This window comes from Shinella sp. S4-D37 (assembly GCF_040812195.1).
In the GTDB taxonomy this organism is placed as follows: Bacteria; Pseudomonadota; Alphaproteobacteria; order Rhizobiales; family Rhizobiaceae; genus Shinella.
Genome location: NZ_JBFNXL010000005.1, coordinates 3,334,995 through 3,446,515, shown reverse-complemented (window position 1 = coordinate 3,446,515; position 111,521 = coordinate 3,334,995). Strand labels below are relative to the sequence as shown.

Annotated in this window: 105 protein-coding genes, 1 pseudogene and 1 riboswitch (1 of these 107 only partly in view); of the genes and pseudogenes, 52 read left to right on the top strand and 54 right to left on the bottom strand. The window is 64.6% G+C overall.

The window, feature by feature from the left end; genetic code table 11:
• From AB3G45_RS24360 to AB3G45_RS24340, 5 genes are all read left to right on the top strand, one after another.
• A protein-coding gene (locus tag AB3G45_RS24360) for an ISL3 family transposase (RefSeq protein ID WP_160872167.1) crosses the window boundary here: on the top strand, positions 1-275 show its end. Its footprint begins 1,279 nt before the window's first position; only the last 275 of its 1,554 coding nucleotides appear in the window; its start codon lies beyond the left edge, outside the window; the stop codon is at positions 273-275.
• Between the two features lie 98 nt (positions 276-373).
• On the top strand, positions 374-1,405 hold the full coding sequence (locus AB3G45_RS24355; protein ID WP_367832328.1) for an IS110 family transposase: 1,032 nt from the start codon (positions 374-376) through the stop codon (positions 1,403-1,405).
• A 347-nt stretch (positions 1,406-1,752) separates the two neighbouring features.
• Positions 1,753-2,094 carry a hypothetical protein gene (locus AB3G45_RS24350; RefSeq protein WP_367832983.1) on the top strand — a complete coding sequence of 114 codons (342 nt, stop codon included), beginning with the start codon at positions 1,753-1,755 and terminating at the stop codon, positions 2,092-2,094.
• 1,266 nt (positions 2,095-3,360) lie between these two features.
• Complete coding sequence (locus tag AB3G45_RS24345) at positions 3,361-4,137, top strand: hypothetical protein (RefSeq protein WP_367832982.1); 777 nt, start codon at positions 3,361-3,363, stop codon at positions 4,135-4,137.
• A 129-nt stretch (positions 4,138-4,266) separates the two neighbouring features.
• Positions 4,267-5,400, top strand: a complete 1,134-nt coding sequence (locus tag AB3G45_RS24340; protein WP_367832981.1) for a hypothetical protein — start codon at positions 4,267-4,269, stop codon at positions 5,398-5,400.
• Positions 5,401-5,408: 8 nt separating this feature from the next.
• Here the strand turns inward: AB3G45_RS24340 and AB3G45_RS24335 are convergent, their stop codons facing one another.
• Positions 5,409-6,593, bottom strand: coding sequence for an IS110 family transposase (locus AB3G45_RS24335; RefSeq protein WP_367829219.1), 1,185 nt, complete (start codon positions 6,591-6,593; stop codon positions 5,409-5,411).
• 245 nt (positions 6,594-6,838) lie between these two features.
• On the opposite strand from AB3G45_RS24335, the gene AB3G45_RS24330 reads away from it, so the two are divergent.
• The gene (locus AB3G45_RS24330; protein WP_367832980.1) at positions 6,839-7,123 is read left to right on the top strand and encodes a hypothetical protein; all 285 of its coding nucleotides are present in this window, start codon (positions 6,839-6,841) and stop codon (positions 7,121-7,123) included.
• 302 nt (positions 7,124-7,425) lie between these two features.
• On the opposite strand, the gene AB3G45_RS24325 is transcribed toward AB3G45_RS24330, so the two are convergent.
• From AB3G45_RS24325 to AB3G45_RS24300, 6 genes are all read right to left on the bottom strand, one after another.
• Entirely contained in the window at positions 7,426-8,826 is a 1,401-nt protein-coding gene (locus tag AB3G45_RS24325; protein WP_367832979.1) for a WD40 repeat domain-containing protein, read from the bottom strand.
• Positions 8,823-10,172 (bottom strand): WD40 repeat domain-containing protein, encoded by a 1,350-nt coding sequence (locus AB3G45_RS24320; RefSeq protein ID WP_367832978.1) that lies wholly within the window; start codon positions 10,170-10,172, stop codon positions 8,823-8,825. Before AB3G45_RS24320 ends, AB3G45_RS24325 begins: the two co-directional genes overlap by 4 nt.
• Before the next feature lie 13 nt (positions 10,173-10,185).
• Positions 10,186-11,274: a hypothetical protein gene (locus AB3G45_RS24315; protein WP_133036877.1), complete on the bottom strand. Its 1,089-nt coding sequence runs from the start codon at positions 11,272-11,274 to the stop codon at positions 10,186-10,188.
• 83 nt (positions 11,275-11,357) lie between these two features.
• Complete coding sequence (locus tag AB3G45_RS24310) at positions 11,358-14,129, bottom strand: hypothetical protein (RefSeq protein WP_133036878.1); 2,772 nt, start codon at positions 14,127-14,129, stop codon at positions 11,358-11,360.
• A 63-nt stretch (positions 14,130-14,192) separates the two neighbouring features.
• Positions 14,193-16,775 (bottom strand): hypothetical protein, encoded by a 2,583-nt coding sequence (locus AB3G45_RS24305; RefSeq protein ID WP_133036879.1) that lies wholly within the window; start codon positions 16,773-16,775, stop codon positions 14,193-14,195.
• A gap of 281 nt (positions 16,776-17,056) precedes the next feature.
• Complete coding sequence (locus AB3G45_RS24300; RefSeq protein ID WP_133036880.1) at positions 17,057-17,356, bottom strand: hypothetical protein; 300 nt, start codon at positions 17,354-17,356, stop codon at positions 17,057-17,059.
• A 585-nt stretch (positions 17,357-17,941) separates the two neighbouring features.
• Between AB3G45_RS24300 and AB3G45_RS24295 the strand changes: the two genes are divergently transcribed.
• Entirely contained in the window at positions 17,942-18,919 is a 978-nt protein-coding gene (locus AB3G45_RS24295; protein ID WP_367832977.1) for a hypothetical protein, read from the top strand.
• Between the two features lie 239 nt (positions 18,920-19,158).
• Entirely contained in the window at positions 19,159-19,683 is a 525-nt protein-coding gene (locus AB3G45_RS24290; RefSeq protein ID WP_367832976.1) for a hypothetical protein, read from the top strand.
• 57 nt (positions 19,684-19,740) lie between these two features.
• Here the strand turns inward: AB3G45_RS24290 and AB3G45_RS24285 are convergent, their stop codons facing one another.
• The 4 genes from AB3G45_RS24285 to AB3G45_RS24270 form a co-directional block, all read right to left on the bottom strand.
• Positions 19,741-19,893 (bottom strand): hypothetical protein, encoded by a 153-nt coding sequence (locus AB3G45_RS24285; RefSeq protein WP_367832975.1) that lies wholly within the window; start codon positions 19,891-19,893, stop codon positions 19,741-19,743.
• A gap of 34 nt (positions 19,894-19,927) precedes the next feature.
• Entirely contained in the window at positions 19,928-20,209 is a 282-nt protein-coding gene (locus AB3G45_RS24280; RefSeq protein ID WP_367832974.1) for a hypothetical protein, read from the bottom strand.
• The gene (locus tag AB3G45_RS24275; RefSeq protein WP_367832973.1) at positions 20,206-20,520 is read right to left on the bottom strand and encodes a hypothetical protein; all 315 of its coding nucleotides are present in this window, start codon (positions 20,518-20,520) and stop codon (positions 20,206-20,208) included. The genes AB3G45_RS24280 and AB3G45_RS24275 overlap by 4 nt, the downstream gene beginning before the upstream one ends.
• A gap of 381 nt (positions 20,521-20,901) precedes the next feature.
• The gene (locus tag AB3G45_RS24270) at positions 20,902-22,548 is read right to left on the bottom strand and encodes a recombinase family protein (protein WP_367832972.1); all 1,647 of its coding nucleotides are present in this window, start codon (positions 22,546-22,548) and stop codon (positions 20,902-20,904) included.
• Positions 22,549-22,598: 50 nt separating this feature from the next.
• Between AB3G45_RS24270 and AB3G45_RS24265 the strand changes: the two are divergent.
• A pseudogene (locus AB3G45_RS24265) lies at positions 22,599-23,498 on the top strand (YifB family Mg chelatase-like AAA ATPase); the annotation flags it as partial.
• A 100-nt stretch (positions 23,499-23,598) separates the two neighbouring features.
• Here the strand turns inward: AB3G45_RS24265 and cysK are convergent.
• The 4 genes from cysK to dut form a co-directional block, all read right to left on the bottom strand.
• Positions 23,599-24,567: a cysteine synthase A gene (cysK, locus tag AB3G45_RS24260; RefSeq protein ID WP_367832971.1), complete on the bottom strand. Its 969-nt coding sequence runs from the start codon at positions 24,565-24,567 to the stop codon at positions 23,599-23,601.
• A gap of 130 nt (positions 24,568-24,697) precedes the next feature.
• The gene (locus AB3G45_RS24255; protein WP_367832970.1) at positions 24,698-25,315 is read right to left on the bottom strand and encodes a LysE family translocator; all 618 of its coding nucleotides are present in this window, start codon (positions 25,313-25,315) and stop codon (positions 24,698-24,700) included.
• Between the two features lie 74 nt (positions 25,316-25,389).
• Entirely contained in the window at positions 25,390-26,277 is an 888-nt protein-coding gene (locus tag AB3G45_RS24250) for a GNAT family N-acetyltransferase (RefSeq protein ID WP_367832969.1), read from the bottom strand.
• 4 nt (positions 26,278-26,281) lie between these two features.
• Positions 26,282-26,755, bottom strand: a complete 474-nt coding sequence (dut, locus tag AB3G45_RS24245) for a dUTP diphosphatase (RefSeq protein WP_367832968.1) — start codon at positions 26,753-26,755, stop codon at positions 26,282-26,284.
• A 93-nt stretch (positions 26,756-26,848) separates the two neighbouring features.
• On the opposite strand from dut, the gene AB3G45_RS24240 reads away from it, so the two are divergent.
• Positions 26,849-28,429: a peptide chain release factor 3 gene (locus tag AB3G45_RS24240; protein ID WP_367832967.1), complete on the top strand. Its 1,581-nt coding sequence runs from the start codon at positions 26,849-26,851 to the stop codon at positions 28,427-28,429.
• Positions 28,430-28,485: 56 nt separating this feature from the next.
• Positions 28,486-28,582, top strand: a riboswitch (TPP riboswitch).
• Positions 28,583-28,624: 42 nt separating this feature from the next.
• On the top strand, positions 28,625-29,434 hold the full coding sequence (thiD, locus tag AB3G45_RS24235) for a bifunctional hydroxymethylpyrimidine kinase/phosphomethylpyrimidine kinase (RefSeq protein ID WP_367832966.1): 810 nt from the start codon (positions 28,625-28,627) through the stop codon (positions 29,432-29,434).
• Positions 29,435-29,437: 3 nt separating this feature from the next.
• Here thiD and AB3G45_RS24230 read toward each other — a convergent pair whose 3' ends face one another.
• The 3 genes from AB3G45_RS24230 to AB3G45_RS24220 all read right to left on the bottom strand — a co-directional run bounded on the left by AB3G45_RS24230 (position 29,438) and on the right by AB3G45_RS24220 (position 31,335).
• Positions 29,438-30,055, bottom strand: coding sequence for a LysE family translocator (locus tag AB3G45_RS24230; protein WP_367832965.1), 618 nt, complete (start codon positions 30,053-30,055; stop codon positions 29,438-29,440).
• 77 nt (positions 30,056-30,132) lie between these two features.
• A complete protein-coding gene (locus AB3G45_RS24225) occupies positions 30,133-30,927 on the bottom strand; it encodes an AraC family transcriptional regulator (RefSeq protein WP_367832964.1) in 795 nt (264 codons plus the stop codon).
• 3 nt (positions 30,928-30,930) lie between these two features.
• Complete coding sequence (locus AB3G45_RS24220) at positions 30,931-31,335, bottom strand: GFA family protein (protein ID WP_367832963.1); 405 nt, start codon at positions 31,333-31,335, stop codon at positions 30,931-30,933.
• A 273-nt stretch (positions 31,336-31,608) separates the two neighbouring features.
• On the opposite strand from AB3G45_RS24220, the gene AB3G45_RS24215 reads away from it, so the two are divergent.
• A complete protein-coding gene (locus AB3G45_RS24215; RefSeq protein WP_367832962.1) occupies positions 31,609-32,430 on the top strand; it encodes a class II glutamine amidotransferase in 822 nt (273 codons plus the stop codon).
• Here the strand turns inward: AB3G45_RS24215 and coaBC are convergent.
• The 6 genes from coaBC to ubiE form a co-directional block, all read right to left on the bottom strand.
• On the bottom strand, positions 32,423-33,628 hold the full coding sequence (gene coaBC, locus AB3G45_RS24210; protein ID WP_367832961.1) for a bifunctional phosphopantothenoylcysteine decarboxylase/phosphopantothenate--cysteine ligase CoaBC: 1,206 nt from the start codon (positions 33,626-33,628) through the stop codon (positions 32,423-32,425). The two genes, AB3G45_RS24215 and coaBC, sit on opposite strands and share 8 nt — an antisense overlap.
• A 186-nt stretch (positions 33,629-33,814) precedes the next feature.
• A complete protein-coding gene (locus tag AB3G45_RS24205; protein WP_367832960.1) occupies positions 33,815-34,042 on the bottom strand; it encodes a hypothetical protein in 228 nt (75 codons plus the stop codon).
• A 129-nt stretch (positions 34,043-34,171) separates the two neighbouring features.
• Positions 34,172-34,975: a potassium channel family protein gene (locus AB3G45_RS24200; RefSeq protein ID WP_367832959.1), complete on the bottom strand. Its 804-nt coding sequence runs from the start codon at positions 34,973-34,975 to the stop codon at positions 34,172-34,174.
• Positions 34,976-35,018: 43 nt separating this feature from the next.
• On the bottom strand, positions 35,019-38,648 hold the full coding sequence (locus AB3G45_RS24195) for a FecR domain-containing protein (protein WP_367832958.1): 3,630 nt from the start codon (positions 38,646-38,648) through the stop codon (positions 35,019-35,021).
• Between the two features lie 78 nt (positions 38,649-38,726).
• Complete coding sequence (gene ubiB / locus AB3G45_RS24190) at positions 38,727-40,301, bottom strand: 2-polyprenylphenol 6-hydroxylase (protein WP_367832957.1); 1,575 nt, start codon at positions 40,299-40,301, stop codon at positions 38,727-38,729.
• A gap of 40 nt (positions 40,302-40,341) precedes the next feature.
• A complete protein-coding gene (ubiE, locus tag AB3G45_RS24185; RefSeq protein WP_367832956.1) occupies positions 40,342-41,118 on the bottom strand; it encodes a bifunctional demethylmenaquinone methyltransferase/2-methoxy-6-polyprenyl-1,4-benzoquinol methylase UbiE in 777 nt (258 codons plus the stop codon).
• 183 nt (positions 41,119-41,301) lie between these two features.
• Here ubiE and mutM point away from each other — a divergent pair, with 183 nt between their 5' ends.
• The 4 genes from mutM to dnaA all read left to right on the top strand — a co-directional run bounded on the left by mutM (position 41,302) and on the right by dnaA (position 45,856).
• Positions 41,302-42,183, top strand: coding sequence for a bifunctional DNA-formamidopyrimidine glycosylase/DNA-(apurinic or apyrimidinic site) lyase (mutM, locus tag AB3G45_RS24180; RefSeq protein WP_367832955.1), 882 nt, complete (start codon positions 41,302-41,304; stop codon positions 42,181-42,183).
• 15 nt (positions 42,184-42,198) lie between these two features.
• Complete coding sequence (locus AB3G45_RS24175; RefSeq protein ID WP_367832954.1) at positions 42,199-42,972, top strand: enoyl-CoA hydratase; 774 nt, start codon at positions 42,199-42,201, stop codon at positions 42,970-42,972.
• Positions 42,973-43,162: 190 nt separating this feature from the next.
• The gene (gene rpsT / locus AB3G45_RS24170; protein ID WP_023514010.1) at positions 43,163-43,429 is read left to right on the top strand and encodes a 30S ribosomal protein S20; all 267 of its coding nucleotides are present in this window, start codon (positions 43,163-43,165) and stop codon (positions 43,427-43,429) included.
• Between the two features lie 852 nt (positions 43,430-44,281).
• Positions 44,282-45,856: a chromosomal replication initiator protein DnaA gene (gene dnaA / locus AB3G45_RS24165; RefSeq protein ID WP_367832953.1), complete on the top strand. Its 1,575-nt coding sequence runs from the start codon at positions 44,282-44,284 to the stop codon at positions 45,854-45,856.
• Positions 45,857-45,983: 127 nt separating this feature from the next.
• Here dnaA and hemW read toward each other — a convergent pair whose 3' ends face one another.
• From hemW to rph, 4 genes are read right to left on the bottom strand one after another with little or no spacing between them, the layout of a single operon-like run.
• Positions 45,984-47,132 carry a radical SAM family heme chaperone HemW gene (gene hemW / locus AB3G45_RS24160; RefSeq protein ID WP_367832952.1) on the bottom strand — a complete coding sequence of 383 codons (1,149 nt, stop codon included), beginning with the start codon at positions 47,130-47,132 and terminating at the stop codon, positions 45,984-45,986.
• A 51-nt stretch (positions 47,133-47,183) separates the two neighbouring features.
• A complete protein-coding gene (rdgB, locus tag AB3G45_RS24155) occupies positions 47,184-47,828 on the bottom strand; it encodes an RdgB/HAM1 family non-canonical purine NTP pyrophosphatase (protein ID WP_367832951.1) in 645 nt (214 codons plus the stop codon).
• A gap of 7 nt (positions 47,829-47,835) precedes the next feature.
• On the bottom strand, positions 47,836-48,252 hold the full coding sequence (locus tag AB3G45_RS24150) for a VOC family protein (RefSeq protein ID WP_367832950.1): 417 nt from the start codon (positions 48,250-48,252) through the stop codon (positions 47,836-47,838).
• 13 nt (positions 48,253-48,265) lie between these two features.
• On the bottom strand, positions 48,266-48,982 hold the full coding sequence (gene rph, locus AB3G45_RS24145) for a ribonuclease PH (RefSeq protein WP_367832949.1): 717 nt from the start codon (positions 48,980-48,982) through the stop codon (positions 48,266-48,268).
• 191 nt (positions 48,983-49,173) lie between these two features.
• On the opposite strand from rph, the gene hrcA reads away from it, so the two are divergent.
• Positions 49,174-50,250 carry a heat-inducible transcriptional repressor HrcA gene (gene hrcA / locus AB3G45_RS24140; protein WP_367832948.1) on the top strand — a complete coding sequence of 359 codons (1,077 nt, stop codon included), beginning with the start codon at positions 49,174-49,176 and terminating at the stop codon, positions 50,248-50,250.
• Between the two features lie 92 nt (positions 50,251-50,342).
• Positions 50,343-50,954: a nucleotide exchange factor GrpE gene (grpE, locus tag AB3G45_RS24135; RefSeq protein ID WP_367832947.1), complete on the top strand. Its 612-nt coding sequence runs from the start codon at positions 50,343-50,345 to the stop codon at positions 50,952-50,954.
• Between the two features lie 136 nt (positions 50,955-51,090).
• On the opposite strand, the gene ptsN is transcribed toward grpE, so the two are convergent.
• The 6 genes from ptsN to lptC form a co-directional block, all read right to left on the bottom strand.
• Positions 51,091-51,555, bottom strand: a complete 465-nt coding sequence (gene ptsN, locus AB3G45_RS24130; RefSeq protein ID WP_023516844.1) for a PTS IIA-like nitrogen regulatory protein PtsN — start codon at positions 51,553-51,555, stop codon at positions 51,091-51,093.
• Positions 51,556-51,627: 72 nt separating this feature from the next.
• Positions 51,628-52,203: a ribosome-associated translation inhibitor RaiA gene (gene raiA, locus AB3G45_RS24125; protein WP_367832946.1), complete on the bottom strand. Its 576-nt coding sequence runs from the start codon at positions 52,201-52,203 to the stop codon at positions 51,628-51,630.
• A gap of 250 nt (positions 52,204-52,453) precedes the next feature.
• Positions 52,454-54,016, bottom strand: coding sequence for an RNA polymerase factor sigma-54 (rpoN, locus tag AB3G45_RS24120; protein ID WP_367832945.1), 1,563 nt, complete (start codon positions 54,014-54,016; stop codon positions 52,454-52,456).
• A gap of 152 nt (positions 54,017-54,168) precedes the next feature.
• A complete protein-coding gene (gene lptB, locus AB3G45_RS24115; RefSeq protein WP_064332362.1) occupies positions 54,169-54,954 on the bottom strand; it encodes an LPS export ABC transporter ATP-binding protein in 786 nt (261 codons plus the stop codon).
• Between the two features lie 39 nt (positions 54,955-54,993).
• Positions 54,994-55,557, bottom strand: a complete 564-nt coding sequence (locus AB3G45_RS24110; RefSeq protein ID WP_367832944.1) for an LptA/OstA family protein — start codon at positions 55,555-55,557, stop codon at positions 54,994-54,996.
• A gap of 7 nt (positions 55,558-55,564) precedes the next feature.
• A complete protein-coding gene (gene lptC, locus AB3G45_RS24105; RefSeq protein WP_367832943.1) occupies positions 55,565-56,233 on the bottom strand; it encodes an LPS export ABC transporter periplasmic protein LptC in 669 nt (222 codons plus the stop codon).
• Between the two features lie 212 nt (positions 56,234-56,445).
• Between lptC and sppA the strand changes: the two genes are divergently transcribed.
• From sppA to AB3G45_RS24090, 3 genes are read left to right on the top strand one after another with little or no spacing between them, the layout of a single operon-like run.
• Positions 56,446-57,396: a signal peptide peptidase SppA gene (sppA, locus tag AB3G45_RS24100; RefSeq protein ID WP_367832942.1), complete on the top strand. Its 951-nt coding sequence runs from the start codon at positions 56,446-56,448 to the stop codon at positions 57,394-57,396.
• Positions 57,397-57,404: 8 nt separating this feature from the next.
• The gene (locus tag AB3G45_RS24095; RefSeq protein WP_160858077.1) at positions 57,405-57,722 is read left to right on the top strand and encodes an integration host factor subunit beta; all 318 of its coding nucleotides are present in this window, start codon (positions 57,405-57,407) and stop codon (positions 57,720-57,722) included.
• 44 nt (positions 57,723-57,766) lie between these two features.
• Positions 57,767-58,111, top strand: coding sequence for a DUF1049 domain-containing protein (locus AB3G45_RS24090; RefSeq protein ID WP_367832941.1), 345 nt, complete (start codon positions 57,767-57,769; stop codon positions 58,109-58,111).
• Between the two features lie 13 nt (positions 58,112-58,124).
• On the opposite strand, the gene AB3G45_RS24085 is transcribed toward AB3G45_RS24090, so the two are convergent.
• Positions 58,125-58,574, bottom strand: a complete 450-nt coding sequence (locus AB3G45_RS24085) for a carbon monoxide dehydrogenase subunit G (protein ID WP_367832940.1) — start codon at positions 58,572-58,574, stop codon at positions 58,125-58,127.
• A 132-nt stretch (positions 58,575-58,706) separates the two neighbouring features.
• On the opposite strand from AB3G45_RS24085, the gene AB3G45_RS24080 reads away from it, so the two are divergent.
• The 5 genes from AB3G45_RS24080 (at position 58,707) to AB3G45_RS24060 (ending at position 64,425) form a co-directional block, all read left to right on the top strand.
• The gene (locus tag AB3G45_RS24080) at positions 58,707-59,774 is read left to right on the top strand and encodes a class I SAM-dependent methyltransferase (RefSeq protein ID WP_367832939.1); all 1,068 of its coding nucleotides are present in this window, start codon (positions 58,707-58,709) and stop codon (positions 59,772-59,774) included.
• Positions 59,771-60,625, top strand: a complete 855-nt coding sequence (locus AB3G45_RS24075) for a TrmH family RNA methyltransferase (protein WP_367832938.1) — start codon at positions 59,771-59,773, stop codon at positions 60,623-60,625. The genes AB3G45_RS24080 and AB3G45_RS24075 overlap by 4 nt, the downstream gene beginning before the upstream one ends.
• The gene (gene lspA / locus AB3G45_RS24070) at positions 60,622-61,113 is read left to right on the top strand and encodes a signal peptidase II (RefSeq protein ID WP_367832937.1); all 492 of its coding nucleotides are present in this window, start codon (positions 60,622-60,624) and stop codon (positions 61,111-61,113) included. Before AB3G45_RS24075 ends, lspA begins: the two co-directional genes overlap by 4 nt.
• A gap of 56 nt (positions 61,114-61,169) precedes the next feature.
• Complete coding sequence (locus AB3G45_RS24065; RefSeq protein ID WP_367832936.1) at positions 61,170-63,440, top strand: hybrid sensor histidine kinase/response regulator; 2,271 nt, start codon at positions 61,170-61,172, stop codon at positions 63,438-63,440.
• Positions 63,441-63,546: 106 nt separating this feature from the next.
• Positions 63,547-64,425, top strand: a complete 879-nt coding sequence (locus AB3G45_RS24060) for a GNAT family N-acetyltransferase (protein WP_367832935.1) — start codon at positions 63,547-63,549, stop codon at positions 64,423-64,425.
• 84 nt (positions 64,426-64,509) lie between these two features.
• Here the strand turns inward: AB3G45_RS24060 and AB3G45_RS24055 are convergent, their stop codons facing one another.
• Entirely contained in the window at positions 64,510-66,795 is a 2,286-nt protein-coding gene (locus tag AB3G45_RS24055; RefSeq protein WP_367832934.1) for an NADP-dependent malic enzyme, read from the bottom strand.
• 113 nt (positions 66,796-66,908) lie between these two features.
• Between AB3G45_RS24055 and mutS the strand changes: the two genes are divergently transcribed.
• The 3 genes from mutS (at position 66,909) to murJ (ending at position 74,175) form a co-directional block, all read left to right on the top strand.
• On the top strand, positions 66,909-69,647 hold the full coding sequence (gene mutS, locus AB3G45_RS24050; RefSeq protein WP_367832933.1) for a DNA mismatch repair protein MutS: 2,739 nt from the start codon (positions 66,909-66,911) through the stop codon (positions 69,645-69,647).
• 95 nt (positions 69,648-69,742) lie between these two features.
• On the top strand, positions 69,743-72,586 hold the full coding sequence (locus tag AB3G45_RS24045) for a [protein-PII] uridylyltransferase (protein WP_367833664.1): 2,844 nt from the start codon (positions 69,743-69,745) through the stop codon (positions 72,584-72,586).
• A complete protein-coding gene (murJ, locus tag AB3G45_RS24040; RefSeq protein WP_367832932.1) occupies positions 72,583-74,175 on the top strand; it encodes a murein biosynthesis integral membrane protein MurJ in 1,593 nt (530 codons plus the stop codon). The genes AB3G45_RS24045 and murJ overlap by 4 nt, the downstream gene beginning before the upstream one ends.
• Positions 74,176-74,181: 6 nt before the next feature.
• Here the strand turns inward: murJ and AB3G45_RS24035 are convergent, their stop codons facing one another.
• On the bottom strand, positions 74,182-74,655 hold the full coding sequence (locus AB3G45_RS24035) for a YcbK family protein (RefSeq protein WP_367832931.1): 474 nt from the start codon (positions 74,653-74,655) through the stop codon (positions 74,182-74,184).
• A gap of 225 nt (positions 74,656-74,880) precedes the next feature.
• On the opposite strand from AB3G45_RS24035, the gene trpS reads away from it, so the two are divergent.
• From trpS to trmB, 15 genes are all read left to right on the top strand, one after another.
• Entirely contained in the window at positions 74,881-75,948 is a 1,068-nt protein-coding gene (gene trpS / locus AB3G45_RS24030; protein ID WP_367832930.1) for a tryptophan--tRNA ligase, read from the top strand.
• Positions 75,949-76,000: 52 nt separating this feature from the next.
• Positions 76,001-76,492, top strand: a complete 492-nt coding sequence (locus AB3G45_RS24025; RefSeq protein ID WP_367832929.1) for a universal stress protein — start codon at positions 76,001-76,003, stop codon at positions 76,490-76,492.
• Between the two features lie 99 nt (positions 76,493-76,591).
• Positions 76,592-77,161: a NifU family protein gene (locus AB3G45_RS24020; RefSeq protein WP_367832928.1), complete on the top strand. Its 570-nt coding sequence runs from the start codon at positions 76,592-76,594 to the stop codon at positions 77,159-77,161.
• Positions 77,162-77,191: 30 nt separating this feature from the next.
• On the top strand, positions 77,192-77,839 hold the full coding sequence (gene tsaB, locus AB3G45_RS24015; RefSeq protein ID WP_367832927.1) for a tRNA (adenosine(37)-N6)-threonylcarbamoyltransferase complex dimerization subunit type 1 TsaB: 648 nt from the start codon (positions 77,192-77,194) through the stop codon (positions 77,837-77,839).
• Positions 77,840-77,843: 4 nt separating this feature from the next.
• The gene (locus AB3G45_RS24010; RefSeq protein ID WP_367832926.1) at positions 77,844-78,338 is read left to right on the top strand and encodes a GNAT family N-acetyltransferase; all 495 of its coding nucleotides are present in this window, start codon (positions 77,844-77,846) and stop codon (positions 78,336-78,338) included.
• Between the two features lie 39 nt (positions 78,339-78,377).
• Positions 78,378-78,803, top strand: a complete 426-nt coding sequence (locus AB3G45_RS24005; protein WP_367832925.1) for a Fur family transcriptional regulator — start codon at positions 78,378-78,380, stop codon at positions 78,801-78,803.
• A gap of 39 nt (positions 78,804-78,842) precedes the next feature.
• Positions 78,843-79,631 carry a lysophospholipid acyltransferase family protein gene (locus AB3G45_RS24000; protein WP_367832924.1) on the top strand — a complete coding sequence of 263 codons (789 nt, stop codon included), beginning with the start codon at positions 78,843-78,845 and terminating at the stop codon, positions 79,629-79,631.
• 39 nt (positions 79,632-79,670) lie between these two features.
• Positions 79,671-81,062 carry a tRNA (N6-isopentenyl adenosine(37)-C2)-methylthiotransferase MiaB gene (miaB, locus tag AB3G45_RS23995; protein WP_367832923.1) on the top strand — a complete coding sequence of 464 codons (1,392 nt, stop codon included), beginning with the start codon at positions 79,671-79,673 and terminating at the stop codon, positions 81,060-81,062.
• Between the two features lie 27 nt (positions 81,063-81,089).
• Positions 81,090-82,142, top strand: coding sequence for a PhoH family protein (locus tag AB3G45_RS23990; protein ID WP_367832922.1), 1,053 nt, complete (start codon positions 81,090-81,092; stop codon positions 82,140-82,142).
• Between the two features lie 71 nt (positions 82,143-82,213).
• A complete protein-coding gene (gene ybeY, locus AB3G45_RS23985; RefSeq protein WP_367832921.1) occupies positions 82,214-82,723 on the top strand; it encodes an rRNA maturation RNase YbeY in 510 nt (169 codons plus the stop codon).
• 9 nt (positions 82,724-82,732) lie between these two features.
• The gene (locus AB3G45_RS23980; RefSeq protein WP_367832920.1) at positions 82,733-83,878 is read left to right on the top strand and encodes a hemolysin family protein; all 1,146 of its coding nucleotides are present in this window, start codon (positions 82,733-82,735) and stop codon (positions 83,876-83,878) included.
• A 235-nt stretch (positions 83,879-84,113) separates the two neighbouring features.
• Positions 84,114-85,697, top strand: coding sequence for an apolipoprotein N-acyltransferase (gene lnt, locus AB3G45_RS23975; protein ID WP_367832919.1), 1,584 nt, complete (start codon positions 84,114-84,116; stop codon positions 85,695-85,697).
• Between the two features lie 148 nt (positions 85,698-85,845).
• Positions 85,846-86,265: a helix-turn-helix domain-containing protein gene (locus tag AB3G45_RS23970; RefSeq protein WP_367832918.1), complete on the top strand. Its 420-nt coding sequence runs from the start codon at positions 85,846-85,848 to the stop codon at positions 86,263-86,265.
• A 194-nt stretch (positions 86,266-86,459) separates the two neighbouring features.
• A complete protein-coding gene (metK, locus tag AB3G45_RS23965; protein ID WP_367832917.1) occupies positions 86,460-87,698 on the top strand; it encodes a methionine adenosyltransferase in 1,239 nt (412 codons plus the stop codon).
• 7 nt (positions 87,699-87,705) lie between these two features.
• Positions 87,706-88,407 carry a tRNA (guanosine(46)-N7)-methyltransferase TrmB gene (trmB, locus tag AB3G45_RS23960; protein WP_367832916.1) on the top strand — a complete coding sequence of 234 codons (702 nt, stop codon included), beginning with the start codon at positions 87,706-87,708 and terminating at the stop codon, positions 88,405-88,407.
• A gap of 18 nt (positions 88,408-88,425) precedes the next feature.
• Here trmB and AB3G45_RS23955 read toward each other — a convergent pair whose 3' ends face one another.
• Both AB3G45_RS23955 and AB3G45_RS23950 read right to left on the bottom strand, forming a co-directional pair.
• On the bottom strand, positions 88,426-88,683 hold the full coding sequence (locus AB3G45_RS23955) for a DUF1150 family protein (protein ID WP_064332367.1): 258 nt from the start codon (positions 88,681-88,683) through the stop codon (positions 88,426-88,428).
• A gap of 132 nt (positions 88,684-88,815) precedes the next feature.
• Positions 88,816-89,247, bottom strand: a complete 432-nt coding sequence (locus tag AB3G45_RS23950; RefSeq protein ID WP_367832915.1) for an Hsp20 family protein — start codon at positions 89,245-89,247, stop codon at positions 88,816-88,818.
• Between the two features lie 184 nt (positions 89,248-89,431).
• On the opposite strand from AB3G45_RS23950, the gene AB3G45_RS23945 reads away from it, so the two are divergent.
• Together AB3G45_RS23945 and AB3G45_RS23940 are read left to right on the top strand one after the other, a co-directional pair.
• Positions 89,432-90,373, top strand: coding sequence for a nucleoside hydrolase (locus tag AB3G45_RS23945; protein ID WP_367832914.1), 942 nt, complete (start codon positions 89,432-89,434; stop codon positions 90,371-90,373).
• Complete coding sequence (locus tag AB3G45_RS23940; protein ID WP_367832913.1) at positions 90,373-90,726, top strand: hypothetical protein; 354 nt, start codon at positions 90,373-90,375, stop codon at positions 90,724-90,726. Before AB3G45_RS23945 ends, AB3G45_RS23940 begins: the two co-directional genes overlap by 1 nt.
• Positions 90,727-90,784: 58 nt before the next feature.
• Here the strand turns inward: AB3G45_RS23940 and AB3G45_RS23935 are convergent, their stop codons facing one another.
• The 3 genes from AB3G45_RS23935 to AB3G45_RS23925 form a co-directional block, all read right to left on the bottom strand.
• Positions 90,785-93,118: a methyl-accepting chemotaxis protein gene (locus AB3G45_RS23935; RefSeq protein WP_367832912.1), complete on the bottom strand. Its 2,334-nt coding sequence runs from the start codon at positions 93,116-93,118 to the stop codon at positions 90,785-90,787.
• Between the two features lie 290 nt (positions 93,119-93,408).
• The gene (locus AB3G45_RS23930) at positions 93,409-94,308 is read right to left on the bottom strand and encodes a ribokinase (protein WP_367832911.1); all 900 of its coding nucleotides are present in this window, start codon (positions 94,306-94,308) and stop codon (positions 93,409-93,411) included.
• A 44-nt stretch (positions 94,309-94,352) separates the two neighbouring features.
• Entirely contained in the window at positions 94,353-95,525 is a 1,173-nt protein-coding gene (locus AB3G45_RS23925; protein ID WP_367833663.1) for a DNA recombination protein RmuC, read from the bottom strand.
• Positions 95,526-95,671: 146 nt separating this feature from the next.
• On the opposite strand from AB3G45_RS23925, the gene def reads away from it, so the two are divergent.
• From def to truA, 3 genes are all read left to right on the top strand, one after another.
• Entirely contained in the window at positions 95,672-96,196 is a 525-nt protein-coding gene (gene def, locus AB3G45_RS23920) for a peptide deformylase (RefSeq protein WP_367832910.1), read from the top strand.
• Positions 96,197-96,263: 67 nt separating this feature from the next.
• Complete coding sequence (fmt, locus tag AB3G45_RS23915) at positions 96,264-97,208, top strand: methionyl-tRNA formyltransferase (protein WP_367832909.1); 945 nt, start codon at positions 96,264-96,266, stop codon at positions 97,206-97,208.
• Positions 97,208-97,951 carry a tRNA pseudouridine(38-40) synthase TruA gene (truA, locus tag AB3G45_RS23910; RefSeq protein WP_367832908.1) on the top strand — a complete coding sequence of 248 codons (744 nt, stop codon included), beginning with the start codon at positions 97,208-97,210 and terminating at the stop codon, positions 97,949-97,951. The genes fmt and truA overlap by 1 nt, the downstream gene beginning before the upstream one ends.
• A gap of 118 nt (positions 97,952-98,069) precedes the next feature.
• Here truA and AB3G45_RS23905 read toward each other — a convergent pair whose 3' ends face one another.
• The 4 genes from AB3G45_RS23905 to dapD form a co-directional block, all read right to left on the bottom strand.
• Positions 98,070-98,666 (bottom strand): hypothetical protein, encoded by a 597-nt coding sequence (locus AB3G45_RS23905; RefSeq protein WP_367832907.1) that lies wholly within the window; start codon positions 98,664-98,666, stop codon positions 98,070-98,072.
• The gene (gene dapE / locus AB3G45_RS23900; protein ID WP_367833662.1) at positions 98,653-99,846 is read right to left on the bottom strand and encodes a succinyl-diaminopimelate desuccinylase; all 1,194 of its coding nucleotides are present in this window, start codon (positions 99,844-99,846) and stop codon (positions 98,653-98,655) included. The genes AB3G45_RS23905 and dapE overlap by 14 nt, the downstream gene beginning before the upstream one ends.
• An 88-nt stretch (positions 99,847-99,934) precedes the next feature.
• Positions 99,935-100,321, bottom strand: coding sequence for a DUF805 domain-containing protein (locus AB3G45_RS23895; protein WP_367832906.1), 387 nt, complete (start codon positions 100,319-100,321; stop codon positions 99,935-99,937).
• Between the two features lie 3 nt (positions 100,322-100,324).
• Positions 100,325-101,182: a 2,3,4,5-tetrahydropyridine-2,6-dicarboxylate N-succinyltransferase gene (gene dapD, locus AB3G45_RS23890; RefSeq protein ID WP_367832905.1), complete on the bottom strand. Its 858-nt coding sequence runs from the start codon at positions 101,180-101,182 to the stop codon at positions 100,325-100,327.
• A gap of 187 nt (positions 101,183-101,369) precedes the next feature.
• Between dapD and AB3G45_RS23885 the strand changes: the two genes are divergently transcribed.
• Positions 101,370-102,263 (top strand): LOG family protein, encoded by an 894-nt coding sequence (locus tag AB3G45_RS23885; RefSeq protein ID WP_367832904.1) that lies wholly within the window; start codon positions 101,370-101,372, stop codon positions 102,261-102,263.
• A 43-nt stretch (positions 102,264-102,306) separates the two neighbouring features.
• Here the strand turns inward: AB3G45_RS23885 and AB3G45_RS23880 are convergent, their stop codons facing one another.
• Positions 102,307-103,269, bottom strand: a complete 963-nt coding sequence (locus AB3G45_RS23880) for an EF-hand domain-containing protein (RefSeq protein ID WP_367832903.1) — start codon at positions 103,267-103,269, stop codon at positions 102,307-102,309.
• Positions 103,270-103,407: 138 nt separating this feature from the next.
• Positions 103,408-104,103, bottom strand: coding sequence for a pyrimidine 5'-nucleotidase (locus AB3G45_RS23875; protein WP_367832902.1), 696 nt, complete (start codon positions 104,101-104,103; stop codon positions 103,408-103,410).
• 104 nt (positions 104,104-104,207) lie between these two features.
• On the opposite strand from AB3G45_RS23875, the gene AB3G45_RS23870 reads away from it, so the two are divergent.
• Positions 104,208-105,125, top strand: coding sequence for an EamA family transporter (locus AB3G45_RS23870; RefSeq protein WP_367832901.1), 918 nt, complete (start codon positions 104,208-104,210; stop codon positions 105,123-105,125).
• An 18-nt stretch (positions 105,126-105,143) separates the two neighbouring features.
• Here the strand turns inward: AB3G45_RS23870 and argB are convergent, their stop codons facing one another.
• Positions 105,144-106,031 carry an acetylglutamate kinase gene (gene argB / locus AB3G45_RS23865; RefSeq protein WP_367832900.1) on the bottom strand — a complete coding sequence of 296 codons (888 nt, stop codon included), beginning with the start codon at positions 106,029-106,031 and terminating at the stop codon, positions 105,144-105,146.
• A 288-nt stretch (positions 106,032-106,319) separates the two neighbouring features.
• Here argB and AB3G45_RS23860 point away from each other — a divergent pair, with 288 nt between their 5' ends.
• Entirely contained in the window at positions 106,320-107,027 is a 708-nt protein-coding gene (locus AB3G45_RS23860; protein WP_367832899.1) for an anti-sigma factor, read from the top strand.
• 3 nt (positions 107,028-107,030) lie between these two features.
• Here AB3G45_RS23860 and yihA read toward each other — a convergent pair whose 3' ends face one another.
• From yihA to rpmH, 5 genes are all read right to left on the bottom strand, one after another.
• Positions 107,031-107,669, bottom strand: a complete 639-nt coding sequence (yihA, locus tag AB3G45_RS23855; RefSeq protein WP_367832898.1) for a ribosome biogenesis GTP-binding protein YihA/YsxC — start codon at positions 107,667-107,669, stop codon at positions 107,031-107,033.
• Positions 107,670-107,721: 52 nt separating this feature from the next.
• Complete coding sequence (locus AB3G45_RS23850) at positions 107,722-108,633, bottom strand: DMT family transporter (protein WP_367832897.1); 912 nt, start codon at positions 108,631-108,633, stop codon at positions 107,722-107,724.
• A 191-nt stretch (positions 108,634-108,824) separates the two neighbouring features.
• Entirely contained in the window at positions 108,825-110,630 is a 1,806-nt protein-coding gene (yidC, locus tag AB3G45_RS23845; protein WP_367832896.1) for a membrane protein insertase YidC, read from the bottom strand.
• Positions 110,630-111,022 carry a ribonuclease P protein component gene (rnpA, locus tag AB3G45_RS23840; protein WP_023515341.1) on the bottom strand — a complete coding sequence of 131 codons (393 nt, stop codon included), beginning with the start codon at positions 111,020-111,022 and terminating at the stop codon, positions 110,630-110,632. Before rnpA ends, yidC begins: the two co-directional genes overlap by 1 nt.
• A gap of 33 nt (positions 111,023-111,055) precedes the next feature.
• On the bottom strand, positions 111,056-111,193 hold the full coding sequence (gene rpmH, locus AB3G45_RS23835; RefSeq protein ID WP_037405882.1) for a 50S ribosomal protein L34: 138 nt from the start codon (positions 111,191-111,193) through the stop codon (positions 111,056-111,058).
• Between the last annotated feature and the right edge of the window lie 328 nt (positions 111,194-111,521).

Below are 111,521 nucleotides of genomic sequence, written 5' to 3'. Positions count from 1 at the left end.
AGGCCAGGGATGTCGTTGAGAGCTTCCATGACATGTTGCGCCGCAAATCCTCCGGTGATCTGGAGGCCTGGATCGAACGCGCGGCGAAAAGCCTGGTCGCATCATTCGCGAATGGCGTTATCCGAGACCGAGCCGCAATCCAGAATGCCATAACCTCCAAGTGGTCGAACGGCCAGACGGAAGGCCAGATCACAAAGCTCAAGCTCATCAAACGGCAAATGTACGGGCGCGGAAAGCTCGATCTGCTTGAAGCACGCATCGTTGGAGTGCCGTGACGTCATCGAGATTGATGGTGTGGAACGGCCCTTCGCACCGGCATCGAGGATGCCTAATGTGGTGACGCCAATCGCCACAAGATAGAAGGGACCGTTCCATGGAAAAGATTACCATAGTCGGACTGGATTTGGCCAAGTCCATCTTTCAGGTTCATGCCATTACGGAAGATGGACATGTCGCTGTCCGACGTGCTTTGCGGCGATCACAGGTCTTGGAGTTCTTTCGCCAAATCTCACCATGCCTTGTCGGAATGGAAGCATGCGGGAGCGCCCACTACTGGGCCAACGCGATTGGTGAATTGGGTCATACTGTGCGGTTGATGCCGCCCGCCTATGTGAAGCCCTACGTCAAACGCAACAAGACCGACGCGGCTGATGCTGAGGCAATCTGCGAGGCGGTCACGCGGCCAACAATGCGCTTTGTGCCCGTCAAATCACCTGAGGAGCAGGCTGCAAGCATGGTCTTGAAAACGCGAGAGCTATTCGTGCGTCAGCGAAGCCAGACTGCAAACGCCATGCGTGCCCATATGGCTGAGCTTGGGGTTGTCGCTGCCACCGGAATGACAAGCATTGCCAAACTCATTGCCATTTTGCGCGACGATCGTGACGGCCGTCTGCCAAACTCGGCCAGGGTAGCGCTCCTTGAAATGGCCGAGCAAATAGAAAAGCTGACGGCCAGGATCGAGGCGCTCGACGCCAAGATTATCGCGGCCGTGAAAACCGATGAAGCGGCTCGTCGGCTGACTACCATCCCCGGCGTAGGGCCAATCATCGCGGCAAGCGTTCGCGCCGCTGTCCATGATCCCGAAGCCTTCCGCACAGGGCGAGATTTGGCGGCCTGGATCGGCATTACACCAAGGGCGAATTCCAGCGGAGGAAAGGAGCGGCTGGGTAAGATCTCAAAGCAAGGTAATAAGCAGTTGCGCACCTTACTCATCGTGGGGGCAACCTCGGTCCTGAAGCAGGCTCGCCGTGGGGTCAAGCTGCCAGCCTGGGTCGTTTCGTTACTGGCGCGCAAAGCGTACAAAGTTGCTGCTGTCGCTTTGGCGAATAAGATCGCGCGCACGATATGGGCGCTTCTCGTCAAGGGCGGCACCTACCAAGCGCCGGGAAGCATGACCAGAGTATAGGACAGGAGAGGCTCCGGCGGTTCGCCGTCGGATCAAGCAAGGTGCCAAATGAGTGATGAACCCGAGGGGCGACACCTCGATACCGATCAGACCGTCTGACGCAATGCGCTTCGAGCGCGTGAAAGTGATTAGGCGATCGGCATCGCGGATATCATCGTGGCCAGCGGCTATGACCGCGCTGACAGGCCGGACATATGACTGCACCGTCCGACGGGGATTTACGCAGAAACCATCTTGCTAATCGGGCCGTTCCACATATGCGTCAGAGCCCCGTTTCGATGCCGATTGACACCAAGAGCGGGTCTGTCGGGTGTCGGCCTGTTCTCCGACAGCGAAAGGAACCAGAAGTGGTTACGTACTCTACCAAAGTTGATCGCCCTTATCGCGATCCCAATCCGAGCAATGTGAAACCCAAGCCCAAGCCCTCGGGCTGGCACCCGGGCGAGGAGAAGTTCGGGGTCTGGCGCATGGACTGGACCAAAGCCTGGACGCGCGACCCCAACGCGGTCCGTGCCTACGTCGTGTACGGTATCACGGACTGGCACAAAGGGCCTCGCGCGCGGAAGGCCTATCTCGCCCGCCATTTCTCGCTTGCACTGATCGAGCGCGACGGAAAGATGACGGCCAAAGCGCGCGTCGAGCTGGATCGCCACCAGGTCATCGAAGCTGTCGGAATCGATCCGAAGTAGTGCGTTTATCTGGATGTGGACCTCTCCACGCCCGAGGAGGACGAAGAGCTTCGCTCTGTCGCCCGCTATGTGCTCCGCCTCGCTGTCTGGGCATCGAAGCGAGTCGGCGAAGGTCTCGAGCAGTATCTCGAGGACCTTGTCGCCCAGCAGACGGCTGAAAACTGGTTCGGTCGCCAGCCTCGTAAACTCTCCTACTTCGCCGACGATGTTGACTAAACTCAAGACCCCGACGGGCTTCACCACCGTCGGGGTCTTGCATTGACACTTTCGCCGACCGTAGCCATATTGATATCGGAATACATTGAGCCGAGACGTATTCTTCCTGGAAGGGCGCGGGGTTTCAAATATAGACCGCGCCCTTTTCCATATCCGGATTCCGATGCAGAAATAATTTCCTCATCCGCTTGTCGCTTTCCGCTGGCCGCCGAAGCCTTTCCCTAAAGGACTCGTTGGGGAACGACGTTAGCGAAAAAGAAGAAACAGATAAGGACTGTCGAAAAACGTGATCGGGGAACACCCGAGACACGTCGATACTTGTCGCCCGGTCCCCTCCTGACATCCAACATGGTTCCGCACCGTTTCCGTGCAGCTCTCGAAATCCGCGCCGCGCTCGAGGACGGATTGTCGGCGCCTTTGGAAGGGCTTGGCGACTGGGGGAGAACGATCCGCGAGGGCTGGGCGATTTCGGAACGAGCCGCCAGACGGCGGTCTTGCGTTCGGTGCCGCCGCGGGCGTTTTCGTTTTTGCAAATGGGCTTGGCAAAAACTGTTGAAGCGTCTGACGCGGGGGCACGGACTTTGAGAACGGCAACTTTGTTGACGGCCCTGATGCGCCGTCGCAACCGCGTCTGATTTCAGGTTAGTGCGCCGGCCGGCACGCCGGAAGAGGTGCAGCCCTTCAAGAGTCCCAGGCGTTGAGACTCTTGTGATGCTCGACGTCTTCTCGTGCGTGCACGCGCGAGTGCTACTCTCCGCCGTCGGCGATATCCGGAAATTCAAGAACTCACGTCGGCGTAATTCAAGACGCCGTTTTGAAGTACATCTCGCGAGTTCTTGAATAAATCCTCCGTCTTTCAGAGAAAAGTTTTTTTACAATTTTAATGATCTCGGGCGTTAAAAGTATGAAATTTAGAGGCAATGCATTTTTTTGCTTTTACCCTCTTGTCTCAATGCTTGTTACCGCCCATCCTTTGTACATGAGCAACAACAAACCCCGCTCATCACCGGTCTGAAACCCCGGTGCAACACTAGAAACAGGAAAAAAGAAATGGCTAAGTACGTAAATCCCAACAACCCGATCTCTCTGGCGAAGTACGAGCGACCGGTCGTCGACCGGTCGAGCCTGGTTGTCGTGAAGTTCCCGCCGAAGGCGCCGTTGTCGGCAAAAGCCGCCGAGGCACTCAAATCATGGGGACAGGGAGCTGACGCTCTCGCCGACGCGCTGGCTCTCACAGAAGGAGCGGTGGAGCGGATGTATCGCACCGCGACGCTGCTCATGTATCTGTCAGCGATGAACTACGAGGTCGAGACAGGCCGCCGCCTCAACACCGAGGCAGCAATCGATGCCGCGTTCGACAGCCCGGCGATCAACTTCGGCGGCTGGATGCGCATCGGCAACAAGAACCAGGTCGTCCGTGCCTGCGAGCACTTCGTGAACCCCGACAGCCCGATATCGCTGAAGAAGGACGATCTACCGACGATCTCGCTGGCGAAGACACCGACCGCACGGTCGAAGTCTCCGGCCGAGGCACTTGCCTGGTTCTTCGACTGCATCGACCATCTTCATGCCAACCTGGCCCGCACCGACGACAACGCAGTCGCTGCGCTCTACGTCGCCGTTCTCCGCATCTACCTGGCGGCCAACGACTACGAAATTCTCTCTGGCAACAAGCTCACGCCGGAAGCCGCAGTCCAGGCAGCGTTCGCGAACCGCGAGATCAACGTCGGGTGCTGGAGACGCGACGGCAATCACATCAGCCAGGATTTCGCGGCCTACGTTTTCGGCTGGTACGACGACGAGGAGGAAGAAGCGGCTGTCGCTTAAGCCGCCTGATGATGGCCCCTGGCAAGGGCCGAAACCGGGGAAACCCGGTGGCGGTAGCCAACGCTCAAACACCGCTATCGGCCTGAAACCCCGATGCAGAGCAGCAGAAACAGATGAAAGGGATCAAAAATGTTTCAGCTTAAAGACAGTACCGTTCACGTCGAAAACCCGAGCTACTCGCTGAAGCTGGTTGAGAATGGCAAGTTCTTCAACCTCTTCCATGTCCACACTGATTTTTTGAAGGGTCAGGAGTTTGCAGCCTGGTCGCCGGCGCTTGAGAAATCCGTTGTCGATGCGGTGGAAGACGCAGAATACGGTGATACATACGAAGCGAAGTATGTCGGCTTCAATCCCGCGTACGACCGCAGCATCGACGGAAGCCGTGTCTTCAGCGTTTACAATATTAACAATGACAGTGGCGAAGAGCAGTTCATCGGCAAGGTGCGGGTTGATAACATCACCGAGAAGTACCAGGAGGCTGTCGAGGAGCTTAAGGAAGTTGCTCAGACTGCTACGCATCCGGACGATTTTGAGAACGTTTTCGAAGAGCTTCTGGCGCGTACTCGTCATCTGGCGGTCCTCGACGCGAATGTCGACGGCATTGAGGTCGCAACCAGCGATGCGCTCGATGGGTCGGGTTGGGAACTCTTCTGGGAGAGCGGCATGTACCAGTTCCGTCGGGTGCTGGCCCCGCTCGCCGAACGCATCTCAATCGTAAACGCCAAGTTCGTTGCCGACGACGGCGTACACATCGCGTTCGATGTTGCTCTCGATGGCAAGGTTGTTTGCAGCACGCTCGAGTGGCTCGACGGCGACTTGAACCTGGTCCGCGAGGAATGTCACATTGACGCGAACCCGGATCACGAAAGCGCCGTGGCTCGCGCCCTGGGCGACGACGCAGATGAGTACGACGAGCGGAGCGAGGACTGCAGAAGGGGTCTCCTCGGCGACATCCACGACATCGTCTGGCGCAAACTCGTTGACGCGCATGCCGCGCTGAAGGCGAGCATGCTCCCGGAATTGGAGGACTGGTGGTACATCGCCACGCCGCATGCCATCGGCGACGGAATGTATGCCTGGGGCTCAGAAGCGCAGGCCGCCGCATATTGCGACTTGCTCGACAAGCGAAAGAACGATGAGTTTGGTTTGTATTTTCACAAACCCGTTTCGCTCGTCGAGGCCCTGACCCTGCTGCGCAACAAGGAGGGTTTCGATCTCGACGACGCTATCGCCGAGCTGAAAGCCGCCGAGGAGGCAGCCTAATGGTTTCGTCAAGCTGCATTTTTGAAGTTAGCGGTGAATGGGTTTCTTGTTTGGAGGATTGCCCATACGACGTTTACGCGTCGTCTCGCGAGGGCGATGACGGCTTGATTGTGACGTTTCCCCTCGGCGCGTTTTCGGTCGTAAAAGGCTCGGCTTTCCGGATCTGCGAGCGCGTTGAAGGCGGACTGGAAGAAGACGCGCTTGAGGTTCTTGTTACCGCCTGTGGAGCGTCGGATGGCTCTGGATTTGCCGGACTGACGCAGGACGGGCGTGAGACCGGCTGCGGCGGCCAACGCATCGGCCGATTGGAAGCGGTGGCCAGAACCGACACAAGCGATGAAGTCTGCCGTCAGCACGGCCCCCATCCCCGGCAGGCTGCGGATGAGGGCCGCATCAGGGTGGCTTTCGAGAAGGGTTTCGAGATCGGCGTCGATGCGGTCGCGCTGGGCCCGGGCAGCCAGAGCTTCGGCGGCGAGATCCTTGACCAGCCTGGCTCGGGTTTGCGCGCCGGGCACGTCGATGGCTTGAGCCTTGGCCAGAGCAACGACATCCTGGGACATGGTCTGGGCATCCCGCATGCGGGGATAGACCTTCGTCAGCGAGCGGACGAGATGATGAGGCTTGGCGCTGCGCAGCTCGTGCGGAGCGGCGAACAAGCTCAGGAAGACGAGGCCGGCCTTGGTCTTCACGTCGATGCGCCTTTCCAGCGCCGGAAAGAGCGAGGACAACAGATCGCGCAGGCGCGCAAGGCGTCGGGTCTGATCGACGACGACTTCGCGGCGCCGGCCGACGAGCAGGCGGATGTCTACATCGATCTCGGTCTCAGTCTCGACCGGCCGCAGATCGGCGCGGGTTCGTGCGAGATCGGCGATTGTCGCGGCATCGCGAGGATCGGACTTGTTCTCACCGCCGCGCATACCCTGCCGCGCACGGTTGACCGCAAGGCCAGGCGTGTGAACGATACGCATGCTGTCTTCGGCCAGCATCGCGCAGAGCAGCGTGGCACAACCGCCCAGCAAGTCGAGGGCGACGGTTATGCTTTCGGCTTCCAGCGCCGACAGTTCGCCGATCAGTGCTGCGATCCCTTCCGGATCGTTTCTGACGGCATGGCTGAAGATGGGCTTTGCGTCCGCGCTGATCACGCAGGCCCAATGAATGTCCTTGGCGGCATCGATGCCGACGTAGAAGTGCATGGCTTCCTCCCTGAAGTGTCCTCCTTTAAGCGGCAACCTTCCCACGTCCTCGCCCTACACAGCGATGATCCGCAGAGCCTAATCAGCGGTCGGGTCAGGTGTGGAGACCGGGCGGATCTGCCTCCCGAACCATGGAGGGCGGCCAGCATGATAGCCATACCCGGTCTCCTGCCTTCCAACATACTCGGCCTTAAAAGCCGTGCCGGAAAGGCAGATGTTGAAACGCACTTCATTGGTAGGGCTGCATGACCGTCGACCGGCACACATTCTACCGGCACGCCGACGGCCGTCCGATGACCTCTCAGGAGCAGTTCGTGCTGCTCCTCGAGATCGGCAACCTCGACTACAACGCAGCGGCCGAGATCACCAGGGTCTCCCCGGCAACAATCTTGACCTATCGAAAACCGTCGATGAAATCCCGGCAGGTCTCGCAGGCGATCCTACGGCCGCTCGAGAAGCATGTGTTCGACCGGCTCACGGAAATCGCGGGCCGCGCCGGATACGACCTGAAGCCGAAGAAGGTAGCGTGACATGGCCATGTTCGAACACATTGCGGAGAATGTCGCTCTCGAGAATGTCAGGCTCGTCCTCGGGCCTGGCGCGGAGCGCCGGATAACCGGATAATTCCAAGGCCGCAACTCATCGATCCTTCTCTGCTTGTGGCCGTCGACGATGGCGGTGGGCGTGGCGGTCAGTGGCGATGAACCTCACGTCGGTCCCTCCGCGTCGTGAGAACCTCCAACGTAGTCTCCATGGAGAAACTCCCTTTGTCGTCCATGGAAAGCCCATCACAGATCAGGTGACGGCGGACAATGTGGGGGAAGAACACCGGTTAGCGGAGACGCTCGGCGTCCACGACGTTGCGAGTGTCCGATGGCAGAGTTTCGAGCGCCGCCTGTGCCAAGGCAGTTCCGGTCGGGATGCTTTCCCACAACAGGTGCCCGCCATAGGCAGAGTAGAGATGAAAGTCGCCTGTGGGCTGCCGGGTGGTTCTTTCCGAATAGGCATAAGGCAACGTCATGGAAAATGACTGTGGCGCATGCGGATGATCTGGCAGCCATTCAAGCGTGGCGAGGTCAAAAAACTGGAAGGTCCAGCGCCCTTGCTCTCCATGAACCGCCAACTGCGACGAATCCACATTGAATGCATCCACGCTCCATCCTCCCCGCGAAAACTCGTGAACCACTTCGCGGGTTTCCGCGTTGATCAGAACGTATCTGTGGCGTCCGTCATAGCCGCTGAGTGCAAACCACTTGAGATCGGGACTACAAGCATGGCTGAACAATGAATCCCAGACGCCGATCACCCCGGTCAGGTCGATTACTTGCTTTCTTCCATCGACGCTCAGTGTTTCAAAACGAAGTGTCCGCGTGCCATAAGCATCATCAGGATGACGCCGGCATATGGTCGTATCATCAATGAACTGTACTGATCCGGGTTTGTTTGGTCCCGGTCCTGCCACCTTATCGGACAGAACCTCAGTGAAATCACCCACAGCCCACATTCGGGTAACGAGAGCCGATTGAAGGGGAGCCACCGTCGCCGTCGCGGTCAAGAGCTTGCTGTCTGGCGAGAAACCAAGCTGGAACGGCATGAGCGGCTCGCCGTCTGGCGGTTGCCGTGTGACCGCTAATGTCGCGGCGAGTTGACCATCCCGGAGATCGTAGACCCGCACAGTTCCGTCAGGAACACTTACGGCGGCCCATTTGCTGTCATTGCTTATGACAATAAAGACGTGCGCGCGATGTATGTTCAGCACCGGATAATCGAGCCGGATCGGCATTTTGTTGCTCTGCGTTAAATCCCACAAATCGAGCCGCAGTACACCATCATTCTCGTACGATGTCGTTAGCGCCCGCGTGCGATCTGGCGCAACATAGTATCCAAGCTCGCTATCACCCTCGAATAGCTCCGTAGGTAAATGCGTGTCAAAGGATCGATAGGCGAAGTAGAGGGCAAGGTGCGCCTTGGCAAAACTCACCGATATGTCTTCATCGTCAGCCGCTTCGGGGATGCCCTTCAGTGCAGCTTCTATCGCCTCATATCTTTGTCCCTGATCGAGCAGCGCCTTTGATCGTTGTGCCCATACCTCCGACAGCATGATCGTTTGCCGGGGCCATGTTTCCGCCCGTGCTTGCACCGATATGCACGTGCTACAGAAGACCAGCAGGAATACAGCCATCAGACGAGATGACCTCAAAACAGAACGAAGGTTCTTTTTCGCCGCCATCATGGAATGCGCTCCGCATTCACGCTGTTTTGGAACTCAGGAGGCAGCATTTGAAATGCCTCGTCCATCAAGGCCCTCCCGATCGGAACCTCGTCCCACACACTCTTCATGCCAATGGCCAGGTAGTTAAGCGTGTCTCCCCAGCCAAGCTTTTCTCCTGTTTCCGTGTCAAACAGCAGAGGGAAATACGGCTTGTAATGAGCGGTCGCAAAGGGATGTTCGTAGCTGATTTCTTTTGTTTCCAAGTCCAGATATGCAATCCCTTCCATTTGAGCTATTGCAACAAGCGGCCTCTGCGGATGAAATGCAATGCCGCTCTGTTCAAAATTGTCCTTGCGCAGGACGATCTCTCCCGTCGCGGTGTCCACGACTTCCAGCGCTGGCAGCAATTTATCGTTTCCAAAACGCAGTACTGCCCATCGTCCATCGGGAGAGCAGTCGATGCTTTTGTAGGGAATACCTATATCGATCCGAACGGTCTCGCTGGATGCATAAAACGGGGAAAAGGAACCGGATATAGCATCCATGAAGCCAGCTTGCAGGTCGTCTGACACGCTCGCGCGCGCTGATCGCACGGCCAGGCACAGCCGGTCATCGTCCACGAAATGCGCAAACAGCGATTTGAAGTCGCGGGAACTGATGCTGTTTGCCGAAAACTCGGTATTGCTCATCAGAAGTTCAAGGTCGGGAAAAGACCACACCCGTATCTCTCCCTCGGCCCACGTCACCGTGGCCAACCTGGTGCCCGACGGGTTTAAGACCGCGTTGAGCATATTCATCGTGTCAGATCGGGGGGCACGGCCGGAAAGGGGTCTAACGCCGATCAGTTTGCCGTCGCGGACATCGTGCACCTGAAAATTAGAATCGTCTGCCTTGCTGATAAAATATCGGCTGTCATAGCTGAACAGCGACATCTCGAAGTCATAGCTTTTGACCCCATCCCGCAAGGTCGCCAGCGGCACACGTTTTTCGACATCCCATAGCTCCCACCTTTCCCGCGTGCCGTCTATGAGCGTTGCGATGACCGTTCGTTTCCGATCGGGCGATAGAGCGGCTCCAATCACGGTATCGCCGACAGGCAGGGCGAAATTGTTGGAACGCATGGCTGTGTAAAGTGCATCATGCGCCAGCTGAAACTGATGCATGCCCTCGTCGGACGTGCCTTCGGGAATTCCTTTGAGGGCTGCCGCAATGGCTTCGATCCGAAGCCCTTTCCCGGTTAGCTCACGGGCGGTGCCGGCCCAATATTCCGACAGCATCAGATCGGTCTCCGATCGCTGCGCGACCGCATCGATAGGAGCCAGCGCAAGCAGAACCAATGCCAGCCATTTCCATGCCAAACGTTTCATCTTGTCCTCGAGCCTAGTTGCAGGACACGCGAGTTGCGGGGCTGAATTCGATATGCTCGAACGCAGCGCGCGCGCCGCAATGATACTGTTTGCACGTCCAGTCCGGGTCCTTGAAGGTTACGCTTCCATTTTCATCAAGCACGATCGTAAGCTCGCACTGGCGGTCGTCATCGAGGCGGGCGCTGTATTGATATCCAATATCTGTGCGTGATGCGGTTCCCACAAGAGAGCAGATATGAGCATTTCCTTGTACCGACTCGATGTCGATATTGGCCGTGCCGTCGACATTGGGCCGGATTGCCAGTTCGGACATGCCGTTGCGATAGCAGGTTGACGCGGTCTGTGGCGGGGCTGCATCTGTACCACAAAGGCTGAACGTTCTTTGCCCCAGGCGGAAGGACGTCGGGGACAGGCGCACATATCTGCCGTTCACGGTGTCGGCTTGCCCCTCTCTGCCGCATTGGGCACGGAAGCGAACGTCGTCGCCCTCAACCCTGACATCACCCACTGTGCATTGCATTTCGTAGGCGTTGGTCAGGCTTGGGCCATCAATCACCCTCACCATGGTGCCGAGCATGTCGCCGTGGCGTTCGAGCATCTCCTGTTCGCTCAGGCCGCACAGGGCCTTGTCGGTGACGTACCGCCCGTCTGGAAACGGAAAAACATTCGATCTGGAGGTTGAATCGGTGTCGCCGTTTGACACTTCACCCGAACAAAGACCCATTCTGACCTGATAGGGCCGCGCAGGATCAAGGTTGTTAATCGAAAGACGCCGCCGGCCGTTGCTATCTTCTACATGCCATTCTTGCCGCGACTCCCACGACGAATCCTCCTGTTCGCAGCGCGCGTCGATACGAAGGCTCTGCGCGCCAGTGACGGATATCGCCGTGGGCCAGCAGATACCTTCGTGGAAATCTACCCGTTCGGCAGATATGGTCTGGCGCATGTCGGCGTCCTTGGGAAGGCAGGTCGGAGCCATTCCGGGTTCCGCGGGTTGCCAGACACCGTGAAATGCTGCCGGTATCGTCGTTTCCGAAGCGCTTGCAACCGATATGGAGACCATGAATGCGATGGCCGCGATGCCGAGCGAAGTCCTTGTCATGATCCCCCCAAAAGCCTCCTGGTTTGTTTGCTGAACCAGTTCCCGCCGGATTTTGTCGCCGACGGGTGCGCGGTTCCGTCTGCCTACCACACGACTCTCCACTGTGCGTCGCCCGTCGCGTTCATGCGCTCGAATTCCGCAGTTCTTACCTCGCCATTGTAGCCGCCGGGCAGGATAGTTCCCAGATAATCCCTGACGATGTCAGGTGATGCCGGGCCTGCATTGCCCGAATAGATTTCAACGTGCTGAAGGAAACGACAGATGTACTTCACTCCAGTCCGCAGCGTTTCGCAGCCGATCTTCTCGACCCTTACGAGGCGAGGCCTCAAGCCTCCCATGAACTCGTCACCGACAACGATCGGGAGGCAGTGAAGGGCCTCAAGCGGATTGTTGGCGTTGCCATTTCTGCAGGCGGCCTCTTTGGCTTTCTGGGCTTCAGCGGCAGCTTTGACCCTTCGATAGACGAAGCTGGCGATCTCGGCAGCCGACGGGCCCGATGCATCCTCGAACGCGCCGGCTCGGTCGACCACGACGATTGAGGCAATCGCTGCCTGCTCCCTGGCCTGCGCCAGCAGAGGCGCGAGTCCTGCGGGCTCATACTTGCCGAAAATGCCGAAAATCGCATTCTCCGTGGCAACGACCGGATCGTTGCTGGTTCGCGCCCTATCAAGCTCCGCGACCAGAAGGGCGCGTATTTGAGGGTCCGCCTGCAAAGCGTCACGACGTTCGCGAAGCTGGCCGAGGCGTTCACGTTCGTTGAGGGGCGAAACCGCTTCCTCAGCCTGCCCCATCATCGCGCCGACGTCACGGAAGATGGCATTTGCCCTGGTCAGGCTCTCAAGAGAGGTCGGCAAAGCCGTCATCTCGTGAAGCGCGCTGTCGAGCTGCGGCGAGATGATCTTCATGACCTTCTCACGCAGACGGGTGGTAATATTCGCATCTGGCGGGAGGATGAGACCACGAGCCTCCTTGGCGAGTTTCGCCAGGTGAACCAGGGAATCCGTTTCGTCCGGCAATGCGTCCATATCCTCGAACCGCACCAGAAAGGCGGCGTAGGCAACGGCGTTGCGTTTGGTCGAGATCGCCGCGCGGACTTCGTCAAGGCGCGATATCTCGAGTTCTGCCTTCCTCGCCTCTACTCCCTTTTCAATTGCATCGATGCGAGCGAGAGCATCCGGTTCATCCGGAAGAGCGGAAAGCTCGGCCACAACCTCTTCAGCCCACCCGCCGCTTTCCTGGTGATCGACCAGCATACCGACTGTCTTGTGGTAGTCGTCGCCTCTGAAAACATCCTCGACGGAGGCGCTCGGATAACGCGGCCAGCCCATCCGCGATGGGCAGGCAGTTCTCAGCCAGGTGAGAAACGTCCATCGCTCGTACGATTCCAGGAGACTGAAGGGCAGGCCGGCAAGGGGAACGAACTGTTCGTCGTATAGGATGGGAAGTATCCTCTGGCGCGCATCCCTTACCTGCATCCGCCCGAGGTTCTCACGGTCGGCTATGTCACTCATCCAGTTGCCGAGCAGTTCGCACTGCTGGTCGAGTGTCTGGGCTTCCACAAGAGTCCCGGTCATTGCATCGGAGAGCCTCAGGGGCGGCCCTTCTGTGGGATGGGAAAGGAGCCTGCTCTCCGGTGCAACCGCCTGCATGTGAAACAGCACGGGCTTGCCCGGGAAACGATAGCGTTCCACGAGGAGGCCTTCGTCGCTCCCGAACGGCGAAGCGACGATGTTTATCGGACCCGTTTTGGCGTAAGATCGACCTTCACTGCGATGCAGTTTGGACATGGAAAAGACGATCCGGCCATCACCATCGGTGAAAAGCGGACGCAACGTGATCCAGTAATTGTCCTGGCGCTCTGCCGACATCTCGGGAGGGGAAGCCAGCCTGAAGTATCCATAGGCCTGACCGTCGGCCTCACCGATCGTAAGGAGCGCCGCGTTTCCGGCAAAGGTCGGCCTGTACGACCATTCTTCGAAGAAACGTCTCTGATTGTTCGGGCCGTCCCCCGCATAATACCCGGCCCAGTCGCCGGTAAGCCATTCCTTGCCCGCGAGTGACGGTGTTTGTGCCGGTCCCTGTCTTTGTAGCTCAATCTTGTTGCAATTTGCGCCGCCGTCCGTCTTCCTGCCTGTCATGCGCTCGTCGGCGCCGAGGGAAAGTTCGAGAGCCTGATAGGTTTGTGCCAAGGCAAGATTGACCAGGTTCGCCTTGCCATCGACAATCCGGCCGCGAAGTTGCTGCGGACGGAAATCTTTTGGTTTCATGAACGCGATCACGGTGTCTTCTTCCTGAAGCACGTCCATTGAAATGATAAATTCGCGACGCTCGCCGATGCACCGGCCCGTCCAGTGTCCTTCAAACGGGCCGCCAAGGGAGGGCACGAACCGAGCAGCGGCGGCAGGCGTTTCCTCTTCGGCGCCCGGTCTTTTTGCGATCAGGTCGTGCGTGCCTGAATCAGGCCCGCAGGCATTCGCCGAGCCTTTAAGGCTGAGGCCATTCTCGTGCAGAATCGCTGAAATGGTCGCGGCGCGCCAACCGGCCGGCCTCTCCTGCCATGAACCGGGGATGATCGTCAGGCTACGCGTGCGCGGGGTATATCTGCCTGTGACGGCATGGGAACCGGATACATCACCCGACTGGAAGCGAAGGCTCCCCCGCAACAACGCACCATCGGCCTCCAGTTCGAGGTCGAAATTGACCTCATCACCCCGGCATGAGATTGATCCCTGCCACTGGCCGGCGACATCACTAACTCCGCTGTCGACGCTGGCGGATACAGGCGTTTGCGCAACCGCATGCGATGCAGCAACGGAGATGGCGAAGGCCATCGCAAGACTTTTGAATATTTTCAATTGAAATCCCTCCATATACCGACCGGCGCTCTCGATGGAAGTCGCCGGCCGGTATTTTCAGCGTCAGAACCGGACGGCTGGAACCTGCTTTTCGGTTGCAGCAGATGCGTCCTCGGCGGCGTAGATTTCTTCGGCCGTCTGGCTAATGAAACGTGTGTCCAGCAAGGCGGCCCTGTAGTGATCGCCCAACAGCACCACGCCGCAATCATTTCCCAGATAGTTCTTCGGGAACACGGTCGTTTCATACCATTGAGACGGTACCGCACAGGCGTGGTCACCGAACTCGAAAAGGCGTCGGATCATCGGATCGTCGGGCGCTTCGAGCCAGACATTCATGCTTCCGGACGTGAATGACGGGTGACCGAATTTCCCTGACATGCCGTCGGCAAATGCGCTGGAGCCTTTCTTCAGGTCGCCTGAACGCATCGTCCGGTAAATGGCCGCAACGGCGGGTCGACCGTCATTGCCATTGGCTTGGAAGACCAGAAGATGATCCTCATCAGGGTAGGTGCGCGATGCAAAGGCGAAGGTCAGCCCCGGTGAGACGACCGGCTCCAGCCTGAAAGTTCCCGGCAGTTCGGACGACACGCCGAACTGTGCACCAGACAAGCGAATTTCCACCAGCTTCTCCAGAGCGTCCATGCCGCCGGATGCGTCAAAGGGCATATCGGCCGTGATGCAGTCCGCAGCCAACAGGGCATCATATCTGTCCCGGACGATATCGATCCGGGTTTGGGCAATCTCGGCGTCGGCTTCTTTTTGTTGAGCTTCCAGACGTGCGCGGCTTTGAGCGACGGTCGGCTCATCAGGACCGAAAGCTTCTTCCTCCTTCTTTAGCCCCTCATATCCGAGCTGGATGTTATGAAGGCGGATATCAAGGCTCCCCAACCGCGCGTCAAGCAAACGTGACACCTCGGCAAGGGTCTGCGAGCAACGCTCGCTATCGGCACCCGATGCCGGCGGCGCGGTGCGAGTCTCCCCGCCGTATGCTTCCGTCAGCAGCTTGCGCGCCTCATCGATCGGCATTCCAAGCCTGATGCCGAGAATGTCGAAACGCGAGCCGGGATCGGTTCTATCCTGAGGCGCGGTCTGGTCGATCTGCGGCAGTTCCCTGCGGGTTTCGGTGCCGTCCCCGTGCCTGACGTGAAGCGCGACCGGATGCACTTCCACGACCATGACGGCCTTTCCATTGCTGCTGCTCCTTATAGCCGTATGCAAAATCTGCACTTCGAGCCGGACTTGGTCGGGTTCGGCGTACCCGGTCAAAAGGGCCTCGTCCCGCCAAAGGTGGGCACCACCCGCCGACAGAGCAAACACCATGTACGATGCCTCATCGACTCCGTGATCCGTGTTGATGAAGGCGAAGCTGCCGGGCGACGCATCGCGGGCCAGCTCGATCAATTCTCCGCCGCCGGAATAAACGGCTTCGCCGCCATGAGCCCAGAAGTTACGCAGTGTCCGTTTCGCGGTGCCGTGGTGCAGGACGCGATCCATCAGCACATGGTCGCCCTGCTTCGGCGCATTGCGATCTATCCATTGGACGAAGGCGTCAAGGTCCGCCGCTGTTGGCTTTACATCCCTGTCGAGAAGCGTGCGGGGAATGACCGGCGGGAAACTGATCTCTCGGCCGGATCGAAGAGCCGCGCGCTCGTCTTGCCGGCGCACCGTAAAAAGGCGGGCGATCACCGGCTCCGACTGGCCGATTTCAGGAACCATCCGGGCAATCATGATCCGTTTGGCGAAGTTGTCGATGACGGGGAGCGATCCCTGTGCTGCGGGGTCCTCGCCACCGTATATGCGAACATTGTTGGGATGCGGAAGTGCGAGCAACGGGACCGTCAGCCCATCGTCGGCGTAGATCGCCTGATCCACCAGTTCCACGTCAAGCCCCAGATCCCATTGATCACCAACACGATCCAGACGGGCGTCCTTAACGACATAGCGGATTCCGAGCGTGGGGCGATAGTCGATCCCGGCCTGCAGCACACTCGGGAAGCTGCCTTCGATATACCGGCGTGCCTCGTCCTCGCTCATGGGCAATTCCAGAAACATTGCATCGAACAGAGGGAGTGCCTGCTGGATTTCGTCGAGGGGCCTCTCTCCATTCCTTACGATGGTCAGCGATGCCTTCGCGTGATCATAAGGCCGGAACTCGATCGGGAATGAACTGGCGAAGACCAAGGGCAGTTCCGGTGCCAGCGCAAGCAAAGCCGAACGATGAGCGTCGAGGAACGCGCGGCGGCTGTCGTCCTGCTGAAACTCATTGTCGCCACGCCAGTACGGAACACGCATGCGCATGGTGACATAGGGTTCGAGCGCTGATTCCGGAAGAAAGTAGCGCGCAAAATTCATCGTGAGATCGCGATCTTCGATGACATTGGGGTCAGCCATCAACGCCAAAAGAAGCCGCAACCGTCCACGTATATCTATGCCGCGTCGTTCCGGGAAGAACGCAATCCCCTCGGAAACCTCGAAGCCGATCCTGCGAAGTGTTGCTGCGGTCTTTTCGTCGATGGAGGGAAGCGACACATTTCCGGAAAGTGCAGAGGAATTTGCTCCTTCTTGTGCATTGCCTGTGCTAGTTGCTCCCAACACGGCAACGATGGACAGCACCATCACGACGGTAAATCTAAATATCTTCCCCATAAACATCCCCATCCACCCCGATAGCTTTTGAGTATGGTCGTCAGCATCGGCATGGAGGCCAAAACATCAAGTGAAAATTTAATCACTGGTTAACCTTCGCCCTATCCGACAGGGACGTGCACGACGCTGAAAATACCCGACGGAAGCAAACTAGGCGCGGTTACACCTACAAAGGATATCGCGTTTCTTATTTAGTGATCTCGGATAGGTCGCGGCAACGGCTCTCCACGACGACCGCAGTTCGTGCAAGACTTCGCCTCTGATCGCATGCGTGGATTTCCTCAGCCGATCTCGTTCCGGACATCCCAACCGAGTTCATGAAATCCTTGATGGTGTAACCGCCTGGCATCGGCGATGGCCGATTGATGATAGTCGGAAATCACCCGATTCAGCCTGCCTTTCGTCTTCTGATTTCTCAACACGGCGACACTCGACGTCTTGCTTTCGGATGAGCGGGCCGCGATTGCGATGTCTAGGCCGCGGAGATATGTCAGGGCCGTCTGCCGCCGGTCGTCGTCGACGATGGCCGGCAGATGCGCATCGACGGCGTCGCGCAGAATGTGAAGAATGACAGATTCCATCGGTGTCCTCTATTACTCCGGCCGCTCATGTCCTGCGGCTACGGAAATTGTGCGGCAACCGGCGGCTGGGTGCAAATCGATGGCGGATGGTTTCACGGCACTCTGAAGGGATTGGTGGCGTCGCCGGTTGGCTGTGCAGAATTCTGCAATAGTCAACGGCCCTCGCCTAAGTCGCTGACATACGGCTTGGCTCGAAGTTGTATCGCACCTGTAGGGACGTGGCTTGGGGGGGCAACTACAGTGCAGTCGAAAGAGCCCCCGACCTCAGTTGGCGCATCATCCTAAGTTAAGGTTCAGGTAGAAGAATGTCTGATGCGGAAATAATTTCCGGATTATGGCTCCGGCCAAGCCAAAAATCGTCCTAAGGTTGTATTTAGGTGGATGTAGCAGCCTCCTTATCTGCCCTGCGTCAACTTGTCGCACGTTGTGCGATTTTTGACAATTTAAGGTCCCAAAAAATCCAATAAAATCAGTAAAAGATATTTATAATCAATGGCTTGATAGAGGTGCGGATTTGACATACCGTAGCGTTCGGGCGATCATGGAGGTACAGCAAACGTGCTGGATAACCAAAGAGGATCACATATGAGCAAAGTCATCAAGCTGAAGGAAGACAACCAGGAGAAGGTAGTGACTGGGCCAGCAACAGGAGTGTCGGCGGCGGCCGACCACCGTGCGCCCGAGGCGACGGACGCACTCCGGCGCGCGACCGAAAAAATCGTCTCGCTCAACCGGGATTCCACGCATCACGCCTTCGAGCTCGGCGCCTGCTTTGCCGAGGTCAAGGCGCTTGTGCCGGAAAAGGGCTTCGGTAGGTACCTCAAGACCTTCACCGACTATACCGTTCGTTCGGCCTGGAATTACATCTCCATCTATGAACGGCTCGGAGCCTATCGCGATACTCTCTCCCAGCACGCGGTCCTGCCGACGGTGATGTTCGAGCTGGCCAAGGGCGAACCCGCGCAGATCGAGACGGTGATCGCGCGGATGGACGACGGCGAGCGCATCAAGGTCAAGGATGTCCGGGAGATGCTCGGCACGAAGCCGAAGCCGAAGAGCGACACGGCGATCCTCAATGTGGGTGGCCCGGCCGGACTTCGCAAGGTCGCGCAGTGGAAGCTCGACCAGGATGCCGTAAAGTTCGGCGGGCTGGTGTCGGAGGTGCTCAAGGAGGTCGAGAAGGCGCTGGAGCCGTCTGCCGTCGGAAGGGCCGTGTGGAAGAGCCCACTGCAGAAGAAGGTCGTGCATGACTGCCGGCATGCATACGATCTCATCAACAGCATCGCCGCGCCTCTCCAGCCCCAGATGGTGAAGATCGATCATTGGCGGCCGGCCAATCTTCCCGACGGTACTGGCTGGCGTGAGGTCCAGAAGCTGCTCTACCGGATGGGTGGGGTCGAGTGCTGGCCCGGTCGCGTCGACTTCGTTCCCTGGCTTCAGAATGAAGTCGTGCCGCTGCTGCGCTTCGCCATCCACGGTGAGCCGCTGCCTGGTGAGGTGGAAGGTGCTGGCGATGTCGATGGGGAAGCCAAGCCCGAACAGAGTACGCGCCAGGCCGCCTGACGCTCAGCACTGTCTCCAAACTCAAGGGCTCCGCGCAATCGCGGAGCCCTTGAGTTTGGGGCCTTCCGGTTGCCCCTCGGACACGGTGATCTTCTCTAGGCATACTCTCCAGTGACTCGGCGGGGCTTCGGCTCCGTTTTTTTGTGGCTTGCGTGACCGACGACCACGATCGCATCACCACAATGGAGGGGAACAGCATGCTTAGATTTGCAGCCGCACTAGCTCGGGGGCTTGCCACGATGGGCAGGGACTTCTGGAATTCACTGCCGACGATCGGGAAAACGTTCGATGATATGATCAGTTGGCCTTTCCGCGCGATTTTCGGCGGTGGCATGCCGCTGCCGCACTACGAACCGACGATGGCTAGGGCCGACGTCGGCGAGGTCCTCACGAAGGCGCGGGAAAAAGCCGCCGCGTCGGTGCATGTGTTCGACCCGAGCGGTATCGAGACCGTGAGGAAATTCTGCAAGGCCAAGAAGGACGACCGTTACGACATGGATATCTCCGCCGTGCTGGCGGAGTCGAGGGCGCTCCTGCTGTCGATGAGCGGCGATGAACTGCAGGCGCTGGGCAAAGCCTCGCCGGGGCAGATCAAGCGGTTTCTTGACGGCAAGCGCCATGGGATCGACGGTGTGCCGGTCGTAGGCGTTCATGCTCCGTATCCCGCGAACGACCGTTCTCCGCGATCGTCACTCGACTATCGCCGTTGGAAGGCTGAGGCCCATCTCAAGCGTAATATCGAGGACCGGTTCAAGCTTGGATGACTTGTGCAAGGATAGCTTGCGCAAATGGAAAGCCCGCCATCTCGGCGGGCTTCGTCATTATGGCATCTCGTCACCTTCGTCAGGAGGTACGTCAGGTGCACGGTCGAAGATTTCGAGTGCGGCCTGTCGCTTGGCTTCCTGATTCTCTTGGAACAGCTTCGCGAGTGTCTCGGCCTGTTCCTTGACCTCGGCTTTGGTCGGCTGCGGCATCGAGAGACCTGCATCGCCAAGAGCGACAAGAAGGTCAGCGGTGTCTCGGAGGCCGAGCTTTGCGCATGCGACGCGGGCGGACATCATTCCGGCAGCATACTGATCGGAGGGCTTCTCGAGGGGTAATGTCTCCAGAAGCGATGATCGCGTCCATGTCGGCGAGCACGTCGTCGATATCCTCGACTTCGCCAGCCTCAATCTCTCGGAGCCCTCGGTTCACCGCCAAGAACCGCCCGTGATTGTGCGGCTCCTCGTATGCGAGATCGCCAAAATACTGCTTCAGCAGTTCCCATTCCTCGTCGGTAATCTCGATCATGCGCGCCCCCGTGCGGCCATCATGTCGATAACCTCCTGACGCTGGCGGCAGGCACGGCGCAGAGATGCAACCTCGACTTCGAGTTCCGCGATCATCTCGACGGCGGTGCGTGCGAGGTCCTCCATGTCGTCGGCGTGGGCCGTCGCGGCTCCGAGAGCGTCGTAGTAGGCATTCTGGCGACGAGCCTCGGCGGCGGCATCCAGGCCTGCCGTGATAGCGCTTGCGAGGCCGACGACACCTGCGGCGATCATAGACATGCCTGCGGCGTTGCCCATTACAGCCGAGTATGCGGGATTGCCAAAGCGTGCCATGTCTGCCTCCGTCAACAAAGTTGCTTATACATAATAAGACGCGGAATGGTTGCATTTTCAACTAGGAGAAACAGGTATGGCGATCGGAACGTTAATGGAGCCCACAGTGAGGCATCCGGTATTTGTCGAGCGTCGGCGCGAGGGGCCACCCGACGTCGCAGTGGAGGGAGAACTCGATCCGCAGGACCTTCGCGCACGAGTCGTCGGATGTCCGTATTCATCTTCGTTGTAACAATGCTGTCGCGAACGCACGCTTGGATCAAGGGCAGCTTCTCACAAGTACATGATGGCGATCCTCACTGGATTTGATGTGGGCTTCGGCCCAAACGGTCTCACACTCATCGCGGGGCAATTTGGGTTCATAGCGCTCGGACGATGCCGTTAGTTCAAGCCCGATGCTCCACCCATGCCAACGAAGAACTGGTCAAGCTGTTTGTCGTCGGGATTTTCTTCAAGCAGGATATAGACCCCTGTGGGGTCAGCCCTCCATGCATATGCTATGTTGGAATTCACTTGCCAGTAGTCACGTTGGGGAAGCGCGGCCACGGCGCCTAATATTGGATCGCAATCGATGCGATCGATTAGCTTCCGGAGAATTGATGACAATCGGATACGAATACTCCGCTTCTCCTCGCCGTTAGCATTGGCGAGTTGGGCAGATAGGGCGATAGCGTCCGTTAGCCTGGCAATCACGCTTGGGCTGGCTGCGAAGGCAGCGGCTTCGTTCTCCGCCTTTCCCAATTCAATCTGTTTGGATTGTAGCTGTTCGATCAGGCTTCTGAAACGGCCTACGGCAGCTTCATCTCCGGTTTCTGCGAGTGAAATCAGGTGACCACGGCGTGTTTCAAGGTCTTCTACTTCTGCTTTCAGGGCCGCGATTTTATGGGCTGCCTTAGTAGTTGTGTCGTCTACCTTGGAGAATGCTTGGGCATCAAGTGCTCCTACGGTTGTCAGGACGGCCCGTTCAAGTCGGTCAACTCTCCACGTGCGACTATTACCGCAGCCAGCGTTTCGACGGTAACTTGAGCAGGAGAGGTATACTCCACCCTTCGGCGGCGGCCCTTTATCCACGACATGCATTGAACCGCCACAGGCTGCGCATTTGGCAAGGCCCTGTAAAATGTGCGCTCCTTTGTTACCTCGCCGCCCTCCGGTTTGCTGGCGTCGAGAGCCTAACGCTGCTTGCGCACGCCAATAGGTCTCGTCATCAATGATCCGGGGATAAAAATCGAGGATTGGCTCCCCCTCGGGCCGTCTATTGCGCGCTCTGTGTGTACCAGTATGAGGTTGATATTCACCAAGCACGGCCCGGTTTTGAACAATCTTGGCAATGCTTGAGGTTTGCCAGCCATTGCCTCCCCGAAAGGTTGGAACACTCTCGGCGTTCAAACGGCGAACAATCTCACGACGGCCAAGGCCTTCAATCGTCTCTCTGAATACGCGATGAACTAAGTCCACCCTCTCCCTACGCTTGTGGAACTTGCCATCCCTTAGCTCCAGCCATTCAGGGCAACGTGGAGTAAGTGGGCGCTTTTCGTTTCGCGCTTCTTCCCGTTTGCGTCGCCACGCCTTTCCTACGCGCTCACCTTTCAATCTACTCTCTTCGTGTGCCCTAGCCATCACTGCTAGGGAAACGATCAGTGGTGTCCAATCGTTTCGAAGCCGATCAGAGGAATACTCCTGTTGATCGCTAAGGGTGACAACGATGACTCCAGCGCGGATCAAATCGAAAAAACGAGGAGCGGCATCGATAACCGCTTCTCGGGAAAGACGATCCAAGCTTTCGACGATTAAATAGGAGCCTTCCTCAATGTCACCCTTCTCGACCAAGTCGAGGAAAGATCGAAGAGCACCCTCCACACGATTCATACCACGGTATGCGCTAACCCCTAGATCGCGAAGGGTATCATCCAGTTCAATTCCTCGCTCCGCGCACCAATTCTCCGCACCTTCTGTTTGTCGACGAAGGGAGTCGCCTCGCGCCTGTTCGGGGCTGGAGAATCGAATATAGGAGTATGCTTTCTTCATGATCTTTCAATTCTGGTCAGCAATCAGTTAGATGTCAATTAATGTAGCGCAATCTCCTGATGGTCGGCCCGCCCGGCTCGGGAAAGTCCATGCTCGCCGCCCGCCTTGCCGCCATCCTGCCGCCGCTCTCGCCGCGCGAACTTTTGGAAGTTTCGATGATCCATTCCGTCGCCGGCCAGCTCTCCGGCGGCCGGCTGTCGGATCGCCGCCCCTTCCGCGCGCCGCATCATTCCGCCAGCATGGCAGCGCTCGTCGGCGGGGGCGCCCGGGCAAGGCCCGGCGAGGTATCGCTCGCCCATAACGGCGTGCTCTTCCTCGATGAGCTGCCGGAATTCTCGCCGCAGGCGCTCGATGCGCTGCGCCAGCCGCTCGAGACCGGGGAATGCATCATCGCGCGGGCGAACCACCGGGTGAGCTATCCCGCCGCCATGCAGCTCGTCGCGGCGATGAACCCCTGCCGCTGCGGCATGGCGGGCGAGCCCGGCCGGGCCTGCGCCCGCGGCCCGCGCTGCATGAGCGATTACCAGGCCCGTATTTCCGGCCCGCTGATGGATCGCATCGACATCCGGATCGACGTGCCGGCCGTCTCGGCGACAGACCTCATCCGCCCGATGGCTGCCGAGGCGAGCGAGACCGTCGCCCGCCGCGTCGCCCGGGCCCGCGCGCTGCAGGTCGATCGCTTCGCCCGGCTCGGCATGGCCTCCGTCACCAGCAATGCGCGCGCCTCGACCGCGCTGGTCGAGAAGGTGGCGGAGCCCGATCCCGGTGGCCTCCAGCTTCTGCGCGATGCGGCGGAGAAGCTGCATTTCTCCGCGCGCGGCTATCACCGCATCCTGAAGGTCGCCCGCACGCTCGCCGATCTCGACGAGGCGCCGGTCGTCGGCCGCATCCATCTGGCCGAGGCGATCTCCTACCGCATCGCCGGCGAACGGCTGTCCGCGGCGGCGTGAGCCGGGAGCGTTCTCAGCCGAAGCGGCATCGCTTCGGCGTCGGACGCTGCGATCCCGGCAGCCGGATTTCACCAGGATCGCGCGTGCGCGGCGGAAGGCGTCAGCCGCCGAGGCCTTCGAAGAGCGCGGTGGAAAGGTAGCGCTCGGCGAAGGAGGGGATGATGACGACGATGGTCTTGCCGGCATTTTCCGGCCGGCTGCCGACCTTGGCGGCGGCGGCGAGCGCGGCGCCCGAGGAGATGCCGACCGGCACGCCTTCGAGCCGCGCCACGAGGCGGGCATTGTCGAAGGCCTCGTCGTTCGTCACGGTCACGACCTCGTCATAGATCGCGGTGTCGAGCACGGCCGGGGCGAAGCCGGCGCCGATGCCCTGGATCTTGTGCGGGCCGGGATTGCCGCCGGACAGGACCGGACTGTCGGTCGGCTCGACGGCGATGACCTTGACGCCGGGCTTCCTCGCCTTCAGCACCTGGCCGGCGCCGGTGATCGTGCCGCCGGTGCCGATGCCGGAGACGAGGATGTCGACCGCGCCGTCCGTGTCGTTCCAGATTTCCTCGGCGGTCGTGCGGCGGTGGATCTCGGGGTTGGCCGGGTTCTCGAACTGCTGGGGAATGACCGCGCCGGGAATGGTGGCGGCCAGCTCTTCCGCCTTGGCGATCGCGCCCTTCATGCCCTTCGGGCCCTCGGTCAGCACCAGTTCGGCGCCGAGCAGCGCCAGCATCTTGCGCCGCTCGATCGACATGGTCTCCGGCATGGTGAGGATGAGGCGATAGCCCTTGGCGGCGGCGGCGAAGGCGAGCGCGATGCCCGTATTGCCCGAGGTCGGCTCGACCAGCGTCGAGGTGCCGGGCGTGATCCGGCCCTCGGCCTCCAGCGCCTCGATCATCGCCACGCCGATGCGGTCCTTCACCGAGGCGATCGGGTTGAAGAATTCGAGCTTTGCCAGAAGGGTGCCCGAGACGCCCTTTTCCCTGGCATATTTGTCGAACCGCACGAGCGGCGTATCGCCGATCGTCTCGGTGATGGAGGCGTAGATACGGCCGCGGCCGGGCTTGCGGGTGTCGGTCATCGGATGCTCCCTCGGTTCTCGTTCCGGAGAGGATAGGAGCGAATGGCGCCGGAGACGAGTCCGGATTTCGCGACAAAAGCGCCGAAAGCGGAATAATCCGGTGGCTATAAGCGCGAAACCGGATGATCCTTCACGCCGCGCGGGTGGCGATATAGGCGGCCGTGCCGGCGAGAATGCCGGCGGCGATCCGGTTCATCCGCTGCAATGCCTTCGGCTGCTTCAGGAGAAGCCGGGCGCGCGAGGCGAGCGCGATATAGGGCACGAGCACGATCAGGAGCACGACGAAGGTCGCGGCGAGCAACAGGCCGTAGTCCTCAAGGCCGATCGCCCCGAGATCGACCAGCGTCGGCACGAGCGCGACGTAGAACAGCATGGTCTTCGGATTGCCGAGCGTCACGAACAGGCCGGAGAGGAAGGACAAGGTCATGCTGGTCGAGGCGCGCGCCTCGATGTTCTGCGGGATGAGGCCGCTCGTCCAGAGCTTCCAGGCGATATAACTGAGATAGAGCGCGCCCGCGATCTTGATCAGCATGAAGGCCGTGGTGAAGGTCTGGGCGATGAAGGCAAGGCCGAGGATGACCGCCGTCAGGTAGATCATGTCGCCGAGGATGAGGCCGAGCCCCATGAAGAAGGTGGGCCGGAAGCCGGAACCGAGCGCCCGCGCGACGATCGCCGTGATGCCGGGACCGGGAATGATGGCGGCGATGAACAGGGCGCCACAATAGGCGAGCAGGACGGCGACGGTCATGGCGAACTCCGAAGGATCGCGCCCTTCTAGCGCAAATCCGGCCAAAGCGCGAAGCGGTTTTACCGCGCCGCTTATCAGAACCCGGCCGTCGGCGGCAGTGCGAAAGGCTGTTTCGGCAAGAGGCTTTCCGCCGCGCGCAGCATCAGCACCATGTCGTCCGCATCCGGCACGGCCGTGCCCGCCCAGCCGAGGTGATCGGGCGCAAAGCGCACGGTGACGCGGGGAGGGGCGATGCGCAGGCTCGCCAGGATATCCGCAAGGCGGGGAATATGCGCGCCGACGATGTCCAGCAGCTCGAAGCCGCCGTCCTCGCCGATCTGCCAGGCGATTACGGCATTGGCCTCTTCCATGAGGTCCAGCCTGATATCCGGCGTCAGCGCGGCGTTGAAGAGGAACATCTCCTTCTGCCGGAGCGGCGCGAACCGGTCCGACACCGGCCGGCGGCCGTCGAGCAGGCGGCCGAGCAGCGTCATGTCGGCCTCGCTGCCGATATCGAGCCGGCGGAGCGGGCCCGCCCGTCCGCCCGCCGGCGCCGACCCGGTGAAACGGTGCTGCGCCAGCGCGCGAAACCCGTAGCGACGGTAGAGGTCCGGCGTATCGGTCAGCAGCGCCACGGCCTCGAACCCTTCCGCATCGCAGTGCCGCAGCGCGGCCTCCATGACGTCGCGATAGAGCCCCCGGCCGCGATGCTCCGGCCGCACGGCGCCCGATTGCAGGCCCGCGGCGCGCACGAAGGTGCCGTCGACGACGAGCGGCAGCGAAAAGGCGGTTATATTGGCGATGCAGCGACCCGCGCCGTCGAACCAGGCGAAGGGAACGCTCGTCGGATCCGGCCCGCCGAGCCGGTCCAGCACCGTCACATCGATGCCGAATATGTCCTCGAGGAGGCCGGCGAACGCCAGCCAGGCGGCCCTGTCGCCGAAATAGTCCGAGCGGAAGCAAAGGCGCTTTCGGTCGGGCACCGCCCTAGCGCACGCCGGTGGACCCGAAGCCGCCGGCCCCGCGCGTGGTCTCGCTCGCCGTCTCCGCCTCGTGCACGGCGACCTGCGTGACCGGGGCGATCACCATCTGCGCGATGCGCATGCCGCGCTCGATGACGAAGGGCTCTTCGCCGAGATTGACGAGCAGCACCTGCACCTCGCCGCGATAGTCGCTGTCGATCGTGCCGGGCGTGTTGAGGCAGGTGACGCCGTTCTTGAAGGCAAGGCCCGAGCGGGGGCGGACCTGCCCCTCGTAGCCCGACGGGATCTCGAAGACGAAGCCGGTCGGCACCAAGGCACGCTTGCCGGGGGGGAGCGTCAGCGGCCGGTCTTCCCCCACGGCGGCGCGCAGGTCCATGCCGGCGGCGCCGCCCGTCTCGTAGGCGGGAAGCGCGATGCCCGCGCCGTGCGGCAGGCGGAGAAGGTTGAGCGTGGGTCGGGCGGGAGCATGTGCGTTCATGCGCCCATAAGCCGGCCGTAGTCCCGCCCCGTCAATTGCATCTTCCCGGCGGAGTCTGTAAAGACCGCGGCAACTCACAGGATATTGCAGAAAATGGCCGAAACCCTTGCAGAGGCGGTCTCCCGCCGCCGCACCTTCGCGATCATCGCGCACCCGGACGCCGGTAAGACGACCCTCACGGAAAAGCTCCTGCTTTTCGGCGGCGCCATCCAGCTCGCCGGCGAGGTGAAGGCGAAGAAGGACCGCATCCAGACCCGTTCGGACTGGATGAAGATCGAGCGTGAACGCGGCATCTCCGTCGTCACCTCGGTGATGACCTTCGAATATGACGGCAACGTCTTCAACATCCTCGATACGCCCGGCCACGAGGACTTCGCCGACGACACCTACCGCACGCTGACGGCGGTGGACGCGGCCGTCATGGTCATCGACGCCGCCAAGGGCATCGAGCCGCGCACGCTGAAGCTCTTCGAAGTCTGCCGCCTGCGCGACATCCCGATCATCACCTTCGTCAACAAGATGGACCGCGAAAGCCGCGACCCGTTCGAAATCCTCGACGAGGTGGAGGAGAAGCTGGCGCTCGATACCGCCCCGGTCACCTGGCCGGTCGGCCGCTCGAAGACCTTCTGCGGCTCCTATCACCTCGCCGACCGCACCTTCCGCGGCTCGGATACGCAGGTGCAGCCGACGAGGATCGACGATCCCGCGGAGGTGGCGAAGAACCTGCCGGAAAACGAACGGGCCGTCTTCACCGAGGAGCTGGAGCTTGCCCGCGAGGCCTGCCGGCCCTACGACCAGGAAGCCTTCCTCGAAGGACACATGACGCCGGTCTTCTTCGGCTCGGCGCTCCGTAATTTCGGCGTGCGCGACCTCATCAACGCGCTCGGTGCCTTTGCGCCGCCGCCGCGCGACCAGGTGGCGGACGTGCGCAAGGTGCACGCCTCGGAAGACAGCATGACGGCCTTCGTCTTCAAGATCCAGGCCAACATGGACCCGAACCATCGCGACCGCATCGCCTTCGCGCGCGTCTGCTCCGGTATGCTGGAGCGCGGCATGAAGGTGCGCCTTGCCCGCACGGGCAAGACGATCGGCCTGTCGGCCCCGCAATTCTTCTTCGCCTCGCAGCGCCAGCTGGCCGACACGGCCTATGCCGGCGACGTGGTAGGCATCCCCAACCACGGCACGCTCCGCATCGGCGACACGCTGACGGAAGGCGAGGCGCTAGTCTTCGAGGGCGTGCCGAACTTCGCGCCGGAAATCCTGCGCCGCGTGCGTCTGGAAGACGCGATGAAGGCCAAGAAGCTGAAGGAGGCGTTGCAGCAGATGGCGGAAGAGGGCGTCGTGCAGCTCTTCTCGCCGGAAGACGGCTCGCCCGCCATCGTCGGCGTCGTCGGCGCGCTGCAGCTCGACGTGTTGAAGGAACGGCTTTCGACGGAATACGGCCTGCCGGTCTCCTTCGAGATGTCGCGCTTCTCCGTCTGCCGCTGGATCTCGTCGGACAGCGCGGCGGAGCTGGACAAGTTCGTCACCCAGCGCCGCGGCGATATCGCCCGCGACCTCGACGGCGACCCGGTCTTCCTGGCACAGGACGCCTTCTCGCTGCGCTACGAGGCGGAACGCTATCCGGCGATCAAGATGGTCGCCATCAAGGAATATCACGTCACCAAGGCGTGATCGGGCCGGGGTCCTGCCACTTTCGGCGTGACAGGCGCCCCTGCATTTGCGAGAACCGTTCGAGACAGGGGCGTCCGCCGGAAGGCGGGCTGAGAAGCACCCTTTGAACCTGAACCGGATCATGCCGGCGGAGGGAGTCGAACGGGTGCCGCATCGCCGTCGCCCCGAGGCCGCCCCTGCCGAAAAGGAGGCGAGATGGCCGACGCAATCGCAAACATTCTCTCGATCGCGGGCTCCGATCCCTCGGGCGGCGCGGGCATCCAGGCGGATATCAAGACCTTTGCCGCGCGCGGCACCTATGGCATGGCGGCGCTGACGGCCTTGACGGCGCAGAACACGCAGGGCGTTTTCGGCGTGCATCTCGTACCGCCCGATTTCGTCGCCGCACAGATCGCCGTGGTCTTCGCCGATATCCGGGTGGATGCGGTGAAGATCGGCATGATCGCCTCGGCGCAGATCGCCGAAGCGGTGGCCGCGGCCCTGTCGCCGCATCGCGAGGTCCCCATCGTGCTCGATCCGGTCATGGTCGCCAAGGGGGGCGCCTCGCTTCTGGCGCGGGAGGCCGTGGCGGCGCTGACGCAACGGCTCTTGCCGCGTGCAAGCGTGCTGACGCCGAACCTACCGGAGGCCGCCGCGCTGCTTAGCGAAGCGGAGGCCGTGGACCGGGCCGGCATGGAGGACCAGGCAAGGCGGCTGCTGGCGCTCGGCCCCAAGGCGGTGCTGCTGAAGGGCGGGCACCTGCCGGGCGCCGAGAGCCCCGACGTGCTCGCGACGCCAGACGGGCTGCACTGGTTCGAGGGCGTGCGGGTGCTGACGCGCAACACGCATGGCACCGGCTGCTCGCTGTCGAGCGCGATCGCCGCCGAACTCGGCAAGGGGCTTGCGCTCGCCGATGCCGTGGCGGCGGCCAAGCGCTTCATCGCAGGGGCCGTGCGGCTGTCGGATGCGCTGACCGTCGGTTCCGGCCACGGCCCGCTGCATCATTTCCACGCGTCCGCGACCTGAGCGTCAACGGTCCGCGAGCGCGAGCCTGAGCCCCATGAAGCCAAGGGCGGCGGCAAAGCCGCGCTGCGTCCATGCGATGAGCTTCGGCCGGCTCAGCACCTGCCGGCGCAGGCCGGCGGCGAGCGCGCCATAGCCCACGAAGACGAGGAAGGTGAGGGCCATGAAGACGCCGCCGAGGACAAGCATCTCGCCCGTCGCCTCGCCGGAGGCGCCTGCCGGGATGAACTGCGGCAGGAAGGCGAGGAAGAACAGCGAAAGCTTCGGGTTGAAGATGTTGGTGAGGATGCCCTTGCGCACGATCCTCGACGCTTTGCCGGCCGGCGTCTGTTCGGGGCCGAGGTCCAGGGCATTGCTGTCCCTCAGCAGACTCCAGGCGATGAACAGGAGATAGGCGACGCCGATATAGCGCAGCACCTCGAAGGCGAGCGCGCTGGCATGCAGCACGGCAGCAAGGCCGGCGACACTGGCGAGGATATGCGGAACGATGCCGAGGGTGCAGCCGAAGGCGGCCAGAACGGCGACGCGGAACCCGCCGCTGATGCCGAGCGCCAGCGTATAGATCACGCCGCTGCCCGGCAGGAGGATGACGACGAGCGAGGTGATGAGGAATTCCAGGGTCATGTCCGGTCCCGTGCGATTTGAAAGGCGGCAGGGAACACCGGAAGGGCGCCGGGGTCTTGAACGAAATTGCAGGCGGTTCAGGCGCGGGCAGCGAGATAGGCGCCAGGCGTGTAGCCGTAGCGGCGGGTGAAATTGCGCGTCATGTGGCTCTGGTCGGCAAAGCCGGCCGCGGCGGCGGCCTCGGCGAGCGGGGTGCCGGCGGCGATGAGCCGGCGGGCAAGTTCGGTGCGGCGCTGGAGCAGGTAGGCGTGCGGGGGCAGGCCCGTGAGCCGGGCGAAATCGCGCACCAGCCGGAAGCGTCCGAGCCCGCAATCGCCGGCAAGGTCTTCAAGCGTCACGGCCGAAGCGGGGTCGCCGTCGAGCCGGTCGCGGGCGCGATTGATGGCTGCCGGGCCGTCCTGTCTCGGCGTCTCTTCGCGCAGCACGGCGGCAAGCAGCAGGAGAAGCTGCTCCTCGCGGCCGAGCGAGGTGGCCTGCTTGTCGAGAAGCAGGGCGAGCAGACGGGAAACCAGGCCCCCAATGCGCCTGTCGTCCAGTACCGGCGCGTAAAATTCCTCGCGCGGGCGTCCTTCGAAAATATCCTCCGCCGCCGCGCGGACGATCGCCGGCTCCAGATAGAGCATGCGCCAGGCGCGCGGGGCATCGCCGAGCGGCGCGCCGTCATGCACCTCGCCGGGGTTGACGGTGATCGTGTTGCCGGCCGCCGCCTCCACCAGTCCGCGTCCGCTGGCCGATTTCTGCGCGCCGCGTTCGATGAGGCCGATGCCGTAGGTCTCGTGGGTGTGGCGCGCGAAGCTGTGCCGGCTGTCGGCGAAAACCGCCTCGATGCCGTCGAGGCCCGTGCGGACGATCTGGAAACGCTCCCTCGCCACGCTTCAATCCCGTGCGACGCCGGGAAGCGCCGCCGTCTCCCCGAACCAGTCGAGGGCCGAGCGGCACCAGATCTGGCTTTTCGGGGAGAGCGCGGCGCGCTGGTTGATGCTGCCCCAGCGGATGCCCCAGGTCGCCGCGTCCTCGTCGGTGCCCGTCGTGAACAGCGGCGAGCCGCATTCCGGGCAGAAATATTGCAGGCGCTTGCGGCCGTTCCCGGCGGTCTTCGTATAAAGTTTCGGCGGATTGCCGGTGAGGCGCACGGCCTCGCGCGGGACGCTCGCGGTGACGCGATAGGGCGAGCCGGTCAGGCGTTGGCAATCCGTGCAATGACAGATGGAGACCGCCTCGGGGTCGATCTCCGCCTCGTAGGTCACGAAGCCGCAATGGCATTGGCCGTCGATCCGCATGGTCCATCCTCCCGCCGCGGGGCATGGCGGAAGGATAGGGCTTACCGGCGGCGCGTCAATGCGCCGGCCTGACGAAGGTGCGGCTCACAAAAACATGTTCCGTCGGAAACTGCGCCTCTCGCCGCTGTGGTCATAATGACACGCATGGTTTCGGCCCGTTTACATTCGTTAACGCATTTTTACCCATTTGCGTTGAAAATCCGGGCAGTGCCATGGTTAATGCGTCGGGTCCACCACCGGTCCCCACCGGCCTTCGAGAGCGAGAATAGCGTCATGTGCCGTTGGGCAGCCTATCGTGGAGAGCCGCTTTTCCTTGAGGAACTGGTGTCCTCGCCCGCTCATTCGTTGATCGAGCAATCCCATTGCGCCACCCGCGCCAAGACGGCGACCAATGGCGACGGTTTCGGCATCGCCTGGTATGGCGAGCGCCCGGAGCCCGGGCGCTACCGCGATATCCTGCCGGCCTGGTCCGATTGCAACCTCAGGAGCATCGCCAGCCAGGTCCGCTCGCCGCTCTTCCTTGCCCATGTGCGCGCCGCGACGGGCGGCGGCACGCGGCGCGACAATTGCCATCCCTTCGTCCACGGCATCTGGTCCTTCATGCACAACGGTCAGATCGCCGATTTCGAGCAGCTGCGCCGGCCGCTCGAAACCATGCTGGACAACGATCTCTACACGGCCCGCACCGGCTCGACCGATTCGGAGCTGCTCTTCCTGCTCGCCCTGCAGTTCGGCCTTGCCCGCGACCCGCTCGGCGCCATGGCCGAGACGATCGCCTTCGTCGAGCGGCTCGCCGCCCATCTGGAGCGCCGCGTGCTCGTGCGTTTTACTGCCGCCTTTACCGATGGCGACCAGCTCTATGCGGTGCGCTATGCGACGGACTATGCCGCGCCGACCCTTTATGCCGCGCCGATGGGCGCGACTGGCGGCTATTGCCTGGTCTCCGAGCCGCTGAACGACGACACGGAAGCCTGGGTGGAGATTCCCGACGGCAGCGCCGTCGTGCTCGGCGAGAACGGCGTCGACGTGCGCATCTTCTCCCCCGCCGGCCGGCCGGCGCAGGCGATGGAAGGCCGCCTCGCCCTCGTCAGGTAAGCCGTTCGGCGATCCACCCGGCGAGGCGCCCGGCGACCTCGTCCTTCGAAAGGTCCGGCCATTGCTCGACGCCGCCGGCGGTGATCAGCTTCACGCTGTTGCGCGTGCCGCCCATGATGCCCGTTTCCGGCGAGACGTCGTTGGCGACGATGAGGTCGGCGCCCTTCTTCTGCAGCTTCACCCGGCCGTTGCTCTCGACGTCCTGCGTCTCGGCAGCAAAGCCGACGACGACCGCCGGGCGCTTGGCATGGTGGCCGACGGTCTTCAGGATATCGGGGTTCTCGGCGAGTATCAGCGGCGGCGGGCCTTCGCCCGATTGCTTCTTGATCTTCTCCGTGTTCGGCGTCGCCACGCGCCAGTCGGCGACGGCCGCGACCATGACGGCGATATCCGCCGGCAACGCGGTGAGCACCGCCTGCAGCATCTCGTTCGCCCGCTCGACCTTGACGACCCTGACGCCCGGCGGATCGTCGAGCGTGACGGGACCGGACACCAGCGTCACCTCGGCCCCGAGCCGGGCGAGCGCGGCGGCGATGGCATGGCCCTGCCGGCCGGAGGAGCGGTTGGCGATGTAGCGCACGGGGTCGATCGGCTCATGAGTCGGCCCGGAGGTGACGACGGCCTTGCGGCCGGCGAGCGGCCTTGTTCCGCCGTCGAGGAGGCCTTCCACGGCAGCGACGATCTCGAGCGGCTCGGCCATGCGGCCAAGACCCGCCTCGCCGCCTTCCGCCATCTCGCCGGCATTGGGGCCGACAAAGGCGAGCCCGTCCCCGCGTAGCGCCGCGACATTGCGCCGGGTCGCCGGATGCGCCCACATCTTCGGGTTCATGGCGGGGGCGATGAGCACCGGCCGGTCGGTGGCAAGCAGCACAGCCGAGGCAAGGTCGTCGGCAAGGCCGTTCGCCATCTTCGCCATCAGGTCGGCCGTGGCGGGGGCGACGACGACGAGGTCGCAGTCGCGCGCCAGCCGGATATGCCCGACATCCTGCTCGTCCTCGCGGGAGAAGAGATCGGTATAGACATGGCCGGCCGAAAGCGCGCCGACGGCAAGCGGCGTGACGAATTGCTGTGCGCCCGCCGTCATGACCGGGCGAACCTCCGCGCCGCGCTCGCGTAGCCGGCGGATGAGGTCGAGGCTCTTGTAGGCGGCAATGCCGCCGGACAGGACGAGGAGGATGCGTTTTCCAGCAAGCGGCATGACGGGTCCCGAACAATTCCAGCAAAAGTGCTGGAGCGGTTTTGCGCCCGCAATGGCGTGAAAACAAGACGCCGGAGCGTTTTCATGCGTCGCAGGAGCGCGGAAACCCATCTCCCGGTACATGAGGTGCACGACCCGTCCTGTCTCGTCGCGGCGGCGGTTCCCCTCGTCCTGGCCGGCAAGACCCTAGTGGCAGACCTTCACCTTCTTGATGATGAGGTTGCCGTAATAGTCGTATTTCTTGATCTTCTTCCAGAAGCACTTCGGCTTGTGGCCGTAATAGTGCGTGGCAAGCTCGACGGCGCTTTCCGGTCGGATCGTCGCGGCATCCGGCATCATGCCGGCGAGCGACGGTGCGGCAGAAGCACCGAAGGATAGGGCGGTAATGGCTATGGAAACAAGGATAGTGCGCATGGACGGCTCCCCTCTGGTCCATTGGAGAATACGGTCTTGCAATGCGGGTGTGCCGGTTAATCCGACTTTTCTAAAGTAGCACCTTTCCCGGCGCGCGAAAACAGCCGGGGCGGGCCAAGACAGGGTGGTTCAGGCGCCCTCGTCCGGAATGTTCAGCACATGGCCGCAGGCCTTGCAGTGCACGGCATCGGCCTCGTGGCGCGACAGGCCGCATTGCGGGCAGGGGAAGTTCACCTTGTAGGGCCGGACGATCGCCTGCGCGAGACGAACGAAGAGCGAGATGCCGATGATCATCGTGAGGATGGAGGTGAGTTTTCCAAGCGTGCCAGGCAGGATGATGTCGCCGAAGCCGGTGGTCGTGACGGTGGCGACGGAGAAGTAGAGCGCGTCGACGAAGCCCTCGAAGCCCTTCGCGCCGTAGAAGAAGTTGCTGTAGACGAAGCCGGTGACGAGGAAGAGGAAGACGAGGAAGTTGACGCAGGCCTGGATGACCTCCTCCTTGTCGCCGTGGCCGATGCGGTGCAACAGCAGCGTCACCAGCTTGCTCTGGCTGATCGCCCAGATGCGCAGGACGCGCAGGAAGGCGAAATTGTGCAACTGGCCCGGAAAGAGCAGCGTGCCGAGCACGACGATATCCACGAAGGTCATCGGCCGCATCGCCCAGTAGCGCAGGTTGGGCGCGATCAGCGCCCGCGCGGCCAGCTCGAAGGCGATGACGGCGGCGATGAGGTAATCGACGATGATATAGGCCGATCCGCTGCGCAGATACGGTCCCGCGATGAAGAAGCCGAGGATCGCGAGATCGACGAGGAGCATGGCGACCTGAAAGCGGATTGCCTCCCGGTCGCGTCCGAAATAGAGCCCGCGCAACTGCCGGCGCACCCGTTCGAGAAAGGGTTGCGGTTCCGTTGCGATCAGCGGTTCGTCGGCCATGACGGGAAGACTAGCGCGGGCCGAAGGCGGGTCAAGCGGCTGCTCAGAACCGCGCCTTCATTGTCGCGAGGAAGGTGCGGCCCGGGGCGGGCAGGCGGTCGGCCATGTCGATATCGTTGTCGAAGATATTCAGCACGCTGAAGCCGGCCTCCAGATGCCCGCTTTCCGATTTCCAGGTCAGCGCGGCGTCCGTCGTCCAGTAGCTGTCGAGCGTGAGGCCGCCCGGCGTGCCGTCCTCTTCGAAATAGTGCGAGCCGAGCCGCGGGCCGACGAAGCTCTGGGCGATCGTCGCCGTCCAGCGCGCGGGATGCACATAGGTGAAGCCGACCTGCGCGACATAGTCGGGCACGAGTGGCACGGCGAAGGAGGGATCCCAGCCGGTCGTGGTGTCCTTGCTGGTGTTCCAGGTGAAGGAGCCGAAGGCACCGAGGCCGTCGCCGACCCAGTAGTTGGCGCTGATCTGCAGGCGGTCGATCTTGCCCGTGTCCGTCAGGAAGCTCGCCATGAAGTCTTCCGGCGTCAGCGTCAGGCCGTTGAAGCGCTGGTGCTGGTATTCGACCGCGGTGAAGAAGCGCTCGTTCCACTCGGCATCCCAGCGCACCGCCGTCGTCTGCGTCTGCCCCCCGCGGAAGAGCGGAAGCTCCATCGGCGCTAGGCCGACCGTCGTGACTGGCGAGAGCGTGTAGTTGCTGGCGAACTGCGTATCCTGCCGATAGTAGGCGCGCAGCCAGTGGCTGTCGTTCGGTGCGAGGGCGATGCCGAGCCGGTAGTCGACCGGCCCCCAGCGCGGGCTGTCGCCGTCGAAACGCGACTGGAAGGCGCCTGCCTGGACCTGCAACCTGTCCGAAAGCTCCAGATAGCCGTCGATATAGGCCCGCGTCGCCGAACTGCCGCCGTTGGCGGCCCCAAGGTCCTCGATCTCGCCGGTCGTCAGGTTGGTCGCGATCGTCGAGACCCGGAAATCACTCTCCGCCGCCTCCATGCCGTAGCGCAGCGTCAGCGGCCCGATGCCGAGGAGATGACCGACGCCATAGGTGAAAACGTCCTCCCGCGACTTTTCGTTGATGCGATAGGGGATCGGCGGGATATCGTCGTCCTCATCGGCGTCGTCGATCCAGCGGTATCGGGTCAGGTCGTCCACCCGCCGGTTGACCGCGAAGGCCTGCACCACGTTGCGTTCGCCGATGACGTGGCTCCAGGCGACGCCGAGCTCGGTAGCATCCGTCACGCTGTCGTTGAAGGGGGCGGGATTGGAGATCTGGCCCGGATAGCCGACCTCCTGCCGGATCCTGTTGCCGAAGAGATAGACGCTGTCCGTCAGGGTCGGCTTGACGCCGATGCGGAAGAGCCCGCCCAGAAGATCGTTCTCGTCGTTCTCGCGCGCGCTCTCCGGCCGGGTGATATCGCCCTGGAGATAGTAGCTGACCGGCACGGGCGTGTAGCTCGTGCCCTGGAGGAGGATATCGCTCGCCCAGCCGGTGTCCGCGCCGTAGTCCGAGAGCGTCCCGCCCAGCGAGGCCTCGAAGAAGTTGCGGGTCTCCAGGCTGTTGCGCTTTTCCTCCGAGGCGACCGACAGGGGGGCGAACAGCCGGGCCTGAAGCTCCGATGCGAGGGAGGAGCTGCCGGAGGAGGAACGGTCGAGGCCGGAAAGCGGTGCGCCCACGAAAGGGCTGCCGCCGCCGGCCGTCGCCTCGTCGACATAGGTCGTGGAGACGAAGGGATCGTAGGACCGGTCCGCGTAGAAATGGCCCCATTCTGTGAGGCCGATATTGTCGAGCGCCACGCCGAGATAGGAGGAGACCTGCCGGTTGGTGTCGTAGCCGGAATAGTAGCCGCCGCGCGCCTGCCGGCGGCGCAGCGCCTCGCGGGCGTTGAGGATGGCATCGTCGGCGCGGAACTCGTCGATCGCGATGCCGGCGCGGAGGAGGGCGATGCTCGGATTGTCCTTGTCGAAGCGGTCGGCATTGTCGAGCGCCTGGGCGGTTTCGGCATCGGCGCCGCTCTGGTAGTTGGCGATGGCAAGGCCGATCAGCGCGTCGCCGGCGGTCGGGTTGACGGCGGCGGCCTCCTGCAGGACCTTCTCGCCCTCCGCGGTCCTGCCCATGCGCAGGAGATAGCGGCCCTTGGCGGCGAGCACGGCGTAGGAGGTGGGGTCGAGCGCCTCGGCGGCGTCGATCGCCGCCTTCGCCGCGACCATCTGGTCGTTGTCCATCAGGAAACGGGCATGGTTGGCGTGCAGCGCGGCGTTTTCCGGGTTGAGGGCGATGGCGTGCCGGTGGGCGGCGTTGGCTTCCACGATGGCGTTGCGGTCGCTCTTCAGGATGCCGATTTCGTTCCACACGGCATCGTCGCCGGGCGCGGCCTTCACCGCGCGGTCGAGATCGGCGAGCGCGCCGTCGACGTCGCTCGACACGGTGGCGCGGAACCGCGCGCTGACCAGCAGATGGGCGGGATCGTCCGGATCGATCGCCTTCGCGCGGGCGAGCGCCGCGCGCACCTCGTCGCGGTCGTCGAGTTCGTAGGCGATGCCGGCGCGCATGGCCGGCAGGCTTGCCTCGCCGGGGAAGCGTTCCTCGGCCCGGCGCAGGAATTCGATCGCCTCGACCTCTCCGCGCAGATTGGCGATGACGGTGGCCTGGGCGATGGCCTCGCCGGCGGTCCGCGGCGCGCGGTCGAGGGCGGGCGGCCGCGCATCGGTGTCGGGGTTCTCCAGCGAGAGCGCGATCCATTCGCCATACTTCGCCATGATGCGCCGCTCGCCGGAAAGATGCGGCATCGCCTTGCGGAACAGCCGGATCGCGTCGTCATAGCGGGTCGCCTGGCCGGCGATCATCGCCTCGACAAGGTCGGCGCGGGCCTCCAGCGCTGCGGGAAGCGGGCGCGGCAGGCGGGAAAGGGCAGCCTCCGCCGCCGCCCTGCCGTCATAGGCGAGCGCCGTCTCGGCAAGCGTCAGCCAGTCCTCGCGGCTGCGGCCGGCCTCCGGCATGTCGAGGATGCGCCGCCGCTCGGCGCGGGCGGCCGTGCTCTCCACGCCGCTTACGGGCAGGCTGGCGAAGGTGCCGCGCACCTCGCTGTAGAGCAGGACCTGCTCGCGCTCCCTGAGGTTGACGAGGATGTATTTGCGCGGCGCCTCGCCGATCCGCGCCACGGCGCCCTCGCCCTGGCCGACCGTCACCGACCCTTGCGCGTTGGAAAGCTCCACCGTGCCTTCGAGCACGGTCAGCGTCGTGCGGTCGCCCTCGGCGCGCAGTGTCCAGTCCGTGCCGCGGATGGCGGCGGCCGCCGCCGGCGTGTCGACGGTAAGTCCGCTGCCGCCGCGGTCCGCGCGGCCCCAGATCGTGCCGCCTTCAAGGTTGAGCAGACTGTCGGACGCGCCATCGATCTTGCGCACGCGCAGGACCGTCTCGCGCGCCATGCGCACCAGCGTGTTGTCGGAAAAGCGGATGGCAAGGCTGCCGATGGCATTGGTGCGAAGCGTGTCGCCGGCGATGAGGTCCTGGTTGACCTCGACGCCCCGCCAGTTCTCCACCGTGACGAAGCGCACTTCCTCGCCGGATTTGCGGTCCACGACGGCGCCGTCGACGGCCGGGCCGCGCGGCAGGACCTCGGCGGAGGCCGGAAAAAAGCCAGCAACGATCGCGAGGGCCGAAACGCCCAGCTTCAACACACGCATGTTCTTTGTTCGTCCACCCTCGGAGGTGACGATATGGATGCAATTTCTCGGTGTTGTCAACGCGCGGGAAGCAACCCGTCAGGCAAGCTTCCAGGCGATGTAGACGAGTGTTGCAGCAATGATCCACAGGGCCAGCCGGCCGGAGCGGCTGTGGCGAGCTTCTGATCTGCCGATCGCCTCGGCGGTCTCCGCGTCGAAACGCAGACCCTTCTCGGCCATGCTGGTAAGGTCCTGCGAGAATTTTTCCGCCTTGGCGGCGATTTCCGGCACCGCCTCGGCCAGTCGCAGGGCGGCATGCGCGCCGTCGCGAAGGTCCGTCAGAAGCCGCTTCGGCCCCAGATTGTCCCGGATCCAGTCGCCGACGACGCCTTCGGACGCCTTCCACATGTTGAAGCGCGGGTTGAGTGTGCGCGAGACGCCCTCCACCACCACCATGGTCTTCTGCAGCATGACGAGTTCGGTGCGCGTCTCCATGTCGAAGAGCTCCGTCACCTCGAAGAGCAGGGTGAGGAGCTTGGCCATGGAGATGGTCTCGGCCGGCTGGCCGTGGATCGGCTCGCCGATGGCGCGGATCGCCTGGGCGAAGCTGGCCGTGTCGTGGTGCGCGGGCACATAGCCCGCCTCGAAATGCACGTCGGCGACGCGCTGGTAGTCGCGCGTGATGAAGCCGTAGAGGATCTCGGCGAGGAAGCGACGCTCCTTCTTGCCGAGCCGGCCGACGATGCCCATGTCGACGGCGACGATGACGCCCCCGGAATCCACGAAGAGATTGCCCTGATGCATGTCCGCATGGAAGAAGCCGTCGCGCAGCGTGTGGCGCAGGAAGGACTGGATCAGCGTGTCGGCCAGCCTGTCGAGGTCGTGGCCGGCGACGCGCAGGCCCTCGACGTCGGACATCTTGATGCCGTCGATCCATTCCATGGTGACGACGTCGCGCCCCGTGCGCTCCCAGTCGACCTTCGGCACGCGAAAGCCGGGATCGTCCCTGGTGTTCTCGCCGAGTTCGGACAGCGCGGCCGCTTCCAGGCGAAGGTCCATCTCCACCTTCGTCGTCTGCTCCAGCGTGCGCGTCACCTCGACCGACTTCAGCCGGCGCGTGTTGGGCAGGATGCGCTCCTGGAGGCGCGCGGCGGCATACATGGCTTCGAGGTCGTGGGCGAAGCGCTGGCGCACGCCGGGGCGGATGACCTTGACGGCGACCTTGCGTTCGCCGGTGGCGTCGCGCACCGTGGCGGGGTGGACCTGCGCGATTGAGGCGGCGGCGATCGGATCGCCGAAATTCACATAGAGGTCGTCGAGCGGCCGGCCGAGCGAGCCTACCACGGTGGCAACGGCCGCTTCGAGCGGAAAGGTCGCCATGCGGTCCTGGAGGGCGGAGAGGTCGACGGCGATCTCGGCGCCGACGACGTCGGGCCGGGTCGCCAGGAACTGGCCCATCTTCACATAGGACGGGCCGAGGCGCTCGATGGCGCGGGCGAGGCGGTCGCTGCGGTCCTCCTTCGACGCCCGGCGGCGCTCGAAGAGGCCGGCAAGCGTATGGGCGGTGCGGGCGAGCGGCGGCATGCCCTCCGTCGGCAGGGCCGAGACGACGCCCTCGCGCATGAGAACCCAGCCCACGCGGGCGAGCCGGAGATAGGCGCTCAGAACACTCATGCGGAACGGTGCCGCTGGAAGGACGACCGGATCATCATGCTCAGAGCTTCCAGCCCGAATGCAGCGCCGCGATGCCGCCGGTATAATTGGTGAAATTGACGCGGGAGAAGCCGGCGGTGCGGATCATCGCCGCGAAATCCTGCTGGTTGGGGAACTTGCGGATCGATTCCACGAGATACTGGTAGGGCTCGGCATCGCCGGTAATCATCTTGCCGAATTGCGGGATCGCCTTGAACGACCAGGTCTCGTAGAACCGGTCGAGGAGCGGCATCTCCACTTCGGAGAATTCGAGTACGAGCAGGCGCCCGCCGCGCTTCAGCACGCGATAGGCTTCCGACAGCGCGACATCGATGCGCGGCACGTTGCGGATGCCGAAGGCGATCGTATACGCATCGAAACTGCCGCTTTCGAAGGGCAGTTCCTCGGCATTGGCTTCCACGAAATCGAGATTGGCGGAAAGGCCCTTCTTCGCCGCCCGGTCGGCGCCGACGGAAAGCATCGAGCCGTTGATGTCGAGCACGGTGGCATGGGCCAGCCTGTCGGACGCCTCCACGATGCGGAAGGCGATGTCGCCGGTGCCGCCGGCAACGTCGAGCACCTTGTAGGACGGGTCCTTGCGCGGATTGAGGCTTGCGATCATCGCGTCCTTCCAGGCCCGGTGCAGGCCGGCGGACATGACGTCGTTCATGATGTCGTAGCGCTTGGCGACCTTGTGGAACACGTCGTTGACGAGCGCCTGCTTCTCGCCTTGCCGCACCTCGCGGAAGCCGTAGGAGGTCTCCATGCCGCCGTCCGCGGATGTGCGCTGTTCCGTCATCGTCGTCTCCATGGGCCGGTCTGTCGCAGCCGGATTGCCGCAAAGACCATAGCGAATTGGCCGGGGCCGCGCTATCTCACGCACACTGCCCGCCGCTTCGCCGGGTATATAGGACATAGATTGCCGAGAGGGAAATGCCGCGCCGCGGCAAATGCGCTCAAGGTTAAATCGAAGGAGAAGACGATGCCGGAATTGCCGGAAGTGGAAACGGTGCGCCGGGGCCTTGCCCCCGTCATGGAGGGATCGACGATCCGCCGGGCGGAGCTGCGCCGCCCCGACCTGCGCTTCCCCTTCCCGCCCGCCTTTTCCGCGGTGGTGTCCGGCCGCCGCGTCGTCTCGCTCGGCCGCCGGGCCAAATATCTGCTGATCGACATCGAGGGCGGCGACGTGGTGATCGCCCATCTCGGCATGTCTGGCTCCTTCCGGGTGGAGGGCGAGGAGCCACCCGGCGATTTCCATATACCCCGCGGCAAGGACCCGCGCCACGACCACGTCGTCTTCCACCTGGAGACGCCGGAGGGCGAGCGCCGCGTCGTCTACAACGATCCTCGCCGCTTCGGCTTCATGGATATCGCCCGGCGGGAGGATATTGCCGCCCATGCCTTCTTCCGCGATCTCGGCGCCGAGCCGACCGGCAACGCGATGGACGCCGACTACATTGCGGCAAAATTCCGCGGCCGGCAGACGCCGCTGAAGGCCGCGCTGCTCGACCAGAAGAACATTGCCGGCCTCGGCAACATCTATGTCTGCGAGGCGCTGTGGCGCGCGCATCTTTCGCCGGAGCGGCTGGCGGGCACGCTGGTCACGGCGGCGGGCAGGCCGAAGAAGGAGCTCGTCCTCCTCACCGAGGCGATCCGCCAGGTGATCGCCGATGCGATCGAGGCGGGCGGCTCGACCCTGCGCGACCATATCCGCGCCGACGGCTCGCTCGGCTATTTCCAGCATTCCTTCTCCGTCTATGATCGCGAGAAGGAGCCTTGCCGCACGCCCGGCTGCTCGGGCACGATCGGCCGCATCGTACAGAGCGGACGCTCGACCTTCCATTGCGCCGCCTGTCAGAAATAAACGGAGGAGAAGACCATGGCTTACGAAACCCTACTGGTGGAGACGCGCGGGCGCGTCGGGCTCATCACGCTCAACCGGCCGCAGGCGCTGAACGCGCTCAACCGCCAGCTGCTCGACGAGCTGAAGGGCGTGCTCGCCGCCTTCGAGGCGGATGCCGGCATCGGCGCCATCGTCCTCACCGGCTCGGAAAAGGCCTTCGCCGCCGGCGCCGACATCAAGGAGATGCAGCCCTACGGCTTCGCCGACGCCATGATGGAGGACCTTGCCGCCGGCTGGGACGACGTGGCGGCCTGCCGCAAGCCGATGATCGCCGCCGTCAGCGGCTTCGCGCTCGGCGGCGGCTGCGAGGTCGCCATGATGTGCGACTTCATCATCGCCTCGCAGACGGCGAAGTTCGGCCAGCCGGAAATCACGCTCGGCGTCATTCCCGGCATGGGCGGCACGCAGCGCCTGACGCGCGCCATCGGCAAGGCGAAGGCGATGGACCTCATCCTCACCGGCCGCCTGATGGATGCGCAGGAAGCCGAGCGCGCCGGCCTCGTCGCCCGCGTGGTGGCGCCGGAAAGGCTGCTGGAGGAGGCGCTGGCCGCGGCGGAGAAGATCGCCGGCTATTCCCTTCCCGCCGCCATGCTGGCGAAGGAGGCGGTGGGATGCGCCTACGAGAGCATCCTTGCCGAGGGCATGCGCGCGGAGCGCCGGCTGTTCCACGCGCTCTTCGCCACGGAAGACCAGAAGGAAGGCATGGCGGCCTTCATCGAGAAGCGCAAGCCGGCCTTCCGGCATCGTTGATGCCCCGGGCGGCGTTTCTTGCAGAATCCGCGTTGACGCCGTCGTGGTTTCCCGCTATACGCCGCCCACAGTTTGGAAAGCCGAATTCCAAGGTTTTCCGATATTGCTCCCGAATTGCTTTGATGACAGGTCGCAGTGACCCGGCACGGCGAGGGTGGAGTTTGTGTCAGATTTCTGAAGAGAGGCATAAATGGCCAATACAACCTCGGCAAAGAAGGCGACCCGCAAGATCGCCGCGCGCACCGCAGTCAACAAGTCGCGCCGCTCGCGCGTCCGCAACTTCATCCGCAAGGTCGAAGAGGCCATCGCCTCCGGCGACCAGGCTTCGGCCGCCGCCGCTCTGAAGGCCGCCCAGCCGGAACTGATGCGCGCCGCCACGAAGGGTGTGCTCCATTCCAACACGGCATCCCGCAAGGTCTCGCGTCTGGCGAACCGCGTGAAGACGATGTCGGCCTGATAGCCCATCGAGCTATGCAATATTAGAAAAAGCCCGGCGCTTGCGCCGGGCTTTTTCTTTGGTTTTTCGACCCTGCTATGGTTAATGTGCAAGGCTTCATCGTGTCAAAAGCGTGACGAAGAAAATCCTTTAAATTCAGTTACTTGCGCGAGGTCTGGTGGTGTTCTCCTACCTTTCGTTGCGGGAGTTTGACAGCAATTTGAGTCAAGCGAATTTTTATTTTTTTCGTTTTCCGGCCCTCCCGAAAACAACCCGAAAACAAAGCCATTGATTCCTAACGGATTCTCCTTTGGCCTCCTGATTCCGAGTCAGGAACGCGCTTGCGAGTCAACGGCCGCCCCTTAATTTTGCGTAAAATTCGTGATTGATCTTGGTGCCTGATCCTGCCTAAATGCTTTCCACAGGGGGCGCGGACACAGCCTTAAATGATCGCCGGCAAGACTGTCTCATGAAGGCAGCGGTGATTGTTTGTCCTCTGTGACGAAGCGGCTCCGCTTCGTAAAATCATCCAACCGGCAACGTTTGCCCCAGGTGCCTCACCGCACACTGGCGAGTGTTTTTGCGACTATCGGTTGCGCCGGTTGCAGTGGCCATGAGGATGGCCGGATGATGGGGGCATGCCCGCCGAACGCTCGACGAGGGAGTGAGCGGCGCGGTCACAGACGGGACTTGACGATCCGACATGACAACGGATCCGACGGGCCTGAATTGTGTTTGGGAAACAGGGTCGTGTCGAATGTAGGGGGTCGGCATGACCGGGGCACCAGATTCCGGACCGGGCGATGACTCGGCACGGGCGGGGGATGGCAAACATGAAAGGCGCCGGCAGGAATGCCGACGTGGCGAAGAAGCATGAAAGGCGGCAAGATGCAGGTGAATACGGCCAGAACGACTGGTGCATTCGCAAACGGGGAAAAAGCACTCAAGGCGCTCCCGCAAGAAGGGGCGCAGGCGGCGGGGGTTCCATCCGATATGAAGCAGGACGCGATTTTCGAGCGGGTCAGTGCGCGCCTTAAAGCGCAGGTCGGTCCGGACGTCTTCGCGAGCTGGTTCGGTCGGCTGAAGGTCCATTCCGTCTCCAAGAGCGTCGTGCGCCTGTCTGTGCCGACGACGTTCCTGAAGTCCTGGATCAACAATCGCTATCTCGATCTCATCACCAGCCTGTTCCAGCAGGAGGATTCCGAAATCCTCAAGGTGGAGATCCTGGTGCGAACCGCGACCCGCGGCATACGCCCCGGCACCGTCGAGGAGGCCATCGCCGTCGAGCCCGCCGCGCCGCAGCAGGCCCAGCCGCGCCGTTCGTCCGGCGGCCCGCAGCCGGTCGCCAGCGTTGCCGCATCGGTTGCCGTCGCGGCCCAGCCGCGCGTGCAGCATTCCGGCCCGCTCTTCGGCTCGCCGCTCGACCAGCGTTATACGTTCGATGCCTTCGTCGAGGGCACCTCGAACCGCGTCGCCCTTGCCGCTGCCCGCACGATCGCGGAAGCCGGTGCCGGCGCCGTGCGCTTCAACCCGCTCTTCGTCCATTCCAGCGTCGGCCTCGGCAAGACGCACCTGCTCCAGGCGATCGCGCTCGGCGCGCTGTCCAGCGCCCGCAACCCGCGCGTCGTCTACCTGACGGCTGAATATTTCATGTGGCGCTTCGCGACCGCGATCCGCGACAATGACGCGCTCTCCCTCAAGGAGACGCTGCGCAACATCGATCTCCTGATCATCGACGACATGCAGTTCCTGCAGGGCAATTCGATCCAGAACGAGTTCTGCCACCTGCTCAACATGCTGCTCGATTCCGCCAAGCAGGTCGTGGTCGCCGCCGACCGCGCGCCCTGGGAGCTGGAATCGCTCGATCCGCGGGTGCGCTCGCGCCTGCAGGGCGGCGTCGCCATCGAGATGGAAGCGCCGGACTACGAGATGCGCCTCGAGATCCTCAAGCGCCGCCTTGCCGCCGCGCAGCAGGAGGACGGCTCGCTCGACATTCCCGTCGAGATTCTGAGCCATGTCGCGCGCAACATTACGGCGAGCGGCCGGGAACTCGAAGGCGCCTTCAATCAGCTGCTCTTCCGCCGTTCCTTCGAGCCGAACCTCACGATCGAGCGCGTCGACGAACTGCTCGGCCATCTCGTCGCCGCCGGCGAGCCGCGCCGGGTGCGCATCGAGGACATCCAGCGCGTGGTGGCGAAACACTACAACGTCTCGCGCCAGGAACTGGTCTCGAACCGCCGCACGCGCGTCATCGTCAAGCCGCGCCAGATCGCCATGTATCTCTCCAAGACGCTGACGCCGCGCTCCTTCCCGGAGATCGGCCGTCGCTTCGGCGGACGCGATCACACGACCGTGCTGCACGCCGTGCGCAAGATCGAGGAGCTGATCTCGGGCGACACCAAGCTCAGCCACGAGATCGAGCTTTTGAAGCGGCTGATCAACGAGTAGGAATTGGGCAGTAGGAATTAGGCAATAGGGCATGGACGGCCTTACCGTCTTTGGATTTGTCCCTACTGCCTACTGCCTACTGCCTACTGCCTACTGCCTACTGCCTACTGCCTATGCGCCAAGCGCGTCAGCAGGCGAGATCGGCGACCACCGCATCGAGGATCAGCATGCCGGCCGGCGTGCAGCGCAGGCGGGAATTACCGAGCCGCTCGATGAAACCGTGCTCGATGAGGAACTGTTCGCGGTCGGGGTCCGGGTCGCGGCCCGAAAGGCTCTGCCAGCGAGCGAGATCGACGCCTTCCTTCAGGCGCAGGCCCATCAGCAGAAGTTCGTCCGCCTGGGCTTCGCGCTCCAGCAGCTCCTGGTCGATCATGCCGTGGCCTTCCGCCTCGACAAGCGCCAGCCAGCCCTCCGGCTTGCGCTCCGTGGCGGTGGCGATCTTCGCGCCGCCCGTCGTCAGGCGGCCATGCGCGCCGGGGCCGATGCCGACATAGTCGCCATAGCGCCAATAGGTGAGGTTGTGGCGGCTCTCCGAGCCGGGGCGGGCATGGTTGGAGACCTCGTAGGCCGGCATGCCCTCGCGCTCGGTGATCTCCTGCGTCGCTTCGTAGAGCACGGCGGATTGCTCGCCGTCCGGCACGATCAGCTTGCCGGCCTTGTGCAGGCCGTAGAAGGGCGTGCCCTCCTCGATGGTGAGCTGGTAGAGCGAGAGATGGTCGACGGCGTAGGAGACGGCTTCCTTCAGCTCGCGATCCCATTCCGCCACCGTCTGGTTCGGGCGGGCATAGATGAGGTCGAAGGACATGCGGGGGAAGATGTCGCGCGCCAGCCGGATCGCCTTCAGCGCATCGGCGACGTCATGCAGCCGGCCGAGGAACTTCAGGTCCCTGTCGTTCAGCGCCTGCACGCCGAGCGAGACGCGGTTGACCCCGGCGGCGCGATAGCCGCGGAACCGCTCGGCCTCGACGCTGGAGGGATTGGCCTCCAGGGTGATCTCTATGCCGTCGGGCACATGCCAGTGGCGCGCGATGCCGTTGAGGATCGCGTCCACCGTCTCAGGCGCCATCAGCGAGGGCGTGCCGCCGCCCATGAAGATGCTGGTGACGGTGCGCGAGCCGGTGAGGCGACGCATGGTCGCCATTTCCTTGAGAAACGCCTGCACGAAGCGCGGCTGGTCGACCGGCTGGTGGCGCACATGGCTGTTGAAGTCGCAATAGGGGCATTTGGCGGCACAGAAGGGCCAGTGCACGTAGACGCCGAAGCCAGGCTCGGGCATATCCGCTCCCGGGCTTTGCCGGATGTCGAGGGGCACCGCCGTCATCCCGCCTCAGGCCGTCAGGCAGGTTTCGACGAAGCGCTTGAAGGCGCGGGCGCGGTGCGACAGGGCGGCCGCGTCGCCCGGCCTCCAGCCGTGCTTTTCCTCTGCGCTCATCTCGCCGAAGGTCGTCGCGTAGCCTTCCGGCTGGAAGACCGGATCGTAGCCGAACCCTTGCGTGCCGCGCGGCGGCCAGACGACATGGCCTTCCACCTCGCCACGGAAGAGTTCGGTATGGCCGTCCGGCCAGGCAAGGCAGAGCACGGAGACGAAGCGCGCGGTGCGGTCCCTCGCCTCGGCGGCGCCCCTGTCGGCGAGCGCCTTTTCCACCTTCTCCATGGCCATCACGAAATCGCGCGTGCCGTCTTCCCTTTCCGCCCAGTTTGCCGTGTAGACGCCCGGCGCGCCGTCGAGCGCATCGATGACGAGGCCGGAATCGTCCGAAAGGGCGGGAAGGCCGGAGGCTCTGGCCGAGGCGAGCGCCTTGATCGTCGCGTTCTCCTCGAAGGTCGTGCCCGTCTCGTCCGGCTCCTCGAACTTCAGTTCGGCTGCGGATTTGGCGGAAAAGCCGAAGGGGCCGATCAGGTCCTCGATCTCGCGGATCTTCCCGGCATTGTGGCTGGCGACGACGATCGTCTTGGTGTCGAGCTTGCGCATAAGGATCCTAAGCGATGTTCCAGAGACCGGGCTCGGCACATTCGAGGCTGTTGCCGGCGGGGTCGCGGAAGTAGATGGAGCGGGCGCCGTTCGCCCAACAGAAATCCGCTTCGATGGTGATGCCGGCTTCTACGAGCTTTTCCACCCAGAAATCAAGGTCCGCGCGAGGAACGCGGAAACAGGCATGCCCGGGCCCCCTTGTGCCGTGCACCGGCACCCGAAAGGCCTGGGGCGGTGGCGGTACGACGGTCTCGGCCGGATTGAAGATCAGGAGCACGCCGGCGCCGCAGCGGAAGAAGACGTGGCGGTTGGCCTGCCGCGTGATCCTTTCCAGCCCCAGCAGGCCGCCGTAGAAGGCGTCCGCCGCGTCGAGGTCGTCCGCATAGAGCGCGGTTTCGAGGATCCCTTCGATCGCGGCGGCCATGGCAAGTCCTGTCTCAGGCGATCGCCTGCTTCTGCATGCCGACCAGATCGGCAATGCCGTTGCGGGCCAGCGCCATCAGGCCGGAGAATTCCTCCTCCGTGAACGGCTTGCCCTCGGCCGTGCCCTGGATCTCGACGATCCCGCCCGAGCCGGTCATGACGAAGTTGGCGTCGGTCTCGGCGGCGGAATCTTCGAGATAGTCGAGGTCGATGACCGACTGGGCGGCGAAGATGCCGCAGGAGATCGCGGCCACATGGTCCTTCAGGACCTTCTCGACCTTGATCATGTTGCGGGCTTCCATCCACTTCAGGCAGTCGTGGAGTGCGATCCAGGCGCCGGTGATCGAGGCCGTGCGCGTGCCGCCGTCGGCCTGGATGACGTCGCAGTCGACGGTGATCTGGCGCTCGCCGAGCGCTTCGAGATCGACGACGGCGCGCAGCGAGCGGCCGATCAGGCGCTGGATCTCCTGCGTGCGGCCGCCCTGCTTGCCGGCGGCCGCTTCGCGCCGCATGCGGTCGCCGGTGGCGCGGGGCAGCATGCCGTATTCCGCAGTCACCCAGCCCTTGCCGCTGTTGCGCAGCCACGGCGGCGTCTTGTCTTCAAGGCTGGCGGTGACGAGCACATGCGTGTCGCCGAACTTGACGAGACAGGAGCCTTCGGCATGCTTGGAAATGTTGCGCTCGAAGGAAACCTTGCGCATCTGGTCGGTTTTTCTGCCGGACGGCCGCATCGCGAACTCCTGTCTGAATGATCTGGGAAGCTGCTTTAGACCAGATCGCCGGGCGAGGGAATGGCGACAGGCGCGGCGTTTGCGTTTTGACGCCGTGCGGCGGAAAACCGCGGCGGGAAAATCCGTTTTGCGCTGCCCTTCGAAATCACTATATTCCGTCGGATAACAGGGTGCGCAGCGGAAAGATGGTTTTGACGAGATCTCCGGGTCCTGACAGTCAGGCGGCGCTCGACGAGCGTTCGGGCGAAATCTTCCGCCGTATCGTCGAGAGCTATCTGGAAAGCGGCGAGCCCCTCGGCTCGCGCAACCTGTCGCGCATCCTGCCCATGTCGCTCTCGCCGGCCTCCGTGCGCAACGTGATGAGCGACCTGGAGGAACTCGGCCTCATTTATTCGCCGCATATCAGCGCCGGCCGTCTTCCAACGCAGCTCGGCCTGCGCTTCTTCGTCGATGCCTTCATGCAGGTGGGCAACATCTCGCCGGAGGATCGCGCCTCGATCGAGCGGCATGTGCGCCCGCACGGCCAGAAGCATTCGGCCGTCGAGACCATGATGAACGAGGCGAGCCAGGCGCTGTCCGGCATGTCGCGCGGCGCCGGCCTCGTCATCACCTCGAAGAACGACGCCGTCCTGAAACATGTCGAGTTCATCCGGCTGGAGCCGACCAAGGCGCTGGTCGTGCTGGTCGGCGATCACGACCAGGTGGAGAACCGCATCATCGAGCTGCCGGCGGGCGTCACGAGCTCGCAGCTCACCGAGGCCGCCAATTTCCTCAACGCGCACCTTGCCGGCAACACGCTGCTGGAGGCGCGCGCCCAGCTGGAGCGGCTGCGCGGCGAGATCAGCAGCGAACTCGACAAGCTGTCGCAGGATCTCGTCGAACGCGGGCTGATGGTCTGGTCCGGTGGCTTCGACGAAGGCAAGCCGACGCGGCTCATCGTGCGCGGCCGGGCGAACCTCCTGGAAGGCCTTGCGGGCGCGGAGGATGTCGATCGCCTGCGTATGCTCTTCGACGACCTGGAGCGCAAGGACAGTTTGATCGAGCTCCTGAACCTCGCCGAGACGGGGCCGGGCGTGCGCATCTTCATCGGCTCGGAGAACAAGCTCTTCTCGCTGTCCGGCTCCTCGCTCATCGTCGCGCCCTATCGCGACGGCGACGACAAGATCGTCGGCGCCGTCGGCGTCATCGGGCCGACGCGGCTCAACTATTCCCGGATCGTGCCCATGGTGGACTACACGGCCCAGCTGATCTCGCGGCTTTCGCGCTGAAGGCCCGCAATCCGGGCATCGGCCCTTGATTTTTCGGGATCAAAGCTCGATATCGGGCCAAACCCCTTGGAAGATGCAATTCGGAGTACGTCATGACCGACGAGAACAAGAAACATGGACCTGACGAAGCGGTCGAGAGCACCATCGCCGCCGACACGTTCGCGCCGGAGGAGGCGGACGCCCCGGCAGAGCCGGATCCGGTCGATATGCTGCGGGCGGAAAATGCCGATCTCAGGGACAAGTACCTGCGTCTCGCCGCCGAGATGGACAATCTGCGCCGGCGCACCGAGCGCGACGTGAAGGACGCCAAGTCCTATTCGGTCGCCGGTTTCGCGCGTGACATGCTGGCCGTGTCCGACAACCTGCGCCGGGCCCTGGATGCCATTCCGGCCGAAGCGCAGGCCGCGGGAGACCCTGGGCTGAAGGCGCTGGCAGAGGGCGTGGAGATGACCGAGCGCTCCATGCTCGCCGCTCTCGAGCGCCATGGCGTGCGCAAGCTCGAGCCGGTCGGCGAGAAGTTCGACCCGAACTTTCACCAGGCCATGTTCGAAGTGCCGAACCCCGAGGTCGCCAGCAACACGGTTGTGCAGGTCGTGCAGGCCGGCTACGTCATCGGCGAGCGCGTGCTGCGCCCGGCCATGGTCGGCGTTTCCAAGGGCGGCCCGAAGCAGCCCGCCGGCGAGGCGAACGCCGCGCAGGCCTGATCCCGCGACAGGACAAAGAAAAACCGGCGGTCGCAAGAACCGCCGGTTTTTTAATGCGCATTGCGCAAATGCTCCAGATTTTTGTTTTTACCGCATTCTCCGACGCCGAAGCGACTTCGCTTCGGCTGGAAATGCTCTAGGCCGCGTTCGACGCCTGTTCCTCGCTGAGGCAGGCGTAGATGGCGCTCTCGCTGTCGGAGGCGCGCAGTTTTGCGACCATTGCGGGGTCGCGCAGCACGCGGGCGATGCGCGACAAGGCCTTGAGGTGATCCGCACCGGCACCTTCCGGGGCCAGAAGCAGGAAGACGAGGTCGACCGGCTGGTCGTCCAACGCCTCGAAGTCCACGGGGGTTTCGAGCCTCGCGAAGAGGCCGGTGATCTGCGAAAGCTCCTTCAGCTTGCCGTGCGGGATGGCGATGCCATTGCCCACGCCGGTCGAACCGAGCCGCTCGCGCTGAAGGATGACGTCAAAAATCTCGCGTTCCGGAAGCCCGGTGATCTTTGCCGCTTTCGTCGCCAGTTCCTGAAGCAATTGCTTCTTGGAATTGGCCTTCATCGCCGGAATAATCGCACTCTGCTGCAGCAAACCTGCCAATGCCATGCTTTTGTCCTCGTGCGCTGGGTGAAGGTTTGAAGAGGCGTGGCGCCCGTCCCGGCGCCACGCTCCCGTCACTCAGCCTTTGATATTGGCCGGGTCGATCCAGCCAATATTGCCGTCGTTGCGTCGGTAGACGATATTGAGCTGCTCCGACCCGGCGCTGCGGAAGAGAAGAACCGGCTCGTCCGTCAGGTCGAGCGCCATGACGGCGCTGGCGACGGACATGGTCCTGAGTTTCTTCGTGCTTTCCGCAACGATGGTCGGCGCGTAGTCCTCGGGAAGCTCGTCGTCTTCGTCGGGGACCGAATCCATCACCGTGTATGCCACTTCTGCAAAGGCATCATGACCGTTGCCGTTGTGGTGATCCTTGAGCTTGCGCTTGTACCGACGCAGGCGCTTCTCGATCCGTTCGGAGGCCGATTGGAAGGCCGCCAGGGGATCGTTCGCTTCGCCGTTCGCCTGCAAGGCCATGCCGGTATCGAGGTGCACCTTGCAATCGGCGCTGTACCGCGACCCCGCTTTTTCCACGGTAACCTGGCTCGAATATCCTCCGTCGAAATATTTGGTTACGGCCTCTCCGACCTGCTCTTCAATGCGCTGACGGAAAGTTTCACCGATTTCCATATGTTTACCGGATACACGCACACTCATGGAGGTTTCCTCTCTTTCGTGATTTGCGTGCAACAGTCTATTCCAACCTTACCCACGTTCCAAGCGTTTCACGCATGCGCTGTTTATTGCGTCGCACGCTCCAGAAAAGCGGGGATATGTCTGGAATTCCGGCCTGCCTTCCCTTCGGAAGTGGGCCGCGCATTAGCCCGTCCCGTCAGCGAAGTCAATTCCCGGGTTCACGCATTCTTAACGTCCGTCACGGGCAAACGCCGGTTCTCCCGGCTTTGTTTCATGAAGCGGCGGCTTTTGCGAGCGCCCGCTTTTCCCGCCGCCGCTGCACGGAGGAGGGGATGTTCATCGCCTCGCGGTATTTCGCCACGGTGCGCCGGGCAAGGTCGACGCCCCCTTCGCGCAGGGCCGCGACGATATCGTCGTCCGAGAGCACGGCCTCGGGGGATTCCTGGGCGATCATCGCACGGATGCGGTGGCGCACGCTTTCGGCCGAATGGGAATCGCCGCCCTCCGCCGAGCCGATCGACACGGTGAAGAAATATTTCAGCTCGAACAGGCCGCGCGGCGTCAGCATGTACTTGTTCGAGGTGACGCGGCTCACCGTCGATTCGTGCATCTTGATCGCCTCGGCGATCGTCTTCAGGTTCAAGGGGCGCAGGTGATCGACGCCGTGCACCAGGAAGGCATCCTGCTGGCGCACGATCTCGCTCGCCACCTTCATGATGGTGCGGGCGCGCTGGTCGAGGCTGCGCGTCAGCCAGTTGGCCGTCTGCAGGCATCCGTTGAGGAAGCCGTAATCGGCGCTGTCGCGGCTGGTGCGGCTGGAGACGGAGACGTAGTAGTCGCGATTGACGAGGACGCGCGGCAAGGTGTCCGCGTTGAGCTCGACATGCCAGGTGCCGTCCGCGGCGGCGCGCACGACGATATCCGGCACCACGGCCTCCGCGGCGCTCGTCTCGTAGCGCGTGCCGGGCTTCGGGTCGAGCTTGCGGATCTCCGCGAGCATGTCGATGAGGTCTTCCTCGCCGACGCCGCACAGCTTCTTCAGCGTGGTGAAATCGCGCCGGGCGAGCAGTTCGAGATTGTCGACGAGCACCGCCATGGCCGGGTCGAGCCGGTCCTTCGCCTTCAACTGGATAGCAAGGCATTCGCTGAGCGAGCGGGCGAAGACGCCTGTCGGATCGAGCTCCTGCAGGCGGTAGAGCACGCGGTCGACCTCGGCGACCGGCTTGGCGAGGCGCAGCGCCGTCTCGGCCGTGCTGCCCTGCAGATAGCCGGCCTCGTCGAGCTGGTCGACGAGGTGCAGGGCGACCAGCCGGTCGACCGGATCGGGAAGGAGGAACGGGATCTGCTCGTTCAGCACGTCGCGTAGCGTCTTGCGGCTCGCCACGAAGTCGTCGAGATCGTAGCCGTCGCTGTCCTGGCCGCCGCCGGGCATGGATTTCCACTGGCCGAGGAGTTCAGGCGCGTCGGCCGCCCGCGGGCCGGCATCGTCGGGAAAGACGTTGTCGAGGCCGCCGTCGAGCGTTTCGGGCGCGCTGCCGGCGCTGCCGCCGGTGGCGTTGTCGTAGAGATCGGGCTGGAAACCGTCCTCGCCGCCGCCTTCGGCCGGGTCGCGCTCTTCGTTCGGCAGGGCATGGTCCTCGCCGCCCCGCTCAACCTCCCGCGGGCCTTCATCGCCGGAGGCGACCTCCAGCAGCGGATTCTTCTCGACTTCCTGCGCGATGAACTGGTTGAGTTCGACATGCGTCATCTGCAGGAGCTGGATGGACTGCATGAGCTGGGGTGTCATCACCAGCGACTGGTTCTGGCGCAGGAAAAGGCTGGCTGCAAGTGCCATGCGGACGCTCTACTCCCCGGGAAAGCGGCCCCCGTCCGGCGGGACGGGGCGGCGAAATCCAACTGGCCCAAAAATTGCTTTTTTGATGGGTTTGGTCAAGCGCGAGCGGCGAACTTGGTGAAGATAGCGGCGATCGGGCAGGGGGGCTTGGGTCAGAGGCTGAAATTATCGCCAAGATAGAGGCGGCGCACATCCGGATTGGCGACGATGTCGTTCGCCCGGCCATGGGTCAGCACTTCGCCGGCATGGATGATATAGGCCCGGTCGATGAGGCCGAGCGTCTCGCGCACATTGTGGTCGGTGATGAGGACGCCGATGCCGCGCGAGGTGAGATGGCGCACCAGCGCCTGGATGTCGGCGACGGAGATCGGATCGACGCCGGCGAACGGCTCGTCGAGCAGCATGAAGGTCGGATCGGTCGCAAGCGCCCGGGCGATCTCGAGCCGCCGCCGCTCGCCGCCCGACAGCGCGATGGCCGGCGATTTGCGAAGATGCGAGATGGAGAATTCGGCGAGCAGGCTGTCGAGCTTCTGCTCGCGACGCGCCTTGTCCTTGTCGTGCACTTCGAGCACGGCGCGGATGTTCTCCTCCACCGTCAGGCCGCGGAAGATCGAGGCTTCCTGCGGCAGGTAGCCGACGCCGAGGCGGGCGCGGCGATACATCGGCATGGTGGTGACGTCGTTGCCGTTGATCTCGATGGAGCCCACATCGACCGGCACGAGGCCGGTGATCATGTAGAAACATGTGGTCTTACCCGCGCCGTTCGGGCCGAGCAGGCCGACGGCCTCGCCGCGGCGCACGACCAGCGACACGCCATTGACGACGCAGCGGTCGCGGTAGCTCTTGGTCAGCCCGCGGGCAATGAGGGTCCCGTCGTAGCGCGAAAGATCGGCGCTGCGCTGGGGCTCCGGCGCGGCCTTCCTCGGGCGGCGCGTCAGGCGGGAGAACAAAGAAGAGGACACGGGTTCGGCGCTATATCAGTTCGTGGTCTTGCGGGACTTGGGGTCGAGCTGGATCATGACCCGGCCGCCGCAGGCGTCGAGCTTGGCCTCGCCCGTGCGCATGGCCACGGTGAGCTGGCAGCCGACGAAGACGTTCTTGCCTTCCGACAGCACGACCTTCTCGCCCTTCAGGAGCAGCGTCTCGTTGACGAGGTTGAACGTGCCGGTGTCGGCCGTCGCTTCCTGTGTGCCGGACTTCAGATAGACCTTTTCCGAGACGTCGATCTTCTCGATATCCGCATCGCCGCTTGCCACCGAGCCGCCGCCGCCGGCGGCATAGTAGACGACCATCTTGCCCGCCTGCAACGTCGTCGTCCCCTGCACGACCTTCACATTGCCGGAAAACTCGGCCTTGTTCTCCTGGTCGCGGATCTCGAGCTTGTCGCTCTGGATCTGGATCGGCTTGTCGTTCGAAAGCTGCATGCCCTTCATGCGGCTCGACGTCTGCTGGGCGCCCGCGGGAACCGAGACCAGCGCGAGGCCTGCGGCAAGAACGGAGATGCTGGCGGCCCGGAGCGGGGCGGAGAGAGTGGCGAACATGGCGCTCTTACTTTTCTCGGTTGCGGATGGCGGCGGGGTCGACGTCGACGACGACCTTGCCTTCGAAAACGACGATCCGGCCTTTATCCGTCATTCTCAGCGACTGCGCAACAATGGATGCTTCGCGCGAGCGGATGGAAACCGGCTCCTGCGTCGACATGTTGCCGCCGTCGATATCGAGATGGGCGGAGCGAAAGGCGGCTTCGAGGCCGGTGCTGAGGCTGATGGTGAAGGGGGCGACCATGTCGAGCAGGTTCCTGCCGCGGTCGTAGACGCCGGTGGTGGCGGCGACCTCGGCGATCGTGCTCTCGTTGACCGGCACCTTCGCCTTGATGTTTTCGAGCGTCAGCACGTCGGGCTGCTTCATGTCCTGCAGCGCGCGCTCGGCCTTCATGGAATAGCTGACGCCGTCCTTGTTGCGCCCGGAGATCGCCGGATTGCGCATGACGATCTTGCCGTCCTCGATGGTGGCGCTTTCGACCTGGAGATTGGACGGGACGTAGGTGCGCACGATCGACACGACGGCGAAGACGGCGCCGATGAGGATGGCGGCGACCGGCAGGGCGATCTTCAGGACGCGCACGCGCGCAGAGTGCCGCGTCGCCAGGCGGTAAGCCGCGGCGGAAGCGCCTATGCCCTGTGCACCCGACGGTGCTTCTGTCACGGTGTCCAGCATTGTGCCTGCAAGATAGAGTGCCGGTATGGCCTTCGCTGCGAAACGAGGGGCCATCTCGATAACGGGCCCCATATGGCGATTATTCCTCAACAAACAATGTCTGCCCAGGAAAGTTCAGCGACGAATTGCCATTTGCGTCTGGAATGCCATATCGATAGGGCCTTCGGCAAGCCACCCCGTGACCGGGTGGCCACCAGAGTTAGGGACAGGGAATGGATCACTCCGCCATCGCCGACCGCCGGCAGCTCCGCCGCAAGCTTACCTTCTGGCGCATCCTCGCCATCGGGATCGCGCTTCTCGCCGTCTTCGCCGCGACCGCCTGGCGCTGGCCCGGCAGCGGCGCGCGCGACCATATCGCGCGCGTCAGCATCAGCGGCATCATCCAGGACGACGCCGAACTCCTGGAACGTCTCGACCGCATCGCGCGCAACGACCGGGCCCAGGCGCTGGTGGTGACGATCTCCTCGCCCGGCGGCACCACCTATGGCGGCGAGGTGCTCTTCAAGGCGCTGCGCAAGGTGGCGGAGAAGAAGCCGGTCGTCTCGGACGTGCGCACGCTCGCCGCCTCGGCCGGCTACATGATCGCGACGGCCGGCGACACGATCGTCGCGGGCGAAAGCTCGATCACCGGCTCCATCGGCGTGCTCTTCCAGTACCCGCAGATGAAGGAGCTGATGGACAAGATCGGCGTCTCGCTGGAGGAGATCAAGTCCGCGCCGCTGAAGGCCGAGCCCTCGCCCTTCCATCCGGCGAGCGAGGAGGCCAAGACGATGATCCGCGCCATGGTGATGGACAGCTACGACTGGTTCGTCGACCTCGTCGTCGAGCGCCGCAAGCTGCCGCGCGCCGAGGTGCTGCGCCTTGCCGACGGCAGCATCTTCACCGGCCGCCAGGCGCTTGCCGCCAAGCTGGTCGACCGGCTCGGCGGCCCCGAGGAGATCCGCGCCTATCTCGACGAGCGCAAGGTGTCGGCCGACCTTCCCTTCGTCGACTACCGGCCGACGAACCGCTCCGGCTTCTCCTTCATGGGCGTCGGCATGCGCGAATTGGCTCGCTCCATCCTCGGCCTGCCCGTCGACCTTCAACCGACGATCGAAAAGCTGACCGGCGAAAAGTTGTTTCTTGACGGTCTGGTCTCGGTTTGGCAGGTTGATCGCGATTGAAAGACAAGATTTTTGAGGGGGATACAGTGATCAAATCGGAACTGGTTCAGATTGTCGCCGCGCGCAATCCCCACCTTTATCACCGCGACGTCGAGAATATCGTCAACGCGGTGCTCGATGAGATCACCGACGCGCTGGCCGGCGGAAACCGGGTGGAGTTGCGCGGCTTCGGTGCCTTCTCCGTCAAGAACCGCCCCTCCCGCTCGGGACGCAACCCGCGCACGGGTGACGCGGTCTTCGTCGAGGAGAAGTGGGTTCCCTTCTTCAAGACCGGCAAGGAGCTGCGCGAGCGGCTGAACCCCGGCCAGGCCGACCAGGACGACTGAAACGCGGGCGCCCGACCGGCGCCTTGCGCCAGAAAGGCGACGCCATGATCAAGAGAATAGTCAACATCCTCGTGCTCATCCCGGTCGGCATCGTGCTGATCGTGCTGTCGGTGGCGAACCGGCAATCGGTGACGCTGGCCCTCAACCCGTTCCGGCCGGAAGACAGCGTGCTTTCCGTCACCGCGCCCTTCTTCGTCTATCTCTTCCTCGCGGTGATCGTCGGCCTCGTCATCGGCTCGCTCGCCACCTGGTTCACCCAGGGAAAATACCGCAAGCGCGCCCGCGTCGAGGCGGGCGAGGCGGTGAAGTGGCATACCGAAGCCGAAAAGCACAAGACCCGCGCCGAGGCCATCGCCTCGCAGGCGGTGCTGCCCGCTTCCGGGAAGTAAGCCTCTTTCCGCCTTACGCCGCGCCGCCGTCCAGCTTCGCGCCGAGATCGGCGAAGAACTGCGTCGCGAGCTTCTTCGACGTCGAATCGATGAGGCGCGAGCCGAGCTGGGCGAGCTTGCCGCCAATGTGCGCCTTCACGTCATAGGCGAGGATCGTGCCGTCGCCGTCCTCGGTGAGCCGCACGTCCGCGCCGCCCTTGGCAAAGCCGGCAATGCCGCCCTTGCCCTCGCCGGAGATCGTATAGCTTTCGGGCGGGTTGAGGTTCGACAGCGTCACCTCGCCGCTGAAGCTCGCCGAGACGGGCCCGATCTTGATCTTCACCGTCGCTTCCAGTTCGGTCGGCGATTTCATGGTGAGCGACTGACAGCCCGGGATGCAGGCCTTCAGCACGTCCGGATCGTTGAGCGCCGCCCAGACGGCCTCGCGCGGGGCAGCAATGCGTTCTTCGCCGGACATGTCCATGATCGATCCTCCCTCGTCGGACCGAAACTATCGCAATCGGAAAGCGCTTTGCCAAGTGGGGGAGGGATGGTATGGGGACCGTTCGTTTTCCGGCGCTGCCGGCCAGTTTCAACCGACGACGGACGATCGATCGTGAAGGACAGACACCGCCGGCCGAAGAGCGGCCCCGCCGCGCCCGTGAAGGCGCGCGCCGAGAGGACCCCGGCAGCAAAGGCCCCCGCCCCGCCGAAGAAGGAGCCGCGCCCGGCGCCCGAGGCGCCAGCGCGCGCCCTGATACGCCGTACGGGCGAGAAACCGGCCGAGCGCGTGCCGGTCATCCTCGAAACGGCGGGCTCCGACCAGTACCGCCTGATCGACAGCGGCGCCGGCGAGAAGCTCGAACAGTATGGCCCCTACCGCATCGTGCGGCCGGAAGCGCAGGCGCTCTGGCAGCGCGGCCTTCCGGGCATCTGGGACAAGGCCGATGCCCTCTTCACCGGCGATACGGACGAGGACGGCATGGGGCGCTGGAAATTCCCCAGGGCGGCGCTCGGCGAGACCTGGCCGATGCAGCTGCTCGGCGTCGATTTTCACGGCCGCTTCACCGCCTTCCGCCATGTCGGCGTCTTCCCGGAGCAGCTCGCCCACTGGCGCTGGATGAAGGAGAAGGTCGAGACGGCCGGCCGGCCCGTCAAGGTGCTGAACCTCTTCGGCTATACCGGCGTCGCCTCGCTCGTCGCCGCAAGCGCCGGCGCGGAGGTCACCCATGTCGACGCTTCGAAGAAGGCGATCGGCTGGGCGCGCGAGAACCAGACGCTCGGCCGCATGGAAAAGCTGCCGATCCGCTGGATCTGCGAGGATGCGATGAAGTTCATCCAGCGCGAGGAGCGCCGCGGCAGCAAGTACGACATCATCCTCACCGACCCGCCGAAATTCGGCCGCGGCCCGAACGGCGAGGTCTGGCATCTTTTCGATCACCTGCCGCTGATGCTCGACATCTGCCGCGACATCCTTTCGCCGAAGGCGATCGGTCTCGTGCTGACGGCCTATTCGATCCGCGCGAGCTTCTATTCCATCCACGAACTGATGCGCGAGACCATGCGCGGTGCCGGCGGCACGGTGGAATCGGGCGAACTCGTCATCCGTGAGAGCGGGCCGGAGGGCAAGGATGCCGGCCGCGCGCTCTCCACCTCCCTCTTCAGCCGATGGGTCAGCGCATGAGCCACGATCATTCCCCAACGCGCCGCGTCGGTCAGGTAAAGGAGGTGACGAGCCTTTCCAACCCGATCGTCAAGGACATCAAGGCGCTCGCCAACAAGAAGGACCGCGACGAGACGAAGAGCTTCATGGCCGAAGGCCTGAAGCTGGTCATCGACGCGCTGGAACTCGGCTTCGAGATCCGGACGCTGGTCTATGCCAAGAACGTCAAGGAAAAGCCGCAGGTCGTGCAATGCGCGACGAAGACGGTGGCGCGCGGCGGACTGGTGCTGGAGGTCAGCGAGAAGGTGCTCGCCTCGATCACGCGGCGCGACAATCCGCAGATGGTCGTCGGCATCTTTTCGCAGCGCTGGACGAGCCTGAAAGACCTGAAGCCGAAGGCCGGCGAGACCTATGTGGCGCTCGACCGGGTGCGCGACCCCGGCAATCTCGGCACGATCATCCGCACGGCGGATGCGGCGGGCGCGAGCGGCGTCATCCTCGTCGGCGAGGCGACCGATCCCTTCTCGATGGAGACCGTACGCGCTACCATGGGCTCGGTCTTCGCCATGCCGCTGGTCAAGACGAACGTCGCCGATTTCCTCGCCTGGAAGAAGACGGCGGGCGTGGAGGTCGTCGCGACCCACCTTGCCGGCGCCGTCGATTACCGCACCATCGACTACAGGAAGAAGCCGGTCGTTCTGCTGATGGGCAACGAGCAGTCCGGCCTGCCGGACGAGCTTGCCCGCGCGGCGGATGCGCTTGCCCGCATCCCCCAGGCCGGCCGCGCCGATTCGCTCAATCTCGCCATCGCCACCGGCGTCATGCTCTTCGAGGCCCGTCGTCACCTCCTGACGCTGGAAGCCCGCGCATGAGCGAACGCATTCCGCTGATGTCCCGGCCGGTGCCCGTCATCGTCGTCATCCTCCTGGCGCTCGCCGTCGACCAGGCGATAAAATTCGCCGTCGAGATGTGGCTTCCCTTCCAGGAGGCGGTGCCGGTGATGCCGATGCTGGCGCTCTACCGCACCTACAATTACGGCGTCGCCTTCTCCATGCTCTCGGGCATGGAGGCCTGGTTCATCATCACGCTGCGGCTCTTCGTCGTCGGCTTCGTCGCGTGGCTCTGGCGCCAGACACCGAAGGCGCGGGGCTTTGCCCATACTGGCTATGCCTTCATCATCACCGGCGCCTTCGGCAACATCATCGACAAGGTGCTCCTCGGCTACGTCATCGACTATGTGCTCTTCCATACGCAGACCTGGTCCTTCGCGGTGTTCAACCTCGCCGACACGTTCATCACCGTCGGCGCCGCGCTCGTCATCCTCGACGAACTCCTCCTTCTGCGCCGGCGCGATCGTTAAAATTCGAGCGACTTGCTGAAGCCGATTTGAACGGTCCGCATGCTATGCGGGCATTCATGAGCGAACCCGTCAAGCTACAAGAGCGGCTCGAGGCCGAATTTGCCGAAGCGCCGCGTCGTTCCGCCCGCGTGCCCCTGCAGCAGGAGGGGGTGGTCGCGACGACCGCGCCCGCTCCGGAGAACCATGCGACGGTGCGCAACGTGATCGCCGGCGCCGGCTTCTTGTTCGGCGCGCTCGTCCTGGCCACGGGCCTTGCCGCCGGGTTCTATGTCGCGGCCGCCGCGCTCGGCCTTGCCGGCATTGCCGGCGCGGTCTTCCTCCTGCGCACGCGCCGTCCCGTCACCGGCGTCGAGGCGACGCACGACCGCTCCTGGGAGCGCAGCGAGACCTCGGAAATCCTTTCCGCCATCCATGACGCGCTCGGCGATATCGTCGTCATGCGCGCGCTCGACGGCCGTATCCTCAGCGCAAACGCCGTTCTTTCCGAGCTGACGGGCGCAAGCGACGTCGTCGGGCGGACCTGCGAGGCGCTCGGCCTCACCTTCCGCTCGCAGGCCATCGCCCATCGCTACGATGTCGACGTCGAAGGCCCGGGGGGCAGCCGCATCTATTCCTGGCACGATGTCACCGTGCGCGATCCGGTGTCCGGCGACCTCGTCGTGCATTCCATCGCCCGCGACGTCACCGAGGAGCGCCGTGCCGAGAGCGAGCGAGAGCGCGCCCGCCAGCGCGCCGAGGAGGCGAGCGCGGCGAAATCCCGCCTGCTCGCCACCGTCAGCCACGAGATCCGCACGCCGCTTTCGGGCATTCTCGGCATGTCGCACCTTATCGGCCAGACGCGGCTGACCGCCGAGCAGAAGAACTACCTCGCCGGCATGCGCCAGTCCGGCCACGCCCTCGTCCAGCTCGTCGACGACCTCCTCGATTTCTCCACCATCGAGGCCGGCCGCTTCCAGCTCCGTCCCTCGGAGGAGCCGGTGCGCCCGATGCTGGAGAGCGTCGTGGAGATGCTGTCGCACCGCGCCCATGAGAAGGGCATCGAGATCGGTTCCTTCGTCTCGCCCGACGTGCCGGGCCTCCTGCTCTACGATGCGCCGCGTCTGCGCCAGGTGCTCTACAACGTCGTCGGCAATGCGGTGAAATTCACCCATGCGGGCGGCGTCTTCCTGGAAACCACGCTCGGTCGCGGCGCCGTCGTCATCCGCGTCACCGATAGCGGCCCCGGCATGAATGCCGAGGAGCAGGCCCGCATCTTCCACGAATTCGAGCAGACCGGAAGCGCTGCGCAACGCAGCGGCGGCACGGGCCTTGGCCTTGCCATCTCCGCCCGCATCCTCAGCGAGGCCGGCGGCCGGCTGACGCTGGAAAGCACGCCCGGCAAGGGCAGCACCTTCACCATCCGCATGCCGGTCGAGCGCCCGCACAGAGCCGCGGGCGCGGGTGGTGGCGCGCGCAAGGGCGTCTTGAAGGGCAGCCTCGTCTTTCTGCTGGCGCCGGCCGGCCCGGCCTCCCGGGCGCTGGTGCGCACCATCGATGCGCTCGGCGGCACCTGCCACCTCGCAACCGGGCTCGACGAGGCGCTCGACCTTGCCGAGGGCCTTGCCGGCAGGAGGGCCGAACTGACCGACATCATCGTCGACAACCGCCTTGCCGGCGTCTTCCGGCGGGAACTGGCCGAGCTCGCCGTCTTCCGCGACAGCCGCGCGCGCCGCATCTATCTCGTCAATCCGGAAGAGCGCGGCGGCCGCGCGATCGGCAATGGCGAGGGCTACGATTCCTGGCTCATCCGGCCGCTGCGCGAGCGTTCGCTGGTCGAGGTGCTGCGCGGCCGCATGAAGGGCATCGAGGTGCGCGACGCGATCAACGACAACCGCCCGATCCTGAAGGACCTGCCGCCTGCCGCCGCCGAGCCGGCGGAGACGCCCGCGACGGGCGCCCGCATCCTCCTGGCCGAGGACGACCCGGTCAACGCCATGCTGGTGCGTTCCGTGCTCGAGCGGGCCGGCCATACGGTGCGCCATGTGCCCGACTATACGGCCCTCGTTGCCGCGCTCGCCGGCGCGACGGATGCCGGCCCCTTCGCCGCCGATCTCGTCCTCACCGACCTCGGCATGCCGGGCGGCGAGGGCAAGGAGATGATCGCCCGCATCGTGCGGTGCGATTACGGCAATGCCCGCCTGCCCGTCGTCGTGCTGACGGCGGACAGCCGCGCGGGGCTGCGCGAGGCGCTTCTGGCGATGGGCGCCGACGCCGTGCTGGCCAAGCCCGCCGATCCCGCCGTGCTGATCGCGGAAATCGCCCGCCTTTCCCGGCGCGCGCCGGCCTGACCTTCGCCGGCTCACGGCTTTTCGCTATCCAAGCCGGTCCCGCGTCATTATCCTGTTGCAGAATCGTGGTTAAAACCGCGAAGTTTCGTTTGACGGATACATTGCCATGACGCTCGACCTCGCCCAGACCATCGCACCGGCAGAGCTTCCCCGCAAGACGGCCCCCGCCGCGGGCCGCTCGGGCACAGACGTGCTCGGCCGCATCGGCAATCTCGAAACGCGCATCGCCCGCTCGGTGACGGAGATCGACGCGGCCCAGGCCGTGCGCTACCGCGTCTTCGCCGAGGAGATGCAGGCGCAGCTTTCGCCCGACGCCGTGCGCCGCAAGCGCGATATCGATGCCTGGGACATGGTCTGCGACCATCTCCTCGTGCTCGACACCTCGATCGAGGGCGATGCGGAGGAGCAGATCGTCGGCACCTACCGCCTGCTGCGCCAGGATGTCGCCGCCGTTTCCGGCGGCTTCTATTCCCAGTCGGAATTCGACGTGGACGCGCTGACCGCGCGCCATCCGGAAAAGCGCTTCATGGAGCTCGGCCGCTCCTGCGTGCTGCCGGCCTATCGCACCAAGCGCACGGTGGAACTGCTCTGGCAGGGCAACTGGGCCTATTCGCTGACGCACGGCATCGACGTGATGTTCGGCTGCGCCTCCTTCCACGGCATCGTGCCGGAGGAGCATGCGCTGGCGCTTTCCTTCCTGCATCACAATGTGCTGGCCAAGGACGAGTGGAGCGTTTCGGCCCGGCCGGAACTCTTCCGCACCATGGACCTGATGCCGTCGGAAGGCATCGACACGCGCAAGGCGCTTTCCGCCCTGCCGCCGCTCATCAAGGGCTATCTGCGCCTCGGCGCGGCCGTCGGCAGCGGTGCCGTCGTCGATCACGGCTTCAACACCACGGACGTCCTGATCGTGCTGCCGATCGGCAAGATCTCTGGCCGCTATCTCAACTATTACGGCGCGGATGCCGGGCGTTTCGCCAGCTGATGCGAAGAGGCAGTAGGCGATAGCCAATAGGCAGGGGGATTGAAACCCTGCTGCCTGTTCATGCTACTGCCTACTGCCTACTGCCTAAACACCGGAATTGTAGGCGGCCAGCGCCGCCATGTTGACGATGTCGCTGTCCTTCGCGCCCATCGAGACGATCTGCACCGACTTGTCGAGGCCGACGAGCAGGGGGCCGATGACGGTGGAGCCGCCGAGTTCCTGCAGCATCTTTGTCGAGATCGATGCCGAGTGGAACGCCGGCATGACGAGCACGTTGCCGGGCGCCGAGAGGCGGCAGAACGGATATTGCTCCATGATGCGCGGATTGAGCGCCACATCGGCCGCCATCTCGCCGTCATATTCGAAATCGACGCGGCGGCGGTCGAGGATCTTCACCGCCTCGCGCACCCGCTCCGAACGCTCGCCCGAGGGATGGCCGAAGGTGGAATAGGCGAGCATGGCGACGCGCGGCTCGTAGCCGAGGCGGCGGGCAAGGCCGGCCGCTTCCTCCGCGATGTCGGCCAGTTCCTCCGAGGAGGGCATGTCATGCACGGCGGTGTCGGCGACGAGGACGGCGCGGCCGCGGCAGAGCGCCAGCGAGGCGCCTATGACCCGGTGGCCGGGCTTGGCGTCGATGCAGCGGCGCACGTCTTCCAGCGCGGTGGAATAGTTGCGGGTGAGGCCCGTCACCATGGCGTCCGCATCGCCGAGCGCCACCATGCAGGCGGCGAAGTGGTTGCGGTCGTTGTGGATCAGGCGCTGGGCGTCGCGGTAGAGGAAGCCCTTGCGCTGCAGGCGGGCATAGAGATAGTCGATGTAGACATTGTTGCGCTTGGAAATGCGGGCATTGACCAGCTCGATGCCGGGCCGGTCGAGGTCGATGCCTGCGCGTTCCGCCGTCTCGCGGATGTGCTCCTCGCGGCCGAGCAGGATGGCGGTGCCGAGCTGCTGGTTGGCATAGGACACGGCGGCGCGCATCATCTGCTCTTCCTCGCCCTCGGCGAAGACGACGCGCTTCGGCTGGCGCCGCACGCGGGCATAGATCTGCTGGAGCGTCGAGGCGATCGGGTCGCGGCGTGCCCTGAGATCACGGGCGTAGGCGTCGAGGTCGGGGATGTTCTTGCGCGCGACGCCGGTCTCCATCGCGGCCTTGGCGACGGCGACGGGGATGGCCGAGATCAGCCGCGGGTCGAACGGCACGGGAATGATGTACTGCGCGCCGAAGCGCGGGCGCACGCCCTGGTAGGCGGCGGCGACGTCGTCCGGCACGTCTTCCTTGGCGAGATGGGCGAGCGCCTCGGCCGCGGCGATCTTCATCGCGTCGTTGATGGTGGAGGCGCGCACGTCGAGTGCGCCGCGGAAGATATAGGGGAAGCCGAGGACGTTGTTGATCTGGTTCGGATAATCCGAGCGGCCGGTGGCGACGATCGCGTCGTCACGGATGCGGGCGACTTCTTCCGGCGTGATCTCCGGGTCGGGATTGGCCATGGCGAAGATGATCGGCCGCGGCGCCATGGAGCGGATCATGTCTTCCGAAAGGGCGCCTTTGGCCGAAAGGCCGAAGACGACGTCGGCGCCGTCCATGGCTTCAGTGAGCGTGCGGCGGTCGGTCTTCACCGCATGGGCGGATTTCCACTGGTTCATGCCATCTTCGCGGCCCTGGTAGATGACGCCCTTGGTGTCGCAGAGGATGACGTTCTCCGGCGCAAAGCCCATCGACTTGATGAGCTCGATACAGGCGATGGCGGCCGCCCCCGCGCCGTTGCAGACGAGCTTCGTCGTCTTGAAGTCGCGGCCGGTCAGCGCCAGCGCGTTGATCAGGCCGGCGGCGGCGATGATGGCGGTGCCGTGCTGGTCGTCGTGGAAGACCGGGATGTCCATCAGTTCGCGCAGGCGCTGCTCGATGATGAAGCAGTCGGGCGCCTTGATGTCTTCCAGGTTGATACCGCCGAAGGAGGGGCCGAGATAACGCACGCAGTTGATGAACTCGTCGACATTCTCGGTGTCGACCTCAAGGTCGATCGAATCGACGTCGGCAAAGCGCTTGAAGAGCACCGACTTGCCTTCCATCACCGGCTTGGAGGCGAGCGCGCCGAGATTGCCGAGGCCGAGGATGGCCGTGCCGTTCGAGATGACGGCGACCATGTTGCCGCGCGTCGTGTAGTCGTAGGCGGTGGCCGGATCCGCGGCAATGGCCTTCACCGGCACCGCGACGCCCGGCGAATAGGCCAGCGAAAGGTCGCGCTGCGTCGCCATCGGCTTGGTCGGCGTGATCTCCAGCTTGCCGGGGCGCCCGGACGCGTGGAAATCCAGTGCTTCCGTATCGGTGACTGTTGCCCTCTGGCGATCGGATTTGTCGGTTCCCGGCATGCTTCCCCCTCACACTCCTGTGGGCGATAGGCCCATAACTCCTCGCAGGTGTTGTTTTCTATAGCGCCCCATGGCTAGGGTGACACCTCTTTTTTGGGAAGAACTGACTCTCCGTGAACGATCAGATCGTGCGTCCGAACGATATCCTGTCGACGGCAGACCTTGCCAGTGACGAAAGCCGCGCATCGGCAACGCCGATGATGGAGCAGTATATCGAGATCAAGGCGGCCAATCCGGACAGCATGCTGTTCTATCGCATGGGCGATTTCTACGAACTGTTCTTCCAGGACGCCGTGGATGCTGCCCGCGCGCTGGGCATTACGTTGACGAAGCGCGGCCAGCATATGGGCCTCGATATCCCCATGTGCGGCGTTCCCGTTCATGCCGCCGACGACTATCTGCAGCGGCTGATCGCCATCGGCTTCCGCGTCGCGGTCTGCGAGCAGGTGGAGGATCCGGCGGAGGCGAAGAAGCGCGGTTCGAAATCCGTCGTGCGGCGCGATGTCGTGCGCCTCGTCACGCCGGGCACGCTGACCGAGGAAAAGCTGCTCTCGCCCTCCGACGCCAACTACCTGATGGCCGTCGCGCGCATCCGCGGCGGGGCGGAACCGTCGATGGCGCTCGCCTGGATCGATATCTCGACCGGCATCTTCCGCCTGTCGGAAACCGGCCAGAGCCAGCTTCTGGCCGATATCCTGCGCATCGAGCCGCGCGAACTGATCGTGCCGGACACGCTGTTCTACGATCCGGAGTTCCGTCCGATGCTCGATGTGCTCGGGCGCGTCGCCGTTCCGCAACCGGCCGTGCTTTTCGACAGCGCGACGGCGGAGGGCCGCATCGCCCGCTATTTCGGCGTCTCGACGCTCGATGGGTTCGGCACCTTCTCCCGTGCCGAATTTGCCGCCGCCTCGGCGGCCGTCGCCTATGTGGAGAAGACGCAGATCGCCGAGCGTCCGCCGCTCGGCCGGCCGGAGCGGGAAAGCTCCGCCTCCACACTGTTCATCGATCCGGCAACGCGCGCCAATCTCGAACTGGTGCGCACGCTCTCCGGCGAGCGTTCCGGCACGCTCCTGAAGGCGATCGACCGCACGGCGACGGGCGGCGGCGCGCGGCTGCTCGCCGAGCGGCTGATGTCGCCGCTGACCGATCCGGACACGATCAACGCCCGGCTCGATTCGATTGCCGCCCTCAGCGACCGGCCCTCCTTCTGCGAGGACCTGCGCGCGGTACTGAAGCGGCTGCCCGACATGCCGCGCGCCCTGTCGCGCATCGCGCTCGGCCGGGGCGGGCCGCGTGATCTCGGCGCGATTTTGCAGGGCCTTTCGATTTCCGGCGACGTCGCCCGGCTGATGGCCGCCGAGGGGTTGCAGGGCGAGCTTGCCGAGGCCGCGCGGGCCATCGGCGCACTGCCGCTCGACCTTTCGCACCGGCTGGCGGTGATGCTCGCCGACGAACTGCCGCTCTTGAAGCGCGACGGCGGCTTCATCCGCGAGGGCGCGGATGGCGAACTCGACGAGATGCGGGCGCTGCGCGACCAGTCGCGCCGCGTCATTGCCGGGTTGCAACTGCAATATGCCGAGGAAACGGGCGTCAAGTCGCTGAAGATCAAGCACAACAACGTGCTCGGCTACTTCATCGAGGTCTCCGCCGGCAACGCCGCGGCGCTGACGGAGGGCGACGAGGCGAAGGCGCGCTTCATCCACCGCCAGACCATGGCCGGCGCCATGCGCTTCACCACGACGGTGCTGTCCGAGCTGGAAACCAAGATCGCCAATGCCGCCGACCGGGCGCTCGCCATCGAGCTTGCCGCCTTCACTAGCCTCGTCGATGCCGTGGTCGCCGAGGCCGAGGCCATCAAGGCGGCCGCGCGGGCGCTCGCCGTCGTCGATGTCTCCGCCGGGCTTGCGGCGCTTGCCGAGGAGCAGGCCTATTGCCGGCCCGTCGTCGACCGCTCCACCATGTTCGCCATCGTCGGCGGGCGGCACCCGGTCGTCGAACAGGCGCTGCGCCGCCAGCAGGCCGCCGCCTTCGTCGCCAATTCCTGCGACCTCTCGCCCGCCGACGGCAAGGGCCACGGCGCGATCTGGCTGCTCACCGGCCCGAACATGGGCGGTAAGTCGACCTTCCTGCGCCAGAACGCGCTCATCGCCATCCTCGCCCAGATGGGCGCCTATGTGCCGGCCGAAAGCGCCCATATCGGTATCGTCGACCGGCTCTTCTCGCGCGTCGGCGCGTCGGACGACCTTGCCCGCGGTCGCTCCACCTTCATGGTGGAAATGGTCGAGACGGCGGCGATCCTCAACCAGGCGACCGACCGGTCCCTCGTCATCCTCGACGAGATCGGCCGCGGCACGGCGACCTTCGACGGCCTTTCGATCGCCTGGGCCGCCGTCGAGCACCTGCACGAGGCCAATCGCTGCCGCGGCCTCTTCGCCACGCATTTCCACGAACTGACCGTGCTGTCGGAAAAGCTCGGCCGTCTTTCCAACGCCACGATGCGCGTCAAGGAATGGGACGGCGACGTGATCTTCCTGCACGAGGTCGGCCCGGGTGCGGCGGACCGCTCCTACGGTATCCAGGTGGCGCGCCTTGCCGGCCTGCCGCCGTCGGTGGTCTCGCGCGCCAAGGACGTGCTGGCCAAGCTTGAGGACGCGGACCGCAAGAATCCGGCAAGCCAGCTCATCGACGACCTGCCGCTGTTCCAGGTTGCGGTGCGCCGCGAGGAGAGCCAGCGCGGCTCCGCTCCGTCGAAGGTGGAGACGCTGGTGAAGGATCTCAACCCGGACGACATGACGCCGCGCGAGGCGCTGGACGCCCTCTATGCGCTGAAGAAAGAGCTTGGCAATCGCTAGCGCCTGAGGTCATTGTCCTCGCCTGCGGAAAGGGTCTATAGCGCATGCGAACCGAACGGGCGATCGACGAGAAGCGGGACGCAAGCCGGCATCCGATGGAAAAGAAACTTCTGGCGCCGGCCGATTCCGGCCTGATCGACGTGCCGGCGCTGCGTGCCCGATGCGAGTTCATCGCCAGCACTAATGCCGATTACCGCGACCGCATGCGCCGCGAATTGCTGGCCGAGTTCAAGAAGGCGAATGCCGCTGGCCGCGCGCGGGCGCGCGAACTGCTTTTTGTCGATGGCAGCGGCCTGCAATGCGCCGCCCGCATTTCCTGGCTCCAGGACCAGTTGATCGCCGTCCTGCACGATTTCGCGCTCAACCATGTCTTCAGCGCCGGCCAGGCACCGCCCGCCGCCCGCATCACGGTGACGGCCGTCGGCGGCTATGGCCGCGGCACGCTGGCACCGGGCTCGGATATCGACCTGCTCTTCCTCCTGCCGGTAAAACCCGCCGCCTGGAGCGAGCCGGCCATCGAGTTCATGCTCTACATCCTGTGGGATCTCGGCTTCAAGGTCGGCCATGCGACGCGCAATCTGGAGGAATGCATCCAGCTCTCCAAGAGCGACATGACGATCCGCACGGCGATCCTCGAAGCGCGCTACATCTGCGGCTCGGTGGCCCTCTTCGAGGATCTTGCCCTCCGCTTCGACCGCGAGATCGTCCGCGGCACCGGCCCGGAATTCATCGCGGCGAAGCTCGCCGAGCGCGACGAGCGGCATCGCAAGGCCGGCGACACGCGCTATCTCGTCGAGCCGAACGTCAAGGAAGGCAAGGGCGGGCTTCGCGACCTGCACACGCTGTTCTGGATCGCCAAGTATTTCTACCATATCCGCGACCCCGCCGAACTGGTGAAGCTCGGCGTCCTGTCGCGCCAGGAATACAAGCTCTTCCAGAAGGCGGACGACTTCCTCTGGGCCGTGCGCTGCCACATGCATTTCCTGACGGGCAAGGCGGAGGAGCGGCTTTCCTTCGATATCCAGCGCGAGATCGCCGAATGCCTCGGCTACCAGCCGCATCCCGGTCTTTCGGCGGTCGAGCGCTTCATGAAGCACTATTTCCTCGTCGCCAAGGACGTCGGGGACCTGACGCGCATCTTCTGCGCCACGCTTGAGGACCAGCAGGCCAAGGAAGCGCCGGGCATCAGCGCCGTCATCAGCCGCTTCACCCGCCGCACGCGCAAGATCGCCGGCACGCTGGATTTCCTGGAAGACCGCGGCCGCATCACCATCGCCGATGCCGACGTCTTCAAGCGCGATCCCGTCAACCTGATCCGGCTCTTCCACATCGCCGACATCAACGGGCTGGAATTCCATCCCGATGCGCTGAAGCAGGTCACGCGCTCGCTGAAGCTCGTCAATGCCGCCCTGCGCGAGAACGAGGAGGCGAACCGTCTCTTCCTGTCGATCCTCACATCGCCGCGCGATCCCGCGCTTATTCTCCGCCGCATGAACGAGGCGGGCGTGCTCGGCCGGTTCATTCCGGATTTCGGCAAGATCGTCGCGATGATGCAGTTCAACATGTATCACCACTATACGGTCGACGAGCACCTGATCCGCGCGGTCGGCGTGCTGGCGGATATCGACCAGGGCCGCGAGAAGAACGCCCATCCCCTGAGCTACCAGATCATGCCCGGCGTGGAGGACCGCATATCGCTCTATGTCGCCGTGCTGTTGCACGATATCGCCAAGGGCCGGCCGGAGGACCATTCGGAGGCGGGCGCGAAAGTCGCGCGCAAACTCTGCCCGCGCTTCGGGCTCTCGCCGAAGCAGACCGAGCTCGTCGTCTGGCTGATCGAGGAGCACCTGACCATGTCGATGGTCGCGCAGACCCGCGACCTCAACGACCGCAAGACCATCGTCGACTTCGCCGAGAAGGTGCAGTCGCTGGAGCGGCTGAAGATGCTGCTCGTGCTGACGGTCTGCGACATCCGCGCCGTCGGCCCCGGCGTGTGGAACGGCTGGAAGGGCCAACTGCTGCGCACGCTCTATTACGAGACCGAACTCCTGATCTCCGGCGGCTTTTCCGAACTGTCGCGCAAGGAGCGCGCCCAGGCGGCGCGGGACATCCTCTCCGGCGCGCTTCCGGCCGAATGGAGCCAGAAGGACCGCAAGACCTATACGCGGCTGCACTACGATCCCTACCTGCTGACCGTCTCGCTGGAAGACCAGGTGCGCCATGCCGCCTTCATCCGCGAGGCGGACAAGGCAGGCAAGCCGCTGGCGACGATGGTGCGCACGCATTCCTTCCACGCCATCACCGAGATCACCGTGCTCTCGCCCGACCATCCGCGCCTCCTGACGGTGATTGCCGGGGCCTGCGCGGCCGCTGGCGCCAACATCGTCGATGCGCAGATCTTCACCACCTCCGACGGCCGGGCGCTGGACACGATCCTCGTCAACCGCGAGTTCCCGAACGATGCCGACGAGACGCGCCGGGCCGGCACGATCGGCCGGATGATCGAGGACGTGCTCTCCGGCCGCAAGCGCCTGCCGGAGGTGATCGCCACCCGCACGAAGAGCCGCAAGCGCAACCGCACCTTCACCGTCTCGCCCGCCGTGACGATCTCCAACACGCTGTCGAACAAGTTCACGGTGATCGAGATCGAGTGCCTCGACCGCCCCGGCCTCCTGTCCGAGGTGACGGCGGTGCTGTCGGACCTGTCGCTCGACATCGCCTCGGCCCATATCACCACCTTCGGCGAGAAGGTCATCGACACCTTCTACGTCACCGACCTCGTCGGCCAGAAGGTCACCAACGACAACCGGCAGGCCAACATCGCCGCGCGGCTGAAGGCCGTCATGGCGGACGAGGCGGACGAGCTGCGCGACCGCATGCCGCCCGGCATGATCGCGCCCGTCGTCGCCGCGTCGAAGAGGATCAGGACGGAACAATGAGTCTGGTGAGAAAATTCGCGACCGTCGGCGGCGCGACGCTGGGCAGCCGCGTGCTCGGCTTCGCGCGCGAAACGCTGATGGCGGCCGCGCTTGGCACCGGGCCGATGGCCGACGCCTTCTACGCCGCCTTCCGCTTCCCCAATCTCTTCCGCCGGCTCTTCGCCGAGGGGGCCTTCAACGCCGCCTTCGTGCCGCTCTTCGCCAAAGAGATCGAGGCCGGCGGCATCGACGGCGCGAAGCGCTTTTCCGAGGAGGTCTTCGGCGTCCTCTTCACCGTGCTCCTGATGCTGACCATCGCGATGGAACTCCTGATGCCGCTCATCGTCGCCTGGATCATCGCGCCGGGCTTCGTGGGCGACGCGGAGAAGTTCGACGTCACGGTGAAGCTCGCCGTCGTCATGTTCCCCTATCTCATGTGCATGTCGCTGACGGCGATGCTGTCGGGCATGCTGAATTCGCTGCACCACTATTTCGCCGCCGCCGTCGCGCCCGTCTTCCTCAACGTGGTGCTGATCGGCGCGCTCGGCTATGCGCTCTGGCAGGGCGCCTCGCCGCTGGAAACGGCCTGGTATCTCTCCTGGGGCGTGCTCGCCGCCGGCCTTCTGCAGATGGCCGTGCTCTATGCGGGCGTGCGCCATGCGGGCATGAAGATCGGCTTTCGCCGGCCGCGCATGACGGCGAACGTCAAGCGCCTGCTGTGGCTCGCCTTCCCGGCGGCCGTGACGGGCGGCATCACGCAGATCAACCAGCTCATCGGCCAGATGATCGCCTCCACCAAGGACGGCGCGATCTCGGCCCTGCAATATGCCGACCGCGTCTACCAGCTTCCGCTCGGCGTCGTCGGCATCGCCGTCGGCGTGGTGCTGCTGCCGGAGCTGGCACGCGCGCTGAAGGGCGGGCAGGAGCGCGAGGCGGGCAACCTGCAGAACCGTTCGCTGGAATTCGTGCTCTTCCTGACGCTGCCGGCCGCCGGCGCCCTCTGGGTCATCTCCGACGAGATCGTGCGCGTGCTCTACGAGCGCGGCGCCTTCAGCCCGCAGACCACGGCCATCGTTGCGGGCACGCTCGCCATCTACGGCCTCGGCCTGCCGGGTTTCGTGATGATCAAGGCGCTCAATCCCGGCTTCTTCGCCCGCGAGGATACCAGGACGCCGATGCGCATCACGCTGCTGTCGGTGGTCGTCAACTGCATCCTTGCCGTCACGCTCTTCCCGCTGTTCTTTGAGCGCGGCATCGCCACCGCCGAAGCCGTCTCCGGCTGGCTGACGGCGCTGCTTCTCTTCGTCACGCTGGTGCGGCGCGGCCACTGGGCGCTGGAAAAGGCGCTGCTCTGGCGCGTCGCGCGCCTGCTGGCCGCGACCGTCGTCATGGCCGCGGCGCTCGACTACGCCTCCCTCTATCTCGCCGACCGCCTGGCCTCCGCCGCGCCGCTCTACGAGCAACTGGCGGCGCTCGGCCTGCTGATCGTCTTCGCCATGATCGTCTATTTCTCCGTCGCCTTCCTCATCGGCGGCGCGGATCTCGGCATGATCCGGCGCAATCTCAAGCGCAAGGCCAAGGCCGCGCCGGGCGAGGAAAGCACGGAATAGACTGCCTCAGCGTGTCGCGAACCGTGCACCTCTGGCAAGGCGCGCCAGTCCGCGGCAATAATGCCAGCTGCGTCTCGGCCCGACGTCGACATGCACGATGCCGTTGCAATAGGTGCCGACGCCGCCGATGGCCGGCGCGGATCTTGCGGCCGCGACGATCCGCTTCACCGACACGCCAGGGACGCGTATGTCGGCGGCGAGGCATTTGCGATGCAGCGAGCCCTTGCGTCCGTTGAAGCGATAGCCGGATGTCACGAGCGGCCGCCGCCCGACCTGTCGGGCGATATGGGACAGGATGCCTCGCAATTTTCCGGGGAAGCATCGGTGCCGCACGCGCGGCGTCTGGACGGTATAGATCTTTGCCGCGGCCTTCTCGGTCCTTGCGGCATGTTTGTGCTTGCCGTTTGCCGCCGCTTCGCTCGCGAAGAACGAAGCCAGCGCCATCATGCAGGCAAGCAGGGTCGAACAGCTTTTTCGCATGGCACACTCCGGTTTGCGCCTTTGCGTCGAAACGCGGCTTGTCAAAACCTGTGTCCCCGATCCCGGCCGGGAGAGAAGGCCCGAAAAATGTCATTTATGAGGAGTGGCTGATGGGCCGGCAGCCCGGCCGCGCGGGGCGGTCTTGATCGCTGCCGTTCTGCCGTGCATAAGCGGCGCCACGACAACAACGAAAACAGGCCCTCCACCCGCCTGAAGGATATCGCCATGAGCGCATTCAAGCCCCTCGTCTTCTCCGGCGTGCAGCCGACCGGCAACCTCCATCTCGGCAACTATCTCGGCGCGATCCGCAAGTTCGTCGCCCTGCAGGCCGACAACGACTGCATCTATTGCGTCGTCGACCTGCACGCCATCACCGCGCAGCTCGTGCACGAGGACATGCGCGGCCAGATCCGCTCGATCGCCGCGGCCTTCATCGCCTCCGGCATCGATCCGAAGAAGCACATCGTCTTCAACCAGTCCGCCGTGCCGCAGCATGCCGAGCTTGCCTGGATCTTCAACTGCGTCGCGCGTATCGGCTGGATGGAGCGCATGACCCAGTTCAAGGACAAGGCCGGCGGCAAGAATGCCGAGCAGGTCTCGCTGGGCCTGCTCGCCTATCCGAGCCTGATGGCCGCCGACATCCTCGTCTACCGCGCCACCCATGTGCCGGTCGGCGACGATCAGAAGCAGCATCTGGAACTGACCCGCGACATCGCGCAGAAGTTCAACATCGATTTCGGCAGCCACATCCGCAAGGCCGGCACCGGCGTCGACATCGTCGTCGGCGAGGAGCCGGTGCACGCCTATTTCCCGATGGTCGAGCCGCTGATCGGCGGCCCGGCGCCGCGCGTCATGAGCCTGCGCGATGGCACCAAGAAGATGTCGAAGTCGGACGCGTCCGACCTCTCGCGCATCAACCTCACCGACGATGCCGACACGATCTCCAAGAAGATCCGCAAGGCCAAGACCGATCCCGATGCCTTGCCGGGCGAAGTGGAAGGCCTGAAGGGCCGCCCGGAAGCGGAGAACCTCGTCGGCATCTATGCCGCGCTCTCGGACAGGTCCAAGGCGGAGATCCTCGCCGAGTTCGGCGGCCAGCAGTTCTCCGTCTTCAAGCCGGCGCTCATCGACCTTGCGGTCAACGTGCTCTCGCCGATCACGAACGAGATGCGTCGCCTGATGGACGACACGAGCCACATCGACGCCATCCTGCGGGACGGCGGCGAAAGGGCGCGGGCACGGGCCGAAAAAACCATGAAGGAAGTTCGCGACATCATCGGTTTTGTGCAGTAAGGTCGCCGCGAAACACCCCGGACTTGCGCAGCACTGGAAGAAATGAGGCCGTATGGTTTCTCGACGACTTTCCCGCCTTGAAGGCCACCGCCGGAAATTCCTGGCGGTCATCGACGACACGCCGGAATGCCAGCGTGCCGTCCACTATGCGGGAATGCGGGCGAAGAACTCGAACGGCGGCGTCGTCCTGCTCTATGTGATCGCCAACGGCGATTTCCAGCAATGGCTGGGCGTCGAGGAGATCATGCGGGCCGAAGCGCGCGAGGAAGCCGAATCCGTGCTGGCCAAGGCGGCGCAGGCCCTGCGCGAGGCGGTGGGAATCGAGCCGGAAACGGTGATCCGCGAGGGCGTCGCGAGCGAAGAGATCAACGGGCTGATCGAGGAGGACCGAGACGTCGCGATCCTCGTGCTTGCCGCCGGTTCCGCCAAGGAGGGGCCAGGCCCGCTCGTCTCCTCGCTCGCCAGCCGCGGCCAGGCCTTCCCGATCCCGGTGACCGTCATTCCCGATTCGCTGTCCGACGAGGAACTGGACGCACTGAGCTGATCTCCAGTCTTGAAGAGCGGCGCGGAAACGCCTATCTTCTTTTGAATTATTCTAAGTATTCTGGCCCATCGGCAAGCGCCCGGCCGCACGGAGAGAAAGATGTTCATCCAGACCGAAGCGACGCCGAACCCGGCGACCCTGAAATTCCTGCCGGGCAAGGTCGTGCTGGAGACCGGCACGGCCGAATTCCGCGACGAGACGGAAGCGCGCGCGGCCTCGCCGCTGGCCGCCCGCCTCTTCGCCGTCCCCGGCGTCAAGGGCGTGTTCCTCGGCTATGATTTCATCACCGTCACCAAGGACGATGCCGACTGGCAGCACATGAAGCCGGCGATCCTCGGCAACATCATGGAACATTTCATGTCCGGCCAGCCGGTCGTGGCGAGCGGCGCGCTCGGCGGCAGCGAGGACGACGAGGACGAGTTCTTCGACGAGGGCGATGAGACGATCGTCGCCACCATCAAGGAACTGCTCGACAGCCGCGTGCGCCCGGCCGTGGCCCAGGACGGCGGCGACATCACCTTCAAGGGTTTCCGCGACGGCGTCGTCTATCTCAACATGAAGGGCGCCTGCTCCGGGTGCCCGTCCTCCACGGCGACGCTGAAGCACGGCGTGCAGAACCTTCTTCGCCATTTCGTACCGGAAGTGCAGGAAGTTGAAGCCGTCATGTAAGGCCTGCCCCGCAGCGCGCCGGTGCCCGCAATGATCGTCCTTGCGATCGATACGGCGGGCACGGGGTGCCATGCGGCGCTCTATGATCCCTATGAGGACCGGATCCTCGGCGCCGCCGGCGCCGATATCGGCCGCGGCCATGCCGAGCGGCTGATGGAGTTCGTCGATGCGGCGCTCGATGCCGCCGGCCTCACGCTCCGAGATATCGGCCGGATCGTCGTCACCGTCGGCCCCGGCTCCTTCACCGGCATCCGCGTCGGTGTGGCGGCGGCGCGCGGCCTGGCGCTGGCGCTCGGCATTCCCGCCGTCGGCGTTTCCAGCCTGTCGGCGCTCGCGGCCGACCATAGGACTGCCTCCCCCCTGCTGATAGCGATGGATGCGAAGCGGGACGAAGTCTACTGGCAGCGTTTTGCCGCCGACGGCAGCGCACTGTCGTCGCCCGCGATCGCCTCTGTCGAGGCGGTGCGATCGCTTGCGGCGGGGCATGACGGGGCGATTGCCGGCTCGGCGGCCGCGCTCCTGCGCGACGGTGCGGAACCGGGCAGCGACGGCGTCGCCATCGCCACCGTCGCCCGTCTCGGCGCCGGGCTCGATCCCGCCGGCCATCCGCCGAAGCCGCTCTATCTGCGCGGTCCCGATGCCAAGCCGCAGGCGGGTTTCGGGATCAGGAGGGCGTGAGCGCATGTCCCTGACCGATTATTTCACCCGCAAGCCCGCCTTCGATATCTTTCCGCTGGAAACCGCCGATGCCGGCATCGCCGCGGGGCTGCACCGTGCGCGGTTTCCCCAGCCGTGGAACGACGGCGAATTCCACGCGCTCCTGCTGCAGGAGCCGGTCTACGGCTTCCTGGCGCTGAAGGAAGGCGCGCTCGGCCGAATGGCCGGCGGCTTCGTGCTCGCCCGGGCCACGGCCGGGGAAGCGGAGATCCTGACGATCGGCGTCGATGACCGGTTTTCCCGTGCGGGTCTCGGCTGGCGGCTGATGCAGGCGGCCCTGCGCGAGGCGAAGATGCGCGGCGCCGAAGACATTTTCCTGGAGGTCGACGAGGGCAATGTGGCGGCCCGCGGGCTCTATGCCAAGCTCGGCTTTGCCAAGGTCGGCGAGCGCAAGGCCTACTATGTCGCCGCCGACGGCCACCGGTCCACGGCGCTTGTCTTGCGGCTCGATCTTCGCTAGTCCCCTATCGGGGGGCTGAACGAAAGAGGGCTGGATCGCATGTCGGAAGTCGAGAAATCGCTGGAAGAGCTATGTGTCGAGCGCGGCATGCGCATGACCGAGCAGCGCCGCGTGATCGCGCGCGTGCTGGAGGCCTCGGACGATCATCCCGACGTGGAGGAACTCTACCGCCGCTCGTCGGCCGTCGATGCGCGCATTTCCATCTCCACCGTCTACCGCACGGTCAAGCTCTTCGAGGATGCCGGCATCATCGAGCGCCACGATTTCCGCGACGGCCGCTCGCGCTACGAGACGGTGCCGGACGAACACCACGACCACCTGATCGACCTGAAGAGCGGCGAGGTCATCGAGTTCCATTCGCCCGAGATCGAGGCCCTGCAGGAGCGCATCGCCCGCGAGCACGGCTTCAAGCTGGTCGACCATCGCCTCGAACTCTATGGCATTCCGCTCAAGGAGGGCGAGTGAGGCGGATCCCGGCTCCCTTGACTGGCTGCCGGTGACCCGGTGATCGTCCGGCTGCGTCTTGCCGTCGCTTTCCTCGTCCTGGCCGTGGCGACGATCGTCCTGCTGCCCATCCAGCTCGTCGGCCTGCGCTTCGATCTGAAGATCCGCCGCCGCGTGCCGAGGCTCTGGCATCGCGTCGCCTGCTGGGTGCTCGGCCTCAGGGTGCGGGTGCATGGCACGCTGGAGACGAAGCGGCCCTTGATGCTTGCCTCCAACCATGTCTCCTGGAAGGACATCATGGTGCTCGGCTCGGTGGCCGACGTCGCCTATATCGCCAAGTCCGAGGTGCGCGGCTGGCCGGTCTTCGGCCTTCTCGCCCGTCTCCAGGCGACGATCTTCGTCGAGCGCGACCAGCGCCGGAAGGCCGGCGACCAGGCCGACGAGATCGCCCGGCGCATGACGGACGGCGAGATCGTCGTGCTCTTCCCCGAGGGCACGACTTCGGACGGCAACCGTCTCCTGGAGATCAAGACCTCGCTCTTCGGCGCGGCCGCCTCCGCCGTGCCGCATGCGCCTGACGGCGTCGTGTTCATCCAGCCGGTCTCGATCGCCTATACCGGCGTGCACGGCATGGCCATGGGCCGCTTCCACCGACCGCTCGCCGCCTGGCCGGGCGATATCGAACTCCTGCCGCATCTCCTCGCCGTCGCGCGCGAGGGGGCGGTGGATGTGGATGTCGATTTCGGCGAGCGGGTCGACTATTCCGGCGCCAGCAGCCGCAAGGCGGTGAGCCGCACCGTCGAGGCGCGCATCCGCGCCATGCTGGGCGCGCGCCTGCGCGGCAGATAAAGCTTCATTTTTCGGGGCTTTTCCACTAAGGAAGCGGCCATGAGCGAACAGTCCCTTTCCCTGCCCGAAGACCCTCCGGCGACGCCGAACACGCGAAAAGTCTTCGTGAAGACCTACGGCTGTCAGATGAACGTCTATGACAGCGACCGCATGACGGATGCGCTGTCGAAGGATGGCTATCAGGCGACGGACGTCCTGGAAGAGGCCGACCTCGTCCTCCTCAACACCTGCCACATCCGAGAGAAGGCGGCCGAGAAGGTCTATTCCGAACTCGGGCGCCTGCGCGAGATGAAGAAGGCCCGCGCGAAAAACGGCCGCGAGATGGTGATCGGCGTCACCGGCTGCGTCGCCCAGGCGGAAGGCAAGGAGATCCTGCGCCGTGCGCCGGCGGTCGACCTGGTCGTCGGCCCGCAGACCTATCACCGCCTGCCGGACGCGCTGCGCCGGGCCAAGGGCGGCGAGCGCGTGGTCGAGACGGACTATGCCATCGAGGACAAGTTCGAGCACCTGCCCGCGCCGGAGAAGGCGAAGACCCGCGCACGCGGCGTCACCGCCTTCCTGACGGTGCAGGAAGGCTGCGACAAGTTCTGCACCTTCTGCGTGGTGCCCTATACGCGCGGCTCGGAAGTCTCCCGTCCGGTCTCGCAGATCGTCGCGGAGGCCGAACGTCTGGTCGAAGGGGGCGTGCGCGAGATCACGCTGCTCGGCCAGAACGTCAATGCCTGGCACGGCCTCGGCCCGGACGGCGGCGAATGGGGGCTCGGCGACCTCCTTTACCGGCTTGCCGGGATCAAGGGCCTGGCGCGCCTGCGTTATACGACCAGCCATCCGCGCGACATGGACGATCGCCTGATCGAGGCCCACCGCGATCTGCCGGCGCTGATGCCCTACCTGCACCTGCCGGTCCAGTCGGGCTCCGACCGCATCCTGAAGGCGATGAACCGGCGCCACACGGCGGCCGAATATATCGCCCTCATCGCGCGCATCCGCGCCGTCCAGCCGGAACTGGCCATCTCGGGCGACTTCATCGTCGGCTTTCCCGGCGAGACCGACGAGGACTTCGAGGACACGATGCGCCTCATCGAGGCGGTCGGTTATGCACAGGCATTTTCCTTCAAGTATTCCATCCGTCCCGGCACTCCCGGCGCCGACATGGACGGCCATGTCGACGAGGGTGTGAAGGCGGAACGCCTTGAAAGATTGCAGGCTTTGCTCTTCCGGCAGCAGCGCGACTTCGCCCGCGGCTGCGTCGGCAAGGAGATCGACCTGCTCCTGGAGAAGCCCGGCCGCATGCCCGGCCAGCTCGTCGGCCGCTCGCCCTGGCTGCAGCCTGTGAATGTTGATGCAAAAGTGTCGGAAATCGGTGACATTATCCGGGTACGAATCACCGATACCGGGCCCAACAGCCTTTTCGCGGAAGCGATCGGTTGACGGGCGGATCGCAAGGAGCCTGACCGCTTGAACGGACACGAATTGACGACGTCATCGCCGCGCCAGTCGAAGAACGAGACCGACGCCAACCAGTTCGTGCTGACCTTCGAGAACAATCGATACGCAAGCGAGCTCTTCGGTCAGTTCGACCAGAACCTGAAGCTCCTCGAGCAGCGCCTTCATATCGACGCGCGGGCGCGCGGCAATTCCGTTTCCATCTCCGGTGACGTGGTGGCCACCGGCCAGGCCCGCCGGGCGCTGGACTATCTCTATGACCGCCTGCAGAAGGGCGGCTCGATCGAGCTTTCCGACGTGGACGGCGCGATCCGCATGGCGATCGCCGCAGACGACCAGCTCTCCCTGCCGACGATGGAGCGCAAGGCCAAGCTCACCATGTCGCAGATCTCCACCCGCAAGAAGACCATCGCCGCCCGCACGCCGACGCAGGATACCTATATCCGCGCGCTGGAGCGCTCCGAGCTCGTCTTCGGCGTCGGCCCGGCCGGTACGGGCAAGACCTATCTCGCCGTCGCCTATGCCGCCCAGCTCCTGGAGCGCGGCGCGGTCGACCGCATCATCCTGTCGCGCCCGGCCGTGGAAGCCGGCGAGCGCCTCGGCTTCCTGCCCGGCGACATGAAGGAGAAGGTCGACCCCTATCTGCGCCCGCTCTACGACGCGCTCTACGACATGATGCCGGGCGACAAGGTCGAACGGGCGATTACCGCCGGCGTCATCGAGATCGCGCCGCTCGCCTTCATGCGCGGCCGCACGCTGGCGAACGCCGCCGTCATCCTCGACGAGGCGCAGAACACCACCTCGATGCAGATGAAGATGTTCCTGACGCGTCTCGGCGAGAACGGCCGCATGATCGTCACGGGCGATCCGAGTCAGGTCGACCTGCCGCGCGGCGTCAAGTCCGGCCTCGTCGAGGCCCTGCAGATCCTCAAGGGCGTCGAAGGCGTCTCGGTCGTGCGCTTCAAGGATGTCGACGTGGTGCGCCACCCGATGGTCGCCCGCATCGTCCGGGCCTACGAGGCCCAGACCGCTGTGCAGGACGAAAGCGAGCAGATGGACCGCTAAGGCGGTCAGGAAGCAATTCCAGCAAAAGTGTGAAGCGGTTTTGCGTCCGGAATTGCGGAAAAAGAATCCTCATGAGCGAACTCGATATCCAGATCTCCGTCGAAGAGGGCGCCTGGCCCTCCGAAGAGCGCTTGCTCGCCGTCAGCGAGCGGGTGCTTGGCTCGGCCGTGAAATTCCTCCGGCGGGAGGAAGGGCAACCCTTCCCGAAGGCCGGCCCGCCGGAAGTCTCCCTCGTCTTCACCAATGACGCGGCGATCCGCGGCATCAATGCGGAATGGCGCAGCCAGGACAAGCCGACCAATGTCCTGTCCTTCCCGGCCTTCCCGCTGACGCCCGGGAAAATGCCGGGGCCGATGCTCGGCGACATCATTTTCGCCGAGGAAACGCTGACCCGCGAGGCGGCCGATCTCGACAAGACCTTCGACGATCACCTCACGCATCTGATGGTGCATGGATTTCTGCATCTCTTCGGCTATGATCACATGGACGACGAGGAAGCGGAAAAAATGGAGGGGCTGGAGACTCGCATTCTTGCCGAGCTTGGCCTATCTGACCCCTACGGGGATGACCCCGATGAATAGTTTGGACCGATGAGCGACTTTAGAAACCAGTCCGTAGCAACGGAAAAGAGCGAGGCGGACGCCTCAAGTGACGAGGCGGGCAGTAGTAGCAGCGCGCCGAGGCAGGAAAGCGGGGGCCGGACATCATTCTGGTCCCGTGCGACACGGCTTTGGCGCATGACGGGTGCTTCCAGCCTGCGCAAGGACCTTGCCGAGGCCCTTATGACGGAAGAGAGCGGCGGCGAGCCGACCTTCCTGCCCGAAGAGCGGGCTATGCTGCACAACATTCTTCGTTTCCGCGAGGTGCGGGTGGAGGACGTCATGGTGCCGCGCGCCGATATCGAGGCCGTGGACCAGGACATCACGATCGCCGAACTGATGGTTATCTTCGAGGATTCCGGCCGCTCGCGCATGCCGGTCTACAACGAGAGCCTCGACGATCCGCGCGGCATGGTTCACATCCGCGACCTGCTCGCCTATGTCACCAAGCAGGCCCGCAACAAGCGCCGCACCGGCGCAAAGGCCGCGCCTGCCAATGGTGAGAAGCCGGTCCGCACGCCGAAGGCGGAATTCGACCTCGGCCGCGTCGACCTGTCGAAGACCGTCGCCGAAGCCGGCATCATCCGCCAGGTGCTCTTCGTGCCGCCCTCCATGCTCGCCGCCGACCTGATGGCGCGCATGCAGGCCGACCGCACGCAGATGGCCCTCGTCATCGACGAATACGGCGGCACGGACGGCCTCGCCTCGCTGGAAGACATCGTCGAGATGGTCGTCGGCGATATCGAGGACGAGCACGACGACGACGAGGCCATGATCCAGCGCGTCAGCGACGATGTCTTCGTTGCCGATGCCCGCGTCGAGCTGGAGGAACTGGCCGAGGCGATCGGCCCGGACTTCGACATCCGCGAACAGCTGGAAGACGCCGATACGCTCGGCGGCCTGATCTTCGCCTCGCTCGGCCGCATTCCCGTGCGCGGCGAGGTGGTGCAAGCGGTGCCGGGCTTCGAGTTCCACGTCCTCGACGCCGATCCGCGCCGCGTCAAGCGGGTGCGCGTCACCCGCAAGCGCGCCGGCTCCGTCCGCCGCCGCGAGCGCAAGCCGGAAGGCGAGGGGGGAGTTCTCGCCGACCGGCAGAAGCTGCCGGAACATGAGAACAATGGGGCGAACGCGGAGTAGGCGCGGACCCTTCCAGGCAAGGTCTTGCATCCGAAGGGTTACCCCTCAAGAACGCTTGTTGTTTGGAGAAACCCGCCCGGCATATCCCCTTCGCCCCGCTTGCGGGGAGAAGGTGGCCGGCAGGCCGGATGAGGCCAGCGCCCCCGATACACTTACCCTGCCATGACGCGGGACAAGGCGCCGGTTTTTTGGAAGACTGGCGCCGGCTGATTCGGGGACATAAAAAGGGGGCGGCATGGAGCGGCTTGCGGGCACGGTCATGCTCCTGTCTGGGACGAGACGGGCGCTTTTGGCATTTCTTGCGGGCTTGATCGGGGTGCTGGCGCTGCCGCCCTTCGGCTTCTTCGCGGCGCTGTTCGTTTCCTTCACCCTGCTCGTCTGGCTCATCGACGGCGCCAGCGCCGCGCCGGAGGCCGGGTTCCTGCGGCGCCTGGCGCCGGCCTTCCGCATCGGCTGGTTCTTCGGCTTCGGCTATTTCGTCGGCGGGCTCTGGTGGCTCGGCAATGCGCTGCTCGTCGAGGCGGATGCCTTTGCCTGGGCCTTGCCGCTCGCCGTCTTCGGCCTTCCCGCCTTCCTCGCCCTCTACTACGGCCTGGCGGCCGCGCTCGCCCGCCTCCTCTGGTCGGACGGCATGGGCCGCATCGCCGCGCTCGCCCTCGCCTTCGGGGTCGGGGAGTGGCTACGCGGCACGCTGTTCACCGGCTTTCCGTGGAATGCCGTCGGCTATGGCGCCATGCCCGTACCGCTGCTCATGCAATCGTCCGGCATCGTCGGCATTGCCGGCATGAATGCGCTCGGCGTCTTCGTCTTCGCCGCGCCGGCGCTGATCGGAACGCGGCGCGGCCGGGGCCCCGGCCTTGCACTTGCCGCCCTGCTCTTCGCCGCCCATATCGGCTACGGCTACTATGCCCTTCATATCGCGCCGACGCCGGAAGGCGAGGCGACCGTCGTCCGCCTCGTCCAGCCGGTCATCGACCAGGCGATGAAGCTCGACGACAGCGCGCGCGCGCAGATCTTCGAACGTCACCTGGCGCTGAGCGCCGCCAAGCCGGCCGAAGGCGGCAAGCGCCCCGATATCGTCGTGTGGCCGGAAACCTCAATTCCCTTCATCCTCACGGACAATCCCGATGCGCTGGTGCGCATCGCCGCCGTGCTGGAGGACGACCAGGTGCTGATCGCCGGCGCCGTGCGCACCGAAAGCGCCGGTTCCGGCAAGGCGCCGCGCTACTACAATTCCATCTACACCGTCGACGGTCGGGGGCAGATCACCGGCGCGGCCGACAAGGTGCATCTCGTGCCGTTCGGCGAATACATGCCCTTTGCCGATCTCCTCGAAAGCCTCGGCGTCGATGCTGTGGCTATGCCGGGCGGCTTTTCCGCCGCGCGCGAACCCCAGTTGCTGACGGCGCTCGGCAAGGGGCTCTATCCGCTCGTCTGCTACGAGGCGATTTTCCCTGCGGAGATCACCGGGGCCGCCGATGCGGCCGCCGCCCTGCTGAATATCACCAACGATGCCTGGTTCGGCAGGACGCCCGGCCCCTACCAGCATTTCCAGCAGGCACGCCTGCGCGCCGTCGAGCGCGGCCTGCCGCTGATTCGCGCCGCCAACAACGGAATCTCCGCCGTGGTCGATGCCAGGGGGAGGGTGGTCGCGGGCCTTTCCCACGATGTCCCCGGTTTTGTTGACGCAACTTTTCCGGGAAGATTTGCCATTGATAAGTGGGGAAAGTGGCGAAACTGGTCGTTTCTGATCGTCCTTGGCATTCTCTTCGCGGCGGCCGGCATTTCTCGCATTGGTTTTAGAAACAGGACGAATTGACCAAAAACCCCTAAAATAGCATAGTGCATGTCGCCGGTGGTTCTCTTGTATTGTGGAGCCCTTCAGGGTTTGCGCATACAACGTGACGTTAAGTCTTCGTTAAGGCTGCCGGCAAGGTGGGGCCATTTCCGCGCGTTAGGACACATTGATGATGGAAAACAAAAAGAAGCCGAATCCGATTGATATTCACGTCGGCAGCCGGATCCGGCTTCGCAGGACCATGCTCGGCATGAGCCAGGAGAAGCTCGGCGAAAGCCTCGGCATCACCTTCCAGCAGATCCAGAAATACGAGAAGGGTACGAACCGCGTCGGCGCCAGCCGGTTGCAGAACATTTCGAGCATTCTCAACGTGCCGGTCTCCTTCTTCTTCGAGGATGCGCCGGGCGAGCAGGCGGATGCCCAGGCCGGCTTTGCCGAAGCGTCGAGCTCCAACTACGTGGTCGACTTCCTGTCGTCCTCGGAAGGCCTCCAGCTCAACCGGGCCTTCGTCAAGATCGGCGACCCCAAGGTCCGCCGCAAGCTCGTGGACCTCGTCAAGGCACTCGCCGCCGAGGCCGAAACGGAGTGATCTCCGCGTGAGATCGACAAGGAAAAGGCGGTCCTTCGGGGCCGCTTTTCGTTTGCGCGAGGGCCTGAAAAATCTAGGCGGAAACGCCCGCAAAACCGGGACATAAACATATTCTTATGTCCTTCTGTGCTTGTCTTTCCCCTGCGAACTGAATAACAACGTCGAAGTCCATTTTCTTTGAGGGGAATTCCCGCATGCGCAGCAGTTATCTCTTCACCAGCGAGTCCGTCGCCGAGGGTCATCCGGACAAGGTGTGCGACCGCATCTCCGACGAAATCGTCGATCTGGTCTATCGCGAAGCCGTGAAGTCGAAGGTCGATCCGTGGTCGGTCCGTATTGCCTGCGAGACGCTTGCGACGACCAACCGCGTGGTGATCGCCGGTGAAGTGCGCCTGCCGCCGAGCCTCCTGAAGAAGGACAAGGACGGCAACGACGTCATCAATCCCTCAAAGTTCAAGTCCGCCGCCCGCAAGGCGATCCGCGACATCGGCTACGAGCAGGACGGCTTCCACTGGAAGACGGTGAGGATCGACGTGCTCCTGCATTCGCAGTCCGCCGATATCGCCCAGGGCGTGGACAACGCCGCCGACAAGCAGGGCGACGAGGGCGCGGGCGACCAGGGCATCATGTTCGGCTATGCCTGCCGCGAGACCGCGGACCTGATGCCGGCGCCGATCTACTATTCGCACCGTATCCTCGCTCTTCTCGCCGAAGCCCGCAAGAAGGGCGAAGGCGATGCCGGCAAGCTCGGCCCGGATGCCAAGAGCCAGGTGACCGTGCGTTACGTCGACGGCAAGCCGGCCGACGTCGCCTCCATCGTGCTTTCCACGCAGCATCTCGACGATAGCTGGGATTCCAGGAAGGTCCGCCAGGTCGTCGAACCCTATATCCGCGAGGCGCTGCACGACATCGCGATCGCCGAGGATTGCTCCTGGTACATCAACCCGACGGGCAAGTTCGTCATCGGCGGCCCGGACGGCGACGCCGGTCTCACCGGCCGCAAGATCATCGTCGACACCTATGGCGGCGCGGCGCCCCATGGCGGCGGCGCCTTCTCGGGCAAGGATACGACCAAGGTCGACCGTTCCGCCGCCTATGCAGCACGCTACCTCGCCAAGAACGTCGTCGCGGCCGGCGTTGCCGACCGCTGCACGATCCAGCTTTCCTACGCCATCGGCGTCGCCCAGCCGCTCTCGGTCTATGTCGACCTGCACGGCACGGGCAAGGTGAGCGAAGATGCCGTCGAGGATGCGCTCCGCAAGGTCATGGACCTTTCCCCGTCGGGCATCCGCCGCCATCTCGACCTCAACAAGCCGATCTACGCCAAGACGGCCGCCTACGGCCATTTCGGCCGCAAGGCCGGCCGTGACGGCTCGTTCTCCTGGGAGCGCCTCGACCTCGTCAAGGCTCTCAAGGAAGCCCTGAAGAACTGAGGTCGACATGAGCGATGCAGAGCGCCGCAGCCGGGCGAGCGAAGCCTTCTTCGGTCGCCGCAAGGGAAAGCCGCTCCGGGAGCGGCAGGCGCAGCATCTTCAGACCGTGCTGCCGGTGCTGAAGGTCGATCTTGCGACCCCGGCGCCGGCGGACGTCACGACGCTCTACGATTTCTGCCCGAGCCGCATGCGCCTCGAAATCGGTTTCGGCGGCGGCGAGCATCTCATCCACCGCGCGCAGGAAACGCCCGATACCGCCTTCATCGGCGTCGAGCCCTTCGTCAATTCCATGGCGAAGCTGATCGGCAGCATCGAGGAGACGGGCGCGAAGAATATCCGGCTTTATGACGACGATGCGACGGCGCTGCTGGACTGGCTTCCGGCCGCCTCGATCGATCAGATCGACCTGCTCTATCCGGATCCGTGGCCGAAGAAGAAGCACTGGAAGAGGCGGTTCGTCTCGAAGGTCAATCTCGACCGCTTTGCCCGGGTGCTGAAGCCGGGCGGGCTCTTCTGCTTCGCGTCCGACATCGACACCTATGTCAACTGGACGCTTATGCACTGCGGGGTTCATCCCGCTTTCGTGTGGACCGCGGAAAACGCGGTCGACTGGCTGACGCCGTTTGCCGGTTGGCCGGGCACGCGCTACGAGGCGAAGGCCAAGCGCGAGGGCCGCAAGTCGGCCTATCTCACCTTCCGTCGTCTCTGACGGAAGGTCCTTTCGGCATCAGTGCAGGCTGACGGTGCGCAGGTCGTCCTCGGCCGCCTTGTAGAAGGTGCTCGAGCGGTTGTCCGTCAGGAGGATCGGCGTGCCGTCGGCGCCGAACAGCGCCCAGAGGTCCAGGCTCGGGTCGATTTCCGGGGCTTCGGGGAAGACGCGCGAGACTTCGTCGGCCTTCATCTTCCGGATATAGCCGACTTCGCCGGCGCCCAGATGCGCAAGGTCCGCCTTCGAAACGGTGGGGGTTACGGTTTTCAGTCCCATCTTTGCCTCCATGGCAATGCCGGCAGGGCCGGCCACCGGACGTCCATGGCCACCACGGCCCATCGGTACGTCAGGCGATCAGGTTACGCTTGAAACGTTCCGGCGGGTGTTCCCGCAGGAACGGCTCATGATCTAGTCTGATACGGAAATGTTAATTTTCTTTACCATTCGCACAGGCTCGGGCCGCACGAGGTCGACCGCGAGAAGGCCGTTCTTCAACTCCGCGCCGGAGACGCGCATGCCGTCGGCAAGCACGAAGGTGCGCTGGAACTGGCGGGCCGCTATGCCGCGGTAGAGGTAGTCCCGCTCGCCGCTGTCGGTCTGGCGGCCGCGGATGACGAGCTGGTTTTCCTCCGTCGTCACATCGAGTTCGTCTTCGGAAAAGCCCGCGACGGCAAGGGTGATGCGCAGCCGTTCCGGTGCGCCCGTCTCGCCGTTCGGCCGCAGCCGCTCGATATTGTACGGTGGATAGCCATCGTTGCCCTTGGCGATGCGCTCAAGGGTCTTTTCCATGGCATCGAAGCCCAGGAGAAGCGGGCTCGTGAAAGGGGTCATGCGTGACATGCGTCTAGTCCTTGGCTTTCAAGCGACTTTGGCGGGACCCGGTCTCGGCATCCCGATGCCTGCAATATGGGGATTGCCGGTGCGGGGCGCAAGACGCTTGCGAACGGCGATTTCGCAAATATAGTCGCCGCTTCGCCTGCGCACCGCGGGCCAAGAACGCAATTAGCGAGGAAGCGGAGAGGGCATGTCTGAGCCACGGAAAATCATCATCGACACGGATCCCGGCCAGGACGATGCCGCCGCGATCATGCTGGCGCTCGGCAGCCCGGAACTCGACATCCTCGGCATCACCACCGTCGCCGGCAACGTGCCGCTGGCGCGCACCTCCAGCAATGCCCGCATCATCCTGGAATTCTGCTCCCGCACCGACGTCAAGGTCTATGCCGGCGCCGACAGGCCGATCGCCCGCCCGCTGGTCACCGCCGAGCATGTGCACGGCAAGACCGGCCTCGACGGCCCGGAACTGCACGAGCCGCAGATGCCGCTGGAGGCCCTGCACGCCGTGGACTTCATCATCGAGACGCTCCGGCGCGAACCGGCCGGCACGGTGACGCTCTGCACGCTCGGGCCGCTGACCAACATCGCGACCGCGCTCGAAAAGGCACCCGACATTGCCGGCCGTGTGCGCGAACTGGTCATGATGGGCGGCGGCTTCTTCGAGGGCGGCAACATCACGCCGGCCGCCGAATTCAACATCTATGTCGATCCGGAGGCGGCCGCCGCCGTCTTCAAGGCCGGCATCCCGATCGTCATGATGCCGCTCGACGTCACCCACAAGGTGCTGACGCTGAAGAGCCGCGTCGCCCGGCTTCGCGCGATCGGCAGCCGTCCCGCCAAGGCCCTTGTCCAGATGCTGGATTTCTTCGAGCGCTTCGACGTGGAGAAATACGGCTCCGACGGCGGCCCGCTGCACGATCCGACGGTCATCGCCTACCTCCTGAAGCCGGAGCTGTTTGCCGGCCGCGACTGCAATGTCGAGATCGAGACGGCCTCGCCGCTGACGGTGGGCATGACCGTCGTCGACTGGTGGCAGGTCACCGGCCGCAAGCACAATGCGCGGGTGATGAAGGACGTCGATGCCGACGGTTTCTTCGCTCTCCTCGCCGAGCGCGTCGGCCGCCTCTGATGCGTGGTCCCCGCAGCGCCGGACAGGGTGCCGAGGGCCGTTTCCACCAGGAGATGATGGGCCTTTACGACCGATTCGCGGATACCGGCTTCCGCCCGGTCCTGCTGCGTCGCTTCGTGCTGCTCAACGGCGGCGTGGCGGCGGCCAAGGAACTCGTCTTCAAGCCCGGCACGACCGGGTTGGAGCGGCTGCTCGACGCGGGCAAACCGGAGCTTTCCATGGAGGCCCTGATGCTGCGGCCGGAATATCGGAGCCTGTTTTCCGAGCCGGAACTGAAGGAAGCCACGCAACGCCTCGCCAGCCGCTCGCGCTCCCGTGGCCGGTTGCAAGCGCAGCCGACGGAGCGGAAGTAAGTCTCATCAAGCAAAAGGCCGGCGTCACCGCTGGCCTTTTTTCGTTCTTCGGTCCGTCTCAGAACTCTTCCCAGTCGTCCTGCGCGAGCGCCGTATTGCCGGCGACCTGCGGAATGGCGCGGGCGGCCGTGCGCGGGGCCTGGTAGGCGGCGCGCTGCGGCTGCACGTCGCGGCGGATCGCCTGCTGCACCGGCTGGGCGGCCATCGCGGCTGCACCGGCGCGGAAGCGGGCGACGAGCGACTTCAGCGTCTCCGCTTCGTCGTTCAGCGCCATGGAGGCGGCGGTGGTCTCTTCCACCATGGCGGCGTTCTGCTGGGTCACCTGGTCCATCTGGTTGACGGCCGCGTTGATCTCCTTGAGGCCGACGGCCTGTTCGGAGGCGGACGAGGAGATCTGGCGGATGAGGCCGTTGATCTGGATGACCTGGTCGGCGATGTTCTCCAGCGCGCTGCCGGCCTTGCCGACGAGATCGACCCCTTCGCGGACCTGCACCTCGGAGGTGTTGATCAGCGTCTTGATCTCCTTGGCGGCGTTGGCCGAGCGCTGGGCGAGCTCGCGCACTTCCTGGGCGACGACGGCAAAGCCCTTGCCGGCTTCACCCGCACGCGCCGCTTCCACGCCGGCGTTCAGCGCCAGCAGGTTCGTCTGGAAGGCGATATCGTCGATCACGCCGATGATGTTGGAAATTTCGCGCGACGAATGCTCGATGCCGTGCATGGCGTCGATCGCCTTCTGCACCACTTCGCCGGACTTGCTGGCGTCGTTGCTGGCCGTTTCCACCGATTTCGCGGCGACGCGGGCATTGTCCGCGCTGGAATTGACCTGCGAGGTGAGCTCGTCGAGCGCCGCTGCCGTCTCCTCCAGGCTGGCCGCCTGCTGCTCGGTGCGGTGCGAGAGATCGGCCGCGCCCTTGGAGATCTCGCCGGTGCCGCCGCCGATATTACCCACCGAGGCGTTGACCGTCTGGATCGTCTCTTCAAGGCTGGCGATTGCCGAGTTGAAGTCGGTCTTGAGCTTGCCGTACTCGCCCGGGAAATCGCCGGAGAGGCGGAAGGTCAGGTTGCCGGAGGAGAGCTGGGCGAGGCCATCGCCGAGGCGGGCGACGATATCGCGCTGAAGGGCGCCCGCTTCCGTGCGTTCGGCTTCCGAACGGTTGCGCTCGGCTTCGGTCAGCTGGCGCTGGTTGTCGGCTTCGGCTTCCAGGCGCTTGGTGTCGGCGAGCTGGTGGCGGAAGCCTTCCAGCGCCTTGGCGACCGAACCCGTCTCGTCGGCGCGGCTCTGGCCGGCGATCGGCTGGGTGTAGACCCCGCTGCTGAGCGTCGCCACGTCGGCAACGAGGCCGGCGAGGGGTTTTTGCACGAAGAAGCGGACGGCGAAGTAGAGGCCGGCGAGCACGCCGCCGAGAACGATCAGGCCGCCGAGGATCATCAGGCGGGTCTGGGCGTCGACCGGCGCGTTGATCGCGGCGCGCGGCACGTCGACCAGCACGACCCAGGTCGTGTTGATATCGGGCAGCGCAAAGGGATAGACGACGCGGTCGAAGGCGGCCAGTTCGTCGAAGGAGAGGTTTTCGATGTGGCCGGGCTGACCCGTGGCAAGCGAGGACTTGACGACGTCGGCGCCCTGTCCGTCATAGTCCGTCATCAGGAGGTCGGCGTTCGGCGCGACGATCCACTTGCCGGTCTGCGACAGCAGCATGACCCGGCCCTCGCCGAAGGGCTTGAGCTGGCTGAGCTTCTCGTAGAGCGTCTTCAGCGAGACATCGACGCCGGTGACGCCCGCAAGCTTGCCGCCCGGGGCGACCGGAAAGGCGATGGAGGCCATGGTGAAGCCTTCGCCGGTCGAGGTTTCCTTGTAGGGCTGGCTCATGGCGCCCTTGCCGCTGCCGGCGGCCAGCGAGTACCACTCGGCCTTGTAGTCGGATTCGAAGGTGGACAGCGCGATCGAGCCGTCCTTGCGCTTCGTCCAGTAGGGGTTGAACGAGCCGTCCTTGTAGGTGCCGGTCTCCACCTGCTCGGCCGTCTCGCGCGACTTGCCGTCGAAGGCGTTCGGCTCTTCCGCAAACCAGCTTCCGAGCGCGAAACTGTTCTTTTCCGCGTTCGCCTTGATGAGGTCGACGACTTCCTTGCGATCGAAATGCCCGCCCGCAAGGCCCTGCTCCATCACGCCCGCCATGGAGCGCGCGGCGCTGGCGAGCTGGCCGATATCGGTCGCGATGTCGGCGGCGATCGCCTTGGCCTCGGTATTGGCTTCCGAATAGACGAGATCGGCGACGCGGCTCTGCGTCTGGCCGATGAGGACGGTGTTGGAGGTGAGCATGACCAGCGCGATCGTGCCGCCGGTAACCGCGATGAGCTTCGTCGCGAGCGACTTGGCCTGGAACTTGAACATAAAATCCTCACAATGAGAGACGTCCGCGGTGGCACCGCGGAGGGGCACATTCGTTTGCGGGGGGTCTCCATCATGGAGGTCGGGGCGCGCGACCAGCGCCAGAGGCCGCCGACCGGAAGGGCCGGGCCTGAGGATTTCAGTAACCCATAAAATGTTAATAAATAGCCAAATATCGCGGCCATTCCTGGCGCAACCGGCTGGTTTTTCAGGCGTCGCGCTCAATGCGACGCCCGATGGCCTGGTTGCGAAATCCACTTGCCAAATCCCGCGGGCGGCGCGCCACGCGGTTGTCAGATCGCGGCGTCGACGGCGGGCGCGAAGGGAATGGAAGGCTGCGCACCCGGCTTCAGGCAGGCGAGCGAGCCGGCGACGGCCGCGCGGCGCAGCGCGCCCTTGAAGCCGAGGCCGGCATCGAGCGAGGCGGCGAGGTAGCCGCAGAACGTGTCGCCCGCGCCAACCGTGTCGACGGGCTCGATCTTTAGGCCGGCCGCGCGGAAAATCTCGTTCTTGCGGATCGCGACGACGCCATCGGCGCCGAGCGTCACGATGATCGTCTGGCCGCTCTCGGCATGTAGCGCGCGCATGGTCGTCTCGCGCGCCTCGTTCGAGAGTTCGCCCTTGCCGACGAAGAGGTCGAACTCCGTCTCGTTGGCGACGAGGATGTCGGCCATCGCGCCGAGCCGCCGTGCGGCGGCACTGAAGGGCGCGATGTTGACGATCGAGGCGGCGCCCTTCTGCCTGGCGCTTATGAGCGCGGCCTCGATGGCGGCTTCGGGGATCTCGAACTGCAGCATCAGGTAGTCGCCACGCGTCATGCCGCCGACGGTGCGCTTGGCATCCTCCTCGCCGACGGTGCCGTTGGCGCCCGGCACGACGACGATGACGTTCTCGCCCTCGTCGTCGACGAGGATATGCGCGGTGCCGGTCGCCTCGGCGGCGGAGCGCACGCCGTTAAGGTCCACGGCGGCGTCGGCGAGCAGCGCCAGCGCCTGGCTGCCCAGCCGATCGTCGCCGACCGCGCCGGCCATGCGCACGATGGCGCCGGCGCGGCGGGCGGCGAGCGCCTGGTTGGCGCCCTTGCCGCCGGCGGCCGTTGTGAAGCTGCTTCCCACCACCGTCTCGCCGGGCTTCGGCAGGCGTTCTGGCGTGACGATGAGGTCCATGTTGATGGAGCCGAAGACGGTGATCATGAGAGGTGCCCCTTGTCGTTTCCGCCGGACACTGCCCGAGGGGCTCAGTCCTCGTCAACCACCCTCAGGCGAAGCTGCCCCGTCCGGGTCTCGGCGGCCGTCTCCGCGGGCGGGGAAAGAGTGCCGTTCGCCTCGAATTCCATGTCGCCGATGCGCGCGCCGCGCCGGGTGAGCTTCTCCGTCGAGGTCAGGATCAGGTCGACATCCTTCTGCGCGGCGGTGAAGTGGCCGGAAAGCTTGCGCACCCGGTCGTCGAGCCGTGTCAGGTCGTCCATCAGCCGGGCGACCTCGCCCTGAATGACATGGGCCTGCTCGCGCATGCGCTGGTCCTTCAGGAGCGCCTGCAGCACCTGGACGGAGAGCATGAGGAGAGAGGGCGAGACGATGACGATGCGCGCCCGGTGGGCCTTCTGCACGATGCCCTCGAAATTCTCATGGATGCTGGCGAAGATCGATTCGGAGGGCACGAAGAGGAAGGCGGTGTCCTGCGTCTCGCCGGCGAGGAGATATTTTTCGGCGATATCGCGGATATGGGTCTCCATGTCGCGGCGGAACTGCTGGGCGGCGAGCTTGGCCGCCTCGGGCGCGCGCCCGTCCGACAGGGTATTCCACGCCTCCAGCGGGAATTTCGCGTCGACGACGAGCGGCGGCTGGCCGTTCGGCATGCGGATCGTGCAGTCCGGCCTGACACCGTTCGAAAGCTGGGCCTGGAACTGGTAGGCGCCGGGCGGCATGGCGTCGGCGATGATCGTCTCCATTCGGGACTGGCCGAAGGCGCCGCGCGTCTGCTTGTTGGAGAGGATCGCCTGGAGGCCGACCACGTCTTTCGCCAGCGACTGGATGTTGCTCTGCGCGGTGTCGATGACGGCCAGACGCTCCCGCAGGCGGCGAAGGTTCTCGTGCGTCGAGCGGGTCTGCTCGGAGATCGACTGGCCGAGCCGCTGCGTCAGGCCGTCGAGCCGGGCATTGATCGCCTGGTTGGTCTCCGACTGCTTCGCGCCGAAGACCTCGGCCATGGCGGCGACGCGCCCCTGCATTTCCGTCTGCGCCTTCAGGAGTTCGGCAAAGCGCAGCTCCGCCATCGCTGCCGCCTCGCGCTGGCGCGCCTGGCTGCGGCGGGCCGAAAGGAGGCCGAAGACGGCGACCAGCGCGGCCGCGAGCAGCACGAGTGCCGGGCCGGGGCCGCCGAACCGGGCAAGCAGGGAGGCGAGCAGCATGTCAAAGGTCGGATCGATCATGCCGCGACCATAACACGGATTGCAGCGGAAACTAGATCATAACGTGAACAGATGCGCGGGACATGCGGCGCCGGCGACGGTCGAAGCCGATTGAAAGCGTCAAAAAACCGCGCTAAGGAGGCGGAATGACCATCAAGCCGCTGATTATCCTTCCCGATCCGATCCTCCGCCAGGTTTCGAACCCCATCGAGACCGTCGACAGCGAGGTGAAGAAGCTCGCCGACGACATGCTGGAAACCATGTACGATGCGCCGGGCATCGGCCTTGCCGCGATCCAGATCGGCGTCGCGCGCCGCATGCTGGTGCTCGACGTCTCGAAGGAGGGCGAGGACAAGAAGCCGCTCGTCTTCATCAATCCGGACGTCGTCTCCGCTTCGGATACCCGCTCGGTCTATGAGGAGGGCTGCCTGTCGATCCCGGACTATTATGCCGAGGTCGAGCGCCCTGCCACGATCACCGTCAAGCATCTCGATCGCGACGGCAAGGAGCAGCTGACGGAGGCAGACGGCCTTCTCGCCACCTGTCTCCAGCACGAGATCGATCACCTGAACGGCGTGCTGTTCATCGACCACATTTCCAAGCTGAAGCGCGAGATGGTGATCCGCAAATTCACCAAGGCGGCGAAGCTGCGCGGCAGCAAGGCGCTCTGAGGCGATAACCGCCCGGGCTTGTTTCACACGGTTCCGGCCGTAGAACCGCTTTCACGGAGGCTGGCCGATGGCCCTTCGCATCATCTTCATGGGCACGCCGGATTTCTCCGTTCCGACGCTCGAGGCGCTGGTGGAAGCCGGCCACGAGATCGCCGCCGTCTATTCGCAACCGCCGCGCCCGGCCGGCCGCCGCGGTCTCGAACTTGTGAAGTCGCCGGTGCACCAGGCGGCCGAAAGGCTCGGGCTTCCCGTCGTCACCCCGCTCAATTTCCGTGAGGAGACGGACCGCGCGGCCTTTCGCGCGCTGAAGGCGGATGTCGCCGCCGTCGTCGCCTACGGCCTCCTGCTGCCGGAGGCGATCCTTACCGGCACCCGGCTCGGCTGCTACAACGGCCATGCCTCGCTGCTGCCGCGCTGGCGCGGCGCGGCGCCCATCCAGCGGGCGATCATGGCGGGGGACGCACAAACCGGCATGATGGTCATGCAGATGGAAAAGGGCCTCGATACCGGCCCGGTCGCGCTGACCCATCGGGTGGCGATCGGCGAGACCGTGACGGCCGGCGAGCTGCACGATACGCTGATGCAGGCGGGCGGCCCCCTGATGGTGGAAGCCATGGCGAAGCTCGAAGCCGGCGACCTGCCGCTGATCCCGCAGGCGCAGGAGGGTGTGCTCTACGCGGCCAAGATCGACAAGGCCGAGACCCGCATCGATTTTTCCCGCCCCGCCGGGGACGTGCACAACCATATCCGCGGCCTCTCGCCGTTCCCGGGCGCCTGGTTCGAGCTGCCGGTCGGCGGCAAGCCCGAGCGGGTGAAGGTTCTGGCGAGCGCGCGGGCCGGTGACACCACCGCGAAAGCCGCCGGCACGGTCCTCGACGACCGGCTTGCGGTCGCCTGTGGCGATGGCGCGGCCGTGCGGCTCGTGCGCCTGCAGAAAGCGGGAGGCAAGCCGCTCGATGCGGCCGATTTCCTGCGCGGCACGCCGGTCGCGGCCGGCCGGGTCATCCGCTGATGCCGCGCTACCGCCTCCGCATCGAATATGACGGCACGCCCTATGTCGGCTGGCAGCGGCAGGACAACGGGCCTTCCGTGCAGGGCGCCATCGAGGCCGCCATCCTGTCGCTGACGGGCGAGACCGTCTCGATCCGCGGCGCGGGGCGCACGGATTCCGGCGTGCATGCCATGGGGCAGGTGGCCCATGCGGACCTTTCGCGCGTGTGGAAGGAACACACGCTGCGCAACGCGCTGAACGCCCATCTCGGCATGGCCCGCGAGCGGGTCGCCATCCTCGATGCGGCAGAAGTGCCCGACGATTTCGACGCCCGCTTCTCGGCGGTGAAGCGACACTATCTCTACCGCATCATCTCGCGCCCCGCTCCGCTGGCGCTGGAGGCGAACCGGGCCTGGTTCGTCGCCAGGACGCTCGATCATGAGGTGATGCATGCCGCAGGGCAGATGCTCGTCGGCAGGCACGACTTCACGACCTTCCGCGCCGCCCAGTGCCAGGCGAACAGTCCGGTGCGCACCATCGATCGGCTGGAGGTGACGCGCAGCGGCGAGCTGATCGAGATGCGCGTCTCGGCGCAGAGCTTCCTGCACAACCAGATCCGCTCCTTCGCCGGCACGCTGAAGCTGGCGGGCGAGGGCAAGTGGACGCCGGAGGACGTGCGCGCCGCACTGGAGGCGCGCGACCGCAAGGCCTGCGGCCCCGTGGCGCCGCCGGACGGGCTCTATTTCATGGCGGTCGATTACTAGAGCATTTCCGGCAAACTCCGGTGCACCGGAAATGCTCTCGATTCTTGTTTTTACCGCATTATCCGACGCCGAAGCGATCTCGCTTCGGCTGGAAATGCTCTTGGGGCGGAAAAACACCTCAGCCCGGCAGCGTGCCAAGGATCCGCTGCAATTCCTGCCCGACGATCATCGGCGGCAGCACGTAGATCGCCGTCATGGCCGAGGCGAGCAGCGTCTGCTTGCCCACGCACATCCACACGAGGCGGAACTGCAGCACGACGCTGGCGCCGAAGACCGCATAGAGCAGCAGGCCGGCGAAGGGCGCACTGTCGGGCAGCACGAGCGTCATCGCGAAGGGGATCGCCGCGGCATAGGCGAAGGGCACGGCGATCCAGTTGCTGGCCGTCACCACGGTCGCCAGATATCGGCCGTAGCCGAGCGGACGCGCGAATGCCAGGAGAAGGACGAGCGGCAGCAGCCAGCCCGCCACGTCGATCGCCAGGAGCTTGACGAGGAAGGGAATACCGGCCGGCGTTCCTGTCGGCATGCTGCCGAGGAAATAGAGCCGCCACGAGGCCCAGATGACGGCGAAGGCGGGAAGGCACCAGACGAAGGCCCAGAAGGAGCGGGCAAGCCCGCGCATCGTCAGGTCCAGCCAGCCGAATCCTTCCTGCTTCTGCCGCACGAGCAGGACGATGCCGGTGAGATAGTGCAGGACCTCGTCAAGCCCGGGCATCGCCGAACCAGCGCTGGATGAAGGTCTCGTAGATCACGGTCAGCGTCTCGAGATCGGCGACGGCCACCCGCTCGTCGACCATGTGCATGGTCTGTCCGACGAGGCCGAACTCCACGACCGGGCAATAATCCTTGATGAAGCGGGCGTCCGAGGTGCCGCCCGTCGTCGACAGCTTGGGCGCACGGCCGGTCACGGCCTCGACGGCGCCCGACAGCGAGGCGATCAGCCGGTCGTTGCGGGTGAGGAAGACGTGGCTCGGCCGCTCGGCCCAGGCGATATCGTAGCGGAGCGGCGGGCGGCCCGGCCGCAGCCTTTCGTCGCGCGCGGCGGCATCGAGCCGGCGCACGATCTCCGCCATTACGGTCTCGGCGGTCCATGTGTCGTTGAAGCGGATGTTGAAGCGGGCGAGCGCCTGTGCCGGCACGACATTCGTCGCGGGGTTGCCGACATCGATCGTCGTCACCTCCAGGTTCGACGGCTGGAAATTCTCCGTGCCGGCGTCGAAGGGCGGATGCATCAGGGCATCGGTGAGCGCGATCACGCCGCGCACGGCATTGTCGGCGCGGTGCGGATAGGCGGCATGGCCCTGAACGCCATGCACCGTGATGGTGCCGGAGACGGAGCCGCGCCGGCCGATCTTGATCATGTCGCCGAGCTTGTCCGGGTTCGTCGGTTCGCCGACGAGGCAGGCATCCCAGCGCTCGCCGCGCTCCGCGGCCCATTGCAGCAGCTTGATCGTGCCGTTGACGGCAGGCCCCTCCTCGTCGCCGGTGATGAGGAAGGAGAGCGAACCCTTCGGGGGACCGTGCTTTTCGATCTGGCGGGCGGCGGCGGCGACGAAGCAGGCGATGCCGCCCTTCATGTCGACCGCGCCGCGGCCGAACATCTCGCCGCCGGCGATCTCGGCGCCGAAGGGCGCATGCGTCCAGGCCGCCTCGTTGCCGACGGGCACGACATCCGTGTGGCCGGCGAACATCAGGTGCGGCCCCTCGGTGCCGATGCGGGCATAGAGGTTCTCGATGTCGGGCATGCCGGGCTCGCGCGCCGTCATGCGCTCCACCGTGAAGCCGAGCGGCTCCAGCATGGCGGCAAGTGCCGTCAGCGCCCCGCCCTCGGCAGGGGTGACGGAGGGGCAGCGGATGAGCGTTGCGAGGTTGGCGATCGGATCGGCGGAGGTCATGGACATGCGGTCACGGCACGAAAGGGAGGAAGGAGAATCGAGATTTAGCCGATCGCCGCTGCGCTGTCACGCGCGCCCGAAGCGCGTCTCAGTCTTTCGGCCGGTCGGGCAGGCTGCCGTAATCGTTCGGGCCGTTCGTGCCCGGCCAGACCATGAAGGCAAAGAGCGCGAAGAAGGAGATGGCCGGGATGAACAGACAGATGATCAGCGGCAGCGGCAGGTTCATGTCGTGCAGCCGCTTGACCGTCAGGAGGACGGAGGACACCGTGGAGACGAGCGCCACGCCGACGAAGACGAAGGACCAGAGGAGGAAGGAGGGATCCTCCTTCGGCACGATGACGATGCGGGCGAGCGCGGCTGAAAGCAGCATGAGCCAGAAGGCCCAGCCGAGCGCGAAGGGCACCCGGCTGACCCGGCCGGACCAGCCGAAGAAGAGCCAGGCGAGGCTCGGCCTCTGCCCTTCCACGACCGCCATGGCTCAGTCCCGGAGCAGTTCGTTGATGCCGGTCTTCGAGCGGGTCTGGGCATCGACACGCTTGACGATGACGGCGCAGTAGAGGCTCGGCGCCGGCAGGCCGTTCGGCATCACCTTGTCCGACGGCATGGAGCCGGCGACGACGACGGAATAGGGCGGCACTTCGCCATAGGTCACTTCGCCCGTCGCGCGGTCGACGATCTTGGTCGACTTGCCGATGAAGACGCCCATGCCGAGCACGGAACCCTCGCGCACGATGCAGCCCTCGACGACCTCCGAACGGGCGCCGATGAAGCAATTGTCCTCGATGATCGTGGGGCCGGCCTGCATCGGCTCCAGCACGCCGCCGATGCCGACGCCGCCGGAAAGGTGCACATGCTTGCCGATCTGGGCGCAGGAGCCGACCGTCGCCCAGGTGTCGACCATCGTGCCTTCGCCGACATAGGCGCCCAGATTGACGAAGGAGGGCATCAGGATGGCATTCGGCGCGATATAGGCCGAGCGGCGCACCACGCAGTTCGGCACGGCGCGGAAGCCGGCCTTCTCGAATTCGTTGACGCTCCAGCCGTCGAACTTGGAGGGCACCTTGTCCCACCAGGCCGATTCGCCCGGGCCGCCCTTGACGATCTCCATCGGGTTGAGGCGGAAGGAGAGGAGAACGGCCTTCTTGAGCCACTGGTTGACGGTCCAGGTGCCGTCCTCGCCGCGCTGGGCGACGCGCGCCTTGCCGCTGTCGAGCAGGTTGAGCGACGTCTCTACCGCGTCGCGCACTTCACCGCGCGTGCCGGTGTTAATGCCGTCGCGTTCCTCGAAGGCGCGCTCGATGGTGGCGGAAAGGGTGGCGAGGTCGGGCAGGCTCATCGGAATTCCTTAAACTTCGAGGCTTATTTTCGATTGTCGGGATGCCGGAAGGTTGATTTCATCAAGCTGCAAAATGCTCTAGAGCAAGTGCCGGGAAAGATGAAGCCCCTTTCCGGCAGATACTGTCGCACGGGCGCAATGGTAATCCCGTGGGGCCGGAAAGCAGGCCAGAAAGCAGGAAGGCGACATGGCAAGACTGAAGAAGAAGAATCTGCGCCGCAAGGACGGCGTATGGGATCCGTTGGCCGACAGCGCGCAGGACAAGCACCGCGCCGCCGTCGTGCCGCAGACGCCGCAATCGGCCCATCCCGCCTACCGGCTTGCCTATGCGGACGACGATTTCCTCTGCCGCGAGGAACTGCGGCCGGTACGCCTCCAGCTCGAATTGCTGAAGGTCGAGATGATGCTCGCCGAGCGCGGCATCAAGTCGACGGTCGTCATGTTCGGCGGCGCGCGCATTCCCGCGCCCGGCCAGGAGGCCTGGGCGGCGCGCAACGAGACGCAGCGCGCCAATCTCGAAGCCGCCTCGGTCTATTACGAGGAGGCACGCAAGTTCGCACGCATGTGCTCGGAAAGATCGGCCGAGCTGGACTTCAAGGAATATGTCGTCGTCACCGGTGGCGGGCCGGGCGTCATGGAGGCGGGCAATCGCGGGGCGGCCGATCTCGGCGCGCCGTCGATCGGCCTCAACATCGTGCTGCCGCACGAGCAGGCGCCGAACCCCTATGTCACTCCGGAACTCAGCTTCAACTTCCACTATTTCGCTATCCGCAAGATGCACTTCCTCTTGCGGGCCAAGGCGGTGACGGTATTCCCGGGCGGCTTCGGCACGCTGGATGAGCTGTTCGAGACGGTGACCTTGATGCAGACGGGCCGCATGGCGCTGGTGCCGCTCATCTTGTTTGGCAAGGAATTCTGGCACAAGATCATCGATTTCGAAGCGCTCGCCGCCTTCGGCACGATCGCGCCGGGCGATGTCGAACTGATGCAGTTCGTCGAGACGGCCGACGAGGCCTGGGACATCATCGTGCAGTTCTACGAGAGGCTGGAGGCCGAGCAGGCGGCCGCCGCGCACGGCTGATACGCAAAACGCCCCGGCAAAAGCCGGGGCGCCTTGAAGCGGATCACTTGCCGCGCTTGCCCATCTCGTCGGCGGTGATGAAGCCGTCGCCGTTGCGGTCGCGCTGCTTGAACATGGCGGCCGCGGCGGTTTCCATCTCCGCCTTGGTCAGCGTGCCGTTCTTGTCGGCGTCGGCGCGCTCGAACATGCGGCCGCCCATGCGGTCGAACCGGGCTTCGCTCAGCGCCTTGCGCGCGGCTTCCTTTGCTTCGCCGTCCGTCGCCTTCACCTCGCGAAACGCCTTGCGGGCGTCGCGGAAGGCTTCGCGCCTGGCGTCGACCTCGGCCTTCGTCACCTCGCCGTTCCTGTCGGCGTCGAAGCGCTGGAAGGTTTCGGAGGCGCGCTGCAGCAGTTCCGCCTGCGAGACCTTGCCGTCGCTGTCGGCATCGAGGCGCTTCAGCATGCGATCGGCGCGCTCAGCGCCGCCCTTGCCGTGATGACCCTTGCCCCAGCCCTTGCCCTTGTGGGGACGGGCATCCGCCGTGTCGATGGCGCCGTCCTTGTTGCTGTCGCGCCGCTCGAAGATCTTCTCCGCCGAGGCGAGCACCTCGGCTTCGGAAAGGGTGCCGTTCTTGTCGGTGTCGGCGCGGTCGAACATGCGGCCGGCGCCCGGCAGCATGAAGGGGCCGGCGGCCCGCAGCGCCTCGCGCGCCTTGTCCTTGTCGGCATCGGCCGCCTCGCGCACGGCCTTGCGGGCATCGCGGAACGCCTCGCGGCGGGCCTTGATCTCGTCCTTCGTCACCTGGCCGTCGCCGTCGGCGTCGAAGGTCTTGAAGGCGGCGGAGATATTGGTCTTGAACTCGCCGAGCGAGACCTTGCCGTCCTTGTCCGCGTCGAGGCGCTCGATCATCGCGGCATGGCGCGGCCCGTGCCGGCCCTCGCCCTTGGCGGCGAAGGCGGGAGCGGCGGCACCCGAAAGAAGAAGGCCGGCGGCAACGGCGCCGAGAAGAAGTTCCTTTTTAGCCATGGTCATTCCTTTCATCCATCATCGTCCCTTGGGGAGGCAGGATAGGGGGAATGCCGGCCGGCACCAGTTACAAATTGGTAATTCAAGCTTCTGACGGAAAGGGGTTTTTTCCGTGTCGGGAATGTGTCGCCCGCGCGCCTAGAGCAGCGCGTTGAGGAAGGCCGTCAGGTTCGACGTCGCGTAATCGATATGCCTGTCGCCCTCCGTGCGCTTTTCCCAGGCATCGGCGAATTCATGGTTCTCGTCGAGCGGGGTGAGGAGCACGGTCTTCATGCCGAGCGTCTTGGGCACGATGAGGTTGCGCGGCAGGTCCTCGAACATCACGGCCCGCGTCGTGTCGACCCGGTGCAGCGCCATGAACTTGTCATAGGTGGCGCCCGCCGGCTTCGGCACATATTCCGCCGCCACGATATCGAACACGTCGTCGAAATGGTGGAAGATGCCGAGGGCCCTCGCCGCCATCTCGGCATGCTTGACGCTGCCATTGGTGAAGATGAACTTGCGGCCCGGCAGCGCCTGGATCGCCTCGCCGAGCGGCAGGTCGGGCGACAGCACGTCGTAGTCGATCGCATGCGCCTTTTCCAGGAAGTCCGCCGGGTCGATGGCGTGATGGATCATCAGGCCCTTCAGCGTCGTGCCGTGGTCGAAATAATACTGCTTCTGCAGGGCGCGCGCATCCTCGCGCGACAGGCCGAGCAGGGCCGAGACGTATGCCGTCATGTTCTTGTCGATCTGGGCGAAGAGATCGACATGGTGCGGGTAGAGCGTGTTGTCGAGGTCGAAGACCCAGTCACGCACATGGCTGAAATCGGCTTTTTCGGGAAGGTCGGTCATGGTGCGTCTTATGCCATGGGCCGGCGCGGAGGGAAACGGAATTTTCCATCTGGGGACCGGCGCGGGCGATGGATTCGGCCCGGCCGGCATGCTAGCGGCAGGATATGGAAATCTGGGTTCTCATCACAGTCGCGGCGGCCTTCCTCCAGAACGTCCGTTCCGCCATGCAGAAACACCTGAAAGGCAGGATGGGGACGACGGGCGCGACCTTCGTGCGCTTCGGCTTCGGCATGCCCTTCGCGCTCCTCTACATGGGCATCCTTGCCCTCGTACTGGCAAGGCCGCTGCCGCTGCCGGGCGCGGCCTTCTTCCTCTGGGCCGTCGTCGGCGGCATCTGCCAGATCGCCGCGACCTTCCTGCTGGTCCACCTCTTCTCCTTCCGCAATTTCGCGGTCGGCACGGCCTATTCGCGCACGGAGCCGGCGCAGGCGGCCATCTTCGCGCTGGTCTTCCTCGGCGAGCGCGCCTCGGCCGGCACGCTGGTCGCGATCGCCATTTCCGTCGCCGGCGTGATGATCATCTCGGTGGCCCGCAGCGTGGTCTCGCTGCGCACGCTCGCGACGTCCGTCTTCACGCGCACGGCGGCGATCGGGCTGTTGTCGGGCACCTTCTTCGGCGTTTCCGCCGTCGCCTACCGTTCCGCTTCGCTGGCGCTCGCGCCGACGCTGCCGGCGCCGGACTACATGATGCAGGCGAGCTATACGCTGGTCTTCGTGATCGTGCTGCAGACCCTCTTGATGCTCGGCTGGATCCTGCTTCGCGAGCGGGACGAACTGCCGCGCATCGCGGCCGCATGGCGCCCGGCGCTCCTCGTCGGCTTCGTCGGCGCCACCGCCTCCTTCGGCTGGTTCATGGCGATGACGCTGCAGCAGGCCGCCGTCGTCAAGGCGCTGGCGCAGGTGGAGATGCTGTTCACCTTCGCCTCCACCGTCTTCATCTTCAAGGAGCGCATCAATCGCCTTGAAATCGCCGGCTGCGCGCTCATCGTCGTCGGCGTGCTGGCGCTGCTCGCCTACGGCTGAAGCAGCGCCGAAGCCCGGTCAGGGCACGAGCAGCGTGCCGGCACCGTGTTCGGTGAAGATTTCCAGCAGCACCGAATGGGCGGTCTTGCCGTTGAGGATGACGACGCCCTGCACGCCCGCCTTGATGGCGTCGATGCAGGTCTCGACCTTCGGGATCATGCCGCCGGAGATCGTGCCATCCTTGATGAGGGCGCGGGCCTCGGCGACCGAGAGTTCCTTGATGAGCTGGCCATTCCTGTCGAGCACGCCCGGCACGTCGGTGAGGAAGAGCAGGCGCGTGGCGTTGAGCGCCCCGGCGATGGCGCCGGCGAAGGTGTCGGCATTGATGTTGTAGGTGTGGCCGTCGCGGCCGGGAGCGACCGGGGCGATGACCGGGATCATCTCGGACTTGGCGAGCAGGTCGATCAGCGTGCGGTCGACCTCAACCACCTCGCCGACGAAGCCGAGATCGAGGATGCGCTCGATATTGCTGTCCGGATCGACGACGGTCTTCTTGGCCTTCTCGGCGAAGACCATGTTGCCGTCCTTGCCGCACAGGCCGATCGCCCATTCGCCCGTCTGGTTGATGAGCGCGACGATCTCCTTGTTGATCGAGCCGGCGAGCACCATCTCGACGATCTCGACCGTCTTCTGGTCGGTGACGCGCAGGCCCCCCTCGAACTTCGATTCAATGCCCATCTTGGAGAGCATCGCGCCGATCTGCGGGCCGCCACCATGCACGACGATCGGGTTGACGCCCGACTGCTTGAGCAGCGCGATGTCGCTGGCGAAGGCCTTGCCCAGTTCCGCGTTGCCCATGGCGTGGCCGCCATATTTCACGACGATGGTCTTGTTCTCGTAGCGCTGCATGAAGGGCAGGGCCTGCGCGAGAAGGCGGGCTTGGGTTTCGCTTTCGGATAGGGACATGGCGGCCTCTTGGGAATGGGTGGGCGCCTGTTTAACGCATGTTTCGTGACGATGGAATGATCCGCCGGCCATATTGCCGCCGCCACCGGGAAAAAGACGGGACGAGGCCCGCCCGGGACCCGGGATCGGTGGCGGGAAAGGGCGAGGGGGAATATGATGGAGCGCTTGCGCGTTTCCATGAGCAAAAGCCGGAAGGAATGCCTATATGGGATCAGAGGCTTGGTCCTCGCCCGGATTTCATCGAAGCCTGAGAGAGTGCACGAGCCGATGACGGTTCCCGACCGAGAGATGCGAGACCCCCGCCGCGATGAAGTCATCGCCGGCGAATACGTGCTCGGGGTGCTGTCCGCCGAGGACCGTCGCAAGGTCGAGGCGCGGCTCGCCCGGGACCGCCAGTTCGCCGCGATCGTCAGCCGCTGGGAAGAAAATCTCGCCACCTTCGAGGACGAATACGAGGCGCCGCACCTGCCGCCGCGCGTCCCTCTCGGACCGTGCCGGCCCGGCACGTTGCCGCTGGACGCCGCCTTTTCCGGCCGGGTCGCGGGGGGCTGCTGGGGCTCGCTCGCCTTCTGGCGGACGCTCGCCCTCGCCTCCTTCGCCATCGCGGCGGGCCTTGCCCTGCTGATCAGTGCGCTCATCGCACCGCGGCCGATGAGCGGCGGACGCCTCGTCGTCGACATGACGGGAGAGGGCGCGGCGATCGACCTCGTCGCGCGCTATGACGATGCGACCGGCGCGCTGCACGTGGTGCCGGTCGCCGGCGGCGGGAGCGAGGAAAAGTCGCTGGAACTGTGGCTGACGCAGGAGGGAAGGGCACCCGTCTCGCTCGGCGTGCTGCCGGAGGGGGGGGAGGGGCCACTCGTCGTGCCGGGCGAACTGCGTGCGCGGCTCGTCCAGGGCGCGGTGCTCTCGGTCAGCGCGGAGCCTGCCGGCGGTGCGCCGGGCGGCAAGGCGACGGGCCCGATCCTCGCGTCGGGCGCCGCCCGGTTCGATTGAGCCCTAACGGGTGATGGCGGTGAGGATGGCCTGGCGCAACTCGTCCAGGCCGCGGCCCTTTTCCGAGGAGGTGGCCAGCACCTCCGGGTAGGCGGCGGGGCGCTTGGCGATCTTCTGCAGCGTTTCCTCGACGAGGCGCGGCACGCCGGCATCCTTGATCTTGTCGGTCTTGGTCAGCACCATCTGGTAGGAGACGGCCGCCTTGTCGAGCAGGGCGAAGACCTCCTCGTCGTTCTTCTTGATGCCGTGGCGGCTGTCGATCAGCACATAGACGCGTTTCAGCGTGGAGCGGCCGCGCAGATAGTCGAAGACGAGCCTGGTCCAGGCATCGACCTGTTCCTTCGGCGCCTGGGCATAGCCATAGCCGGGCATATCGACGAGGGCCATCGGCGGCAGGTCGTCCTCGGCGCCGGAAAAGCCGTCCGGAACGAAATAGTTGAGCTCCTGCGTGCGGCCGGGCGTGTTGGACGTGCGCGCCAGGCCCTTGTGGCCGACGAGCGCGTTGATCAGCGAGGACTTGCCGACATTCGAACGGCCGGCGAAAGCGATTTCCGGCGGTCCCTCGGGCGGCAGGAATTTCATGGCCGGCACGCCGCGGATGAAGATCCAGGGCCTGCCGAACAGCGGCTTGTCGTCGGTCATCGCTCTCGCCTTTGTTGTCGGGCCTGTGGCTTCCCGGTTTTGGCCGCGAAAGTCAAGCGTGCCGCTGCCGCCAGAGTTCGACGCCGAGATAGCACAAGAGTGCCGCCAGCACGATGGCGCCGCCGACGACGGTGCGCGCGCCAGGCACTTCGCCGTGGATGATGGCGACCCAGAGCGGGGCCAGCACCGGCTCGGTCGTGCCCAACAGGGCGGCGAGCGCCGAGGGGATGAGGCGCGCGCCGGTGACGAAGAGCGCAAGGCCGAGGCCGAAATTCAGCGCCCCGAAGACGATGAGGATGAGAAGCTCCTCAAGCGAGACCGCAAAGCCCGAGGCCTGGCTCGCCGCGGTGGCGCAGGCGATGACGGCGCTCAGCAGCACGGCGGGCGTCATGCGTACATGGGCGAAGCGCCGGGTGATGATGGTGGCGGTCGCGAAGGCGAAGGCAATGAGCAGGGCGAGCGCGTCGCCCATCATCGAGACGCCGCCGCCGAGCGCTCCGGAGACCATGATGGCAACGCCGCCGATGACCGCCGCGATGGCGAGCCAGGTGTGGACGGCGATCCTTTCGCGGAAGAACAGCCAGGCCATCAGAGCGGCGATCAGCGGCACACCGGCCTGGATCAGCACGACATTGGCGACGGTCGTATAGGCGAGCGCGAGAATGAAGGAGGTGGAGGCGGTGGCGAAGCACAGGCCGACCGCGGCGCCGGCAAGCCCCATGCCGCGCACGAGCCGCACGGTGCCGCGCGCGCCGTCGCGAACCAGCATGAAGCCGAGCAGGAAGAGGGCGGCGAAGAGCGAGCGCCAGAAAATGACCGTCCAGTCGTCCTCGATGTGGAGGAACCGCGCCAGCGTGCCGCCGAAACTCCACACGACGGCCGAGCCGAGCACGAGTGTGGCGCCAAAACCCTGTCCCCTTCCATCCGAAAGGGCGGGGGTGATCGGAAGCGTGGAGGACGACATGGGGCGCTCGTGAGAACACCTCCGGCAAAAGCGCGAAGCGGTCTTGCCGGAGGTGCGTGAAACAAAGGTAACTGCAAGCATGACAGGAATATGCCTGTCGCGCTTCCATGCCAGCGACGGGGCGATGTCGCAAGGGACAAAAGAAAACCCCGGCGCCGGGCCGGGGTTCGCTGGTTTCGCCTGACGCAGCGTCAGGATGGCTTCGGTTTCTTTCCGAACAATCCCTTGAGATTGTCGAAGAGCTCGATCTTCACGCCGTGGCGCTTCATGATGATGCCCTGCTGGATGATCGAGAGCGTGTTGTTCCAGGCCCAGTAGATCACCAGGCCGGCCGGGAAGGTCGCCAGCATGAAGGTGAAGATCAGCGGCATCCAGGTGAAGATCATCGCCTGGGTCGGATCGGGCGGCGTCGGGTTCATACGCATCTGCAGGAACATCGTGATGCCCATGATGATGGGCCAGACGCCGATCATCAGGACGTGCGGCACGTCGTAGGGCAGGAGGCCGAACAGGTTGAACAGCGACGTCGGATCGGGCGCGGACAGGTCCTGGATCCAGCCGAAGAACGGCGCATGGCGCATTTCGATGGTGACGTAGATCACCTTGTAGAGCGCGAAGAAGACCGGGATCTGCAAAAGGATCGGCCAGCAACCCGCGAGCGGATTGATCTTCTCCTCCTTGTAGAGCTGCATCATGGCCTGCTGCAGCGCCATGCGGTCGTCGCCGTGCTTGGCCTTCAGCTCCTCCATCTTCGGCTGCATCTTCTTCATGTTCGCCATGGAGGCGTACTGCTTGTTGGCAAGCGGGAAGAACAGGCCCTTGACGACGATCGTGGTGATGAGGATCGCGATGCCGAAATTGCCGAAATAGCGGAAGAAGAAGTCCATCAGCTGGAACATCGGCTTGGTGAAGAACCAGAACCAGCCCCAGTCGATCATCAGGTCGAATTGCGGAATGGAGTAGGACGTTTCGTACTGGTCGATGATCGGCACTTCCTTGGCGCCGCCGAAGAACAGGTTCTTGACTTCGACTGACTGGCCTGGCGCAATCGAAATGTCGTCCTGGCGATAGTCCGCCTGGTAGCGCGGACGGCCATCCTTGAAATAGGAGAAGCGCGTCTCGTAGGGCGTCGTCTGCGGCGGCACGAGCGCGGTCGCCCAGTACTTGTCGGTGATGCCGAGCCAGCCGCCGGTCGCCTTGCCGGGCGAAACGGTCGTGTCGTCCTCCGTCGCGGTGTACTTCACCTCATGCAGGCCGAGTTCGCCGAGCACGCCGATGAAGCCTTCGTGCAGCACGTAGACCGACGGGTCCGTCGGCTTGAAGAAGCGCGTCGCGCGGCCATAGGGCAACAGCGCGATCGCCCCATCCGTGCGGTTCTCGATGCTATCGGTGATCGTGAACATGTAATGTTCGTCGACCGAGATCGTGCGGGTGAAGGTGACGTTCTTGTCGTTGGTGTAGGTCAGCTTGACCGGGGTGGCCTGCGTCAGCTTGCCGGTGCCGTCCTGCGTCCAGACGGTCTGCGGGCCGGGGACCTGGCCGGTGGCCTCGCTGCCGACATAGCCGATCTCGGCGAAGTAGCCTTGCTCGGTCTCGGCGGGGCTGAGCAGCGTGATGATCGGGCTCGTCTTGTCGACGGTCTCGTGGAATTCCTTGAGCTTCAGGTCGTCTAAGCGGGCGCCCGTCAGGCTGATGGAGCCGGAAAGCGACGGCGTGTCGATCTCGACGCGGGCGGAGCGGGCGAGCGCCGCCTCGCGCGTCTCGGTCGCCGTAGTGGCCGTCGCGCCGCCGGGCAGCGTGCCGCTCGTGCCGGTCGCGGTCGTCGCCGTGCCGTCGGAAGACGTGGTGGTGGTGGTCTGCTGGCTCTGGGCGGCCTGCTGCGCTTCGAGCGCGGCGCGGTCCTTCTCCAGCTTGGGGTTCACATAGAGGAACTGCCAGGCCACGAGGATCAGCACGGACAGCGCGATCGCCACGAAATAATTGCGGTTTTTTTCCATCACTCTTTCCCGGGAGCAGCAGGGCGTTGCTGCTGCTTCTGTTTCTTGACCGTCGCGATCCTGTCGTTGAGACGGGCTTCAAGGGTTTTGAAGGGGGCGCTCAACACGTCCCGTCTGGCGACAACCACATAGTCGTGTCCGGGCTCCATTGCAAACCCGGCCGATAGCCGCACCGCCTCTTTCAGGCGTCGGCGCATGCGATTGCGTTCCACGGCATTGCCGTGCTTCTTGGTAACGGTGAAGCCGACGCGGGGCGCTTCGTCCGGCATCTGCCGGTCGCGCACTTCGAGAAGGAACAGCGGTCCCTTGCGTTTCTCGCCCTCGCGCACAAAAAGAAACTGCGGGCGGCTTTTCAGCCGCCCGACAGCAGATTTCTCAACAGTTTTCGTCATGTGCCCGTCGCCTCTGTTCGGGCCGGCACGGCCTTAGGCCGAGAGACGGGCGCGGCCGCGGGCGCGACGTGCGGACAGGACCTTGCGGCCGCCCTTCGTTGCCATGCGGGCGCGAAAACCGTGACGACGCTTGCGAACAAGCTTGGAGGGTTGGTAGGTACGCTTCGACATTTATTTAATACCGCGGTGTGCGGCCCTTCTTGGGTTTGCGTTACGCAAGGAGCGTTGAAGTCCGGCATAGGCATGCCCTCGCGGGAAGCCAAGCTTTCCGGACGTGCGCGGCTTATAAAGGCAAAAGCGGTCGAAAGTCAATTGCGGGCGCGCAGGGGCGTGCGACTGTCACAGTCATTAACGCGGTGGGGCCAAAAACGTGGGTGCGAATTGCGCTTCGTCATGTTTCAGTCACGTTACGTAAGGCGAATTCCCCGGATTTCCCGGCTTCCTGCCCCGCGTTAATGCATTAGAACTGCTGAATACCTTAATCTTTGGACGGTTGTAT

What these genes read in the sequence shown, in the direction of transcription:
- AB3G45_RS24355 (WP_367832328.1), top strand. Translation starts at nt 374, where the DNA reads ATGGAAAAGATTACCATAGTCGGACTGGATTTGGCCAAGTCCATCTTT.
- AB3G45_RS24345 (WP_367832982.1), top strand. Translation starts at nt 3,361, where the DNA reads ATGGCTAAGTACGTAAATCCCAACAACCCGATCTCTCTGGCGAAGTAC.
- AB3G45_RS24340 (WP_367832981.1), top strand. Translation starts at nt 4,267, where the DNA reads ATGTTTCAGCTTAAAGACAGTACCGTTCACGTCGAAAACCCGAGCTAC.
- AB3G45_RS24335 (WP_367829219.1), bottom strand. Translation starts at nt 6,593, where the DNA reads ATGCACTTCTACGTCGGCATCGATGCCGCCAAGGACATTCATTGGGCC.
- AB3G45_RS24330 (WP_367832980.1), top strand. Translation starts at nt 6,839, where the DNA reads ATGACCGTCGACCGGCACACATTCTACCGGCACGCCGACGGCCGTCCG.
- AB3G45_RS24325 (WP_367832979.1), bottom strand. Translation starts at nt 8,826, where the DNA reads ATGATGGCGGCGAAAAAGAACCTTCGTTCTGTTTTGAGGTCATCTCGT.
- AB3G45_RS24320 (WP_367832978.1), bottom strand. Translation starts at nt 10,172, where the DNA reads ATGAAACGTTTGGCATGGAAATGGCTGGCATTGGTTCTGCTTGCGCTG.
- AB3G45_RS24315 (WP_133036877.1), bottom strand. Translation starts at nt 11,274, where the DNA reads ATGACAAGGACTTCGCTCGGCATCGCGGCCATCGCATTCATGGTCTCC.
- AB3G45_RS24305 (WP_133036879.1), bottom strand. Translation starts at nt 16,775, where the DNA reads ATGGGGAAGATATTTAGATTTACCGTCGTGATGGTGCTGTCCATCGTT.
- AB3G45_RS24300 (WP_133036880.1), bottom strand. Translation starts at nt 17,356, where the DNA reads ATGGAATCTGTCATTCTTCACATTCTGCGCGACGCCGTCGATGCGCAT.
- AB3G45_RS24295 (WP_367832977.1), top strand. Translation starts at nt 17,942, where the DNA reads ATGAGCAAAGTCATCAAGCTGAAGGAAGACAACCAGGAGAAGGTAGTG.
- AB3G45_RS24290 (WP_367832976.1), top strand. Translation starts at nt 19,159, where the DNA reads ATGGGCAGGGACTTCTGGAATTCACTGCCGACGATCGGGAAAACGTTC.
- AB3G45_RS24285 (WP_367832975.1), bottom strand. Translation starts at nt 19,893, where the DNA reads ATGCCGCAGCCGACCAAAGCCGAGGTCAAGGAACAGGCCGAGACACTC.
- AB3G45_RS24280 (WP_367832974.1), bottom strand. Translation starts at nt 20,209, where the DNA reads ATGATCGAGATTACCGACGAGGAATGGGAACTGCTGAAGCAGTATTTT.
- AB3G45_RS24275 (WP_367832973.1), bottom strand. Translation starts at nt 20,520, where the DNA reads ATGGCACGCTTTGGCAATCCCGCATACTCGGCTGTAATGGGCAACGCC.
- AB3G45_RS24270 (WP_367832972.1), bottom strand. Translation starts at nt 22,548, where the DNA reads ATGAAGAAAGCATACTCCTATATTCGATTCTCCAGCCCCGAACAGGCG.
- cysK (WP_367832971.1), bottom strand. Translation starts at nt 24,567, where the DNA reads ATGACCGACACCCGCAAGCCCGGCCGCGGCCGTATCTACGCCTCCATC.
- AB3G45_RS24255 (WP_367832970.1), bottom strand. Translation starts at nt 25,315, where the DNA reads ATGACCGTCGCCGTCCTGCTCGCCTATTGTGGCGCCCTGTTCATCGCC.
- dut (WP_367832968.1), bottom strand. Translation starts at nt 26,755, where the DNA reads ATGAACGCACATGCTCCCGCCCGACCCACGCTCAACCTTCTCCGCCTG.
- AB3G45_RS24240 (WP_367832967.1), top strand. Translation starts at nt 26,849, where the DNA reads ATGGCCGAAACCCTTGCAGAGGCGGTCTCCCGCCGCCGCACCTTCGCG.
- thiD (WP_367832966.1), top strand. Translation starts at nt 28,625, where the DNA reads ATGGCCGACGCAATCGCAAACATTCTCTCGATCGCGGGCTCCGATCCC.
- AB3G45_RS24230 (WP_367832965.1), bottom strand. Translation starts at nt 30,055, where the DNA reads ATGACCCTGGAATTCCTCATCACCTCGCTCGTCGTCATCCTCCTGCCG.
- AB3G45_RS24220 (WP_367832963.1), bottom strand. Translation starts at nt 31,335, where the DNA reads ATGCGGATCGACGGCCAATGCCATTGCGGCTTCGTGACCTACGAGGCG.
- AB3G45_RS24215 (WP_367832962.1), top strand. Translation starts at nt 31,609, where the DNA reads ATGTGCCGTTGGGCAGCCTATCGTGGAGAGCCGCTTTTCCTTGAGGAA.
- coaBC (WP_367832961.1), bottom strand. Translation starts at nt 33,628, where the DNA reads ATGCCGCTTGCTGGAAAACGCATCCTCCTCGTCCTGTCCGGCGGCATT.
- AB3G45_RS24205 (WP_367832960.1), bottom strand. Translation starts at nt 34,042, where the DNA reads ATGCGCACTATCCTTGTTTCCATAGCCATTACCGCCCTATCCTTCGGT.
- AB3G45_RS24200 (WP_367832959.1), bottom strand. Translation starts at nt 34,975, where the DNA reads ATGGCCGACGAACCGCTGATCGCAACGGAACCGCAACCCTTTCTCGAA.
- AB3G45_RS24195 (WP_367832958.1), bottom strand. Translation starts at nt 38,648, where the DNA reads ATGCGTGTGTTGAAGCTGGGCGTTTCGGCCCTCGCGATCGTTGCTGGC.
- ubiB (WP_367832957.1), bottom strand. Translation starts at nt 40,301, where the DNA reads ATGAGTGTTCTGAGCGCCTATCTCCGGCTCGCCCGCGTGGGCTGGGTT.
- ubiE (WP_367832956.1), bottom strand. Translation starts at nt 41,118, where the DNA reads ATGACGGAACAGCGCACATCCGCGGACGGCGGCATGGAGACCTCCTAC.
- mutM (WP_367832955.1), top strand. Translation starts at nt 41,302, where the DNA reads ATGCCGGAATTGCCGGAAGTGGAAACGGTGCGCCGGGGCCTTGCCCCC.
- AB3G45_RS24175 (WP_367832954.1), top strand. Translation starts at nt 42,199, where the DNA reads ATGGCTTACGAAACCCTACTGGTGGAGACGCGCGGGCGCGTCGGGCTC.
- rpsT (WP_023514010.1), top strand. Translation starts at nt 43,163, where the DNA reads ATGGCCAATACAACCTCGGCAAAGAAGGCGACCCGCAAGATCGCCGCG.
- dnaA (WP_367832953.1), top strand. Translation starts at nt 44,282, where the DNA reads ATGAAAGGCGGCAAGATGCAGGTGAATACGGCCAGAACGACTGGTGCA.
- hemW (WP_367832952.1), bottom strand. Translation starts at nt 47,132, where the DNA reads ATGCCCGAGCCTGGCTTCGGCGTCTACGTGCACTGGCCCTTCTGTGCC.
- rdgB (WP_367832951.1), bottom strand. Translation starts at nt 47,828, where the DNA reads ATGCGCAAGCTCGACACCAAGACGATCGTCGTCGCCAGCCACAATGCC.
- AB3G45_RS24150 (WP_367832950.1), bottom strand. Translation starts at nt 48,252, where the DNA reads ATGGCCGCCGCGATCGAAGGGATCCTCGAAACCGCGCTCTATGCGGAC.
- rph (WP_367832949.1), bottom strand. Translation starts at nt 48,982, where the DNA reads ATGCGGCCGTCCGGCAGAAAAACCGACCAGATGCGCAAGGTTTCCTTC.
- grpE (WP_367832947.1), top strand. Translation starts at nt 50,343, where the DNA reads ATGACCGACGAGAACAAGAAACATGGACCTGACGAAGCGGTCGAGAGC.
- ptsN (WP_023516844.1), bottom strand. Translation starts at nt 51,555, where the DNA reads ATGGCATTGGCAGGTTTGCTGCAGCAGAGTGCGATTATTCCGGCGATG.
- raiA (WP_367832946.1), bottom strand. Translation starts at nt 52,203, where the DNA reads ATGAGTGTGCGTGTATCCGGTAAACATATGGAAATCGGTGAAACTTTC.
- rpoN (WP_367832945.1), bottom strand. Translation starts at nt 54,016, where the DNA reads ATGGCACTTGCAGCCAGCCTTTTCCTGCGCCAGAACCAGTCGCTGGTG.
- AB3G45_RS24110 (WP_367832944.1), bottom strand. Translation starts at nt 55,557, where the DNA reads ATGTTCGCCACTCTCTCCGCCCCGCTCCGGGCCGCCAGCATCTCCGTT.
- lptC (WP_367832943.1), bottom strand. Translation starts at nt 56,233, where the DNA reads ATGCTGGACACCGTGACAGAAGCACCGTCGGGTGCACAGGGCATAGGC.
- sppA (WP_367832942.1), top strand. Translation starts at nt 56,446, where the DNA reads ATGGATCACTCCGCCATCGCCGACCGCCGGCAGCTCCGCCGCAAGCTT.
- AB3G45_RS24090 (WP_367832941.1), top strand. Translation starts at nt 57,767, where the DNA reads ATGATCAAGAGAATAGTCAACATCCTCGTGCTCATCCCGGTCGGCATC.
- AB3G45_RS24085 (WP_367832940.1), bottom strand. Translation starts at nt 58,574, where the DNA reads ATGGACATGTCCGGCGAAGAACGCATTGCTGCCCCGCGCGAGGCCGTC.
- AB3G45_RS24075 (WP_367832938.1), top strand. Translation starts at nt 59,771, where the DNA reads ATGAGCCACGATCATTCCCCAACGCGCCGCGTCGGTCAGGTAAAGGAG.
- lspA (WP_367832937.1), top strand. Translation starts at nt 60,622, where the DNA reads ATGAGCGAACGCATTCCGCTGATGTCCCGGCCGGTGCCCGTCATCGTC.
- AB3G45_RS24065 (WP_367832936.1), top strand. Translation starts at nt 61,170, where the DNA reads ATGAGCGAACCCGTCAAGCTACAAGAGCGGCTCGAGGCCGAATTTGCC.
- AB3G45_RS24060 (WP_367832935.1), top strand. Translation starts at nt 63,547, where the DNA reads ATGACGCTCGACCTCGCCCAGACCATCGCACCGGCAGAGCTTCCCCGC.
- AB3G45_RS24055 (WP_367832934.1), bottom strand. Translation starts at nt 66,795, where the DNA reads ATGCCGGGAACCGACAAATCCGATCGCCAGAGGGCAACAGTCACCGAT.
- AB3G45_RS24045 (WP_367833664.1), top strand. Translation starts at nt 69,743, where the DNA reads ATGGAAAAGAAACTTCTGGCGCCGGCCGATTCCGGCCTGATCGACGTG.
- murJ (WP_367832932.1), top strand. Translation starts at nt 72,583, where the DNA reads ATGAGTCTGGTGAGAAAATTCGCGACCGTCGGCGGCGCGACGCTGGGC.
- AB3G45_RS24035 (WP_367832931.1), bottom strand. Translation starts at nt 74,655, where the DNA reads ATGCGAAAAAGCTGTTCGACCCTGCTTGCCTGCATGATGGCGCTGGCT.
- trpS (WP_367832930.1), top strand. Translation starts at nt 74,881, where the DNA reads ATGAGCGCATTCAAGCCCCTCGTCTTCTCCGGCGTGCAGCCGACCGGC.
- AB3G45_RS24025 (WP_367832929.1), top strand. Translation starts at nt 76,001, where the DNA reads ATGGTTTCTCGACGACTTTCCCGCCTTGAAGGCCACCGCCGGAAATTC.
- AB3G45_RS24020 (WP_367832928.1), top strand. Translation starts at nt 76,592, where the DNA reads ATGTTCATCCAGACCGAAGCGACGCCGAACCCGGCGACCCTGAAATTC.
- tsaB (WP_367832927.1), top strand. Translation starts at nt 77,192, where the DNA reads ATGATCGTCCTTGCGATCGATACGGCGGGCACGGGGTGCCATGCGGCG.
- AB3G45_RS24010 (WP_367832926.1), top strand. Translation starts at nt 77,844, where the DNA reads ATGTCCCTGACCGATTATTTCACCCGCAAGCCCGCCTTCGATATCTTT.
- AB3G45_RS24005 (WP_367832925.1), top strand. Translation starts at nt 78,378, where the DNA reads ATGTCGGAAGTCGAGAAATCGCTGGAAGAGCTATGTGTCGAGCGCGGC.
- miaB (WP_367832923.1), top strand. Translation starts at nt 79,671, where the DNA reads ATGAGCGAACAGTCCCTTTCCCTGCCCGAAGACCCTCCGGCGACGCCG.
- ybeY (WP_367832921.1), top strand. Translation starts at nt 82,214, where the DNA reads ATGAGCGAACTCGATATCCAGATCTCCGTCGAAGAGGGCGCCTGGCCC.
- AB3G45_RS23980 (WP_367832920.1), top strand. Translation starts at nt 82,733, where the DNA reads ATGAGCGACTTTAGAAACCAGTCCGTAGCAACGGAAAAGAGCGAGGCG.
- lnt (WP_367832919.1), top strand. Translation starts at nt 84,114, where the DNA reads ATGGAGCGGCTTGCGGGCACGGTCATGCTCCTGTCTGGGACGAGACGG.
- AB3G45_RS23970 (WP_367832918.1), top strand. Translation starts at nt 85,846, where the DNA reads ATGATGGAAAACAAAAAGAAGCCGAATCCGATTGATATTCACGTCGGC.
- metK (WP_367832917.1), top strand. Translation starts at nt 86,460, where the DNA reads ATGCGCAGCAGTTATCTCTTCACCAGCGAGTCCGTCGCCGAGGGTCAT.
- trmB (WP_367832916.1), top strand. Translation starts at nt 87,706, where the DNA reads ATGAGCGATGCAGAGCGCCGCAGCCGGGCGAGCGAAGCCTTCTTCGGT.
- AB3G45_RS23955 (WP_064332367.1), bottom strand. Translation starts at nt 88,683, where the DNA reads ATGGGACTGAAAACCGTAACCCCCACCGTTTCGAAGGCGGACCTTGCG.
- AB3G45_RS23950 (WP_367832915.1), bottom strand. Translation starts at nt 89,247, where the DNA reads ATGTCACGCATGACCCCTTTCACGAGCCCGCTTCTCCTGGGCTTCGAT.
- AB3G45_RS23945 (WP_367832914.1), top strand. Translation starts at nt 89,432, where the DNA reads ATGTCTGAGCCACGGAAAATCATCATCGACACGGATCCCGGCCAGGAC.
- AB3G45_RS23940 (WP_367832913.1), top strand. Translation starts at nt 90,373, where the DNA reads ATGCGTGGTCCCCGCAGCGCCGGACAGGGTGCCGAGGGCCGTTTCCAC.
- AB3G45_RS23935 (WP_367832912.1), bottom strand. Translation starts at nt 93,118, where the DNA reads ATGTTCAAGTTCCAGGCCAAGTCGCTCGCGACGAAGCTCATCGCGGTT.
- AB3G45_RS23930 (WP_367832911.1), bottom strand. Translation starts at nt 94,308, where the DNA reads ATGATCACCGTCTTCGGCTCCATCAACATGGACCTCATCGTCACGCCA.
- AB3G45_RS23925 (WP_367833663.1), bottom strand. Translation starts at nt 95,525, where the DNA reads ATGCTGCTCGCCTCCCTGCTTGCCCGGTTCGGCGGCCCCGGCCCGGCA.
- def (WP_367832910.1), top strand. Translation starts at nt 95,672, where the DNA reads ATGACCATCAAGCCGCTGATTATCCTTCCCGATCCGATCCTCCGCCAG.
- fmt (WP_367832909.1), top strand. Translation starts at nt 96,264, where the DNA reads ATGGCCCTTCGCATCATCTTCATGGGCACGCCGGATTTCTCCGTTCCG.
- truA (WP_367832908.1), top strand. Translation starts at nt 97,208, where the DNA reads ATGCCGCGCTACCGCCTCCGCATCGAATATGACGGCACGCCCTATGTC.
- AB3G45_RS23905 (WP_367832907.1), bottom strand. Translation starts at nt 98,666, where the DNA reads ATGCCCGGGCTTGACGAGGTCCTGCACTATCTCACCGGCATCGTCCTG.
- dapE (WP_367833662.1), bottom strand. Translation starts at nt 99,846, where the DNA reads ATGACCTCCGCCGATCCGATCGCCAACCTCGCAACGCTCATCCGCTGC.
- AB3G45_RS23895 (WP_367832906.1), bottom strand. Translation starts at nt 100,321, where the DNA reads ATGGCGGTCGTGGAAGGGCAGAGGCCGAGCCTCGCCTGGCTCTTCTTC.
- dapD (WP_367832905.1), bottom strand. Translation starts at nt 101,182, where the DNA reads ATGAGCCTGCCCGACCTCGCCACCCTTTCCGCCACCATCGAGCGCGCC.
- AB3G45_RS23885 (WP_367832904.1), top strand. Translation starts at nt 101,370, where the DNA reads ATGGCAAGACTGAAGAAGAAGAATCTGCGCCGCAAGGACGGCGTATGG.
- AB3G45_RS23880 (WP_367832903.1), bottom strand. Translation starts at nt 103,269, where the DNA reads ATGGCTAAAAAGGAACTTCTTCTCGGCGCCGTTGCCGCCGGCCTTCTT.
- AB3G45_RS23875 (WP_367832902.1), bottom strand. Translation starts at nt 104,103, where the DNA reads ATGACCGACCTTCCCGAAAAAGCCGATTTCAGCCATGTGCGTGACTGG.
- AB3G45_RS23870 (WP_367832901.1), top strand. Translation starts at nt 104,208, where the DNA reads ATGGAAATCTGGGTTCTCATCACAGTCGCGGCGGCCTTCCTCCAGAAC.
- argB (WP_367832900.1), bottom strand. Translation starts at nt 106,031, where the DNA reads ATGTCCCTATCCGAAAGCGAAACCCAAGCCCGCCTTCTCGCGCAGGCC.
- AB3G45_RS23860 (WP_367832899.1), top strand. Translation starts at nt 106,320, where the DNA reads ATGCGAGACCCCCGCCGCGATGAAGTCATCGCCGGCGAATACGTGCTC.
- yihA (WP_367832898.1), bottom strand. Translation starts at nt 107,669, where the DNA reads ATGACCGACGACAAGCCGCTGTTCGGCAGGCCCTGGATCTTCATCCGC.
- AB3G45_RS23850 (WP_367832897.1), bottom strand. Translation starts at nt 108,633, where the DNA reads ATGTCGTCCTCCACGCTTCCGATCACCCCCGCCCTTTCGGATGGAAGG.
- yidC (WP_367832896.1), bottom strand. Translation starts at nt 110,630, where the DNA reads ATGGAAAAAAACCGCAATTATTTCGTGGCGATCGCGCTGTCCGTGCTG.
- rnpA (WP_023515341.1), bottom strand. Translation starts at nt 111,022, where the DNA reads ATGACGAAAACTGTTGAGAAATCTGCTGTCGGGCGGCTGAAAAGCCGC.
- rpmH (WP_037405882.1), bottom strand. Translation starts at nt 111,193, where the DNA reads ATGTCGAAGCGTACCTACCAACCCTCCAAGCTTGTTCGCAAGCGTCGT.